The organism is Gracilimonas sp. (genome assembly GCF_031581265.1).
Classification (GTDB): domain Bacteria; phylum Bacteroidota; class Rhodothermia; order Balneolales; family Balneolaceae; genus Gracilimonas.
Window position 1 is genome coordinate 1 of the sequence record NZ_JAVLBQ010000004.1, and the last position, 115,343, is coordinate 115,343.

Annotated in this window: 99 protein-coding genes (1 of these 99 running past the window's edge); 58 read left to right on the forward strand and 41 right to left on the reverse strand. The window is 41.0% G+C overall.

Going from position 1 to position 115,343, the window contains the following annotated elements; genetic code table 11:
- Nucleotides 1-187 precede the first annotated feature (187 nt).
- From RI561_RS02605 to mvaD, 4 genes are all read right to left on the reverse strand, one after another.
- A complete protein-coding gene (locus tag RI561_RS02605) occupies nucleotides 188-1,321 on the reverse strand; it encodes a multicopper oxidase domain-containing protein (RefSeq protein WP_395078663.1) in 1,134 nt (377 codons plus the stop codon).
- 271 nt (nucleotides 1,322-1,592) lie between these two features.
- The gene (locus RI561_RS02610) at nucleotides 1,593-3,869 is read right to left on the reverse strand and encodes a hydroxymethylglutaryl-CoA reductase, degradative (RefSeq protein ID WP_395078664.1); all 2,277 of its coding nucleotides are present in this window, start codon (nucleotides 3,867-3,869) and stop codon (nucleotides 1,593-1,595) included.
- A 49-nt stretch (nucleotides 3,870-3,918) separates the two neighbouring features.
- Nucleotides 3,919-4,998 (reverse strand): mevalonate kinase, encoded by a 1,080-nt coding sequence (locus RI561_RS02615; RefSeq protein WP_395078665.1) that lies wholly within the window; start codon nucleotides 4,996-4,998, stop codon nucleotides 3,919-3,921.
- A complete protein-coding gene (gene mvaD, locus RI561_RS02620; RefSeq protein WP_395078666.1) occupies nucleotides 4,998-6,035 on the reverse strand; it encodes a diphosphomevalonate decarboxylase in 1,038 nt (345 codons plus the stop codon). The genes RI561_RS02615 and mvaD overlap by 1 nt, the downstream gene beginning before the upstream one ends.
- 214 nt (nucleotides 6,036-6,249) lie before the next feature.
- On the opposite strand from mvaD, the gene RI561_RS02625 reads away from it, so the two are divergent.
- The 12 genes from RI561_RS02625 (at nucleotide 6,250) to RI561_RS02680 (ending at nucleotide 15,436) form a co-directional block, all read left to right on the forward strand.
- Nucleotides 6,250-6,438: a DUF3565 domain-containing protein gene (locus RI561_RS02625; protein WP_395078667.1), complete on the forward strand. Its 189-nt coding sequence runs from the start codon at nucleotides 6,250-6,252 to the stop codon at nucleotides 6,436-6,438.
- Nucleotides 6,439-6,573: 135 nt separating this feature from the next.
- A complete protein-coding gene (locus RI561_RS02630) occupies nucleotides 6,574-7,053 on the forward strand; it encodes a hypothetical protein (protein ID WP_395078668.1) in 480 nt (159 codons plus the stop codon).
- 104 nt (nucleotides 7,054-7,157) lie between these two features.
- Complete coding sequence (locus RI561_RS02635) at nucleotides 7,158-8,162, forward strand: lipoate--protein ligase (RefSeq protein WP_395078669.1); 1,005 nt, start codon at nucleotides 7,158-7,160, stop codon at nucleotides 8,160-8,162.
- Between the two features lie 20 nt (nucleotides 8,163-8,182).
- A complete protein-coding gene (locus tag RI561_RS02640; RefSeq protein WP_395078670.1) occupies nucleotides 8,183-9,232 on the forward strand; it encodes a COX15/CtaA family protein in 1,050 nt (349 codons plus the stop codon).
- A gap of 112 nt (nucleotides 9,233-9,344) precedes the next feature.
- Nucleotides 9,345-9,785, forward strand: a complete 441-nt coding sequence (locus RI561_RS02645; RefSeq protein ID WP_395078671.1) for a hypothetical protein — start codon at nucleotides 9,345-9,347, stop codon at nucleotides 9,783-9,785.
- An 86-nt stretch (nucleotides 9,786-9,871) separates the two neighbouring features.
- Nucleotides 9,872-10,684 (forward strand): FixH family protein, encoded by an 813-nt coding sequence (locus RI561_RS02650; RefSeq protein ID WP_395078672.1) that lies wholly within the window; start codon nucleotides 9,872-9,874, stop codon nucleotides 10,682-10,684.
- A gap of 130 nt (nucleotides 10,685-10,814) precedes the next feature.
- Complete coding sequence (locus RI561_RS02655; RefSeq protein WP_395078673.1) at nucleotides 10,815-13,031, forward strand: TonB-dependent receptor; 2,217 nt, start codon at nucleotides 10,815-10,817, stop codon at nucleotides 13,029-13,031.
- A gap of 282 nt (nucleotides 13,032-13,313) precedes the next feature.
- Nucleotides 13,314-13,538: a hypothetical protein gene (locus RI561_RS02660; RefSeq protein WP_395078674.1), complete on the forward strand. Its 225-nt coding sequence runs from the start codon at nucleotides 13,314-13,316 to the stop codon at nucleotides 13,536-13,538.
- 6 nt (nucleotides 13,539-13,544) lie between these two features.
- Entirely contained in the window at nucleotides 13,545-13,871 is a 327-nt protein-coding gene (trxA, locus tag RI561_RS02665) for a thioredoxin (protein WP_395078675.1), read from the forward strand.
- On the forward strand, nucleotides 13,868-14,320 hold the full coding sequence (locus RI561_RS02670) for an OsmC family protein (protein WP_395078676.1): 453 nt from the start codon (nucleotides 13,868-13,870) through the stop codon (nucleotides 14,318-14,320). The genes trxA and RI561_RS02670 overlap by 4 nt, the downstream gene beginning before the upstream one ends.
- 192 nt (nucleotides 14,321-14,512) lie before the next feature.
- On the forward strand, nucleotides 14,513-14,992 hold the full coding sequence (locus RI561_RS02675; protein WP_395078677.1) for a Dps family protein: 480 nt from the start codon (nucleotides 14,513-14,515) through the stop codon (nucleotides 14,990-14,992).
- Nucleotides 14,993-15,049: 57 nt separating this feature from the next.
- Complete coding sequence (locus RI561_RS02680) at nucleotides 15,050-15,436, forward strand: DUF302 domain-containing protein (protein WP_395078678.1); 387 nt, start codon at nucleotides 15,050-15,052, stop codon at nucleotides 15,434-15,436.
- A 14-nt stretch (nucleotides 15,437-15,450) separates the two neighbouring features.
- On the opposite strand, the gene purL is transcribed toward RI561_RS02680, so the two are convergent.
- Entirely contained in the window at nucleotides 15,451-17,688 is a 2,238-nt protein-coding gene (purL, locus tag RI561_RS02685; protein WP_395078679.1) for a phosphoribosylformylglycinamidine synthase subunit PurL, read from the reverse strand.
- Nucleotides 17,689-17,882: 194 nt separating this feature from the next.
- On the reverse strand, nucleotides 17,883-19,154 hold the full coding sequence (locus RI561_RS02690) for an acetyl-CoA hydrolase/transferase family protein (protein WP_395078680.1): 1,272 nt from the start codon (nucleotides 19,152-19,154) through the stop codon (nucleotides 17,883-17,885).
- 608 nt (nucleotides 19,155-19,762) lie between these two features.
- Between RI561_RS02690 and RI561_RS02695 the strand changes: the two genes are divergently transcribed.
- The 8 genes from RI561_RS02695 (at nucleotide 19,763) to RI561_RS02730 (ending at nucleotide 28,273) form a co-directional block, all read left to right on the forward strand.
- Entirely contained in the window at nucleotides 19,763-20,227 is a 465-nt protein-coding gene (locus RI561_RS02695; protein ID WP_395078681.1) for an RrF2 family transcriptional regulator, read from the forward strand.
- Nucleotides 20,227-22,842, forward strand: coding sequence for a heavy metal translocating P-type ATPase (locus tag RI561_RS02700; RefSeq protein WP_395078682.1), 2,616 nt, complete (start codon nucleotides 20,227-20,229; stop codon nucleotides 22,840-22,842). The genes RI561_RS02695 and RI561_RS02700 overlap by 1 nt, the downstream gene beginning before the upstream one ends.
- Nucleotides 22,833-23,021, forward strand: a complete 189-nt coding sequence (ccoS, locus tag RI561_RS02705) for a cbb3-type cytochrome oxidase assembly protein CcoS (RefSeq protein WP_395078683.1) — start codon at nucleotides 22,833-22,835, stop codon at nucleotides 23,019-23,021. Before RI561_RS02700 ends, ccoS begins: the two co-directional genes overlap by 10 nt.
- A complete protein-coding gene (gene ccoN / locus RI561_RS02710) occupies nucleotides 23,022-25,232 on the forward strand; it encodes a cytochrome-c oxidase, cbb3-type subunit I (protein ID WP_395078684.1) in 2,211 nt (736 codons plus the stop codon). It begins immediately after the preceding gene.
- Nucleotides 25,233-25,237: 5 nt separating this feature from the next.
- Nucleotides 25,238-25,429 (forward strand): CcoQ/FixQ family Cbb3-type cytochrome c oxidase assembly chaperone, encoded by a 192-nt coding sequence (locus RI561_RS02715; protein ID WP_395078685.1) that lies wholly within the window; start codon nucleotides 25,238-25,240, stop codon nucleotides 25,427-25,429.
- A complete protein-coding gene (locus tag RI561_RS02720) occupies nucleotides 25,426-26,031 on the forward strand; it encodes a cbb3-type cytochrome c oxidase N-terminal domain-containing protein (RefSeq protein WP_395078686.1) in 606 nt (201 codons plus the stop codon). The genes RI561_RS02715 and RI561_RS02720 overlap by 4 nt, the downstream gene beginning before the upstream one ends.
- Before the next feature lie 252 nt (nucleotides 26,032-26,283).
- Nucleotides 26,284-27,750, forward strand: a complete 1,467-nt coding sequence (gene ccoG / locus RI561_RS02725) for a cytochrome c oxidase accessory protein CcoG (protein ID WP_395078687.1) — start codon at nucleotides 26,284-26,286, stop codon at nucleotides 27,748-27,750.
- A gap of 64 nt (nucleotides 27,751-27,814) precedes the next feature.
- Entirely contained in the window at nucleotides 27,815-28,273 is a 459-nt protein-coding gene (locus RI561_RS02730) for a FixH family protein (protein WP_395078688.1), read from the forward strand.
- A 36-nt stretch (nucleotides 28,274-28,309) separates the two neighbouring features.
- Here RI561_RS02730 and RI561_RS02735 read toward each other — a convergent pair whose 3' ends face one another.
- Entirely contained in the window at nucleotides 28,310-29,014 is a 705-nt protein-coding gene (locus RI561_RS02735) for an HAD family hydrolase (protein WP_395078689.1), read from the reverse strand.
- Between the two features lie 91 nt (nucleotides 29,015-29,105).
- Here RI561_RS02735 and RI561_RS02740 point away from each other — a divergent pair, with 91 nt between their 5' ends.
- The 3 genes from RI561_RS02740 (at nucleotide 29,106) to RI561_RS02750 (ending at nucleotide 30,984) form a co-directional block, all read left to right on the forward strand.
- A complete protein-coding gene (locus RI561_RS02740) occupies nucleotides 29,106-29,696 on the forward strand; it encodes a LemA family protein (protein ID WP_395078690.1) in 591 nt (196 codons plus the stop codon).
- A gap of 75 nt (nucleotides 29,697-29,771) precedes the next feature.
- Nucleotides 29,772-30,230, forward strand: coding sequence for a TPM domain-containing protein (locus RI561_RS02745; RefSeq protein ID WP_395078691.1), 459 nt, complete (start codon nucleotides 29,772-29,774; stop codon nucleotides 30,228-30,230).
- A complete protein-coding gene (locus RI561_RS02750; protein WP_395078692.1) occupies nucleotides 30,223-30,984 on the forward strand; it encodes a TPM domain-containing protein in 762 nt (253 codons plus the stop codon). Before RI561_RS02745 ends, RI561_RS02750 begins: the two co-directional genes overlap by 8 nt.
- Nucleotides 30,985-31,053: 69 nt before the next feature.
- On the opposite strand, the gene RI561_RS02755 is transcribed toward RI561_RS02750, so the two are convergent.
- The 17 genes from RI561_RS02755 to RI561_RS02835 all read right to left on the reverse strand — a co-directional run bounded on the left by RI561_RS02755 (nucleotide 31,054) and on the right by RI561_RS02835 (nucleotide 51,776).
- A complete protein-coding gene (locus RI561_RS02755) occupies nucleotides 31,054-32,277 on the reverse strand; it encodes a trans-sulfuration enzyme family protein (RefSeq protein ID WP_395078693.1) in 1,224 nt (407 codons plus the stop codon).
- Nucleotides 32,261-32,746, reverse strand: a complete 486-nt coding sequence (locus RI561_RS02760) for an Lrp/AsnC family transcriptional regulator (protein WP_395078694.1) — start codon at nucleotides 32,744-32,746, stop codon at nucleotides 32,261-32,263. Before RI561_RS02760 ends, RI561_RS02755 begins: the two co-directional genes overlap by 17 nt.
- A 225-nt stretch (nucleotides 32,747-32,971) precedes the next feature.
- Complete coding sequence (locus tag RI561_RS02765) at nucleotides 32,972-34,264, reverse strand: glycerate kinase (protein WP_395078695.1); 1,293 nt, start codon at nucleotides 34,262-34,264, stop codon at nucleotides 32,972-32,974.
- Nucleotides 34,248-34,478, reverse strand: coding sequence for an LPXTG cell wall anchor domain-containing protein (locus tag RI561_RS02770; protein ID WP_395078696.1), 231 nt, complete (start codon nucleotides 34,476-34,478; stop codon nucleotides 34,248-34,250). Before RI561_RS02770 ends, RI561_RS02765 begins: the two co-directional genes overlap by 17 nt.
- Nucleotides 34,479-34,526: 48 nt before the next feature.
- A complete protein-coding gene (locus tag RI561_RS02775) occupies nucleotides 34,527-34,730 on the reverse strand; it encodes a hypothetical protein (RefSeq protein WP_395078697.1) in 204 nt (67 codons plus the stop codon).
- Nucleotides 34,727-35,248: an exosortase X gene (gene xrtX, locus RI561_RS02780; protein ID WP_395078698.1), complete on the reverse strand. Its 522-nt coding sequence runs from the start codon at nucleotides 35,246-35,248 to the stop codon at nucleotides 34,727-34,729. The genes RI561_RS02775 and xrtX overlap by 4 nt, the downstream gene beginning before the upstream one ends.
- Before the next feature lie 305 nt (nucleotides 35,249-35,553).
- Nucleotides 35,554-38,046: an acyl-CoA dehydrogenase gene (locus tag RI561_RS02785; protein WP_395078699.1), complete on the reverse strand. Its 2,493-nt coding sequence runs from the start codon at nucleotides 38,044-38,046 to the stop codon at nucleotides 35,554-35,556.
- A gap of 12 nt (nucleotides 38,047-38,058) precedes the next feature.
- Nucleotides 38,059-38,658: a TetR/AcrR family transcriptional regulator gene (locus RI561_RS02790; RefSeq protein ID WP_395078700.1), complete on the reverse strand. Its 600-nt coding sequence runs from the start codon at nucleotides 38,656-38,658 to the stop codon at nucleotides 38,059-38,061.
- A gap of 490 nt (nucleotides 38,659-39,148) precedes the next feature.
- Nucleotides 39,149-39,586 (reverse strand): hypothetical protein, encoded by a 438-nt coding sequence (locus RI561_RS02795; RefSeq protein ID WP_395078701.1) that lies wholly within the window; start codon nucleotides 39,584-39,586, stop codon nucleotides 39,149-39,151.
- 7 nt (nucleotides 39,587-39,593) lie between these two features.
- On the reverse strand, nucleotides 39,594-40,814 hold the full coding sequence (locus RI561_RS02800) for a hypothetical protein (RefSeq protein WP_395078702.1): 1,221 nt from the start codon (nucleotides 40,812-40,814) through the stop codon (nucleotides 39,594-39,596).
- A 69-nt stretch (nucleotides 40,815-40,883) separates the two neighbouring features.
- Entirely contained in the window at nucleotides 40,884-42,704 is a 1,821-nt protein-coding gene (locus RI561_RS02805; RefSeq protein WP_395078703.1) for a hypothetical protein, read from the reverse strand.
- Between the two features lie 152 nt (nucleotides 42,705-42,856).
- Nucleotides 42,857-43,558: an iron-sulfur cluster repair di-iron protein gene (gene ric / locus RI561_RS02810; RefSeq protein ID WP_395078704.1), complete on the reverse strand. Its 702-nt coding sequence runs from the start codon at nucleotides 43,556-43,558 to the stop codon at nucleotides 42,857-42,859.
- A 58-nt stretch (nucleotides 43,559-43,616) separates the two neighbouring features.
- Nucleotides 43,617-44,069: an RrF2 family transcriptional regulator gene (locus RI561_RS02815; RefSeq protein WP_395078705.1), complete on the reverse strand. Its 453-nt coding sequence runs from the start codon at nucleotides 44,067-44,069 to the stop codon at nucleotides 43,617-43,619.
- A 92-nt stretch (nucleotides 44,070-44,161) separates the two neighbouring features.
- Nucleotides 44,162-45,514 carry an oxygen-independent coproporphyrinogen III oxidase gene (hemN, locus tag RI561_RS02820; protein ID WP_395078771.1) on the reverse strand — a complete coding sequence of 451 codons (1,353 nt, stop codon included), beginning with the start codon at nucleotides 45,512-45,514 and terminating at the stop codon, nucleotides 44,162-44,164.
- 430 nt (nucleotides 45,515-45,944) lie between these two features.
- The gene (locus tag RI561_RS02825; RefSeq protein ID WP_395078706.1) at nucleotides 45,945-46,514 is read right to left on the reverse strand and encodes a DUF420 domain-containing protein; all 570 of its coding nucleotides are present in this window, start codon (nucleotides 46,512-46,514) and stop codon (nucleotides 45,945-45,947) included.
- Nucleotides 46,515-47,619: 1,105 nt separating this feature from the next.
- The gene (locus tag RI561_RS02830; RefSeq protein ID WP_395078707.1) at nucleotides 47,620-51,057 is read right to left on the reverse strand and encodes a type ISP restriction/modification enzyme; all 3,438 of its coding nucleotides are present in this window, start codon (nucleotides 51,055-51,057) and stop codon (nucleotides 47,620-47,622) included.
- 347 nt (nucleotides 51,058-51,404) lie between these two features.
- Complete coding sequence (locus RI561_RS02835; protein ID WP_395078708.1) at nucleotides 51,405-51,776, reverse strand: endonuclease domain-containing protein; 372 nt, start codon at nucleotides 51,774-51,776, stop codon at nucleotides 51,405-51,407.
- Between the two features lie 281 nt (nucleotides 51,777-52,057).
- On the opposite strand from RI561_RS02835, the gene RI561_RS02840 reads away from it, so the two are divergent.
- The 15 genes from RI561_RS02840 (at nucleotide 52,058) to RI561_RS02910 (ending at nucleotide 70,228) form a co-directional block, all read left to right on the forward strand.
- Nucleotides 52,058-52,333, forward strand: a complete 276-nt coding sequence (locus RI561_RS02840; protein WP_395078709.1) for a hypothetical protein — start codon at nucleotides 52,058-52,060, stop codon at nucleotides 52,331-52,333.
- A gap of 272 nt (nucleotides 52,334-52,605) precedes the next feature.
- Complete coding sequence (locus RI561_RS02845; RefSeq protein WP_395078710.1) at nucleotides 52,606-53,250, forward strand: cytochrome c3 family protein; 645 nt, start codon at nucleotides 52,606-52,608, stop codon at nucleotides 53,248-53,250.
- 32 nt (nucleotides 53,251-53,282) lie between these two features.
- Nucleotides 53,283-56,330, forward strand: coding sequence for a TAT-variant-translocated molybdopterin oxidoreductase (locus RI561_RS02850; RefSeq protein ID WP_395078711.1), 3,048 nt, complete (start codon nucleotides 53,283-53,285; stop codon nucleotides 56,328-56,330).
- A gap of 27 nt (nucleotides 56,331-56,357) precedes the next feature.
- The gene (nrfD, locus tag RI561_RS02855) at nucleotides 56,358-57,785 is read left to right on the forward strand and encodes an NrfD/PsrC family molybdoenzyme membrane anchor subunit (protein ID WP_395078712.1); all 1,428 of its coding nucleotides are present in this window, start codon (nucleotides 56,358-56,360) and stop codon (nucleotides 57,783-57,785) included.
- A gap of 3 nt (nucleotides 57,786-57,788) precedes the next feature.
- Nucleotides 57,789-58,334: a DUF3341 domain-containing protein gene (locus RI561_RS02860; protein WP_395078713.1), complete on the forward strand. Its 546-nt coding sequence runs from the start codon at nucleotides 57,789-57,791 to the stop codon at nucleotides 58,332-58,334.
- Complete coding sequence (locus RI561_RS02865; RefSeq protein ID WP_395078714.1) at nucleotides 58,327-59,361, forward strand: c-type cytochrome; 1,035 nt, start codon at nucleotides 58,327-58,329, stop codon at nucleotides 59,359-59,361. The genes RI561_RS02860 and RI561_RS02865 overlap by 8 nt, the downstream gene beginning before the upstream one ends.
- Nucleotides 59,362-59,386: 25 nt before the next feature.
- The gene (locus tag RI561_RS02870; RefSeq protein ID WP_395078715.1) at nucleotides 59,387-60,598 is read left to right on the forward strand and encodes a hypothetical protein; all 1,212 of its coding nucleotides are present in this window, start codon (nucleotides 59,387-59,389) and stop codon (nucleotides 60,596-60,598) included.
- A gap of 11 nt (nucleotides 60,599-60,609) precedes the next feature.
- Nucleotides 60,610-61,143, forward strand: coding sequence for a transposase (locus RI561_RS02875; RefSeq protein ID WP_395078716.1), 534 nt, complete (start codon nucleotides 60,610-60,612; stop codon nucleotides 61,141-61,143).
- A gap of 9 nt (nucleotides 61,144-61,152) precedes the next feature.
- On the forward strand, nucleotides 61,153-61,986 hold the full coding sequence (locus RI561_RS02880) for an SCO family protein (RefSeq protein ID WP_395078717.1): 834 nt from the start codon (nucleotides 61,153-61,155) through the stop codon (nucleotides 61,984-61,986).
- Nucleotides 61,986-62,930 carry a cytochrome c oxidase subunit II gene (gene coxB, locus RI561_RS02885; protein ID WP_395078718.1) on the forward strand — a complete coding sequence of 315 codons (945 nt, stop codon included), beginning with the start codon at nucleotides 61,986-61,988 and terminating at the stop codon, nucleotides 62,928-62,930. Before RI561_RS02880 ends, coxB begins: the two co-directional genes overlap by 1 nt.
- A gap of 1 nt (nucleotide 62,931) precedes the next feature.
- The gene (ctaD, locus tag RI561_RS02890) at nucleotides 62,932-64,638 is read left to right on the forward strand and encodes a cytochrome c oxidase subunit I (protein ID WP_395078719.1); all 1,707 of its coding nucleotides are present in this window, start codon (nucleotides 62,932-62,934) and stop codon (nucleotides 64,636-64,638) included.
- Nucleotides 64,639-64,699: 61 nt separating this feature from the next.
- Nucleotides 64,700-65,350 (forward strand): cytochrome c oxidase subunit 3 family protein, encoded by a 651-nt coding sequence (locus tag RI561_RS02895; RefSeq protein ID WP_395078720.1) that lies wholly within the window; start codon nucleotides 64,700-64,702, stop codon nucleotides 65,348-65,350.
- A 46-nt stretch (nucleotides 65,351-65,396) separates the two neighbouring features.
- Nucleotides 65,397-65,714, forward strand: coding sequence for a cytochrome C oxidase subunit IV family protein (locus tag RI561_RS02900; RefSeq protein ID WP_395078721.1), 318 nt, complete (start codon nucleotides 65,397-65,399; stop codon nucleotides 65,712-65,714).
- A 153-nt stretch (nucleotides 65,715-65,867) separates the two neighbouring features.
- Nucleotides 65,868-66,743 carry an MBL fold metallo-hydrolase gene (locus RI561_RS02905; protein ID WP_395078722.1) on the forward strand — a complete coding sequence of 292 codons (876 nt, stop codon included), beginning with the start codon at nucleotides 65,868-65,870 and terminating at the stop codon, nucleotides 66,741-66,743.
- Between the two features lie 59 nt (nucleotides 66,744-66,802).
- Nucleotides 66,803-70,228: a hypothetical protein gene (locus RI561_RS02910; RefSeq protein ID WP_395078723.1), complete on the forward strand. Its 3,426-nt coding sequence runs from the start codon at nucleotides 66,803-66,805 to the stop codon at nucleotides 70,226-70,228.
- 31 nt (nucleotides 70,229-70,259) lie between these two features.
- Here RI561_RS02910 and RI561_RS02915 read toward each other — a convergent pair whose 3' ends face one another.
- The 9 genes from RI561_RS02915 to RI561_RS02955 all read right to left on the reverse strand — a co-directional run bounded on the left by RI561_RS02915 (nucleotide 70,260) and on the right by RI561_RS02955 (nucleotide 80,273).
- Complete coding sequence (locus RI561_RS02915) at nucleotides 70,260-71,012, reverse strand: HAD family hydrolase (protein ID WP_395078724.1); 753 nt, start codon at nucleotides 71,010-71,012, stop codon at nucleotides 70,260-70,262.
- Nucleotides 71,013-71,065: 53 nt separating this feature from the next.
- Nucleotides 71,066-71,560, reverse strand: a complete 495-nt coding sequence (locus tag RI561_RS02920; RefSeq protein WP_395078725.1) for a phosphoheptose isomerase — start codon at nucleotides 71,558-71,560, stop codon at nucleotides 71,066-71,068.
- Between the two features lie 27 nt (nucleotides 71,561-71,587).
- Nucleotides 71,588-72,607 carry a VWA domain-containing protein gene (locus RI561_RS02925; protein ID WP_395078726.1) on the reverse strand — a complete coding sequence of 340 codons (1,020 nt, stop codon included), beginning with the start codon at nucleotides 72,605-72,607 and terminating at the stop codon, nucleotides 71,588-71,590.
- Nucleotides 72,608-72,706: 99 nt separating this feature from the next.
- Complete coding sequence (locus RI561_RS02930) at nucleotides 72,707-74,041, reverse strand: UDP-glucose dehydrogenase family protein (RefSeq protein ID WP_395078727.1); 1,335 nt, start codon at nucleotides 74,039-74,041, stop codon at nucleotides 72,707-72,709.
- 150 nt (nucleotides 74,042-74,191) lie between these two features.
- Complete coding sequence (locus RI561_RS02935) at nucleotides 74,192-75,151, reverse strand: alpha/beta hydrolase family protein (RefSeq protein WP_395078728.1); 960 nt, start codon at nucleotides 75,149-75,151, stop codon at nucleotides 74,192-74,194.
- Nucleotides 75,152-75,197: 46 nt separating this feature from the next.
- Nucleotides 75,198-75,698 carry a DinB family protein gene (locus tag RI561_RS02940; protein WP_395078729.1) on the reverse strand — a complete coding sequence of 167 codons (501 nt, stop codon included), beginning with the start codon at nucleotides 75,696-75,698 and terminating at the stop codon, nucleotides 75,198-75,200.
- A gap of 59 nt (nucleotides 75,699-75,757) precedes the next feature.
- Complete coding sequence (locus tag RI561_RS02945) at nucleotides 75,758-76,966, reverse strand: acyl-CoA dehydrogenase (RefSeq protein ID WP_395078730.1); 1,209 nt, start codon at nucleotides 76,964-76,966, stop codon at nucleotides 75,758-75,760.
- A 609-nt stretch (nucleotides 76,967-77,575) separates the two neighbouring features.
- Entirely contained in the window at nucleotides 77,576-78,784 is a 1,209-nt protein-coding gene (locus RI561_RS02950; RefSeq protein ID WP_395078731.1) for a Fic family protein, read from the reverse strand.
- 328 nt (nucleotides 78,785-79,112) lie between these two features.
- Nucleotides 79,113-80,273 (reverse strand): hypothetical protein, encoded by a 1,161-nt coding sequence (locus RI561_RS02955; RefSeq protein WP_395078732.1) that lies wholly within the window; start codon nucleotides 80,271-80,273, stop codon nucleotides 79,113-79,115.
- A gap of 312 nt (nucleotides 80,274-80,585) precedes the next feature.
- Between RI561_RS02955 and RI561_RS02960 the strand changes: the two genes are divergently transcribed.
- On the forward strand, nucleotides 80,586-81,620 hold the full coding sequence (locus RI561_RS02960) for a 6-bladed beta-propeller (RefSeq protein ID WP_395078733.1): 1,035 nt from the start codon (nucleotides 80,586-80,588) through the stop codon (nucleotides 81,618-81,620).
- A gap of 70 nt (nucleotides 81,621-81,690) precedes the next feature.
- Here RI561_RS02960 and RI561_RS02965 read toward each other — a convergent pair whose 3' ends face one another.
- Together RI561_RS02965 and RI561_RS02970 are read right to left on the reverse strand one after the other, a co-directional pair.
- Entirely contained in the window at nucleotides 81,691-82,863 is a 1,173-nt protein-coding gene (locus RI561_RS02965) for an acyl-CoA dehydrogenase family protein (protein ID WP_395078734.1), read from the reverse strand.
- Between the two features lie 122 nt (nucleotides 82,864-82,985).
- Nucleotides 82,986-85,028: a peptidylprolyl isomerase gene (locus RI561_RS02970; RefSeq protein WP_395078735.1), complete on the reverse strand. Its 2,043-nt coding sequence runs from the start codon at nucleotides 85,026-85,028 to the stop codon at nucleotides 82,986-82,988.
- A 49-nt stretch (nucleotides 85,029-85,077) separates the two neighbouring features.
- Between RI561_RS02970 and lexA the strand changes: the two genes are divergently transcribed.
- Entirely contained in the window at nucleotides 85,078-85,734 is a 657-nt protein-coding gene (gene lexA, locus RI561_RS02975; protein ID WP_395078736.1) for a transcriptional repressor LexA, read from the forward strand.
- Between the two features lie 16 nt (nucleotides 85,735-85,750).
- Here lexA and RI561_RS02980 read toward each other — a convergent pair whose 3' ends face one another.
- Nucleotides 85,751-85,987, reverse strand: coding sequence for a hypothetical protein (locus tag RI561_RS02980; protein ID WP_395078737.1), 237 nt, complete (start codon nucleotides 85,985-85,987; stop codon nucleotides 85,751-85,753).
- Between the two features lie 139 nt (nucleotides 85,988-86,126).
- On the opposite strand from RI561_RS02980, the gene rplU reads away from it, so the two are divergent.
- From rplU to RI561_RS03000, 4 genes are all read left to right on the forward strand, one after another.
- Entirely contained in the window at nucleotides 86,127-86,600 is a 474-nt protein-coding gene (gene rplU / locus RI561_RS02985) for a 50S ribosomal protein L21 (RefSeq protein ID WP_395078738.1), read from the forward strand.
- Between the two features lie 27 nt (nucleotides 86,601-86,627).
- Entirely contained in the window at nucleotides 86,628-86,885 is a 258-nt protein-coding gene (gene rpmA / locus RI561_RS02990) for a 50S ribosomal protein L27 (RefSeq protein WP_395078739.1), read from the forward strand.
- Between the two features lie 74 nt (nucleotides 86,886-86,959).
- Nucleotides 86,960-87,613, forward strand: a complete 654-nt coding sequence (locus RI561_RS02995) for a fumarylacetoacetate hydrolase family protein (protein WP_395078740.1) — start codon at nucleotides 86,960-86,962, stop codon at nucleotides 87,611-87,613.
- A gap of 36 nt (nucleotides 87,614-87,649) precedes the next feature.
- Nucleotides 87,650-89,440 carry a M23 family metallopeptidase gene (locus RI561_RS03000; protein ID WP_395078741.1) on the forward strand — a complete coding sequence of 597 codons (1,791 nt, stop codon included), beginning with the start codon at nucleotides 87,650-87,652 and terminating at the stop codon, nucleotides 89,438-89,440.
- A 16-nt stretch (nucleotides 89,441-89,456) separates the two neighbouring features.
- Here RI561_RS03000 and RI561_RS03005 read toward each other — a convergent pair whose 3' ends face one another.
- Entirely contained in the window at nucleotides 89,457-89,834 is a 378-nt protein-coding gene (locus tag RI561_RS03005) for a RidA family protein (protein ID WP_395078742.1), read from the reverse strand.
- Between the two features lie 140 nt (nucleotides 89,835-89,974).
- Between RI561_RS03005 and RI561_RS03010 the strand changes: the two genes are divergently transcribed.
- From RI561_RS03010 to RI561_RS03075, 14 genes are all read left to right on the forward strand, one after another.
- Nucleotides 89,975-91,291: a tetratricopeptide repeat protein gene (locus tag RI561_RS03010; RefSeq protein ID WP_395078743.1), complete on the forward strand. Its 1,317-nt coding sequence runs from the start codon at nucleotides 89,975-89,977 to the stop codon at nucleotides 91,289-91,291.
- Nucleotides 91,292-91,318: 27 nt separating this feature from the next.
- The gene (locus RI561_RS03015; RefSeq protein ID WP_395078744.1) at nucleotides 91,319-92,488 is read left to right on the forward strand and encodes a tetratricopeptide repeat protein; all 1,170 of its coding nucleotides are present in this window, start codon (nucleotides 91,319-91,321) and stop codon (nucleotides 92,486-92,488) included.
- A 23-nt stretch (nucleotides 92,489-92,511) separates the two neighbouring features.
- A complete protein-coding gene (locus RI561_RS03020; RefSeq protein WP_395078745.1) occupies nucleotides 92,512-93,648 on the forward strand; it encodes a cystathionine gamma-synthase in 1,137 nt (378 codons plus the stop codon).
- Between the two features lie 84 nt (nucleotides 93,649-93,732).
- Nucleotides 93,733-94,911, forward strand: coding sequence for an acetyl-CoA C-acyltransferase (locus RI561_RS03025; RefSeq protein ID WP_395078746.1), 1,179 nt, complete (start codon nucleotides 93,733-93,735; stop codon nucleotides 94,909-94,911).
- Between the two features lie 318 nt (nucleotides 94,912-95,229).
- The gene (porU, locus tag RI561_RS03030; protein ID WP_395078747.1) at nucleotides 95,230-99,081 is read left to right on the forward strand and encodes a type IX secretion system sortase PorU; all 3,852 of its coding nucleotides are present in this window, start codon (nucleotides 95,230-95,232) and stop codon (nucleotides 99,079-99,081) included.
- Nucleotides 99,082-99,152: 71 nt separating this feature from the next.
- Nucleotides 99,153-100,304 carry a type IX secretion system outer membrane channel protein PorV gene (gene porV / locus RI561_RS03035; protein WP_395078748.1) on the forward strand — a complete coding sequence of 384 codons (1,152 nt, stop codon included), beginning with the start codon at nucleotides 99,153-99,155 and terminating at the stop codon, nucleotides 100,302-100,304.
- A gap of 48 nt (nucleotides 100,305-100,352) precedes the next feature.
- Nucleotides 100,353-103,502 (forward strand): T9SS type A sorting domain-containing protein, encoded by a 3,150-nt coding sequence (locus tag RI561_RS03040; RefSeq protein WP_395078749.1) that lies wholly within the window; start codon nucleotides 100,353-100,355, stop codon nucleotides 103,500-103,502.
- On the forward strand, nucleotides 103,502-106,864 hold the full coding sequence (locus RI561_RS03045) for a hypothetical protein (protein WP_395078750.1): 3,363 nt from the start codon (nucleotides 103,502-103,504) through the stop codon (nucleotides 106,862-106,864). The genes RI561_RS03040 and RI561_RS03045 overlap by 1 nt, the downstream gene beginning before the upstream one ends.
- Complete coding sequence (locus tag RI561_RS03050) at nucleotides 106,861-107,838, forward strand: DUF5683 domain-containing protein (protein ID WP_395078751.1); 978 nt, start codon at nucleotides 106,861-106,863, stop codon at nucleotides 107,836-107,838. Before RI561_RS03045 ends, RI561_RS03050 begins: the two co-directional genes overlap by 4 nt.
- Nucleotides 107,839-107,860: 22 nt before the next feature.
- Nucleotides 107,861-108,718 carry a PASTA domain-containing protein gene (locus tag RI561_RS03055; RefSeq protein WP_395078752.1) on the forward strand — a complete coding sequence of 286 codons (858 nt, stop codon included), beginning with the start codon at nucleotides 107,861-107,863 and terminating at the stop codon, nucleotides 108,716-108,718.
- 6 nt (nucleotides 108,719-108,724) lie between these two features.
- Nucleotides 108,725-109,393: a ribulose-phosphate 3-epimerase gene (gene rpe, locus RI561_RS03060; protein ID WP_395078753.1), complete on the forward strand. Its 669-nt coding sequence runs from the start codon at nucleotides 108,725-108,727 to the stop codon at nucleotides 109,391-109,393.
- 141 nt (nucleotides 109,394-109,534) lie between these two features.
- Entirely contained in the window at nucleotides 109,535-110,473 is a 939-nt protein-coding gene (locus RI561_RS03065; RefSeq protein WP_395078754.1) for a PhoH family protein, read from the forward strand.
- 146 nt (nucleotides 110,474-110,619) lie between these two features.
- The gene (locus tag RI561_RS03070; protein ID WP_395078755.1) at nucleotides 110,620-111,420 is read left to right on the forward strand and encodes an MBL fold metallo-hydrolase; all 801 of its coding nucleotides are present in this window, start codon (nucleotides 110,620-110,622) and stop codon (nucleotides 111,418-111,420) included.
- A complete protein-coding gene (locus RI561_RS03075) occupies nucleotides 111,407-112,198 on the forward strand; it encodes a purine-nucleoside phosphorylase (protein WP_395078756.1) in 792 nt (263 codons plus the stop codon). The genes RI561_RS03070 and RI561_RS03075 overlap by 14 nt, the downstream gene beginning before the upstream one ends.
- 245 nt (nucleotides 112,199-112,443) lie before the next feature.
- Here RI561_RS03075 and RI561_RS03080 read toward each other — a convergent pair whose 3' ends face one another.
- The 4 genes from RI561_RS03080 to RI561_RS03095 all read right to left on the reverse strand — a co-directional run.
- Nucleotides 112,444-112,848, reverse strand: a complete 405-nt coding sequence (locus RI561_RS03080; protein ID WP_395078757.1) for a type II toxin-antitoxin system VapC family toxin — start codon at nucleotides 112,846-112,848, stop codon at nucleotides 112,444-112,446.
- Nucleotides 112,845-113,084: an Arc family DNA-binding protein gene (locus RI561_RS03085; protein ID WP_395078758.1), complete on the reverse strand. Its 240-nt coding sequence runs from the start codon at nucleotides 113,082-113,084 to the stop codon at nucleotides 112,845-112,847. The genes RI561_RS03080 and RI561_RS03085 overlap by 4 nt, the downstream gene beginning before the upstream one ends.
- Before the next feature lie 442 nt (nucleotides 113,085-113,526).
- A complete protein-coding gene (locus RI561_RS03090; RefSeq protein ID WP_395078759.1) occupies nucleotides 113,527-114,615 on the reverse strand; it encodes a BF3164 family lipoprotein in 1,089 nt (362 codons plus the stop codon).
- A 281-nt stretch (nucleotides 114,616-114,896) separates the two neighbouring features.
- On the reverse strand, nucleotides 114,897-115,343 hold the 3' portion of the coding sequence (locus RI561_RS03095; protein ID WP_395078760.1) for a hypothetical protein. It continues 135 nt past the right edge of the window; only the last 447 of its 582 coding nucleotides appear in the window; the start codon falls outside the window, past its right edge — the gene reads right to left on this strand; the stop codon is at nucleotides 114,897-114,899.

Genomic DNA, 115,343 nt, shown 5'->3' on the forward strand with positions numbered 1-115,343 from the left:
TTACACACATAACAATAATTATTAATGCTATATATAGCAATAGCATTACATTTTTTTTCGACTTTTCACACAGGCTGTCCTGCTTGGGAATGCAGTCCGGGAAGCTCCAGCTTCCAGTTCTACAGGTTCAAAGCAGTATTATAATATGAAAGGGCGGACAATCTGTCCGCCCTTCTTTTTTTATTCTTTAGTTCTTTTTCGGGCCAGCCTTCAGCGTACCTGTGGCACCTTTCTCAGCATCCACAAATTCATGGTCAATAAGAATGTACTTGCCTTCTTCAGGTACAATCATATCGATGGTAGCTGAGCTGAAGGCTCCAAGTAATACAGTCTGCATTCCTCTCATTTCGTTGAATGGGTGTCCTTCTAACCACACTCTGTCAAAGATCCCACCAATCACGTGGAAGCTGGATGTTCCGCTTGGACCGTTATTACTTACGTGGAATCGTACTCGTTCACCGGCATTGGCTTTGAGCGGTTGGTCGTGCAGGATCGTTTGGTGTCCATTGAATACAACATGAGAAGGATTGTTGCTCGAAGCTGCTTCAAAGTCGTAAGTATACAGATCACCGGAACCTTTGGTCAGGTAGTACTCACTTTGTACGATCACATACTCGCGGTCCACTTCATAACCGGTATCATATCCATCTTTTGGAGATACAACTACAGCTCCGTGTTGTCCCATCGCTGTGTGCATCAATACACTTGGTGTTCCACAGTGGTAGATATAGGTTCCTGGGTAGTTTGCCATCCAGTCAAATTTGATCGTTTCTCCGGGACCAATTGTTCTCCATTTGTCATCTTTGGCAACAGTGCCTGCATGGAAATCCATGGAGTGAGGCATTGGCATTATAGCCGCTGAGTTTTTCTGATAGGGATTATTAGCTACCTGATTCATGAAAGGAGATCCACCTTTGGCAGGATTGGTAATCTTCACTTCTTCATCTGATCGGTTTTTCATTACAAAGGTAATCTTATCCCCTTCTTTAACGTGAAGCACCGGTCCAGGAACGGTTCCACCGAACGTCCATGCCTGGTACCGAACACCTTCCGCCACTTCAATTTCCTGCACGATGATATCGATGCGAACTTCATGGTGCTTATTTCCTTCATAATCCAGCGAGGCCAGATTTGGAAGTTTAGTAACGTACTCCCCCACTACAGGAGGTCCGTTATAATCTTCGGTGTAAACTTCTGCTTCCGGCATACCGAAGGTCATACCATCTAATGTATATTCTGCGGTTTGAGCCATTAAAAGTGAACTCATGCCGAAGAAAACCATTCCAACTAAAAGAGTGATTTTTGAGATTGCGCGTTTCATAGTATTGGATTTTAGTAGTTATTAGTTTTAAGACTATTTTATCTTAAATAAGATTAAAGCCTTCAAATCGTTTCTGTTCAATGATAGACAAGCATTATGAATTTAAGATGAAGATGTCTTAAATAATATTTGTACTGTAAACCGGGAAAGCTTATCTAAGTTTGTAAGTCAGGCAGGTTTGTCAAACTTACATTAGGAAAGAATTAGTGATTGACTTCTGGATCGATAATTAACCAAACTGCATATCAATGACTTCAGCTATAAAATTGCTTTAAGCTTCAGTAGATTTAATCTCAGCGATTAAAGCATCATAACCTGATTCATGCATTTTTTTCTGGATTTTTTGCTGGGTTGATTCTGAATCACAAAGAGCAATCATAGCTCCACCGCCCCCACCGCCTGTTAGTTTAGCGCCAAGGGCTCCATTTCTACGAGCAATTTCAATAAGTTCTTCCACTTCAGGAGAAGAAACTCCGAGCGTGTTCAGGTACCCGTGATTCATATTCATGATCATCCCGAGTTCATTCAGGTTCCGTTCCTCGATTGCCTTTTTAGAGGCCAGGGCAAGTTCATTCATCTGGTCAAAAATCTGCTGATACCAATTTGGATATTTTTCAGCCTGTTCACGAACCTGTCTCACCATTTTTGAAGTCATGCTTTCCACTCCGCTCAGTCCGATTACAATTGGTATGGACTCTTCCAAATGGAGAGTATCCATTTTAGGTGGAGTCCCTTTTTGGAACATGATTAAATTACCATAGGTAGACACGGTATTATCAATTCCTGATGCCCCGCCATGTACAATATTTTCAGATTCAAAAGACAATCGGCGAACATCATCATCACCAAGGCCTAATTCGAAATGCTTATTCAGAGCCCGAATGATGGCCACCGCCAATGCTGCAGACCCTCCCATTCCCATGGCCCTTGGTACTTCCGGAAAGACTTCAATATTCATTGGCTTGTCTCTTAAATCCAGATGATCCAGAAGCATTTCCAGTGATTTATAGATGGAATATTTATGATCTGCCCCAAACTCCAGTGTTTGCTCAACTCCCCATCTCGGTATCATCAATCGCACTCCTTTGTCGTGATCCCATACCTTAGCTTTCATTTTTAGGGTAATGGGAGCAGCTACAGCATGTGTACCATGCACCACTGAGTGCTCGCCGGTCAAAATAATTTTTCCGTATCCAAACGACATGTCATCGTCTTTGTCTGGCGTTGGAGCGGTTACCTTTCCTATACTCTTTTCCTTTTGCAGTTCAGCGACAATTTCTTTGGCCTTCCATACTTTGATCTCTCCGCTTTCCACGAGCCGCTCCAACACTTGTTCGAACAAATCGGCCGGAGCGCCTGCGGTACTTGCCACACTTCTGGCGTGCAGCGTCATGTGTCCCCGTTGAATGCCTTCAGTTCCTAAAGATCGCAGGGCGGAGAAATTCTGTGCCAAGCCAACGGCTCCCATTACTTCAGCTAACTCAGTGGCCTTTTCAATTCCTAAAATACGATGTGCAATTGCCACGGCTTTATTGGATTTCAGAGAACCACCCACCGTTCCTACTTTTAATGGAATATCTATGGTCCCAACCAAATCTCCATTTTCATTTTTAAACCAGTTGGTGAGTGAAGTATATCGTCCGGTTCGGGCTGCATAGGCATGAGCCGCAGCTTCAATAGCCCGCCAGTCGTTACCGGTAGCGATAGCCAATGGATCAATCCCATTCATGATACCTTTGTTGTGGGTGGAAGCCCGATACGGATCTACTCCCGCAAATTCTGCGGCCCTTATAATTCCATCACGGACTTCTTTTCCTGACGAATCATTAAAATCTAAAAACTTGGTTGGGATCTCACACTTGGCCCTCACCATAGCACGGTCAGTCAAATTTGACAAGATGCGGAGATATACTTTAGATCCGGAAATTTTTTCGACCAATGGAGCCACCCCTTCACACATACTGTTCACTAAATTAGCTCCCATCGCATCCCTCGTGTCAACCAACAAATGGACCACTACCATGCTTCCCGGATGTCGGTCTTGCTGATGAATCATTACTTCCAGATCAATAGCACCTCCACCTCTTTTTACCATATTGGGGTGAAGGCTGTTGGCAAGATTCAGGATCTCCTGTTTTTCCTGCAAAATAGCGTGACGAACTTTCATGGGATGACGCACATCCACCAGCTGAATTTGTCCGATCAGGATTGGATCATCAGATTCAACTTCAAAACCACCGGCATTACGTACCACTTTTGCTGCAGAACTTACCGCCGCTAAAATTGAGGGCTCTTCCACCACCATTGGTACGATATATGGCTTATCGTTGATCAGGAAATTGAGCCCCAAGCCCAAGGGAAGTCCAAATACACCGATCACGTTTTCGATCATCTTATCTGCATTCTCCTGCGTCAACAGATGCATTTGCTCTCGAAGAGAAATGTAATCTTCCTGGTTAAGGATTCCTTTGTCACGTAAAATATCGAGGCGATTTTCTACACTATACTTATAAAACTTTGGAATGCGGGATTTGTCGTTATTACTCATGGATATAAATTTCGAAAAGTGAGCTTAGTAAAGTTGCTATACTTGGTATTTATTCGCTGATTTCCTGAGTTTTGGAAATCTCTACACCTGCGGGTTGAGCTTCAAGATTCATTAGGTCAAATACGCTATTATCGATGGCTTGCTTAATCTTTGTCATGGTATGCTCGCTATTGCAAAATGCTATTCCAATATCACCGCCGCCGGCACCGGATGGTTTGTAGGTCCCACCTTGACTCTTCACTATAGAATAAATTTCTTCGTGCACATCCGACATGATTTCTGTGTTACTTCGCTTACCCAGCTCACGTTCACACTCTGTAAAACCTGAAATGACTTCCAAAAAAGTATCTACATCTCCGGAGCCGAATGACTTCACTCCCTCTTTTGACAAGTCACACATTTTTGTAATAATCGATTTGTATGCAGATGGGTTCTCCTCTTTGAACTCATTTACACTTCGTACAAAATTCCGGGTTGAAGCAGCATATCCGGCCCAAATACACGACATATAAAGATTTTCGGGGCGATTAATTCGTTCAATAACTCCATTGGGCTGATCAGGATTATCGGGCATGGTGTAGCTTAAAATCCCACCGGTAGCACTTGCTGCAATATCCACGCCACTGCCTACTTTGCCCTGTGCAAAACGGTGTGCTTGGAAAGCTTCTTGGTAGAGGTCCATTTCCGACATTTCTACTCCCATATATTCTACCAACCCGGAAAGCAAAGAAACCGTAAGCGCCGCACTGGAACCAAGTCCAAATTTATGACCGGTAACCCGATGGTAAAAAGAAGAAGTATCAATCTGAATGGAAGCGCCGGGAATATGTCCAAAATTTTGAGTTACATATTTCAGAATGCAAAGCACAAATCTAAGCTGGTCTTCAGTATCTGAATCAACAAGGGTTCGGAAGTGAGCATCTCCGTACCCATCAAGGTTAAACTGAATTTCGGGTAGGTTTAAGTTGGGTGTACGCACTTGAAACGTACTGTTATACAGAGAATCAATATGTACTTCACATTGCCTGTCTACTGCGGCAACTAAAGCGGGAGCCCCCTCCAATACAGCATACTCGCCCAAAAGAATGAGTTTTCCCGGTGATGTAACGTTGATGGTAATATCGTCCATTATGCGATGATTTCATTTTCCGGGGTTACTATTTTCGCAGCCGGCCCCGGTTTTGCTTCAATTATGTGCTCTACGTCATCCACTTCAAATACGGCTTTCTTGATCTCATCAACTGAATCCGGTAGGCATAATATTTTTACCTGCGGACCTGCATCAATGGTGACATAAGCCGGTATTCCGCTTTGACGTAATTTCCACACTTTATGAATCGTTTCTGTGGTCGCAGCATTCCAATATAAAATTGGAGGCCTCGCAGACATAGCAAGTCCGTGCATTTTAAAGCAACTATGCTCAGTAAGTTCCCCAACTTTTTCGAAATCTTTGGCTGAAATGGCGTTTCTCATTTCATCGAGATCTGAGGACTGAGATGAAATCCATTCTTTATAATATGGTGCAGATTGAGCCGTTCGGTTCATCCCTTCAGTGGAGCCAAGTTTCTTTTTTTCTGTGGAAGTTACCACTACCAACAACCGGATATCCCAATGAGATTCACCATAAAGTTGAACTGCTATATCTTCACTGCCATCCTCTTTACTACCCAATTTCATCTCAGCAAAACCACCGTAAATAGAACGAGCAGCAGAACCCGAGCCCATTCTTGCAAAAGCTGAAAGTGATTCATCATTTAAATTCAAACCAAGACGGTCGTTGACTGCTAAAGCTAATGCAGCAAATCCTGAAGCAGAAGATGCCAGCCCTGCACCGGTTGGAAAATTATTCCGGCTATTGATGCGAGCTTTTGGCCGGTCTTTTGTCGCCGCTCCAAGATCAAGAAAATCAGATATTCGTTTTAGTTCTTTTCCACCAAATTCTTTTTCATTCAGGCTAAAGACATCCTGATCTAAACTCTCATCAAACTGCAGGGTGGTTTGGGTATGAAGAGCATCGAGCGTGAGGGAAATAGATCCAACTGCCGGCAAATTCATTTGCACGGATCGTTTTCCCCAATATTTGATAAGTGCAATATTGGAGTGGGCTACCGTCGTAACTGGCTCAAATTTAAAATCTTCGATGTCAGAGTGATTGAGGTTTTCCACAAATACAATTTAGTGTGCAAAAACGGTTTCAAAGTTAAGCTTTTGAATTCAGTTTAAACAGGATTTTTTCAAATGTATAATACTTAACTTAAAGATTTGAATGATGCTTTTATAAGTTTTAGAACAATGAATCCTATTTTTTTGTGCCATCTGTTTACGCATCCAACCAATTCATACTAATTTCGACCTATAAAGTTTAGACCTTTTCTAAAATATGAAACAAGAAATAGTAGGATTTCACAAAGACGAAGTTGGGGATTGGGTAGCTGACCTGAAATGCGGCCACACCCAACATGTCCGGCATAATCCGCCCTGGCAATTACGTCCCTGGGTAATATCCGAGGAAGGGCGTAAGTCTAAGTTAGGTAAAGAATTGGATTGCAAGAAATGTGATAAAAATTGAGTAATTTTATTGCCACGAAATCTCAAAAACACTAAAAGTGAAAAAGTATTTAATATCTTTGTGTTTTCAGTGATTTAAAATTTTCGTGTTTTAGTGTTTTAGTGGCAACATGTAACTAACCCAAATGGTGATCATATGAGCTCTTCTGTTTTCTTTCGTACCGTGATATGTGGTTTTATTGCAACTTTTTTGATGGCGATGGTTGCCTTTTTTCAAGGTGCTATTGGCTTACCGGTCATTGATGTGGGACATATTTTGACCGAAAGTTTTAATCATGTTTATGAGGGAGAACCATATCACATTTTTTATGGGAACCTTGCTTTTAACCTCATTGGAATTGGTTTGGCACTAATCTGGGTGGTGTACCTTCAGAAGCGTATTCCCGGTAACTGGCTGGTTCAGGGTATTATTTATGGCATTATAATTTCAGTAATTGCCGGATTGATTGTCTCGCCGGTAGTATCTCAGGCTGCAGGAGAATCATTTGGAATCTTCTACTCCAAAACATGGGTTCCGGGCAAACTCATCATCGCAGGATTACTGATGCATTTAGTATATGGTGTTATATTAACTCAAACCCTTAAAGTAGCCGGAGTTGACGGGACAAATAGTTGATTCTTTGTCCCCTGTTATAAACTACATAGACTAATTTGATTCCCCTTTTCGGCAGAATGATCATACCTTTCAAACCATCATAATTAAAAAATATATCGCACCCAATGATCTTTATCGACAACGAGGGAATCACTAAGCCTCAGATCAACCTTGCCCTTGAGGAATACGCATTACGCAATTTTGGTGAATCAGACGATTATCTGCTTTTTTATGTTAATGAACCGTCTATTATCATTGGTAGAAATCAGAACACACTGGAAGAGATCAATGACGAATATGTTCGCAATAATGGCATTCATGTTGTTAGAAGGATGTCGGGCGGTGGAGCGGTGTATCATGACCTGGGGAATCTTAACTTCAGCTTCATCACCAATTACAAACAAGAGAATCTAAATAACTTCCTGAAATTCAACGAGCCGGTCATTCGCATTTTGAAGGAAATGGGTGTTCCGGCAAAGATGAGTGGGCGAAATGATATTTTGGCTAACGAAAAAAAGATATCCGGAAATGCACAATTCTCTACCGGCAAACGGATGTTCAGTCATGGCACCCTCCTCTTCAACAGCGATTTGGGTGAAGTGGCCAATGCATTGAATGTGAAGATGAGTAAGATTCAATCAAAGGGACATAAATCAGTTCGTAGCCGGGTGGCTAATATCATCGAGTTTCTTGATACCAAAAAAATGAAGTTATCAGATTTTAAACAGCGTATTTTGGATGGCTTATACCAGGATCGTGAAAATTTTGAAACCTATAAGCTAACCGAAGACGAGTGGAAATCGGTTCATGAATTGAAAGATGAGAAATATGGAAACTGGGAATGGAATTACGGAAAATCCCCTAAATTCAACATTCAAAGAACCAAGCGATTTCCGGTTGGGGAAATTGACCTCCGCCTCGACGTGCAAAAAGGCCATATCAAAAACCTGAAAATTTATGGGGATTTCTTTGGTAAAGAATCTGCTCATGAAGTTGAAGATTTACTTCAAGGTGTTCGGTATGAACCGGAAGACATCGCAGCTTCCATCAAAAAAGTAGATGTAAAGGATTACTTCGGCAATATTGAGCAACAAGAATTTCTGGACCTCATCTACGGAGAAGATGAATAACTATTTAAAATTTATGCAAAATGAACCCTGAGTATAACCGACCTGTTTATCTTTGGCTTTGGTCCGGAGTGATTTTAATAACCCTGATGGTAATAATTGGTGGAATTACCCGGTTGACTGATTCCGGCCTTTCCATGAGCGATTGGAATCTCATTATGGGTTCCGTCCCTCCCATGAATGAAGTGGAATGGGACAAGGCTTTTGAACGGTACAAGGAGTTTCCCCAGTATCAAAAACTGAATGCAGGCATGTCGCTGGATGAGTTTAAGACCATCTATCTTTGGGAATATCTTCATCGTTTGATTGGCCGAGTCGTTGGTATCATTTTCATTGTTCCCTTTATCTGGTTTTGGGTAAAAGGGCATTTTGACAAACGATTGCTAAAGCGACTGTGGATACTACTTTTTCTTGGAGCTTCACAGGGTGCTATGGGCTGGATAATGGTCAAGAGTGGTTTGGTAGATGTGCCCTATGTCAGCCATTACCGGCTGGCTATTCACTTCTCTTTGGCACTGATTCTTTTTGCCTACTGCCTGTGGCTGGCTTTGGATGTTAAATACCACAGCAGTCTTAAAAAGGGTGAAGCAAATGCCATTCCTTATAAAAAATGGATGTATGCCATTGGTACCTTGCTTTGGCTTCAAATTATTTATGGGGCCTTTACAGCCGGTCTTGATGCCGGATATATGTATAACAGTTTCCCAAAAATGGGTGGCGAATGGCTTCCCCCAACATTTTCAGCCCTTGAGCCCTTCGTAGCAAACCTCGTTGAGAACCCCGGCACTGTTCAGTGGATTCATCGAGTTATTGGAACTATTTTGCTTACCACTGTTCTTTCCTTCTGGTGGAAATTATATCAATCAGACCGTTCTTCAGACTTGATGAAGCTTGGCAGTTCTTTATTAGGAGTTCTTGTGCTGCAATATCTGTTTGGAATTTTTACGGTGATATATAGCGTACCGATTGCACTTGGTGTGCTACACCAAACAGTAGCTGTTATATTCTGGGGCGTATTTTTGGCTTTATGGCATAAAATGAAATATCGTGAATTGTATGCTGAATTCTCTTGAATTTAAAATCGTACTAAAAAACAGTTCTAATTGTTGTAATAAAGTCTATTCTATTGACTCTTTTTAATTCACTTAACATATTCTTTATGTAGAATTTTTATATTTGGTTCTAATGAGTTTGAATTCCACATATCACAAAATTACCGGCTACACTACTTTAATAGTGTTGCTGTGGAATATTGTGGGTTGGTTAGGTTTTGGATTAGTTATTGATCACACCCATAAGCACAGTAAAGAGCATCATTGTGAAGTTACTTTCTGCTTTTGTGAAATAGAAGAAGGAGAAACTATTTGTACATGTCACCACAATGATATGAACAAAGAGAATGCTCATTCCGATGATCACGATAATGAGTTTTGTTACTTTTCCAGTTCTCATTCTGATTCTAATACTGCCTCACAATCACTTATTGTTATTGCAAAATTCAATGCTCTTTATTTGAGTAGTGAAGACTTACCCAGCCTAACGGATATGCATGAATTCAATGCTGAAAAAGAATTTATGGTCTTATCCGGTACTGTTCCCGACCTTCTTCGCCCTCCCCGCGGTTAGTTTTGTTTAATACTATTTATCAAACGGAATCCAGTTCATTGGATTCTCATATCTCTATTTAAACAAAACTAAACAAGGTTTTTACCATGAATAAGCTAAATATATTTGGCCGAATAACGGCTATGGCAGTTTTGGTGTTTACTGCCACTTCTTGCAACACCACGAATGATTCAGATCCTACATTGGATTTGATGCCCATTAACTCTGTTACGGTTGATGGCTACACCGTTTCTCTTGAGTCAGATAATGAACTCGAAACCGGCTCCAATGACCTTTATTGGAAGATAGAACAAGACGGGAATATGATAACCCCGCAATCAATCACCATTAACCCTATGATGGATATGGTTGAAATGAACATGATGCACTCAACCCCTTTCGAACAGCCTCAAACTGCCGAGGAGGATGATCGGTATTTTAAAAACATGGCCGTTTTTATTATGCCAAGCGGCATGGGCAACTGGACTGTGAATTTTGAAATTACTTTACAAAACGATGAAGTCATTTCAGGAGAGATGCCCATTGAAGTCAATTCTTCCTGGAGACTCACAAGTGTTCAACATGAGCAAAGTGGGGACGTTTATTTCATTACATGGCATTCTCCAAATAAACCGGTTGTAGGTGAAAATGATCTTACATTTTTGGTTCACACTAGAGCATCCATGATGAACTTCCCAGCTGTTTCAGATATTGAAATGGACGTATACCCCTATATGGATATGGGTGGAGGAAGCGGTCATTCCACAGATTACGCAACTCCAACAGCCACCGGCAATGGAGCCTACGAAGGTTCTATCAACTACAGCATGAGTGGCACCTGGACTACTTCAGTAGAATTAATTGTGGAAAATGACACGCTGCCGGAAGTGGTATTCGAATACAGCGTTCAAGCTGAGTAGAAAACTGGAAAAGAACCTGCGAGCGTCCTTAAGACCTCGCAGCGTTCAATGTTGAATTATAAAAACAAAAAACCGCAACGCTCGCAGGTCTAAGAATACTGTAAGGTTGCTACTTTAAGAAATTGAGGTCATGAAGAAGTTAATTTATATCATCGCATTTTTTATTTGGGCTGAGCCGATCTTGGGACAGGAAATATCCATTCAAGTGCTGGATCGAACCACCCAAGAACCGATTGTTCAGGCACACATCAAAGATCATTCTGAAAACGTACTCACAGTAACTGACTTAAATGGCTACTTCAGCATCAATCCCAAAAAACATTCGCATGTATTTATTTCTGCAGTTGGGTTTTCCACCAAAGAAACACTCCTGAGTTTAAATACAAAAACTATCTATTTGAACCCCCAAGTATTTCAGGATAAAACTGAACTTTTGGTCATCGGCAATCCTGAAGGAACAGATAATGTGCGCGCCTATGAACAGCGTAACACTACTCAAAGCATGGATCAGTTCCTGGATAATATTGATGGGATTTCAACTAATAAACGGGGTGCTTTTGCATGGGAACCGGTCATTCGAGGACAAAGTGACCAACGCATGAATTTAACCATTGATGGGATGCAGATTTTTAAAGCTTGTGTAGACAAAATGGACCCAATTACCTCCTACGTCGAAACCAACAACCTCTCCAAGCTGGATATTGATAAGAGTGGGTCCGGAGTTGCTCAAAATGGATCAGGAAGAAGCTCTATTGACCTTATAACCCAGCGAGCTGAATTTAATGCTTTTTCCATGGAGCTTAAGTCTGCTTATCGTTATCCCGATCAATATAGAACCTTGAACATCACCGGGAATACTTCAGATGCCTCCGGTCGAAATGCCTTACGGTTTTCCGGGAGCTACAAAAAAGCCGATGATTTTACGGCCGGCAATGATCGTACTATAAACAATACGCAGTATGAAAAACTGAACCTGAATTTGAGCTACAAGCATACGTTTCCATCCAACCATTCGATTGAAGCCAATTATATTACTGATAAAGCTTATGATGTAGGTTACCCCGCCCTGTTGATGGATGCAACAAAGGCACTTGCCGACATTGGGCAGATTCAATTTAATTTTGCCTCATCTAACAAAGATTTTCAATTCGATAAAATTCAGGTTTATGCCAATATGATTCGCCATTGGATGGATGACGATGACCGGGATGTTGCTACCCGTGAAGTTATGCAAGGAATGAATATGCCAATGTATGGGACTACCACAACTTTTGGAGCTCGTATTAATGGCTTGGCAACAATATTCGATCATTCTTTTGACTGGTTTATAAATGGCTTTTCTTCTGAAGCATTTGGTGATATGGAGATGATCAGTATTTATCCCGATATCGAAGATATGTATATCTATAACTTGGATAACGTGCAGACTCAAAATTTTGGTTTAGGATTTAAGCATCAATTTCGAATATCGGAATCCGTATTGCTGAAGCTGGAAGAAAATGTCAGATATAAAAGTTTGGGAACCGGAAGCGACCGCTATGCTTCATTTTTTGAGGGAGCTTATGGCAGAGAAGTAGAAACCCGTCAAAAATTTCTGCTATCCGGATCATTGAGCACGCTTTGGATGCTGAACGATCGGTGGAGCCTTTCAGGGAATTTGGTGTACTCTGAGCGCATGGGTAATCATATGGAGCTATTTGGACATTATATCTACAACTATACCGATGGTTTTTTCTACGACGGAAATCCCTGGCTTCAAACCGAGCGATCACTTAACACTGATATCAATACAACCTGGGAAGCTGAAAATCATTCATTCACTTTGTCGCTATTTTACAAGCAGTATTACAATTATATTGATGGAGTTTTGGCTGAAGATGTTAGCAGCAACGACTTCAAGTTCAAGCGATATTCTAATGTTGGGGATGCCACTATTTCGGGCGGGGAATTCAGAATGCTGAATAATTTTTCTCACATCTTTAGTTTGGAGAATCGGGTTTCCTATCTTTATGCTCAGAATCGAACACTGGGTGAACCCCTGCCCCTTATCCCTCCTCTGAAAGGAAACAGTATGCTTCATATTCACCATAATAAAAACATGTGGATGGCAGAAGTGGAATGGGCTGCAGCACAAAACCGAATCGCAGAAACAATGTCGATTGAGGACAAAACCGAAGGGTATGCTATCTTGAATTTCACCTGGGAACGAAACTGGATGAATGATTCTCTTTCTTCTATTCTAAGTCTGAATAATCTCCTCGATGACTACTATCACACGCACACCAGCATCGGAAATATTCCCGAAGCCGGAAGAAGTGTAATGCTTTCGCTGAGTTATAATTTTTAAAAAATTTAAGCATTAAACCAATTCAGCTCTTCTATAATCTCTGATTTTCAGAAGAGCTGAAATTGGTCTATTCCCCATTCAAAAGACAATCTTTCCAAAGAACAAGACCAATTTCTTCTTAGATGGTCTGATTGAATGAATGTTATCAAGATTAAAAGCCTCGGTGCACGTGTAATAACTTGTTATAACAACTTATCCTCCTTTACTAAATCAGTTTAATATTGTCTTCACAATAGAACAGTATTTATAGATATGAATTCAATTATAAAAACGAAGTTGTTTATGAACTGGCACACTATGCGCTGGGTAGCATTGTCCATTGGAATTTTCCTGGCAGTAATGGCCATTTGGTATCAAGATATTTTTACCGGCTTTTTGAGTGCCTTTTTTGTCTTTCAAGCCGTTACCAATACTGGGTGCATGGTATCACAATCTTGTGGAGTTCCCCAACAAAAGGAATTCAAGAATACCGAAGAATCTGAAATCAATTACACTGAGGTTAAATAAATCATCATGGAAAGCACAGAAACCAAAAAGAAATCATTCAACGATATCATTAATGACGATACACCGGTATTGGTGGATTTTTATGCCGACTGGTGTGCTCCCTGTAAAATGATGACACCCATCCTTCAACAACTGAAAAGTGAAATGGGCGACAAACTCAACATCATCAAAATTGATACCGAGCGGAACCCGGATGTAGCTATAAAATACCAAGTACGGGGAATTCCAAATTTGATCCTTTTCAAGAACGGTGAATTGATATGGCAACAAGCCGGCGTAGTTCAAATGCCACAGCTCAAACAAATTATTGAACAAAATCTGGCAGAACGATGAGCAAATTAGTTCAACATACCTATGATGTAGATCTCAACTGGAATGAGGACCGACAAGGAACCCTCAGCTCAAATAAACTCTCTGATTCAATTGAAGTGGCAACTCCCCCTGAATTTCCCGGAGGAGTGGAAGGTGTTTGGAGTCCGGAGCATTTGTTTATTGCGTCTGTAAGCAGCTGTTTTATGACGACCTTTGGAGCTATCGCAGAATATTCGAAGCTGAAATATGAAGACCTGTCCGTGCCGGCAACCGGGACCATGAGCAACAAATCCGGCAAGTTTGTGATGAGTGAAATTATTCTCCGTCCCAAATTGGTTATCATGGATGAGAATCAGAAAGATAAGGCACTCCGAATTTTACAAAAAGCCGAAGAGGCTTGTTTAATTACCCGCTCCATAAAAACGGATGTGAAACTGGAACCGGAAGTTGTTGTTGGAGTTGCCGGATAATTTTTTATTCCATTATTTCGAACCAGCGGTTCTGGCATGCATTACGAACGAGACGTTCGTAACGAGGAAAAAAAGGCCAAAGAATATTACAGAAGGCAGAAGTAGCCTGCCTAATCACTCGGTCTATTACAACTGAAGTAAAACTGGAATCTACAATTGCCATAGCGGCATTAAATTAACAGAGAAAAAATTATGAGTAATCTAAATAATATCGGTCTTGATAAAGACAAATCAGGAAAACTATCCGAAAAACTTGGTGTATTGTTAGCCAGTTATACCGTCTTTTACCAGAATACGCGAGGATATCACTGGAACATTAAAGGTAAAAACTTTTTTGAGCTGCATGTAAAATTTGAAGAGTTATACAATGACCTCTTCGTGAAAATTGATGATGTCGCAGAACGCATACTCACCCTTGGGTTTACCCCCGAACACCGGTACTCAGAATACGTTTCAAAATCGTTGATTGAAGAAAGCCGAAAAGTCACTGATGGAGAAAAAGCTATAGATGAAATCCTGGATGCTTTTAAAGCGTTGATAACATTACAACGTGAAATCCTTGACCTCTCAGATGAGGCAGACGACGAAGGTACCAACGCAATGATGAGTGATTACATTACTGAACAAGAGAAACTTGTCTGGATGTACTCATCTTATGCTCACAAGCAATGAATGAATCTCGTGTTTTAGTGGCAAATCATAAATCTCAAATCATCAATCAAAAATCCCATGTCATATCATTTTAGTAAAACCATAGATCTTGGCTTTGATGAAGCCATTGAAAAAACAACGGCCATCCTGAAAGAAGAAGGATTTGGCGTACTCACCGACATAGACATCAAGGAAACGCTGAAGAAAAAGCTGGACGTGGATTTTAGGAATTACCGGATTCTTGGAGCTTGTAATCCGCCCAATGCGTACAAAGCACTTCAGGCTGAAGGACATATTGGGTTGATGCTTCCCTGTAATGTAATCGTTCAGGAACATGAAGATGGCACTGTCGAGGTTTCAGCAGTAGATCCCATCGCCTCCATGCAAGCTATCGAGAATAAGGAACTCGGCGAAGTTGCCGACACCGTTCAGGGCATGCTAAAGAAAGTCATTGAGAAGCTATAGAATTAAAATTATTCTCAGACTTCCATGGCTTTAGGAATCACGCTCTCGTAGATCTCTTCGGATTCCGCAACATCCAGGGAAAGCATGTTTTTAATCTCAAGTGTATCTCCCTTAACAACACCCAATTCATACAGCGGAACATCAGCTTCTTCAAAGTGGTGTTTTACCGTTTGAAGCTCAGGGGCAGCAATTGTTATTACTACTCCGGATTGAGCTTCACTGAATAAAATCTCATGCGGAGTTCCGGTTAAAGTATCTACAGAAAGTTCTGCTCCTTTCTTTCCAAAGATAGCCATCTCTGCCAATGAGGTTGCTAATCCACCATCAGAAAGGTCATGAGCTGCGGTAACTAATCCTAACTTAATAGCAGTTAAAAGTGACTCTTGTAATTTGACTTCAAAATCGAGATCGATTTCGGGGGCATCACCTGTGGTAAGTTCATGGATCGTTTTTAGATACTCACTGCCACCCAATCCTTTTCGGTCGGCTCCAATGTAGAGTACGAGATCTCCTTCATTTTTAAATGCAGGGGTGGTTAGGTGTTTTTCTACATCTTCTATTACACCAAGCATCCCAATTATTGGAGATGGGAAAATAGCACTGTTTGGATTTTCATTATAGAAACTCACATTTCCACCGGTCACCGGTGTATTTAGAGCGCGACAAGCATCACCCATACCTCCTAATGCTTCTTTGAACGTCCAGTATACTTCCGGTTTGTACGGGTTTCCAAAATTCAGACAGTTCGTAATCGCCATCGGTTTTGCACCTGAGCAAACTACGTTTCGGGCAGATTCAGCCACTGCTATTTGTCCACCTTTACGAGGATTCAAATATACATAACGACCGTTGCAGTCCGTTTTAGCAACCAATCCTTTATTGGTTCCTTTAATACGAATAACACCGGAATCTGAAGCTCCCGGGCCGGTTACCGTATTGGTACGAACCATGGTGTCATATTGCTCATGTACCCATCTCTTGGAGGCTATATTGGGTGACCCAAGTAATTGCTTCAAGGTCTCGGTATGATCATCGGGATGGTCCAATGAAGAGGCATCAAAATTCTGAACTTCATCAAGGTATGATGGCTTCTTGGTTTCGCGGATATATTGAGGGGCTCCACCGCCAAGGACTAAATGGTCAGCCGGAATTTCGGCTTTAATTTCGCCTTCTTTCCAATACGTTACTTTATCCCCTTCAACCACTTCGCCGATCACTACTCCGTGGAGGTCCCATTTTTCATAGACATCAATAATTTCTTGCTCGCGACCTTTTTCAGCTACAATCAACATGCGCTCCTGACTTTCCGAAAGCAGCAATTCATAGGCCGTCATACCATCTTCACGCGCCGGGACTTTGTCCAAATCAACGCGCATTCCCTGTCCACCTTTAGCGGTCATTTCGGATGAGGAACACGCTATACCGGCTGCTCCCATATCCTGCATTCCAACCACGGCTCCGGTTTGTAGCACTTCAAGACTGGCTTCCAGTAATAATTTTTCAGTGAAAGGATCACCAACCTGTACACTGGGACGTTTGGCTTCACTTTCTTCACTAATTTCTTCTGAAGCAAAGGTAGCACCGTGAATTCCATCCCGCCCTGTACTTGCGCCCACAATAATCACCGGGTTTCCAATGCCTTCCGCAATTGCTGAAGCTGTTTCACCTTCCTTTACTAACCCAATACTCATGGCATTGACGAGGGGATTGCCTTCATAACTTTCATCAAAAACCACTTCACCCGCTATAACAGGAACACCAAATGAATTTCCATAGTCCCCGATTCCTCTAACCACTCCATCTAATAAGTATCGAACGCGAGGGTTTTCCATAGAACCAAAACGCAGCGAATTCAAGCTTGCTACCGGGCGAGCCCCCATCGTAAAAATATCCCTATGAATACCACCAACACCCGTTGCCGCTCCCTGATAGGGCTCAATAGCAGAAGGGTGATTGTGACTTTCAATTTTGAACGCACATCCAAGTCCATCGCCTAAATCTACCAGACCCGCATTTTCTTCTCCGGCTCCTACCAATAAATTCTCACCTTCGGATGGAAGTTTTTTGAGTTCAATAATGGAGTTTTTATAGGAACAGTGTTCGCTCCACATCACGGAATACACGCCCAGTTCGGTAAAAGTCGGAGTACGTCCCAAGCGAGAAACAATCATTTCATATTCTTCTTCGGTGAGACCGTGTTCGAGGGCAAGTTCCAGGTTTACTTCCGGTTCCTGAATAGCGGTATTAGACATTTTGGTATGTTGGAATTGGGATTTATCCGGCTTCAAATAACCGGATGTGTTCAGACGGAACAGAAGGTACGATTATTTGAGAAAAGGCTCTAATGGTTTGAGGGGAAATTCGTTATTAGTTGAATAGTTAACCGGAAAGACTAAGTTGTCGATACTAATTCCACCAAAAAACCGCTCAGCGAGCCGTTGTACTTTTAACCTCCAAATCGTTCGGAAACCGCTTTCTCCAGTTCTTCGCGATGATCCGGATGGGCAATATCTACTAATGCTTTGGCGCGTTGACCTAAATTCTTTCCGTATAAATTAGCAACTCCATATTCTGTGACTACATAATGCACGTGAGCTCGTGTAGTAACTACACCTGCACCCTGTTTCAGAAATGGAACAATACGGCTGATTCCTTTTTTAGTAGTTGAAGGCAGCGCAATAATGGGCTTTCCTCCAGGAGATAATGAAGCTCCGCGAATGAAATCCATTTGTCCGCCCACACCGGAATAATGGAACGTACCGATAGAATCAGCACAAACCTGTCCCGTTAAATCCACTTCCACTGCACTGTTGATGGCTGTTACTTTCGGATTTCTTCGGATTACTGCCGTATCATTTATATAGGCAATATCCAACATGGCTACAGAGGGGTTATCATCTATGAAATCATAGGTTCTACGGGAACCCATTACAAAACCACTGACTACTTTACCGGGGTGAATTTTTTTATTCATTCCATTTATCACCCCACTTTCAACCAACTCAATCACTCCATCTGAAAACATTTCCGTATGAACACCCAGATTTTTATGGTTGGTCAAACTTTTTAGTACTGCATTGGGGATGGCTCCAATGCCCATTTGTAATGTCGCTCCGTCATCGATCAGTTCGGCACAATATTGTCCAATTTTAAGCTCAGAGTCATCTGGTTCAGGAACAATTTGTTCAGGTATCGCATCATCTACTTCAACAAAAGCATTAATTTTGCTTACGTGAATTTGTCCATCGCCGTGGGTGCGAGGCATATTTGGATTCACCTGAGCAATTACGTGCTTTGCGGTTTGGGCTGCAGCAACCGCTGCATCTACTGATACTCCCAATGAGCAGAATCCATGGGCATCCGGAGGGGAAACATGAATAAGAGCTACATCTAAAGGTAAAATTCCATGACGAAATAAATTCGGAACTTCACTTAAAAAAACCGGCACATAGTCTCCCCGACCTTCATTGACTGCCTTTCTTACATTTGCGCCGACAAACAAGGCATTCACAAAAAAGTTATCCTTGTATTCCGGATCAGCATAAGGGGCAGGACCTTCTGTATGGAGATGAATAACCTCTACATCCTTTAGTTCCTCGTGCCGATCAGTCATTGCCTGTATAAGCCGAACCGGAGTAGCTGAAACACCGTGCACAAAAACCCGATCGCCTGATTGAATAGCCTTTACCGCTTCTGCAGCCGTCATATACTTACTCATAGAATTTTATTTGATGAATGATTTACCCCAATGATAGCCATCCATTATGAATTTTTCTTAAAGAGAGTATTTATTTTATAAAGCTTTCGGAATAGAACGCAGATGACACAGATTGGGCGGATAGTCACTGATGCATGCTTGCCACGAAAGCACTATAACATTAAATAATTTATACATTTCTAAGAGTGACTAATTTCATTTCACTCCCGCCATTCTGTAGCAGAGTAATAGTCCCAATGGGACGGCCGAATGTAGCCCCGGAATTCATTCCGGGGTTTAATGTATAAAATGTCAAATCCCGTAAGGATGGTCCGAATTCAGTTTTATATCAGTAATGTTGTGTCGTCCTTACAAGACTAAATCATTAGGCTATATAATAACCACAGGCTGAAGCCGCGTGGCTGCACTCTGTCACTCCTCCGGAGTTGAAACTATTTAAAAGATTATCATAGCAAATTACCAAAAGTATCCTATCTACTCCTTTACCCAAGCTTAAGATTAATTTCTTCTACAAAAAAATCTCTCCTCTTTTATTGAATATTTGTCAAAATCACCGTAAAATCTAATATCAATATTAGAATTTAAATATTTGAATTAAAACCTACCTTATGAGGTTGATTTCACAAGGCGCTCAATACGCCATTTCAGCAATTATTGCGATTTCAAAGCATGCAGAAGACGGAGCCATTTCTGCTTCTTATCTCTCAAAATCTCTGAAATGTCCAACGGCATATCTTTCTCAGGTTTTGGCTAAACTTAAAGAACCAGGTATCCTTAAATCACAGCGCGGTTTGAATGGAGGAGTTTATTTGGCTAAACCCATCGATCAAATTACCATGATGGATGTGATTGCTGCTATAGACGGCACCGAGTTTTTTGATAAATGCTTTATGGGCATTGAAGGCTGTGGAAATATTGAACCCTGCCCTTTTCATGCATTCTGGTCTGGGGAAAGGAAGAAAATTGAAAAGTGGCTCAAAAACATAACTTTTGAGCAAGTTGATCAAAATATGACTCAAACCTGGTTCGACCTCCGTTTGCAATTTTCAAATGGTGTGCCTTCATTCAAATAATGAATTCTTCGGCAGTCATATCGTCTGAAATTTGCTACCACTGCGGAGAAGACTGTGCCGAGGACACTATCCACTTTAATGAAAAACCATTTTGTTGTACTGGATGTAAAACTGCTTTCCAAATACTCGATGAAAGCGGACTTTGCACCTATTATGATTTGGATGAAAATCCCGGTATCAATTTAAAAAATACCAAGCACCGTGCCCGTTTTGACTACCTCGAAGATGACGAGGTTATTGACCGCATATCTGATTTCCGTAATGCCAATAAACTTTCGATAACTTTGAACATTCCCAACATCCACTGTACGTCATGTGTGTGGTTGTTAGAAAATCTCCAGAAGCTGGATGGTGGTGTTTTGCAAAGCGGGGTGAATTTCTTAAAGAAGGAATTATCCGTTCTTATAGATACCGATAAAACCACACTTCGGAATGTGGTAGAACAGTTAGTAACCATTGGCTATGAGCCGGAAATACGACTCGAAAAACTCGATTCTAAAACCGAAAAATCTCACCAAAATCGTTCTCTTTGGCTGAAAATGGCCGTTGCAGGATTCGCTTTTGGAAACATCATGCTATTCAGCTTTCCGGACTACCTGGACACCACAGGCAGCGGGCTTGGTGGAAACTTTCACATCTTTTTCGGAGCATTGAATATCATCCTTGCCGTTCCGGTGTTGGTGTATAGCAGCAGTGATTATTTGAAGTCTGCTTACGCAGCTTTAAGTCAGCGTGGAGTGAATTTAGATGTACCTATTTCCATTGGAATTGTAGCATTATTTTCGCGAAGTGTATATGAGATTGTTACCATGACCGGCACCGGCTATATGGACTCTTTTACCGGGCTTATCTTCTTTTTACTAATCGGAAAACTCGTTCAACAAAAAACTTTTAACCGGCTTTCTTTTAACCGGGATTACCGTTCCTATCTTCCCATCGCTGTAAATGTGCTGAACAACAACGGTGAAGAATATTCAGTCTCACTCGATAAAATTCGGCCTAATCAGCAAATGCGGCTTCGTAATCAGGAATTAGTACCATGTGATTCTACCCTGATTTCAGATGAGGCTTTTATGGATTATAGTTTCATAACCGGTGAATCTGAACCGGTAACCGTACAAAAAGGTGAACGTATTTTCGCCGGTGGTCGGCTAATTGGCAGCTCCGCTCTATTGCAAACGGAAGAAAAAGTAACCAACAGTTATCTCACCAAACTTTGGAATCACGAAGCTTTCCAAAACAATGAAAAAGAATTAAAGCTCACTACTTTTGCTGATAAAATAAGTCCATACTTCACAGTTGCGGTCTTGGGAATTGCTTTTTTCTCCGGCTTTTATTGGCTGCAAACGACTGGAATGGATTCCGCCCTCTCCGTTTTTACTGCGGTACTAATTATTGCGTGTCCTTGTGCACTGGCTCTGTCCACTCCTTTTACGTTGGGATCTGCACTCAATGTATTATCGCTGAATGGCCTATTTATAAAAAATCATTTATTGATCGAAAACCTATCCAAAGCCACCTCTATTGTATTCGATAAAACAGGTACGCTGACGAAAAGTGATTCTGCCGAAGTGGAATTTATTGGAGATGAACTTTCACCTCAGGAAGAGATTTGGGTGAAGTCAGCCTGTAAAAATTCCATCCATCCATTGAGCCGAAAAATTTCTCTCTACCTCAAGGATGTCATTGCGAGAGATTCGGTGAACGGAGTGAACAAACCTCGTGCCTGTGCCGTACAAGAAAGTGTCGGTAGCAATCTCCCTTCAATGGAAACTGAGTCGATTCAGGGAGATCGCTTCGTCGAAAACCGACCGCAATCTATTTCAACAACAGTTGCTCCTCGCGATGACCGGGCGATTATTAATTCTTTTGAAGAGCTGCCCGGAAAAGGCCTTTCAGCAAAGATTAATGGTGACCTAATTTGTATAGGCTCAACATCATTTCTCGCTGATCAATCCGGCATTAATATGGAACATATTCCTGAATCAAACTTCAATGGATCAACGGTACACCTTTCTATAAACGGAATTTATAAAGGATTTTTTGGGATCAGGGCAGGCGTAAGAAATGGGATTTTAGATTTGCTTCAATCCATCAAAGACACCTTCAGTACCTATTTATTATCCGGTGATAACGAGGCACAGAAATCAGAATTCAATACCTATTTTGGATCAGACGGTTCACTCCTTTTCAATCAAAAACCTGAAGAAAAACTGGAGTTCATCAATCGGCTGCAAGAAAAAGGAGAGCGAGTAATCATGGTTGGAGACGGACTTAATGATGCCGGTGCACTAAAGAAGTCCGACTTTGGCATTGCCCTGGCTGATGATGTAAGCTCCTTTGCCCCTGCTTGTGATGCAATCTTAGAATCAAATTCCTTAAAAAACCTCAAGAACTTCATAAAATTTTCACAACAAAGCATGAATATTATCATAGCAAGTTTTGTGATATCACTTTTATATAACACCATTGGATTAGGATTCGCCATTACAGGACATCTATCCCCACTGGTAGCAGCTATTTTAATGCCGCTGAGTTCTGTCAGCGTGATGGTATTTACTTTTTTAACTACAAGATATTATGCGCGAAAACAGGGATTAACTATATGGAAGTAATCTACATGTTGATTGGGTTTAGCCTGTTGGTCGCCCTTATTTTCCTGGGATTGTTTTTCTGGGCCGTCAAAAGCGGTCAGTTTGACGATCAGTATACCCCATCTATGCGTGTATTATTTGACAACAAAAAATCTTCGACAAAAGAATCAAACCATAACCAAAAAAATCGGGATGAATAAATGTCATCGACATCAACAACCTTAGAAACCTTTCATTACGATAACGATATTGTCCGAAAATTTGGAGTCGCCTCTTTAGCGTGGGGACTTATCGGTTTTATCGTTGGGTTAACCATCGCCCTAAAATTAATTTGGCCGGATTTTCTCGGCTTTATCCCCGAACTCAGCTATGGGCGTCTTCGTCCACTACATACCAATGCGGTGATCTTTGCCTTTGCCGGAAATGCTATTTTTTACGGCGTATATTACTCACTGCCCCGGCTTACCAAGACGCCCATGTGGAGTCAGTTACTCAGCAAAATTCACTTTTGGGGATGGCAAGCTATTATCGTTTCCGCGGTATTAACCCTTCCATTTGGGATAAACACCAGTAAAGAATATGCGGAACTTGAGTGGCCTATTGATATCGCCATTACCATTATTTGGGTGATTTTTGGTATCAACATGATAATGACCATCATGAAGCGACGGGAGAAGCATCTTTACGTGGCTATATGGTTCTACATTGCTACTTTTGTAACCGTCGCAGTTCTCCACGTCGTAAATTCATTTGAAGTACCTGCTACTCTGCTTAAGAGTTACCCGATTTATGCAGGTGTTCAGGATGCACTGGTACAGTGGTGGTACGGCCATAACGCCGTCGCTTTCTTCCTGACAACGCCATTTTTGGGCATTATGTATTACTTCATCCCGAAGGCGGCAAATCGGCCTATCTTTTCATACCGGCTGTCCATTGTTCACTTTTGGTCTTTGATCTTTATTTATATCTGGGCCGGCCCTCACCACTTGCTTTACACTGCACTTCCAGGATGGGCTCAAGCTTTGGGAACGGTATTCAGTTTGATGTTAATTGCACCCAGCTGGGGTGGTATGCTGAATGGACTCTTAACCCTTCGCGGTGCCTGGGATCGGGTACGTGAAGATCCCGTTTTGAAATTCCTGGTAGTTGGTGTAACCGCTTATGGCATGGTAACTTTTGAAGGCCCAATGCTATCGATTGCAAACGTAAACGCCATCGCTCACTATTCAGATTATATTATTGGTCACGTACACAACGGTGCCCTGCTCTGGAATGGTGGACTTACATTTGCGATGCTGTATTACATTACTCCACGCATATACAAAACCAAGCTGTACTCCATTAAACTGGCTAATGTTCACTTTTGGTTTGCTACGCTTGGTGCCATCTTTTACGTGATTCCAATGTACTGGGGCGGTATCACTCAGAGTTTAATGTGGAAAGAATTCACAACTGAAGGTCTTCTCCAGTATCCCAACTTCCTTGAGACTGTGACTCAAATCATGCCTATGTATGGTTTAAGAGCTATTGGTGGAACCTTATTCATTATCGGTGCATCTATCGGTGCCTTTAACTTATATAAAACTGCTCGCCAGGGTTCTTTTGTGATGGAAGAAGAAGACGAAGCACAAGCAGTTATCAATCCTGCTGAGGGAACCAAAGAAAAATGGCATCGCAGACTTGAATCCAAGCCATTGCAATTTACAGGACTTACTTTAGTGGTAATTTTGATTGGTGGAATTATAGAATATGTTCCAACGGCTTTGGTTGATTCAAATGTACCAACTATTGCCAGTGTGAAACCCTATACCCCACTCGAAATTGAAGGGCGTGATATCTATATCGCCGAGGGATGTAATAACTGTCACTCACAAATGATACGCCCATTCCGTTCTGAAACTGAGCGCTATGGGGAGTATTCCAAAGCCGGGGAATTTGTCTATGATCATCCATTTCTATGGGGATCTAAGCGAACCGGCCCTGACCTGCATCGTATAGGTGGCAAGTACCCGGATAGCTGGCACGTACGCCACATGTACGACCCAACCTCTACTTCTCCTGGTTCCATTATGCCTGCTTATCCGTGGATGTTTACTGACGACATGGACAAGGAAAGTATACCGGCTCGCATCAATGCCTTGCGCAAAGTTGGAGTTCCCTATGCTGAAGGCTATGAAGAACTTGCCATTCGAGACCTTGAAGCTCAGGCTAACGATATAATGGAAGGATTACGGCAAAATGGCTTTGATGAAATAGAAGGCATTCAAATCACTTCTGATAAACAGATCATAGCTATCATCGCCTATATGCAGCGGCTTGGCATTGATATTAAAGGAAATGTGAATCCATGGGAAGAATTGCCCTCAAGTGAACGCATTCAAGCCAATTTCAAACCTCAAACTGAGGAATAATCGTCATGTACAAATACGTATTACGCGCAATGGAAGACATCGGCATTTATCCCAGCATCTCACTCATCCTGTTTTTTGGATTTTTTGTGGGATTGATCATTTACCTGATTGTAAAGGGTAAAGATTACTGGAAAGATGCCGAACGACTTCCGCTTGAAGATGACGACAACATAAATTTCAAACAATCAGAACAATGAAAGTATTTGACGACGAAAAAGATCTGCTGATGGATCACGAATACGATGGTATTAAGGAATTAGATAACCACATGCCGGTTTGGTGGCTGTGGCTGTTTTATTTTACCATTGCGTGGGGTATTGGCTATTTGGCTTACTATTACATGTTGGGTGGTCCTACACAAGAAGAACTGTACGAACAGGAAATGGCAGCTGCTGCCGAGCAATATGGCCTTGAAACTGAAGGCGGTGAAGGTGGTGCACCTGAGCCTTCTGATTTTACATGGGCATTTCTTGATGACCAGGAACGAATTGAAGAAGGCCGCGAAATTTACATGAGTACAGGAAACTTATGCTATACCTGCCACGGGCAAAATGGGGAAGGCATGGTAGGGCCAAACCTTACCGATGAGCTTTGGATTCACGGTTGTTCTCCTGAAGATGTGGCGAGCAGTATCATCGAAGGATACCCGGACCGAGGAATGATAGCCTATGGCAGCGGCTCACGATTACCTGATGAAGACGTTCAAAGTTTGATAAGCTATATAGCTTCCATTCAGGGAACAGAACCTGCCAACGCTAAAGCACCGGTAGATCGTGCTGAGCCTTGTAGTATAGAGTGATGAGTGATGAAGTGGGCTTTTACGATAGTAGCGATAGTGAGCGCTTATGAGGTTTTAATAAAAAGGATGTAGTTTAAACTTTGGTCCAAGCGGACGCTTGAACCAGTGTTAGAGTATTTTAGACTTACTTCATCACTTTATAACTCATCACTCAACACTTCATCACTAAAATTCACATAATCATCAAAAATGGTTGGTATCATTTGGTAATAACATTCGATAAATCGAGAGAATATGAGGTTAACTTAGATCATGGCCAGTTTAGAAGAAGAAAGACGAATAGATAAACAAAACTTTCGTGACCACCTTGCCACGGTAAATGAGGAAGGGAAGCGAAACTGGATCTATCCCAAAAAACCAAGCGGGCGCCATTATAAAGCTCGCAATATCGTTGCGGTACTTCTGTTGGCTTTCTTTTTCAGCGGTCCGTTTATAACTATAAACGGTAATCCGCTTCTACTGCTAAATATTATTGAGCGAAAGTTTGTGATCTTCGGCGTTGCCTTTTGGCCTCAGGATCTTCACTTGTTGTTGTTTGGAATGCTCACCTTCATCCTTTTTGTGGTTCTTTTTACGGTAGTATTTGGCAGGCTTTGGTGTGGATGGGCCTGTCCCCAAACTATTTTCATGGAAATGGTATTCAGGCGCATCGAATACTGGATTGAAGGGGATGCAGCCGCTCAAATTCGACTAAATAAACAAGATTGGAATTTCGATAAAATTCGCAAGAAAGTAAGTAAACACGCGGTTTTCTTTGGGATAGCCTTTCTCATTTCAAATATGTTCTTAGCCTATATCATAGGCAAAGATCAGCTGTTTGAAATCATTACTGATCCTCCCTCTGAACACATAGCCGGACTTTCGTCCATGATTATATTCAGTGGTGTTTTCTATGGTGTTTTTGCATTTATGCGCGAGCAGGTTTGCCACTTTGTTTGTCCGTACGGCAGGATGCAGTCCGTCATGCTTGACAATAACTCTATAAACGTGATGTACGATTATGTTCGCGGAGAAACCCGGGCGAGTGTAAAGGATCGTTACCAGCTTGAAAACCGAAAAGCTACTTTAGAGGATTTGGGCTTCAGCCAAAATGAAGAATTTGGGGATTGTATCGATTGCTATCAATGTGTGAAGGTGTGCCCTATGGGAATTGACATCCGTAATGGAACACAACTTGAATGCGTACATTGTACGGCCTGTATAGATGCCTGCGATTCCGTTATGGACAAAATTGACAAACCAAGAGGCTTAATTCGTTATTCATCTGAAAACGCAATACGAGAAGGAAAACAAAAAGTACTGACCCCTCGCGTAGCAGGATATTCCGGAATTTTGTTAATCCTTCTTACTACGTTCATCACTCTGTTGACCCTGCGGCCTGATACTGAAACAACCATATTGCGTGAACCCGGAACCCTATACCAAGAACTGCCCGGTGAGAGATACAGTAATATTTACAACATTAAGGTTCTTAATAAAACATTTGAAGAAATCCCTCTTGAAATTCGATTAGAACAACCTGAGGGTGAAATTGTTTCTTTAGGTCAGGTGGAAAGTGTTGGAGCTCAAAACTCAACAGAAGGGAGATTTATGGTTCAGCTTTCTGAAGATAAACTTACAGGCTCACAAACAGAACTTACCTTCGGGATTTACTCCGGAGACGAAAAACTTGAAACGGTAACATCAGGATTTTTAGGTCCGTCGAACAGTGAGCAGTGAACAGTTGGCAGTTTAAATATTATTAATTAGAAATATATTTTTTCAAAACCTCGATCAATATACTATGAGTATTAAAGAAAAATTAAATTGGGGAACCGGAATCACTTTAGCTATCGTGGTTTTTGTTCTCGCAACATTGAGCACGGTTAGCTATCTCATTAGCCTGGAATTTTATTTAGTTTCTGAAAACCACTATGAAGATGGCGTTGAGTATCAAGAGACTATTGATGGCATTCAAAATGCAAAAGAACTTGATACTCCGGTACTTATCCTATTTAATGAACCGACGGTATCCATAAACATAACATTCCCCCGGGAATTACTATCTGACTCTTTAAACGGTACCGTAAGATTCTATCGCCCCAATAATTCTGATATGGACCGAAACTATAAACTTAACCTGGATGAAAATGGGCGACAGTCCATACCTGTTGGGGATTTTGAAGAAGGTCGGTGGAAGCTAACCCTTGAATGGCAACAAGACTCTCTTACTTATATTGATGAAAAAAATATCTTTATCTGATTGCACAATTTACAGAAAAGCCCCACCTCTATTCTTCTATTTTATTTTAAGTGCTTTTAATAATTCACTAAAATCATCAAAAATAAGATGCGCTAATTTATATCCTTGCTCAATGGGATTTTTGGTGTACCAAGCTACCTGCCAATTGGCTTTTGAACCTCCGACGACATCGGAGGTAAAGCTATCACCCACATATAAAATATCTTCTCGCTTTACGCCAGCCAAATCTGTAGCACGATCAAATACTTTGGGATGCGGTTTCATTTCACCAACCTCTTCTGAAATGACAAAATGGCCGGTAGTCTCTTTCAAGTTAAACCGGTCAATTTTAAGCCATTGAGTTTCTGCAAATCCATTGGTAATAATTCCAACTTTATACTGCTCTGCAATCTTCAAATACGATTCCTTAGCACCATCAATCCACTCCCAATGGTTGCGATAGTATTTCATGTACACCTTCCCTGCATGCTCGTGTACACCTTCATCAACCCCGATTTCTCTGAACGTTTCCTGAAACCGGCGGCGGTGTAGTTCGTGGCGGTCAATTTCACCACGGCCATATTCCTCCCACAGTCCCCTATTAATTTTGTGATAGGTTGTAAGCAATTGCTCCTCGGCTATACCATCAAACATGTCGAAATGTGCGTAAACATCCCGGAGTCCGGCCTGCTCTGCCTTTTTGTGATCAAGGAGTGTGTCATCTAAGTCAAAATAAATGAATTTGGGATTCAGCTGTGACAATGGAATGGTTTTTGATTATTGTTGGATAGTTTGAACCTAAAGAAATTACTGCCCGTATGAGGGCGATAAATAAACCACAAATTTAATACTCATGAAAGCAAAGATTTGGATTTTTATTGGAGTGCTTGCACTCCTCGTTTTTTATGGAATAAGTGTCAACAACAGTTTAGTAACGGCCGAAGAACAAGTAAACAGTGCCTGGGCACAAGTTGAAAATCAATATCAGCGAAGAGCTGATCTTATTCCAAATTTGGTGAATACCGTTCAGGGCGCTGCAGACTTCGAATCTGAAACCCTCCAGGATGTGATTGAAGCTCGTAGCCAAGCAACCTCTGTCAACATCGATGCCAATGACCTCAATAATCCACAAGCATTTCAGCAGTTTCAGGAAGTACAGGGACAACTAAGCGGAGCTTTATCTCGTTTATTGGTTACCGTTGAACGCTATCCTGAACTTCAGGCCAACCAAAATTTCCAGGATCTTCAGGCACAACTCGAAGGAACGGAGAACAGAATTTCAACCGAGCGAATGCGATTTAATGAAGCTGCTCAATCTTTCAATACTGAAATTCGTCAGTTCCCCAAAAGCATGTTCGCATCCATGTTAGGCTTTGAACAGAAAGAATATTTCCAAGCAGAACAGGGTGCCGAACAAGCCCCCGAAGTTGATTTCGGAAACTAAATTTAAACGACTAACTACGAAAGACCGATGACGACACTTTATCGGTCTTTCGTCTGCCGTCATTAGCCCACACCCATGGCAAAATTTCTTACACAGAAACAAGAAAAACATATCATTGAAGCTATTCGTCAGGCTGAGGAAGCAACTTCAGGTGAAATCCGAGTTCACATCGAAAAGAAATGTAAGGCAGAAGACCCCTTAGACCGGGCCAAAGAAGTTTTTGCTGAACTGAAAATGCATGAAACTGAATTGCGAAATGGAATCATCGTTTATGTAGCCTGGAAAGATCATAAAGTTGCAATTTGGGGAGATGAAGGTATTCATGGAAAAGTAGGACAAGAATTCTGGGAAGAAGAACTCGAACTGCTCATCAAATACTTTAAAGCATCTGATTACGAAACCGGGCTTTCGGAAGTAGTTCTTCAAATTGGGCAAAAGCTGAAAGAGAACTTTCCATTCGAGCAAAAGGGAGAAGTAAATGAGCTTTCCGATGAGATTAGTTACAATAATACTGAGGGGGCATCTAATGAATAAGTTATTAAGCATTCTACTGTTTCTCGGGTTATCCATCTCAATACAGGCTCAGGATTTTCTACCTGAGCGTCCCGGTGGCATGGTCAACGATTATGCAGATATGCTCACCTCATCAGAAGAGCAACAACTTGAGCAAAAACTACGGAACTATCGTGATACAACAACGAATGTAATTGCAATAGCCACTTTCGAGAGTTTGCAGGGTTATTCTGAGGAAGAAATAGCTACTACCCTCTTTAGTAAGTGGCGAATGTGGGAGGGAGAGCGCTACAACGGGGTCTTAATCTTAGTTTCTGAACAAGACCGACGTATGCAGATTGAAGTTGGATATGGGCTTGAAGGCGCTATTCCTGATGCTATGGCTAACCGCGTATATACTGATATCCTGGTTCCAAGTTTCCGAGCCGGTGATTTTTATGGCGGACTGGATCAGGCAACAAACGTTTTGATTGATTTGGCAGCCGGAGAGTTCGAAGGTTTCCCGGAAAGCCGGAGACAATCTACCGGAGATGGCTTTCCCATAGACGTACTCATCATTTTTGTTATCATCATTTTCATTCTTCTAACACGTGGCAAAGGTGGTAAAGGCGGTCGCAGACACTCTCTTGGCTCCAGTGGCATCATCTTTTATGGCGGTGGCTTTGGTGGCGGAAACAGAGGAAGTTCATTCGGTGGAGGCGGTGGTGGATTCGGCGGCTTTTCAGGAGGGGGCGGTTTTGGTTCAGGAGGCGGTGGCGCCGGAGGCGGGTGGTAGATTCAATTCTAAATTATTGAATGCTAAATGTTAAATGAGGCTATTAATTTAACATTTAGCATTATTGCATTAAAAATTACCCATGGCTTGTTCGAGGTCGGAAATGATATCTTCTACGCCTTCGAGGCCAACTGAGAGCCGAACCAAACCTTCCGTTATTCCAGCTGCTTTCTTTATTTCTTCATCCACAATAGAGTGTGTCATGGAAGCGGGGTGTTGAATAAGGGTGTCCACGGTTCCAAGACTTACCGCCAGGGTGCATAGTTCAACATTATTCATAAGTGATACACCGGCTTCAAATCCGTCTTTCAATTCAAATGAAATCATACCTCCGAAACCATTTCTCATCATTGATGAAGCTAATTTATGCTGTGGATGTGATTCCAAACCCGGATAAAAAACATGATTTACCTTGGGATGATCTTCCAGCCATTGAGCTACTTGCATCGCATTTTCATTGTGCTGTTTCATTCGCAGCGGCAAAGTTTTAATACCATTTGTTGTTAGCCAAGCATCCATTGGACCGGCAATTCCGCCAAGGTTCTTGCGATACAGAAAAGTTTCAGCCTCTTCAAATACTTCTCTTTTAGCCACCATAGCTCCACCGATAAGTGTTCCGTGACCCCCCAAATATTTTGTCGTAGAATGAACAACCACATCTGCGCCTAATTCCAGCGGTTGGATATGATACGGAGTGGCAAATGTATTATCCACCATCAACATGGCTCCATACGATTCTGCCAGCTGTGCAATCGCTTTAATATCTGAAATCTTTAACGTGGGGTTTGCAATACTTTCAAGGTAAATAAGCTTGGTTTCAGGATTTTTCTTTAGCTCCATTTCCACCTTATTCACATCAGAAGTATCCACAAATGAAACCGACATATTCATTCCCGGAGCCTCTTCTTTCAAAAACTGTGAGGTACATCCATATAAATCATTTTGTGCAATAATGTGACCACCGGTGGCTATACTGATAATACCCGTTGTTATAGCAGCCATTCCGCTTCCAAAAGCCATCCCGGTGTATCCTTCTCGATTTTCCAAATGGTACGTCTCAAGAGCACAAAGTACTCGTTCCAATTCTTCTACTGTAGGATTTCCCACTCTTGAATAGACATGACTTGCCGCACCTTCTTCATGCTGAAATGCTTTTGCTCCCGAAGCTACATCATCAAATACAAAAGTTGAGGTTTGATATATAGGTGTGGTATGTGACCCATATTGATCCTTATTTCTTTTTCCACCGTGAATAGCTGCCGATTCAAATGTAGGTTTAGTCTTGGTCTTCATGATTTACAGGGATTGGGGATTGTTCTTTGATCGTATTCAACACAATGCTGGTGTGTAGTCGCTCTACATCAGGAAGTGTGGTAAGCTTATTGCGCATCAATTGCTCATAATCTTTGGTGTCTTTAGCTACCACATGAAGGAGAAAATCACCCTCGCCAGTGGTATGATAACAAGCCAAAATCTCGGGGATCTCCTGAATAGCTGATGTAAATTCTTCCAATAAATTAAGTTGGTGGACTTTCAGCGTAACTGCCACAAAAGCTGTAAACCCTCTATCCACCGACTCTTTGTTAATTCGTGCTGAATACCCTTCGATAATTCCTTCTCTTTCAAGTCTGCGAACACGCTCCAGAGTGGGCGTAGTGGTAAGTCCTATCCGCTTTGCAAGTTCATTATTGGCTATTCTGCCTTCATCTTGCAGTATCTGAATGATCTTTTTATCGGTATTGTCGAGTTTTACAGAAGACATCTTTTGTCGGATTAATTCGTAACTATATTAATCTAATAAAATCAACTGTTATTTTCTACTTACTCAGACTATTAAATTGGCATTTAACCTTTTTATAGATTAAAATTCTATTTAATTATGGAATATAGATTTTTAACCTAAAAGTTATTTAGCAAAGAGCTTTTCGAAGAATAATAGTCTATTCATTCCTTCAAATAATTTTTAAAAGCCATTCCAAAAACTTTTCTATCCCACTAATGTGACTTGCACATCCATTAGGTTATTCCCGGTTAAACCCGTCTTGAGTATAGTTCCCATTTCCTGGTGAAAATGATAAGAGTCATTATTTTGCAGATAATCTTCAGGGCTGAGCTTTTTCTTTCGGGCTTTTAATGTGGTTTCAGAATTTACAATGGCACCTGCTGCATCGGTCGGCCCGTCAATTCCGTCAGTGGCCAAACTCATTATAGTAATAGGATGTTGCCCCTCAATTGAAATGGCTGCGTTAAGTGTAAACTCTTGGTTTCGTCCCCCCTTTCCATCTCCATCTACTTGTACCGTACTTTCCCCAAAATGAATAAAAGCCGCTGGTTTTTTAATATCTGATTTATCACTCAGCACCGATATAGCCTCGCTGCATATTTCTTTAGATAACTTGTTTAAATCCGAGTTATATGCACTTTTAGCAATCGATGTGTTATATCCTTTCTCTGATAAAAACCTCCCAATATTATCTGCGAGGATAGAGGCACCTGAAATAACCTTTACGCTATGATTACTCCAATTAGCATTTTCCGGATTGGGATTTTCCGGGATATCTCCGTGCATCCCTTTACTAAGATGAATACGCACCGAGTGAGGCACTTTATCCCACAGAGAATATTTTATGAGTACCTGGAAAGCATCTTTAAAAGTTGATGAATCAGGAACCGAGGGGCCGCTGCCAATAACCTCAGGATCATCCCCCGGCACATCGGAAAGAATAATAGATGTCAAGTTATGATTTGAGAGAAGTGCACCAAATTTTCCGCCCCCTGTTTCCGAAATATGCTTCCTCACTGTATTTGTTTCATGGATGGAAGCCCCTGAATTTAATAGCAGCTTATAAACTTTTCTCATCTCATTCAGTTCAATATTTGAGGCGGGGATACAAAACAAGGACGAAGCGCCCCCTGAAAGACAAAAGATTACGGTATCTTCTTTGGGAATATTTTTAGCAACCTGACACAATTCATAAGATGCAGATTCTGAATCTTCATAGGGATATGGATGGGTTCCTGTGAAAACCTGTATACGTTTCAAGCGCTCAGATTCTATAGGTGAAATAATAATTCCATCCTTGATCTCATCCTCAAAAAAATCTTCCACCTGCTGTGCCATTTCTATGGAAGCCTTTCCTGCTCCCAAAACCCAGATATTCCCCGTAATCTCAATTTCATTTAGAATAGAGGATAAATCCAGATCAAATAAATCACCTGATATGTAGTCATTTACAATTTCCTGTAAGACCGACTGATGGGATTCAAGTTTTTTCTTCATGAATTTTATTTCGCCTATTTTCTAACAGTGAAAGGGGAATAATACCTATGGAACTCAGCGGGATAATATACCTGGAAAGTAAGTCACAGACTGCCAACATCCACACACTTTTATAAACCAAATGAGTGAATACAAGTACCGCTGTTAAAGTAACAAGTAAATGAATACCTATAAGAGTAAAATAATAATTTTTATTATCTCCGGTTAGTATCAATCCTATAATTCCGAGGAAAAAGAAAAACCCAAATGGTAGTTTGTAGGTTCAGGTTTTTTCGAAATCCGGCGTGTCATACTCAAAATAAATTAAACGAGTACCTAATTTTGAGATGGTGGTATTTTCTACTTGTTCAATCTTTCCTTCAGCCAAAGACTGCGTTTGCATAGAAAAAACTCTTGTTCTTATATCCCGCATAATTAAAAAGTGGAGGGCTATGTACAGCACGATGAAAATAATTTTCTTCATCATGCTAAGGCTTTCTTGTTGGACTCAAAAGCACTTAGGTCGTTGTAATTAACCCAGAGCATCCACAGCAAAAAGATCACTAAATAAAAAATTGTGGTGGTAGAATAGTCGTGGGTAAAGTCAAAAATGGATGGCCAATACACCTGGGTTATCGTCAGAGTTATAATCCTCAGTATATTTGTTAAATAGATTACGCAAAGTCCAAGAACACTGAAACTGATTCTGTTTTTCCAATTCCCGGGATAGGCTAAAATAAATCCTAAAAACAACCCCATTGCTGCTATTCCGTTGCAACCGTCAACAATCTCGATTCCCGGATATTCCCCCAACCCGATGATCCTGTTCACCGTAAATACATCAAACCCAAAAACTTCTAAAATACCGGCACTGGTGCCAATAATATTCAATGACAGCCAGTGGTCTAAACTGCCATCGGGCAGTAGCCAAAGCTCATATACCAAGTACCAAACTATAAAAACCAGGAATGCTTTCGCTATAAATTTTACAACCGGTGAATTCATTTCAATGTCCTACTATTGATAAACTTCCTTGAAAAAATAATATACTTTAGATCTTTAAATTGAAACGTTAAAATTTAATTTTATTTAGGCCTGAGTTCGGTTATAAAAAGTGGGGTTATCAATGGAATAAGCACTAATGTAGAACCTGCGAGGTTGCTTAAAGGATTAACTCCAATACTTTAGCAATAGGTTTTTTAATCGAACCCAGGTTTTAGGCAAACCGACATCACAAAAAAAGAGGATTATGGCTGCCCACAATCCTCTTTTCCAACTAACCACTAAAAATCTTACTAAATATTGAGTTTCTACATAGTTTCTTCTAATGTATTCAATATTTTACCATCACCTGCAGGGCGGGTTGGTGTTTCATTCATGTACTCTTCCAAGGTAAATTCATCCACCTGAATAGCATCATTTCGTGCTTTTTCGGTTTTCTTGACTAACTCACCTTCTTCTTTGCTGAGTACTCCTTTTTCAACTGCCAAATCAGCAATTTCTAAATAGGGTTCTTTAGGCAGCTCTTTGGCTTTAATAGCTTTGTATAACTTCTTGAAAGCCGGCCAAGCTTCCTCATTGAGCTTCATCGTGTACTCATATCTTCCAATAGCTGATTCTCTTTCTTCAGGAATGAAAATTCCATCCGTGATATGATCCCGGTCTTCTCCTCTTTCCTGCATGGCTTGTGCTACTTTATGTCCCAATTTATCCGATGGATACGTACCAATTGGGTTCAACCTTCCCCATACCCCGATTAGACGAAATGCCCATGATAACCCCGGGACTTTAATCTCCCTGAGAATACCTTCAAAAGCCTGCTGAATTTTCCAAAAACTGTATTCCATGGCCCATTCAAAATAAGGTCGATCGGCTTCTCTTCTTCCTTCTGCCTCAAATCGCCGCAGGGTACCGGATGCCAGGTACATATAACTTAAAATATCAGCATATCGCCCGGCTATTTTCTCTTTCATCTTCAGGGCTCCACCGTAAGAACCAAGTGCGATATCGGAGAAGAACGCAAATGATGCTGAGGCCCAAGCCAGCTTTTTGAAATATTTTGAAGCAGGTCCGCTAACCGGAGAACCGGCAATTTTACCACGAGTCACACTTAGAACAAGTGCTCGGACTTTGTTGGTAGCAACGTGACCAATATGGCTCCAGAAGTTATCATCAAATTTCTTCACATCCTTATTCATCAGGGCGTCAATTTCGTTGTATGCATATGGATGACAGCGGATGGCTCCCTGGCCAAATATCATAAGTGTACGGGTTAAAATATTTGCCCCTTCTACCGTAATTGCGATCGGCATTGCTGTATAGCTGCTGGCAAAGATATTTCGCGGGCCTCGTGAGATACCTGCCCCTCCTACGATATCCATTGCATCATTCACGATCTCTCGACCAAGTTCTGTGAAATTATATTTGGCTATAGCAGTTACAACAGCCGGTTTTTGTCCACTGTCTAAACCACCGGTTGTAAATCTGCGGGCGCCTTCCATCAGATAGGTATATCCCCCAATTCTTGCCATGGGCTCTTCTATGCCCTCAAATTTCCCAATATTCAACCCAAATTGTTTACGGATTGCCGCATAAGCACCAATTGCTCGCGTTGCCACTTTGGAACCGCCTACGCTTTGGGCGGGAAGTGAGATTCCACGACCTACAGCCAACGACTCCATCAACATTCTCCAGCCATTTCCGGCCCCTTCTTTTCCTCCGATGATTGCATCAAGGGGAATGACAACATCTTTTCCATCAATCGGGCAGTTATAGAATGGAATTCCGAGCGGATCGTGACGCCTGCCAAGTTTTACGCCTTGCGTATCTGAAGGAATAAGCGCACAGGTAATGCCTCTATTTTCTTCATCTCCTATCAAGTGATCGGGATCCTTCAAGTTGAAAGCCAATCCAATCACGGTTGAGATTGCCGCTAAGGTAATGTATCGTTTTTCGAAATTCATGCGGAGATACAACTCGCCATCTTCTCCTTTAAATACCACTCCTTCTGAGCGCATACTCCCGGCATCAGATCCTGCATTTGGTTCGGTTAACCCGAAGCAAGGTATTTCTTCTCCGCTTGCAAGTTTTGGCAAATAATGATCTTTCTGTTCCTCGGTTCCATAATGAAGCAACAATTCAGCAGGCCCCAATGAATTGGGAACCATAACGGTAGTAGCCAACGGTCCACATCTTGATGCTAATTTTGCCACAATGGCACTGTGAGCGGTCGCAGAAAATTCAAGTCCACCATATTTCTTGGGAACAATCAAACCAAAAAACTTCTTTTCCCGCATGAACTCCCACACTTCATCCGTAAATCCTTTACGTACCATAACATCCCAGTCTGTGACCATCTCACATAATTTTTCCACAGGACCATCCAGGTAGGCTTGCTCTTCGTCAGTCAGTTCCGGATACGGTTCATCTAAAATTCGCTTCAAATTGGGTTTACCTGAAAACAGTTCCCCTTCTACCCACACATTTCCTGCCTCAATTGCTGTTTGTTCGGTCTCAGAAATTTTTGGGAGGAAGTTAATAGCATCCAGTAACTTCATAATTGGGCCACTTAAAACGATTCTTCGAATGGCCTTAATATTAAATACCACTACTAACACCGTGTACGTGATAAAGAGCCAAACCGGGGCATTTAAGCCAACCAAACCTGCATATCCTGCGACCGCCCAAAGCCATAGCGGGGCGCCGGTATAGCCCAAAATTAAAAGCAACAACACAGCTGAGCTAATTGAAGCCCAAAGGGGCACTTCACTGAAAAATCCAAATACATCCATTAATGCTTCCATAATATTTCCTCTTTATGATACTGTTGTACGAACCAAGAATCCCTGGATCACATGTTCTATCGACTCGTTTATAAATTCCTGTTTATTGATTCGGCTGTCGAGTCGCTTGTTCAAAACCACCGAGACCATACCATGTAGCTGGGCCCAAATTGAGTAAGCCGCTACTACCGGCTTTTCAACTTCCATCAGTTCTTTGCTGACACCTTCTTCAATCGTCTTAACCAAAAGCTCATAACATCTTCGGGCTTTTCTAAATTTTTCCTTCGGATATCTTGCCATAGCATCCGGGCGAACTTGATATATAATCTCATACTTTTCCGGATTATTGAGGCCAAATTCTACATAACTCTCAATAATAGCTTTAAAACGCTCTATAGTATCCGAGATGGGCAGCGCCTTTGACTCAATGAACAGGCTCAAGTCCTCCACCGACTCTTCGATCAACGTATGCAACAGATGATCTTTATTCTCGAAATACAAATAGATGCTTGTGGCACTTACATCTGCTTTTTTGGCAATTTTTCGCATTGAAAGAGCCCGGTATCCATCTTCATACAGAAGCTGTCTACTGATATCTAAAATTTGATCTCTCAAAGGAAGTTCTTCGCTCATTTCATAAATTTGGTTAACGGTGTTAACTACACCAATTTAATCATTCCAAAGCGAAAATCAAGAACCGAATTTTTGATATGAATTTAACCCCGGTTGTAGGTAACCATTCTACTCCAATGTAAGCTGATGAAGAGCATCACGGATACGGTTTGAAATACCCTGCCCACCAATCCAAATTCCTCTATACCGTAGTTTGATATTGCTACACAGAGAATTCCAATATTCAAAAATATTAGCATTCCCCAGGCTACATACTGATTTCCTCTTCCTTTGCTTTCAAGAAAACGAGGTAATATCCAGTAAGCTACACCCAGTGTGAACTGAATGATCCACCCAAAAAATTAGAAACTCTATGTGAATGGGAAGTACAAACCACAATAAAGGTGAAATCAGCCAAGCTTTATTGATCAGCATTAAGGCCCCAAGTATTACTCCTGCAAGCAGATAAGCAAGCGATAACTTTATCATCAATCGAGAGATGAGTGGCATGTTAACTCCGGGCTTTTCTTTTTTTCCTTCGCTGGGATTTTGATTGTACCCGCGGCCATATTTCAATGATATAGGCAAGAATAGCAATCAACTGGAATGAGGCAGACAATACCAGCAAAAGTTTCCAGATAGGTATATCAAAGATATTCACAAACGGCTCTGCTATAATTCGGAGCCATAATCCGGTGTTTAAGAATAGAAAAGTGATCCAACCCCATTTTTGGTTTTTAAAGCTCTCCTCTTTGATCCGTCCGGGAAACATCCACATGGATACACCCATGATAATTTGGCTAATCCATCCCACCATTAATGAATGCCAAAATAAAGGCACTATTCCTGCAAAGGAAAGGCTTTCAATTTGAGATAAAACCCCCAACCCTAAAGCGACCAAAAAGAAAATTAATCCTGATTTTATAAACAGTCTTGAGATTAAGGGCATGGTTCTTTTACGGCTTTTTTACCAGTTTATTCATTTTACCCCAAAATATTGATATCGCTAAAACGGGAAAAATAGCGGCTATCGTCAAGGCAGTATAAATCCATACGCCTGTTATAGCTGCCGGCCAAAAACTGGTCAGCATGGTTAGCGTGAATATTACGGCACCCACTGATATAAGAATTCCATAAAAATATCCTTTTGTGATTTTAAGGCCTTCCATGAGGTACACGATGACGCCGGTTGAAAAGGCCCCCAACAGTAGAACATGGAGGTAAAAGATTCTAATTCCATGCTCCGATAGCCACAATCCGGCCGGAGAAACTGCTGCTATCAACTGCATGATAGCCTTCATCCCCAGAAATAATAATGGCCAAATCCAGATTCCAAGTTTTCGCTTTCGGGTTTTGATTGCAGATAACAAGAATAATAAAACTCCTTCAGCCACTAACACTCCGCCCATGCGTGCTGCTACTGATAAATTCAAACTCACCATAGATTCTGTAATTCCATAGGGAAACGTGAGAGGCGAGCCAATGGCTATTAACCCTACTAATACAAGCGGGGAGACAAGGAAATCTTCTTCCTCCAGCTCCAATGCTTTGGCTATTAATCCGAGCAAAACTAATACCACCCAACCTTCTACGAAAGTAGCCAAGAAGAAATGCGTTAATGCTTTACCAAAAAGCGGTCCGCCGATATCCATCATTTCTACGGCGCCTACTCCCCAGGCTCCTAAAGAACTCACAAATAACATCACCAGAGCACCTTCAAACCAAATATTTGATGTAAAATTTGATTTTCGATACCGGGTATAACAATAGCCTGCCATAAAAATGTACCACCCAATCATCACCATCCCCGAGAATATCACCGAAAAAGGAAGATATGCACTGCCGACGGGAACCGACTGATACCCCCAAATCATGAAAAAAGGGAAGGATAACAAGCCAAAAAATACCACTGACCATAATCCGGTTCTCATTAACTTGGTGCCAATGGAAGCATGATATCCCGGGACGATATGCATTTTTATAAAATACAAGGGAAGTAAAGAGGCCCATCCAAAAAACATAAGATGCGAATGAGCATGACGTACATTTTCTAAATTGATCTCAAAAGGTAAGTGAACCACAAAACCCAAACGGTACAAAAACCCGGTCAATCCTGCCAGGACAAAGCTGAACATAGCCCACTGCCAAATTTTAGAGTCTTTTATCAATGCTTTCATGTAAAAACCGGATTAAAATTGAAAAAGCTCTCTAAAGCTACTTTTTGATCTTAAAGTTTAAATGAAGATTTAGCAGGTTACTGCCATTTTATTTTCAATATTTTCAAAAATCTTGGCTAATCTTTTTGACTGTACTTCTACCGTTTCTATTATGGAAGTCAGGTTTTCATCCGGGTAGGCCTCAGTATTTGCGATTTCAAGACATAATTCGATGCCTTTTTCCAGGTTGTTTTTGAATTTCTTGAATTGTTTGAATTCAGCGTCAAAGTCTTCACACTGCTCAATCATAGTTTCAAAGTAATCCACATACATCACCAATTCTTTAGCGAACATGTGAGGGCGCTCTTTCGGCACCAACGATGTACCTCGCCCATAAATATGATCGGTCATTTCCTGCAAAGAATATTGGCGATTGAACCAAGCAATGTTGGGGCCCGGACAGATAGCCTGAGGTGCTCGGTGCTCCTTCAGAATCCCTAAACTTATCAAGGCTCCATTCCCAAGATGATCACACAAACAAGCTTTATCTAAGACTTTGGCAATTTTGTTTTCCTGAAGTTCTTTTGAGCTTTCGTTTTCCTTAATCTGACTGATTTTCAACAACTGATACTGACTTGATGCTGTACAAATCGGATTTTCGGTAAACTCTGTATTTGACTCCAAAAAGCCTTTTGGACATGGGGAGCCCGGTTTATCTTTTTCAATTCGTTCTTTATGCCATTTTTCTGATCCGGTATTTCGAACGTTGTTGAAAGGCACTCCCAAAGGAGATACCCCACTGAGATACAAATCTTCTTCTGTTGCATTTTGCAGAAGTTTCATGGTTGGCTCATCTACCGTTGTGGCTTCCGGTACCATCAAAAATGGACTTCCCCAGCCGGTAGCATCCATATCAAAATCATTGAGCAAGCGCCGGGCCTCGCCATTCGTTCCAATACCGCCTTGTACTGTTATACGGGGTGAACTAAAGATCCAATCTGACTTAAAACCTCCCTCTCGGCTCTCTTCATAATACTTTTCTATAAGAGGCTGAATGGAAGTACTTAACATTTCCCGTTTCTCTTTGAATTCTTTTAGCAGCGCCGGCAATAAATATCCATCCGATGCAAAAGCATGGCCTCCGCAATTCAATCCCGATTCAATCCGATACTCAAAAACCTCCAATCCCTTTTTGGCCAGGTACTTCCCCTGAATTAATGCAGAACGAAAATCACTGACTTTAAGGATGATCTTCTTTTTGATGTTGCCGGCTACATCCCGGTAGAAATCCCCGAACTCAGCCAGGTAATTATATAACCTTGGATTAAAACCGGCTGAAAGAATTAAACTTGATGACAGTTTACTCTTGGCATATCCCCGAAGAGCCGCAGATCCGTCACTGAATTCTGAGGTCATTGGTTGTCCGCTGTTGGTGTAGCTAAAGCCATCTACCTTTGCCATAATATTGACATCAATGGAACCCATTTTCATTGAGTTGTTCAAATTTGATGCTATGCTTTTCCCTTCCTTTGAATCACTTAAGCTGAGTAATCTTCGATATAATTTTTTCAGCTCCGTTTGATCGGGAAGCATCTCAAAGTATTTGGACTTATCATTTTGCTCAAAGAAAGGTTGATTTCTAATTGCTTCAAACTTGCTTTGAACGATATCCTGTACTAAATCCAGGTAGGCTGTTATCCTTCGAGACCTGCCATCCTCAGCATTTCTTGAAATGTTTTCATAAGGCAGATCCATCACATTTGAATAATGTTTTCTGATTCGTTCAATCAGCAAATCATCCACAATTGAAATGACGGAATTAATACCAAATGGAGCCACCCGAATAGGCGAATCAATAGAATGCCCGGTTCCCATAACAGGAATAGAAAATGTGTGTAAAGAATGTTGCATAAAGTATTTTGAAATTAGAAATGGCAGAAACGCAGTAAATCAATTTAAACTACCCCACCTTTGTGAAGTACACATGAAGAGACTAAAATTGTCTAATACAGGCCGGCTCCTATAGATATTCAAGAGACCGGCCTGATTTATGAATTAAGTTTTCAGTTTAACTGCTCTTCAAATTGTAATGCTTTTGGAAAAAGTATGTTATTCTCGAGGTGGACGTGCTTATGCAGGTCTTCCTGAAAACCTTCCAGGTTCTGAAACAACACGCGATAAGATGCGCAGGCATTGGATGGGGGATTGAATCCATTGGGCAGCTCCTCAATTTCAGCCATCAGGGCTCCCGCTTTGTCGTATTCTTCCTCTAATGCGTCAACTACAGCTGCTTTAACGGAACCTTTTTTGTTGAGCTGAACCATTTCCTTAATCTGTGGGAATAATTCTTCTTCCTCCTTTTTAAGATGGCCTATCATTTCTTCCCTTAACATGCGAACCCTCTGTAGTATCTCGTACAATTCAGGATCTCTTTCTCCATGAACACGAGCCACTTTCTCTGCATAAAAGCTAACCTCCGGCAGCATTTTGCGCACATAACTGTGATGATTATTCACAATATAGTCTGTCAGAAAATCCAGCGCCCATTCATTGTAATTATCCCCGGTATTTTTAGCTTTATTCAGTGCTTCAAGGTCAACCAGCACTTCTTTCATGTTGATCTTTTTTGAGGTACAAGCTTTTTCAAGGGTTCTCCCTCCACCGCAACAAAAGTCTAATCCATAGGATCTTAGCACTTGCGCTGTTCGGTAATCCTCGGCTACAATGTCACCTACCTGTTTCTGTGTTAATTCTTGTGTGTTCATAATGATTATTAGTTTTAAGAGTATTTTATCTTAATTAGTATTAAAATTTTTAGAGTATTTATTGCCAGCTAAATTGCCCTTCGGCTGTCAAACGAAAGTGTTTTTCCTTTCCTTCCTTAGCAATTTCTTTTAGTGTTGTTCTCTTCAGCATATTCTCAATCGATTGCCGGGTATCTATCCAGCTGTCATGCAGCGGACAAGCTTCTTGTGAGCCACAACCGGGCAAACCGAGCGCACATTGCGTAAAGAGTCCGGGCCCGTCAATGGCAATTACCATATCAAGCAACGTCGACTTCTTTCCCTTTTCCGAAAGTCTTACTCCCCCATTGGGTCCTTTGTACGATTCCATTAACCCATCGGCGGTAAGTTGCTGTAAAATCTTGGTTAGGAAATGAAAGGAGATATCAAGCTCTTCGCTCATTTCTTTCAAAGAGTAATAGTCGCTATCCCTTTTGGAAGCGAGATACAAGGAAGCTCGTAATCCATATACGCAAGATTTTGAGAGTAACATGTAGAAAAACTTATTTAAGAGTTTATGGTCTGAATTTAAGAAATATTATTTGGAATGACATCGCTTTTGTCAAACATTAACAACATGTAGATTTACACCGTCTGAGAGAATAATTTTTTTTGTGGCTTATTTTGATGTAAACGCTCATCAAAAGCCATACAAACATTCCGGACAAAGGGAATTCCTGCTTCTGTAATTTTTATTTTTCTTCCTGAAATTTCTACCAACTCATCCCTGATCAGATCTGTAAGGCGACTTTTCACTTGAATAAAATGGCTGTCACTGCCGCTAAATTCGGTTTCAAAGCGACACATCAAATCCAATATATGTTGCCTGATCATCAAGTCCGTATTACTTAATAAATGTCCTCTGAAAATTGGGACCTCCATCCTTTCAACACGCTTTTCGTAGTCTTTCAGGCTTTTCTCGTTCTGTGCAAAACTATACCAGCTATCACTGATGGCCGACATCCCCAAACCAATCATCACTTTGGTAGCTCCTGCTGTGTAGCCCATAAAATTTCTATGGAGTGAACCGTTTTGCATGGCCTTGTATAGCGAATCGGACTTCAGGGCAAAATGATCCATCCCAATTTCTACATAATCCTGATCATAAAACATTTGTTTACCCAATTCATACAACGCACGTTTCTCGTCGTTTTTGGGGAGATCGGCTTCATCAAATCCTCGCTGACCATTCCCTTTCATCCACGGCACATGGGCGTAGCTGTAAAAGGCGATGCGATCGGGCTTCAATTCGTTAGTTTTGTTGATAGTATGCTCAATGCCTTTTAAGTTTTGATGCGGCAACCCAAACACCAGGTCATGGTTCACGGAATTGTATCCAATTTTCTTCGACCACTCATGAACGCGTTTCACATTTTCAAACGGCTGAATACGGTTGATAGCAAATTGCACTTTAGGATCGTAATCCTGCACGCCATATGAAACCCGCCGAAATCCCAAATCATACAAGGTTAGCAAGTGTTCTTTGGTAGTATTATTGGGATGCCCTTCAAAACTGAACTCATATTGTTCGGCCAATTCAGCCCGGCTCAAAATCCCCTCAATCAACAACTTCAAATTTTCTGTACTGAAAAAAGTCGGTGTTCCTCCACCTAAATGAATTTCTTTGATTTTTGGAACTGTAGGCAGGAAATCGGTATACAGTTTCCATTCTTTCAGTACTGTTTTTATATACGGATCTTCGACCTCATGTCGTTTGGTAATTTTTTTATGGCACCCACAAAATGTACACAAGCTCTCGCAAAATGGAAGGTGTATATATAAGGAAATGCCCTCACCCTGACTTTCCAGGAAAGCACTAATTAATGTTGATTCCCAGTCTTCGATACTAATCCCCTTTTCACCCCAATACGGAACCGTCGGATAGCTCGTATATCGGGGGCCGGGAACATTGTATTTTCGGATTAACTCGGTATTCATCATGCCTCATAGTTTTAGTGGAATGATGATAAGGCAAGTTTTTGAAGATTTGGTGAATCGGGAGTGTAATTTTAAATGTAGAATGTTTAAATGTTAAATGGTGGATGCATATCAATTGAAATGCATGGAAAGTACCAGCCTTATTACACTCCTCTTCATTTTGTCTTGATACAAAACGAAGCAAAAAATCAAGGCTATGAAAAAAGAACTAAAGTTGACTTCATTTCGCTAAAATAAACTGAAGCTCCATCACTGTTCAAGGTTGCATCAATTATTTTCAGCGGAACAGTTTATTTCTTAACGCTTCATTCCATCATCTTCTTAACGCTCTTTTTTCTAACGCCTATTTGATCATAGAACTTTTCAGTCATAAGCAACTTAGAAACTAAAAGTTAAATGTCCGTTGTTCCTTGCTTGATGTTGGGTGTTCTCACCCCCAGATTTTCAATATTCCAAATACCGCCACACCGGTTACGGATACGTAGAGCCAGATAGGGAACGTCCAGCGGGAGACTTTTTTGTGGGTTTTGAATTTACCGCTCAGCGCAAAGTAAAAGCTGGAAAGCACCAGCGGAACCACAAAAACGGAAAGCACAATATGCGTTATTAAGATGAAGAAATAGACAGGCCGAATAAATCCCTCTCCCATAAACTTAGTGTCTCCCACAAAGTGATGATACACCACGTAGCTCACCAGGAATAATGAAGAGGTGACAAAAGCAGCTAAATTAAACCGCATATGCTTTTGGAAGTCCCTACGTTTAATTTCCCGAAAAGCGAGCAACAAAAAGATGGTACTCAAAGAATTCAACCCGGCATTAACAGCAGATAAGTTTTGAATCCAGGGTACCGGTGCTTCGGCTCCTTCTTTAAAATAGATCAGCCAAAACAAGAAAAGGACGGCACCTGCGCTCAATCCTATTATTAAGCCAAGCGCTTTCTTCGCACTTATTTGTTCTAAGATTCGGGATGACTCAGGGAGTTGTGCTTTTTCAGCCATAGATAGAATGATACTTTTTAAATGTCTGAGACAAAGTTAAGACATGCTAAACCAAAACGTGCGTTTTTTCGATTCCTTTTTTGGGATTTTTTAGTTGCCACGAAAGCTCGAAAACACGAAAAGGAATGGAACCCCGACAAAATTGTACGGGACAGGCGCAGATGAAACGGATCTGGCGGATGGTCGCGGGAATGAATATCCAATATCCAACACGGAACATCCAATGATGAAGTCATTCACTTGGAAATGCATCAAGCTCGCCCAAGCAGGGACCCTTCCTTGTTCCTTCCCTCCTGCGGCTGCGCCTTGCAAGGAAGGAGACGCTTTGGTGAAATTGGATTTTGCTTTTGACACCAAGCCAAAATGAATAATCGTATTGCTTAAATCGTGCTATTGTCAAAGTTCTCCCCAAGGCGTCCCCTTTCCCTTGACGCATACCGGTTGATGCAGAACGGTTATTAGAAAAGATGTAATTGCTAAATCCAGGACAAAAAATCGTAAAAGAGTGCGTTAGGGAAAGGGATAGGGATAGGGTCCTGTATGACATGCCAACCAACCCGATCTGACGGCTGGACTTGCCCCGATCCTCCAAATCCTGCACCGTGCCGTCTGATCGATGGGGAGGGCTTGGGTGCTCGAATCCACTAATCGGTCAGACGGACTTTGAGCCGTCAGACCGATGAGTTGTTTAGACTTCCCAAACCACAGCAAAGCCATGAAAGGGAGATGCTTCACTTCGCTTCCGGCTAACGCCGATAAAGTCTCCGTTCAGCATGACAAGCAGGTGGGGTAAACGATCTTAAGCCGCCAACGGCGGCTTATTCGTTGTTAATAATAACAATGTCATCCTGAAGGAGGAGCGAATGCAACGACTGAAGGATCTCCCTTTCATGGCAACCAGCTAAATGACTGAGCCTTATCAATATGTCATCGCGAGGAGTATCGTTGCCTACAATTGGGCTTTGCTGCTTTACGACGCGGCGATCTCACTGAATTACTTGGGATATTGCTACCGGGAGATTGCTTCGTCGTTTTGCACCCCAAACCTGCATTCACGATTATGGGCTCCTCGCAATGACGGGTGATTTTTTAGCAGTGGAGTTGATCAGACTTCCCAAACCCCATCAATCTCCCCCATCAACCTATCCGTCTCCATCAGCGCCACAATGATTTTTTGGTAGTGGCGGATTTCTTCGATGGTGAGTTCGCGGTCGCGGCGGTCTTTGAGCCATTTTTCGGCAGGTTGGTAGCCGCCGATGTAGAACTCCCAGGCTTTCTTCGGCACGTTCCCGAAATACTGCTCTTCGTTGATCCACACCTTTCCCATTACCTGCCCATCATCCCGGACCTGATCCGGGATCTCCCCGTCTTCGGGCTGGTTGCCTTTTTCGGGAGATCGCGGGTCCGGGCCCGCGATGACTTCTTCATCAGGAATGAAACCCGGATCATTCTTCGTCAACCGGTTTGAAATAATATTACTTCCCGATTCCGGGTACGTCGTTATAAAATCCTCCACCACGGGATGTTCCAACAGGTGAATTTGGCGCAGCTCGCCGCCCAGTTCCACCAGTTTCCAGAATTGCTTGGGGTCTTCGGGATAAGGTACTCGTGGGAAGTCGATCTTCAGGAATTCCTTGTATTTCTCGCGGTAGCTGGGGGAGTGAAGCACGGCGTAGATATAATCCAGTAAATCTATGGGCGCAAACATATCCAAAGCATCGTCATCGCGAGGAGTATCGTTGCCTACACTTGGGCTTTGCTGCCTTTCGACGCGGCGATCTCCCTGATCTTGCCCCAATTCTCGAGATTGCTTCGCTCCGCTCGCAAAGGGGTCCTCTTTCTCCGGCACAAACTTCAGCCCCAGCTTCTCCGCTATTTCCTGAACGATCTTCTTATTTAAATTGGGCGTGCGCTCGGGCTGACCTTCGAGAGTTTGTTGGGTGGATTCTTCGGGGTAGAGGTAGAGGGGCATATAATAGCCGCTTCCGTATCTACCTGCGGTACCAGTAAGATTAAAATCTCCTATATACTGTGAAATAAATATATGCTTCCATTTTCTTGCACTCTGACGTGAACAAACTAATGCTAGATTATTATCTGCTAACAAATGCCTCATTACTTGATCAACTGGCCAACCAATAAAACCTTTTGAATCTCCATTATAATAAGTCCATTTTTTATCAAACAATCTATAATTAACTCTTTGATATAATGATTCATCTAAACCATGCTTTAAGACATTAGCTTTACAATACTCTACTTTACCATCTCTACTTTCCCATGAAACATTATCATACTTAGCTTTAATATCCTTTTCTTCTAAATGATAAATATCGTTGACAACTGTTTTAATTTCTTTCAAAGAATCTTGGTATGCGACAGCATCTCTTTTTGTAACTATTCCAGCTCCATTTACTGGAAACAAGTTGTTTAATTGAAACCCATCTTCATACTCTTCTTTAAGATTGTAATCTTTTGACACCATGTAATACATTGGTGAGTTGTAATCTAATTTTTCAAATTTGATGGATTGAATAGTCTCTTCTTCTAAAAATTTATATTTGATATTTCTCATTCCAAAAAGATCCTGATGATATACTTGACCAAGTTTGTCACCATTCTTACACTTTTTAATCATTAAATTAATTGAAACACCTTGTTTAATATCAAAAACGTTTTCGTCCTTACCTCCATCAGGTGCCTTTTCTTTCTTTTCGGTATTGCCATGTAAATCAATGGTGTAAATCTTGTCAAAAGTTTTAAGGAGGTTCCATCTCATTCCTCTAAAGGTAGGATTATCCAAATATCCGTGCGGATTAATAAAGGCTAAAACTCCCTCACCATTTTTCTCTATAAAATGCTGTCCATAGCGAATGAATTTTACATAATCATCATTAATCCATTTCGAATTTTTTTCCTGTAATTTTTTCTTTCCGCCAGGCTCTTTCTTGTAATCCTCCATCAACTCCATAATCCACTTACCTTTGTTGGAGCTTTCTCCACTGTACGGAGGATTCCCCAACACCACCATCACCGGCGTATCGCGTTTGATGTGGTTGGCTTCGTTGGCTTCTTCGCTCAGCCAGTTGGCAAAGAGGGTGCCGGTATCGGGATGGTGTTCTTCCAGCGAGTTGGTGAGGTACACCCGGAAACGCTGACTCCCGCTCGGTTCCACACCCGTTTCACGGAGGAGCAGGTCCAGCTTCAAATGCGCCATGGCATAACTCGCCATCAAGATCTCAAATCCGTTCAGGCGGGGGATGAGATGCTCTTCCACGTACTTCTCCCAAATGCCCTGCTGTCCCTCAAACTTTTTGTGAATCTGTTTGATCACTTCCGCCAAAAAAGTTCCGGTTCCCGCCGCCGGGTCTAAAATCTGTACTTTATGTACTTCCCGTTCTTCCTGCTTGTAGCCCGTGGGAGAGCGCTTGTCTTTCACATCCGTATTTACTTTCACGGTGGTTTTGGTGGTATCGGCCAGCCCGTCCTTCAGCCCGAATTCATCTTTCAGGATATCATCCACCGCGCGGACAATGAAATTGACCACCGGCTCGGGCGTGTACCAAACGCCGCGACTTTTGCGCAGCTTGGGATCGTATTCCGCCAGGAAAGTTTCGTAAAAATGGATGATGGGATCTTGCTGCTGTGTAGCTTTCCCGAAGTTCCTGAGCAGCCCGTCCACATCCGTAGCGCGGAAAATATCGGCGAGCCCATCCACGATCCACACAATGCGGTCGTCCAGGTCGTAGCCGGCAATGTACTGGAACAGCTTACGTAAAAAGGGATTGGTTTTGGGGATGAGAGCGGCGGCTTCGTGGCGGTCAAAGGTATCGAGGGTCGGGTCGTGCAGCCGGGCAGCAAACATGCCGTAGGCAATAGTCTGCGCATAAATATCGGCAAATTCTTTGGGATTGATATCATGGATCAGCACGTTTTGGAAAGCCGACAATTGTTCGCGCAGGGTGTTATTGGCCGACTCATTCACGCGGTCGCCTTTTTCGGCATCGGCATTCAGGGCCTTTTCAATTACATCCGCCAAAATTCGGGCTTTACCGGCCATCATCTTGCTCAGCTTGTTGGCACTCCGAATGGTCTGCCCGATATGCGTTCCAAAATCTTTGACCAGGTTTTCGAACTCGCCGTAATTCCCCGGCTTGCCGACGATCTTTCCGTCTTCAATTTCCGCAATCCGTATGGAGGTGATAAAGTCGCTGTCACGGTACAGGTGAAAATCGAGGTAGTCGGTGAAGATGAGGTTGGGCAGGCCGTCTTTGTATCGGCTGAACTGCTCTTTGTTTTTCTTTTTACCGCCGAGGTCGGGATCGCCGATGTCTTTGGCTTCAATATAGCCGACAGGAATTTTGCCTTTGGTGAGAATATAATCCGGAGCGCCCACATCTGAGCGTTTGGGCTCGTTGGTCACCAGCAAGTCCGGAAGTAAACTTTGAAGTAAGGCTTCCAGGTTTCCCCGATGACTGTGTTCTGTAGCTTTCCCGCTTTTGAATTTTATATGTAGCTGATCAACGTATTCCTGGATGGTCATAAAAAAACAATTTGGTTGGCGCTTAGGCTAACAAAATCATGGGTTAATGGCAATGGGGATTTTTGGGGTTGGTGGTAACTACGAGCTCGCCCGGCCAAGGGACCCATCCTTGTTCCTTCCCTAATCCCGCTTTGCGGGACCAAGGAAGGAGACGCCTGTATGACAGATGATATTGGTTTTGCCACCGAGCAAAAATGGATTATCGTTTCGCCAAAATTGTACTATTTGCCAAAATTCTCATTAAGGCGTCCTCTTTCCTTGCGGCGGTGCCAGTGACAAAATAGTTTAATTCTACGAGCCGGAGGGAAAGAGACAGAGATAGGGTCCTTTTGGATGGAGCAACCAACTCAACCCTCACCAAACTCCAATATCCGCCCCAATACCCCGTCCATATCCACCAAATCCTCATTTTTAATCCGTAGCACTTTTAAACCCAAACTGTTCAATACCAAGTCCCGCTGGTAATCATACTCTTTCTGGAAATCATGGATTTTGCCATCCACTTCAATTACTAACTTTAATTCTGCACAATAGAAATCTGCGATATAGAAATAGCGTTTTTTACCCCGTTGCTCATGAACAAATGGTTTTTGACGGAGGAATTTATAGCCCCGGAGCTGGCGTTTTCTCAAGTGCTTCCAAAGTAATTTTTCTGAAGGGGTTGAATTCTTTCGAAGCTCCCGGGCTATTTCTGTTATGGATTTCCATGTGAGGTTCATGATGGAAATAGGTTCTTTTTTGGGAAAACTGCAAGCTCACCCGGACAGCGGACCCATCCTTGTTCCTTCCCTCCTGCGGCTGCGCCTTGCAAGGAAGGAGACGCTTATTTGAAATATGAAGTTGCTTTTGCCATCAAGCCAAAATGGATAACCGTTTAGCCTAAATTGTGCTACCTGCCAAAACTCTCACCAAAACGTCCTCTTTCCTTGCGGCCGTGCCAATATAAAATAGTTTGATTCTACCCGCCGGAGGGAAAGAGACAGAGATAGGGTCCTGTTAGATGAGGCAAGAATGTTTTCACTGGAGGCCAGATCTTACAGGACTGCATTACGAAAATGAACCTTCGGAACGAAGAAAAGAATCAAGAATATCAAATAGCCAATACGGAACCTCCAATGATCAAGTCATTCACTTGGACATTGAGTTTTGGCTACTCATGATTGGATATTCATTCACAACGCACACCATTTACTCAGGCAAGCACTCTCCCCGCACCGATTTTGGTAAAGAATTTAGAAGCTTTTATACAGTTGGTTTTTCAACTCTAAAATTATAGTTCTATATGTTTGTGGGACAATGTTAAAACACGCTTAACCAAAAGATGAATTTTTCGGTTCCTTTTTCGGCATTTTTGTTAAATGTGTACTATCTTTTCAGCCATCGAAATTTAAAAGAATTCTGAAGTCCGGTTCGTTTTATTTAGAACAGTTTTAAATAGAAGGTTCTTCATCGTTTTTCTTCAATTTCCATTAAAAAAATTGATAGATTTGCGCGGCTTCTGAACGGGAGCAATCTTGCTCTATACGTTAACTTAAATCAGCAATCTTTATGGCGCAGATTTTCCCCAAGTGGACAAATCAGGTTCCCCGAAAAATTTTAATTGGATTAATTGTTTTATTGAACGTTCTAATTTTTGGCGTTTGGTATTTTTTCTCTCCTGAATACACCGATGTTGGCTATGCTCCGGAACAACCTGTTCCCTACAGCCACAAATTACACGTAGATCAGCTCGGACTTGATTGTCAATATTGCCACACTAATGTATTTGATTCTAAATTTGCCAACATTCCGGCAACTCAAACCTGTATGAACTGTCACAACCAGATACAAACTGACAGTGAGAAGCTGGCTTTGGTTCGTGAAAGCTGGGAAACAGGTAAGTCTATAGAATGGGTTCGGGTACATAATCTTGCTGATTATGCCTATTTCAATCACTCCGCACACGTTAATGTTGGAGTGGGTTGTGAAAGCTGCCACGGAAGAGTCGATAAAATGGAAGTTGTATATCAGGCAGAACCGCTCAGTATGAGTTGGTGTCTGGATTGCCACCGTGAGCCGGAAAAATATATTCGTCCCGTTGATGAAGTTACCACTATGGGATATCAGATCGAGAATCAGTTAGAGATTGGTAAAGAACTGGTTGACAAAAACAATATTCATGCTCCAACCTATTGCCAAGGTTGTCATTATTAATAATGAAGGATTCAGAAATTACAGATCAACAGATGAGCGAAGAAGTTAAACAAAATACGTATTGGAAAAGCTTAAGCGAATTAGCTAATAATAAAGAGTATCAAAAATTTGCTGAGCGTGAATTTCCGGAAAACGCCACGGAATTAACCGACGGTGTTTCTCGTCGTGGTTTTCTCCGGGTAATGGGAGCTTCTGTTGCCCTCGCCGGATTAGCAGCTTGCCGTAGACCGGTTCAAAAAATTCTTCCCTATTCCCGACAGCCAGAAGATGTAGTTGAAGGAGTACCTTTATATTATGCAACGGCTATGCCTGTTCAGGGCAATTTGGTTGGATTGGTTGCTGAGAATCATGAAGGACGCCCAACTAAACTTGAAGGAAATGACCTTCACCCTGCCAGTAAAGGCGGTACAAGTATTTTCAATCAGGCAGCAGTACTTGGACTTTATGACCCTGATCGCTCTAAATTTCCGCTTCAAAATGGCAATAAAGCAACTTTAGCTGATTTTGAATCTTTCGCCGCTTCCCACTTTGCCAACACGGGCCAGCGAATTGCTTTTATTTCAGAGGCTAATTCCTCTCCTACCTATAATAATGTTAAGGAGCTGGCTCTTTCTAAGTTTAACAATGCAACTTGGGTTACTTATGAGCCTTTCGGTGAAGACAATGTTCTTGAAGGAAACAACATAGCTTTTGGAAGCCGATTAAGAAGCCATTACAATTTTGAAAATGCTGATGTTATTGTCTCTCTGAATGACGATTTCATGAGCTCTACCCATCCGAATAGTGTTGAATACGCTAAGCAGGTTTCCTCGCGCCGCAAGGTAACAGATACCAACGGAGAAATGAATCGTGTGTATGCAATTGAGGATTCTTTTTCTCTGACCGGATCTTTTGCTGACCACCGCTTGCGACTTAAGGCCAGCCAAATGGAAGCTTTTACGTATGCTCTGGCAGCTGCCCTTTCAACGCGTATTAATGGGTTGAATGCCTTTAGCGGATATTCAAATGAATTTTCTGATCATCAGTGGATTACGGTATTAGCTGATGAACTTGCTGCTAATGCAGGAAGAGCTGCTTTATCAGCCGGTGCTCAACACAAACCTGAAGTACACGCTGCAGTGGCAGCTATCAATCAGGCTTTGGGCAATGCAGGAAGCACCGTGAACTATCTTGAAGTTCCTCACCTTGGCGACCAAAACAACAATACTGCTTTTGCAAATGTAGTTTCCGAAATGAAATCCGGAAATATTGATACGGTTGTCATGGTTGGTGTAAATCCTGTGCTTACCGCTTCTACCGATTTTGAGGACGCTCTCTCAAATGTTGAAACCGTAGTTAATCTTTCAGATTACGTAGATGAGACTTCAAAGAAAGCAAACTGGCATGTTAATCGCGCTCACTTTTTGGAAACCTGGGGCGACGGTTATTCTTATGGAGGAGCTCGTTCTGTAATTCAGCCTCAAATTCAGCCCTTACACAATGGATTGAGCGAAATTGAGTTTTTGAATTTGATTGTATCCGGTGAAATGACATCCGGATATGAAATGGTTCAGGAGACATTCCGAGGATATTACAGCTCCGGCTTCATGAATCGCTGGAAAAATATTTTACATGACGGTATTGACACTGCTGATAATTTTGAAAGTGTTTCCGTTAGTTTAAGCTCCGGATTTGCTTCTGCAATGAACCGGGCTACATCCAATGTATCTTCGACTTCTGGTATTGAAGTGGTAATACGACCGGATGCTACTTTATATGACGGACGATATGCCAACCTCGGATGGTTGCAGGAACTGCCCGACCCAATGACCAAGATCACCTGGGATAATGTGGCACTAATGAGTCCTGCCACCGCAGAAAAATTAGGCGTAGGTGAATTTAGTTCCAGCACCGATAAAACAGATATTGTTGAAATCACGGTAAATGGTGAGTCTATTGAGATAGCCGCCTGGATACAACCCGGCCATGCAGATGACGCTATAACGCTTACTACAGGGTATGGTCGCAAAGGTATTGGACGTGTTGCAACTTCATATATCGATTATACAGCAGGCGGTGTAGATGTATATCCGCTGCGAGGAACTAATAATATGTTTTATGGTTCCGCTGAAGTTTCTAAAGTTGACGGCAAATACGAAATTGCTTGTGTACAAGATCATCACAGCCTTGAAGGTCGTGATATGTACCGACAAGCCTCTATTTCCGAATATCGTGAAAATCCCGACTTTGCTTCATTTGAATCGGTTCACACCTACCCTGTACCGGGCATGGCTGAAATGAGAGAAAATGAAGACGATGACGGACCTATTTCACTTTTTGACGAGCAAACATATCCCGACCATGAACCACAATGGGGAATGGCTATTGACCTGAACTCTTGTTTTGGTTGCGGTGTATGTGTTATTGCCTGCCAGAGTGAGAATAACATCCCGGTGATCGGTAAGAAAGAAGTTAAGCGTGGCCGTGAAATGCACTGGATACGCAACGACCGTTATTATGTAGGTGATGATCAAGATTCGCCTCAAGCTGTTCACCAACCGGTGCCATGTATGCATTGCGAATTGGCTCCCTGTGAGCAAGTTTGTCCTGTTGCGGCAACTACCCACAGTGAAGACGGAATGAACCAGATGACCTATAACCGCTGTATCGGAACACGTTATTGCGCAAATAACTGTCCATACAAAGTTCGTCGTTTCAACTTCTTTAACTATCCAAAAGAATATTTAACCACCGGTGACGATCCGGACATCATCCAAATGGCGATGAATCCCGAAGTTACCGTTCGCTTCCGCGGTGTAATGGAAAAATGCACCTATTGTGTACAGCGTGTTAATCGTGCGAAAATTGAAGCTAAAAAAGAAACCGGTTCACCTAAACCGGCTGATGGCACCGTTAAAACTGCTTGCCAACAGGCATGTCCTGCCGACGCTATCTACTTCGGTGATCTAACCGATGATAACAGTCAAGTAGCACAGATGAAACGAAATGAAAGAAATTTCCAGATGCTCGAGGAATTGAATACACGTCCAAGAACATCTTATATGGCTAAACTTACGAATCCAAACCCGGCTTTGGCTTAAGATATTAATCAGGAATACAACCAAAACATGAGTAAATACCAATACGTACCGGAACCCGCTCTTGTAAAAGGCGACCACGATTTTGCAAGCCTTACAAGACTGGTTACTGATATAAATTTACGACCCACACCTAAAGGCTGGTACTTAGCCATGATTGGGGCTAATGCACTGCTTTTCACTATGGTGGTAGCCATTGGATACCTGATCTGGGAAGGAACCGGAATCTGGGGATTGAATAATCCTGTAGGCTGGGGTTGGGCTATTATTAACTTTGTATGGTGGGTTGGTATTGGCCACGCCGGAACCCTGATTTCAGCTATTTTATTTCTTTTCAGGCAAGACTGGAGGACTGCTATTAACCGTTTTGCGGAAGCGATGACCATCTTTGCCGTTATGTGTGCCGGGGTATTTCCGGCTATACACGTTGGTCGTATTTGGGCTATTTATTGGGTATTCCCAATCCCGAACCAAATGGCAATGTGGCCTAACTTTAACTCTCCCCTGTTGTGGGATGTGTTTGCCGTTTCTACTTATTTCACCGTTTCATTCCTGTTTTGGTACGTAGGCTTGGTTCCAGATCTTGCTACTATAAGAGATCGTGCTACTGACAAAGTTAGAAAAGTCGCTTACGGAATTTTTTCTTTGGGATGGACCGGCTCAAACCGCCACTGGTGGAATTATGAAAAAGCTTATATGATCTTAGCCGGTTTGGCTACCCCTCTGGTGCTTTCGGTTCACACAATTGTATCCTTCGACTTTGCCGTTTCCATGATTCCCGGATGGCATACTACTATTTTCCCTCCTTACTTTGTTGCAGGAGCTATCTTTTCCGGATTTGCAATGGTTCTTACTTTGATGATCGTTGCCCGAAAAATATATGGCATGAAAGAAATCATGACCGACGATCACATGGAGAAAATGAATATTGTGATCTTGGTCACGGGCTCCATGGTAGGATTTGCCTATATGATGGAATTCTTTATTGCCTGGTACAGCGGGGTTGAATATGAGCAGGCTATTTTTATACTCCGAGCCACCGGTCCTTATGCATGGGCATACTGGGCTATGATGACTTGTAACGTATTATCTCCTCAATTTTTCTGGAGTAAAAAATTACGCCGCAGTGTTGGTTTCACCTTCTTCATTTCTATTGTGGTGAACATCGGTATGTGGTTTGAACGATTTGTAATTACGGTTACTTCACTGGCAAACGATTACTTGCCATCCAGCTGGGATTATTATTCCCCAACCATTTGGGATGTTTTAACCTATGTTGGAACTTTTGGTCTATTCTTTACCATGTTCCTCCTCTTCTTGCGATTCCTCCCGATGGTAGCTCTCGCAGAAGTTAAAGCAGTTATACCACAAGCTGATCCTCATAACTATGATGAAGAAACCAATGAGTATCACGCTCCTGAAATTGAAGTACCTGAACCTCAATCTAAGAAGGTTTAAACTATGAGCACGAATAAACAAGAAAATCTTTACGGCATAGTTGCTGAATTTAAAAACCCAAAAGAACTCATTGACGTTGCTAAGACAATGTCAAAATCAGGGTTTAGTAAATTTGATACATTTAGTCCATTTCCTATTCATGGAATGGATAAAGCGATGAATCTGAAGAAATCGAAACTTGGATGGATTGTATTTGGGCATGCCTTAATTGGTTTTTTCGGTGCTATTGCTATGATGTATTATATGTCAGTTATTGACTACCCTATTAATATAAGTGGTAAGCCCTTTTTCAATGCTCCGGCTTGGGTTCCCATTACATTTGAGTTAACCGTATTACTATCATCTTTTGGAGCTGTATTTGGAATGTTCTTTTTAAATGGGCTGCCAAAACTGAATAATCCTCTATTTAATGTACCGCGCTTTAAAAAAGTAACAGATGATGCATTTTTCGCTTGCATAGAGGCTGATGACAACATGTTTGAAGCTGATAAAGTGAAGAAACTTTTTGAGGAAGCAGGTGCTACTCATATCGAGGAAGTTTATGAATAAGAAAAAAACGTACATATCAATTGCAGGCATGAATTTTAAAGGTATGCTTAAAATTGCGGGCATTTTTGCGCTCGGAATTACTTTTACAGGTTGCCAAGGACAACTATCGGAAAAACCTCCCATTCATCCCAACATGAACATGGATCAGCAGCCTCGAAAAGAAGCCCAAGAGGTAAATAACTTTTTTGCTGATGGTCGCTCCATGCGCCAGCCTGTTGAAGGTACTGTGGCCCGGGGGCTCGCTAAAACAGATCGTGCATATTATGAAGGGGTAGATGAAAATGGTGAATTCATCACTGAAATTCCTGTAGATCTGACCAAATCTTTCCTTTACAGAGGTAAAGAGCGTTATGAAATTTATTGTACTCCCTGCCATGGCCAAACGGGCGCCGGTAATGGAATTATAATGGAAGGCGGTTATGGTTATGTACCTGCCCCCTCTTATCATGACCAACGTGTAAGAGATCTTTCTGATGGGGAACTTTATTCTGCCATCTATAATGGTGTACGTACCATGCCTTCTTATGCTACTCAAATTCCTGTTGAAGACCGCTGGGCTATTGTGGCTTACATTCGCGCCTTACAGGAAAGTCAGAATATTAGTGAAGAAGAAATCCAAGAATATGATATTGATGTAGCTGCACTTCAAGCTGAAGCGGTTGAGGAACAGGCACGACTTGATTCACTCGCAGCCGCTCGCGAGCCACAGGAAGCCCCTGAAGCAACCATTGAACAAGGACAAGAAGCTGTAACAGCTAATGCATGTGGAACATGCCACAGTGAAGACGGTTCTGCCGGAATTGGTCCCACATGGGCCGGATTATTTGGCAGTGAAGGCGAAGTAATAACCGCTGAAGGTGAAACTATTACCGTTACCAAAGACGCCGATTACATACGTGAATCTATAGTTGAGCCTAATGCTAAAAAGCCGGTTGACTATGCTCAGGGTGTTATGGCTTCATACAGCTATCTCTCTGATGTAGAGATCGAGTCTATCATTCTGTATATCGAAAATCTTGACAACTAAGAACTTTGCTTAATACACTTATAAAATGAGTCATAAGCCTACAATAACAGATTCTTTACAATTTCCAGCCGACAGCAAAGTTCCACGCGCTCTATTTGGTGTTGGTACCGTTGGCATTCTTGCAACCATCATAGGTTACTTCTTTGATGCGGATCAATTCTTTTTCTCCTACTTAGTCAGCTTCGTATTCTTTACCGGGATTGCTTTAGCTGCCTTAATAACGGTGATGTTGCATCATATTACCCGGTCGAGCTGGGGCGTGGTATTTCGTCGTATTTCAGAGACTTTCACATCAAACATATGGATCTGGGCAATCTTCGTGATTCCTATTTTACTGGGAATACACAATCTCTATCATTGGAGTCACCCGGAATTGCTGGAATACGGTGGAGCAGATTATGATAAAATCGTTTCAGGCAAAACACCTTACCTGAATTCACCATTTTTCATCATTCGTCAGATTATTTATTTCGTCATTTGGGGTTTCTTTGGCTACAAACTCCACAAGGTTTCTGTCAAAATGGATGAAACCAACGATTGGGGACTTACCTCTTTATTACGAAAGTTGAGTGCACCCGGTATTCTTATTTTTGCTCTGTCCGTTGCTTTTGCAAGTTTTGACTGGCTCATGTCTTTAGATCCACACTGGTTCTCTACCATGTTTGGGGTGTACTTCTTTTCCATTAGCTTCCAGGCATTTTGGCCGGTTATGATTTTATTAGTGTTCTATTTACAAAGCAAAGGAATATTATCTGATACTATTCGACAGGTACATATTTATGATTTGGGAGCTTGGTTTTTTGCCTTTACGATATTTTATGCATACATCGCTTTCTCACAGTTTTTATTGATCTATTATGCAAACTTACCCGAGGAAACACTTTGGTATTATCACCGTCTTGAAGGTGGCTGGCAATATGTAGGATATAGTTTATTGATTTTCCGTTTTGCCGTACCATTCCTTGTTCTTCTTAACCGTGAGGCTAAGAAAAACAGAACCATCCTTGCGGCTGTCTCCATTTTAGTACTTGTAATTCACTTCGCAGAAATATACTGGATAGCAATGCCTGTACTGTATGATCATGGAGTTAACTTCAGCTGGATGGATATAACCGCATTCCTCGGATTGGGAGGCATCTTTTTTGGCTTATTCTTCCGTCGTTTCCAAAAACACGATATGATTCCCAAAAACGATCCAAAATTAGACGAATGTCTCTCTAAATCGTATCACCAATAATCGAATTACCGATGTCAGATAAGTACAGTTCAGAATTTAAAGCCAAAGTAGCACTTGAAGCCGTCACCCAGGGCCGCTCTGTAATTAAAGAAACGGCCGAGAAATATGACGTTACTGAAGATGAAGTCATTGCCTGGGCAGCTCAACTTCACGAAGATGCCTCAAAGATATTTACAGCCGGTGCTGAACCAGTAGCTGATGACTCAGAAGGAGAAGATGTAGATCTTGCTACTGATGATAGTGAATTTGCTGCAGCAGTTGAGCATGGTGTAATGAGTGATACGCTCAACTATAAGAAATTAATATTTTGGTCTACTTTAGGAACCTCACTGGTAATCATTTTTGTTATTGGTTTAGTATATTTTTCTCAATACAGCCTTTTTGAAGCTCAAAAAGAAGCTTCTTCAAGAGTTACCTATTCTGATTTCAGTGAATTAGTGGCTGAACAAGAACAAGAATTAAATAGCTTTGGCGTAGTTGATTTGGAAGATGGTATTTACAGAATTCCTATTGACAGCGCCATCAACAAAATCGCCACAGATTAATCAATCTTTATGAGACGTTTTGCACTGTTTGCACTTAGTAATTTGCTTGCAGTGCTTCTGATTTCACATACTGCCACCGCGCAGTTAAACCGTGAACAACCGGACGCGCTGCAAGATCTTGGCATCGATGAAAAATTGGGAGATACCATCCCTTTAGATGCCAAATTTGCAACCTCTGAAGGGGACAGTGTTTTACTCAAAGATTTATTAGAAGAAGGTAAACCGGTTTTACTAAACCCATTGTACTACGAATGTCCCATGTTGTGTGGCTTAGTACTGGATGGGACTATTAATGTTATTGAGGATTTAGCATGGAAGCCGGGAAAAGAATTTATTGTGATATCGGTAAGTATCGATCCGGATGAAAAAGCTGAATTAGCAGCTAAAACCAAGGATAATTACTTGAGCCAAATGGATGCGACCACAAAATCCGGATGGCATTTTTTGACCGGTAATAAAAGTGAAATTGACAAAGTGGTGGAAGCAGTTGGCTTCCGCTATAAAGAAATTGAGGATACCGGAGAATTTGCTCACAGTGCAGCAATTATACTCTTGAGTCCTGAAGGAAAAATAACCCGTTATTTGTACGGAATTTCCTATGATGAATTTAATGTCCGCAATGCACTGTTTGAATCTGCGGATGGAAAAATAGGCAGTACTCTTGAAAAAGTAGTGATGTACTGCTACCAGTATGATGCAGATTCCGGTAGTTATGTACCGGTAGCTCTCAATATAATGAAGCTTGGAGGCTTGGCTACACTGATATTTCTCGGTATATTCTTGGGCCTGTTTTGGCTTCGTGAAAAACGCAACAAATCAACCACAAAAACTGAATTTAACTAATGGGCAGTTTATTCGATTTTATGCTTCCGGAACTCAAATCTCCGATGACGGGAGCAAGTACCGATGCGCTGATGGCTTTCATCCACATCGTTAGCTTCATTATTCTTGCCGGTGTAACTATTGCAATGATTTATTTTGCAATCAAATACAAGCGCCGCTCAGATGATGACAAAACTCCACTTATCACCCACAATAATAAGCTTGAGGTTACTTGGTCGGTAATTCCCCTGTTGTTGGTCTTTATCGTTTTTGGATGGGGATATAAAGGATGGCTGAATTTACAAACTCCCCCTGATAACGCCTACGAGATCCAAGTCTCCGCATATAAGTGGGGTTGGACTTTTAGTTATGAAAATGGAGCTCAGGTTGGGAATGAAGTTCATGTGCCGGCAGGACGTCCGGTTAAATTAGTGATGCAGTCGCAAGATGTGCTCCACTCCTTTTTTGTACCAGATTATCGAATTAAACAAGATGTCCTTCCCAATCGCTATACATCAGTTTGGTTTCAGGCAGAGGAACCCGGTGAATCCCAAGTCTTTTGTACCGAATATTGCGGCACCTCCCACTCTGATATGTTAGCCAAGGTTATTGTACACACCCCTGAAGAATTTGATACCTGGTTATCTCAACAAAATACAGGTGGTGGCGGAACGCCTGCTGAAAGAGGAGAAAACCTTATCAGCGTTCAGGGATGCGTGACCTGTCACTCACAAGATGGTTCTGAGCTCATCGGACCAAGCTTTCAGGGGTTATGGGGCAGCGAGCGAAACTTTGAAAACGCCGGATCTGTAACAGCAGATGAAAATTACATACGAGAATCTATTCTTGAGCCTTCTGCTAAAATTGTAGAGGGATATCAAAACCAGATGGTTAGCTATGAAGGCCGCCTGAGTGATGACGACATTTCAGATATTATTGAATACATAAAAACTTTAGAAGAATAACATGTCAACAGCTGAAGTAACGCCGGCAGAAACCGGGACTAAAAAGACATTAAAAGTAAAGCGGTATAAGCCATCCGAAGATCCTAAAAACACTTATCTCACAGATGAGAAAGGTTTATGGGCATGGATGACTACCGTTGATCATAAAAAAATTGGGCTCATGTATTTGGGCTCAGTCACTTTCTTTTTCTTATTGGGAGGAGTTCTTGCTTTACTACTTAGAACTGAGCTTTTAACTCCTGCAAAAACTTTTATAGAAGCTGATACTTATAATCAGTTTTTTACTCTTCACGGGGCCATCATGGTATTCTTCGTGCTGATTCCCTCCATCCCTGCCGCACTTGGAAACTTTGTTCTTCCTATGCAGCTTGGAGCAAAAGATGTAGCCTTTCCAAGGTTAAACCTGGCAAGTTTCTACATTTATGTGATCGGTGCTATTTTTACTTTTATCGCCCTTGCCAATAATGGGCTCGATACCGGATGGACTTTCTACACTCCCTATAGTACCGAATCCTCATCCAGTGTGATATGGGTTACATTAGGGGTTTTTATTCTTGGATTTTCATCCATATTAACCGGTACAAACTTTATTGCCACCATTCACAAATTGCGTGCACCCGGTATTACCTGGGGTAAACTTCCTTTAAACTTATGGGCATTATATGCCACAAGTATTATTCAGGTACTTGCAACTCCGGTTTTAGCAATTACAGTTTTACTGCTTACCATGGAGCGTACTCTTGGAATAGGAATTTTTGACCCTGCCCTTGGCGGTGACCCCGTTTTATTCCAACACTTCTTTTGGTTCTATTCCCACCCCGCGGTATATATTATGATCGTACCGGCATTTGGTATTATCTCTGAAGTGATCACCACATTTTCCAAAAAACACATTTTTGGATATTGGGCTATCGCACTTTCATCGCTGGCTATCGCCTTTATTGGTTTCCTGGTTTGGGGACACCATATGTTCACTTCCGGTCAGTCTGCAGTGGCAACTACCGTATTCTCATTCCTGACCTTCCTTGTAGGTATTCCGACAGGAATTAAGATCCTGAACTGGGTGGCAACTCTGTACAAGGGTTCTATTGAAATGAAAACACCGATGATCTATGTATTCAGCTTCCTGTTTATATTTTCCATTGGTGGATTTACAGGGATCATGCTTGGAGCACTTTCAGCCGATATTCACCTTCACGATACCTATTATGTAGTTGCTCACTTTCACTATGTGATGATGGGGGGCACATTGATCTCTTTTCTTGCCGGACTCCACTACTGGTGGCCAAAAATGACTGGTAAGATGTACAATGAATTTCAGGCTAAAGTTGGAGCAGTACTTATATTTATTGGCTTTAACACCACCTTCCTGCCCCAGTTTATCATGGGCTCCCAAGGAATGCCGCGACGATATTACAACTATATTGATCAGTTTACGATATTCCATCAAACCTCTACCATCGGTTCTTACATCCTTGGAGTTGGCTTCTTACTAATTGCTTATTATTTAGCCAAGTCTCTTATTAAAGGTGAAAAGGCCGGATCAAACCCCTGGGGAAGCCGAGGCCTTGAGTGGCAATCAACATCACCCCCTGATTTCCACAACTTTGATCATACTCCGGTAGTCATCAATGGTCCATATGATTATCACAAGCCAATAGAAGAGTTTCAATTAGGTCTTGCCAAATCTGAAAACGACCATCATTAATCTGATTTGATTAAACAATTTCGACAAAATATTAACACAAAAAATACAACTCGGGAAGTAAATGGCTAATCATTCAACTTCAACTCCAACCCATGTGCACCATCACTTTGTTGACGGAGATCAACAATTTGATACGGCAAAACTGGGCATGTGGATATTCCTGGTAAATGAAATTTTATTCTTTGGCGGACTATTCTGTGCCTATATCGTGTATCGTGCATGGTATCCGGAATTGTTCCAGATGGCTGCATTAGAGCTTAACACTTTTTGGGGTGCGGTTAACACCGTAGTTCTGATTGGTAGTAGTCTGACGGTAGCTATGGCTATTCGATCAGCTCAAAAAGACCAAATGAAAGGGCTGAAAATTAATCTGCTTATTACCATAGCCCTGGCAGTTGTCTTTATGGTTATTAAAGGTTTTGAGTATTCTCATAAATTCCACCTTGGAATTTTTCCCGGTGAGTTTTATACCTATGAAGGATTAGAACACCCTAAAGCAGCTATTTTCTTTAGTATCTACTACATGTTAACCGGCGTTCACGCCCTTCACGTGTTAATTGGAATCGGGTTGATTTACTGGATTTACCTACGGGCAAAACGTGGGGAGTTTAGTAGTGACTATTATACACCTGTCGAGATTACAGGACTTTATTGGCACTTGGTTGACCTTATTTGGATTTTCTTATTTCCACTGCTTTATCTCATCGAATGACCGATTCGTATTAAACGAAAGATATTATCCTAAACGAATATAGACTATGAGCGAACATAATCACGAACATCATATTTCTACAGCTGGCCAACTTTGGGCCGTTGGTACCGCACTTTTTATCCTGACCATCATAACGGTAGTATTTGCAAAATTTGTTGCCATACCACCTCCCTTTGATGTGATAACTGCAATTTCAATTGCCTTAGTAAAAGCATTTTTAGTTGCCGCATTTTTCATGAATTTATACTGGGACGTCAAATTCAACGCCATGTTATTAATAATGGCTGTTGCCTTTTTCATTTTGATGATATCAATCACTTTATTGGACACGCTTTATAGAAACGATGTAGTTCCATCATTCTAATTAATACAATGTCTTTTCACTCTTTTAAAAGCCCTCAAAATTGAGGGCTTTTTTTGTATCTATTACTTGCAATTTATCCTCCCCCATCCCACTTCCCCATTCTGATTCCTGTTGCTCTATTCTTATATTCAGGCAGAACCAAATAAAACATATATGAGCTTATCAAAAACAACTCTTGGTCCATTTGAATTATATACTATTGAAACCGGTGATTTTCGTTTAGACGGCGGTGCCATGTTTGGTGTTGTCCCAAAAACACTCTGGTCTCGCCAATTACCGGCCGACGACAAAAACCGCATCCCCATGACCATGAGATGCTTGCTTATTAAGTCAAAAAATACCGGAAAAGTATATCTCATAGACAATGGAGCCGGTACTAAGTTCAATGAAAAAATGGAGAATATTTACCAGCTGGATCAGGATTCTAAAAACCTGCAAAATTCATTTGAGGAACATGGATTTTCCTTTGATGACGTCACGGATATCATTTTTACCCATCTACATTTTGACCATTGTGGAGGAACCAGTTTTTATGATAACGATGACAAGCTTGCCCTCACTTTTCCCAATGCCACTTACCATGTCGTAAAATCTCACTGGGAAAATGCAACTGATCCTAATGCCAGGGAAAAAGCAAGTTTTCTACCAGAGAACATCAACCCAATAAAAGAGTCAGGAAAACTGAATCTTGTTGATAAAAACCATAAGTACGAAGAAGGATTGTCAGGCTTAGTTGTAAACGGCCATACTATTGGGCAGCAGCTACCAAAAATTGAAGCTAACGACGATACCCTTGTCTTTGTCGCAGACCTAGTTCCTACTCATGTTCATGTCCCGCTGCCATGGGTTATGGGATATGACATGTATCCTGTACAAACGCTGAGCGAAAAAAATGAGTTTTTAAAGCAAGCAGCGGAAAATAATTGGAAACTATACTTAGAGCATGATTCAGAAAAAGAGATCATACAGGTTCAGGAAAAAGACGGACGTTTTTACGTTTCCCAAAGTTTAACACTTAATAACGTGTAAGCAGCAATAAATATCTTTTATTGAGTGTTTTAATCATCTATCAGGTTTAAAAAACATAAATGCAAAACGACACATCAAATAGTACAACAGAGCAGGTCAGGCAAAAACTTGAGGATGCTTACCAATCTTTAGTATCCAAAAGAACAAATGCTGTAGTTTTAAAGGCTTTCCTGATCTTCTTTACGGGTTTTATTGCATTTATTATTGCGGAACAGGTTTTGTACCTCCCTATAATAACGAAAGGTATTTTAATTGCCTCAATTTTTGGGGTGAGCTTTTTTGCTTACAGAAATGGTATTAAATCTGCTGAAAAGGAAAATTTTAAAGAGTTCTACAGAAGCTTTAGCCGGAAGAGCGATCTCCCGGAGCTAAAAGATACTATTGACTTACAAAAATCGGGCGGTGGAAATAAAGCACTTGTTGATGCTGCTATCTTTCAGAATCTCAGCAATATTGACCCTGCCAAACTTTCTTCCGTACTTAAAGAATATGTAGAATCTTCTGTACCCTATACTGAGCACAAGAAATTCCTTGCCCTCACCGGAGCTTCTTTTGCTGTTCTCCTTTTAACGGCTTTAAATTTTGGCAATGGAACTGAACGGGCTTTCACATTTTGGCAACAATTTGAAAAACCCAATCCTTACACCTACATCGTAAGTCCCGGAAATATAACCTTAGAACAAGGAAGCTCATTTGAAGTTACGGCAGAATTCAGGCAAGATAATATCCCTGATGAGATCATCTTAAAAATTAAAACCTCTGTTGAAGAAGACTTTCGAACCCGGGTTATGGAGCAGTCCGGTACTATTTTTAAGTCTGTACCATTAGAGCTTAATAATGACCTGACCTATTATGTAGAGATGGATGGCTACAAAAGTGATACCTACATAGCTGATGTGCAACTTCGCCCTCGCTTCACACAGCTAACTGCCGCTGTGATCCCTCCTGCTTATACGGAACTTGATTCTACGGTATCCTCTTATCCCTTTTCAAATATCAGGGCTTATGAAAATTCGGAAATTATTCTTAGTGGGAAATTGAATAAAGATATTGCCGGACTCAAACTCTTTGCCACAAATGAGGAAACTGACTTATCAGTTCAAAATGATAGCAGCTTTACTTATAAATATACAGTTTCAGAAGCGGATACCTTCCGCTTCTATATGGAAGACAAAGAAGGGTTGACCAATAAAAATCCATTTCAAATTATCATTGATCCGCAGACTGATGATTTTCCCTTTGTAGAAATTTTAGAACCTGAAGAAAATTTAAGACAGGTAAACCCCACCGAACTGGAACTTTTATACCGAGCCAGAGATGATTTTGGATTGACCTCTTCCTCGCTGAATTATGAACTAAAACGAGCTTATGTAGAAGACCCCATAACAGGATCTGTCTCGCTTGATACTCCAACCCGGGAAGTTATAGAGCCATATATTTGGAACCTGACTGAATTTAATTTCAAACCTCGTGACCAATTTACGTTTTGGGTAACCGTTCAGGATAATGATCAGATAGCTGGATATAAAACATCATCCTCACAGCGAATAACGCTCGAAATTCCTTCTATGGTCGAATATTTTGAAGATGTGGATGAAAAAGAAGAGGAAGTAGAGACAGATCTCGATGAAATTTCGGAGTCATTTCAACAAACACAAGAGCAGTATGAGCGTTTCAAAGAAATGATGAAAGACAATCCTGAAAATGCCGGGTATGAAGAACGCCGGGAGTTGGAACAAGCAGAGGAACAACAGGAAGAAGTTCAGAAAAAAGTGGAGGAACTCAACCAAAAGTTTGAGGAACTTAAAAATGAGCTTAGCAGTGATAATGTGCTTTCTGAAGAAACCCAAAAGGCTTATCAGGAACTACAAAAGTTAATGGATGAAATCGACGATCCCGCTTACAAAGAAGCGATGGAAAAATTGAGAGAGCAGTTGGGGCAAATGAATCCTGAGCAAATGCGACAGGCCATGGAAGAGCTTGAATTCAATGAAGAACTCTATAAGGAACGGCTGGAGCGAACCATAGAATTATTCAAGAAGCTCAAATTGAGTTCTGATCTCGATAAACTTGCAAAATCATTTGAAAATCGGGCGCAAAAGGAAGAAGAATTAGCTCAACAAGAAAATCCTTCAAAAGAAGAACGGGAGCAAGCCATTGAAGAAAATGAAAAACTAAAAGAACAAGTTGACTCTCTTTCGGAGAACACGTCTAAAAATACGGAAGAATCCGTTTCAGAATACCAAGAACAGACCCAAAACGAGCTGGATGAACTGTCTGAGAAAATGCAAAAGCAGCTCGATTCGGAATCACAGGATTCCACAAGTGAGAATTCAGGTGAAGAAAATTCCCAAAATTCTGATGGTGATAACAACAGCGATCAACAAGAAGGACAAGAATCCGAGTCAAGTGAAAACGAAGAATCTCAGTCCCAAGGTTTTCAGCAGCAATATCAGCAGTTGGCTGAGAGCACCAAGAGCCTGATGTCGGGGATCAGCAGCGAACAAATGAATATCAACATTGCCGGACTACAGTATGTTCTGTATTCACTGCTGAATTTATCCGTTGAACAGGAGGATTTAACAACCCTTGCATCAGCCACAGACGATCGGAGTCAGGCATATGTCACCTATGCAAGAACACAACGTAATGTGGATGAAATATTTTCGGCTGTAGCTGATTCTCTGTTCCAGTTATCGGCTGATATTCCGCAATTTTCAAATGAAATCAACAAGAAAAAATTAGAAGTAGAAAACAGGTTGGATCGTTCTCTTGAGCAAATGTCCGAGCGTAATCAAAATCAATCTTCCGTAGCATCCCGACAAGCTTTAGGCGGTATAAATGACATTGCCTTTATGGTGGCCAACTTACTTGAGCAGCTCCAAAACTCTGACGGACAAGGAGGAGGTGGAGGCGCCCCCCAGTCGATGCAGCAAATGATGGAGCAATTGGGCGAAACGGGCAAACAACAACAGCAGCTTAACCAGATGATGCAGGACATGATTAATGATATTCAGGGTGAGCGGCTGTCACAAGATCAAATGGAGCGGCTGGAACAGATAGCCCGGCAACAAAATCAGATCAGGAAACAGCTGCAAGAATTGCAACAAAGTGGTCAACTTGATGGTGATCGTGTGGGCAGTGAAATCGAACGGATGATTGAGGATATGGAGGATACCATCAATGATTTACGGGGTGGAGCGGCAAATTCAACCCTCATTGAAAGGCAGCAAAACATATTATCCAGAATGCTGGAGGCTGAACAAGCCATGCAGCAACGTGATGAAGAGGACAAACGCGAAGGTACTGCCGCAGAAAACTATGAGCGCTCTACTCCACCAGCCATGACCCTCGAAGAACTTGAAAAAGAAATTCGTAACCGGCTAAATGATCCAAATTTCACCAAATTCTCACCGGATTATCAGCGTTTAATTGAGAATTACTTTGAGCTTTTGAAACAACTTCAAGAAAGGGAAATTCAGTAAAAACTCGAATGGTAACACACACCCCTTTTAGTTAGGGAGAGCGCCTTTGATTCAAAGAGATAAGTTCCTCATAAGCTTGTAAAACCCCCTCTGTTGTTTCTTTGGTGACCATATCTACCTTATCCTTCACAATCTGCTTGGCGTTTTCGGGAGCAAATGAGTGTCCCACTATTTCCAGCCCCGTTATATCACCGCTGCTATCTCCGATGTAAGCTACCTCTTCCAAATCCAAGCCCAGTTTTTTACATAGACGCTTTATGCCTTCTCCTTTATTCGCTTTTTTCAGGATGATGTTCACAGATACATCAGTAGCATGGACTTCAAACATCGGATATTTCCCATTCACATGATTCAATACTTCTTGGTGCATCAAAGCAACTTTAGCTGAATCGGGATTTACGAGTCCGGCATCGGTATATTTTGCAAACTCTGGATAGGTGCCTTTATAATTTACTATCAGGGTATTTTCCAGCCAGTCTTTAATCTCTGAAACCGCGTTTTTAGCTTCTTCATCAAAGTGTGGATTCCAGCTTATTTCGTTAGTCAGAATATCGTAGATACCTCCCCCGCTTTCAAAAATCATGGGGACTTCCACATCAAGCCATTGTCCCACTGCTTCAACGTACGGAAATGGCCGTCCTGAACATATGGTTAGAGCAGGTATTTCTTCCCTCTCCCTGCTTAATATATTCAGTTCTTTAATTCGGGATATTGCACGCCAATCCGGGCTTATAAAAGGATGAGCTATACAGCCATCAAGATCTGTAATAAACAGTTTGACCATCTTATTTTTTTTGAAGGACTTTAGATTCTATTGATTCAAAAATATTTAGAAAATTATCTTCCAAAATCGTCTTTCAGACGCACGATATCTTTTTCATCAGATGGATGATCTCCATATACATGCATCCAAATTTCAGCAACTATGCCCCAGTTATCCAAACCAACTAAACGATGACGTTCGCCTTGTTCTATTTTAATATGCTCTCCTACGTCATAACTCTTGACATCTTTCTGCTCGTTTGTAATGCTTTTTATAACTCCAACCGGGCCATCAAGTACTTTCCACAGTTCAGACCTGCGATGATGATACTGCCAGGATAATCTTTTTCCCGGGGCAAGCATCAAAATTTTAGGACTTACTTTACCTGAGGTTTTAATTTGTTCTAAGGCCGATTCATCAAAAAATTCTTTAATGAAATCAGTTGCCTGTTTTTCATCTATTACAAAGAAGCCACCCCATGGCCGTTCTAAATCCTGATCTGAAATTCTAAATCCCTTTTCTTCTAATGTTTCCCGAATTTGATGAAACTGTTGTTTCTTTTCCGCCATAACAAATAATTTAATTTTAGACTGTTTTTAATTCTCTTTTATAGAGCCCGGAATTGCTAAAGAAGTGAAAATAAAAAGTAACGCAAGCGCCCCCATCCATTGGTATTGATTTTTGTAATCTGCATACTCCTGGCTGGCAAATTCTCCTTTTTCAAGATCATCCATCCGCGCCAAAAAAGCATCAATACCATCATTCCCCCTCTCTATTGAATAGTACTCCCCATTTCCCTGATTTGCTATATTTTGCAGGGTCTGACTCTGCAATTTTGTAGTTACTACCTGGCCGTTGTTGTCTCTTTTATAACCAATTAACCGATTAGTCCCTTCTTCATATATAGGTATTGTAGTTCCATCTGCCGTACCAATACCGAGTGTATAAACCAAAATCCCCTCATCTACTAACTCATTCAAGGCTTCTGAATATGATTGACTATGGTCTTCTCCATCAGAAACTATTAACAAGACTTTAGCAGCTTCTGATTCATTTTCATCCAATGCATCGAAAGCCTCCATGGCAGTTTCCATAGCAGCGTTGAAATCGGTAGCTGAACTTGGCATTTGTTCAGTATCAGCAATATCCAAAAACAACCTAAGGGCTGAATAATCCAATGTCATCGGGCTTTGGAGATATGCCTCTCCGGTAAATACGATCAGCCCTACTCTGTCTCCCCGAAGTCTCTCAATTAAACGATTGATCTCAAATTTTGCTTTTTCGAGGCGGCTTGGGCGAACATCTTCCGCATTCATACTTGCTGAAAGATCGAGGGCAACCAACATGTCAATTCCTTGTCTTTTGATCTCCCGCACTTCGGTTCCAATTTTAGGGCCTGCAAAAGCCAAAACAAGAAAGAACAACCCCACTAACATTGAGATGGTTTTCAGTCTTTTACCAAGTGACCAGTATCCCGTTCTCAGGGATTTAAACAATTCATCACTGAAATATTTCTGCTGCATAGCTCTTATACGCCGCGATTTCCACCAAAGTAAAGTTACCACGGCAGGAATCAACAGCAAAAGCCAAAGATATGATGGATTTTCCCAGATCATAATTTATCGATTACTTGTATCTAAGATAGAAATTAATGAACCACAGATTCAGTAATAAAATTTTAAGCTTGGCAGAATTGAAGCCTTTTTTACTTTTACTTAATTCTCATCTAAGCCCAGCGTAGGCCGGCCAACACTGTAGTATATAATACCGGCTTCTTCCACATCTTCCAGTTTAAAGAGATTTCGTCCGTCAAATACTACAGCTGGATCCATATATTTTTTAAAGCGATCCAGATCAGGAATACGAAACTCTTGCCATTCTGTAGCTATAACCAAAGCATCAATGCCTTCAAGTGCTTCTCTTGGGGTTTGAACGTATTCCGTGTTTTCATTCACTACATCAGAAGCTGCATCCTGAAATGTTTCTAAAGCTTCAGGGTCATGGGCTTTAAGTTTAGCCCCATGTTCTACCAGCTTTTCCATCAAATACAATGATGGGGATTCCCGAACGTCATCGGTTTCAGGTTTAAATGAGAGTCCCCATATTCCAATCATTTTATCCTCAATATTACCATTGAAATGCTGTAAGACCTTGGGAACCAATGATATTTTTTGGGCATCATTAACTTTCATCACCGAATCCAAGATTTTAAAATCGTAGCCCAGTAATCCTGCGGTGTGGTGAATAGCCTGTACATCTTTTGGGAAACAGCTTCCTCCATATCCAATACCGGCAAATAGAAATCTCTTTCCAATCCTTGAATCGGAACCAATTCCACGGCGCACATTATCAACATTGGCCCCTACCTTTTCGCAAATGTTGGCAATTTCGTTCATGAAGGTGATTTTAGTAGCCAACAATGAATTTGCGGCATACTTGGTCAACTCGGAACTCCGCTCATCCATCACAATTAATGGATTTCCTGATTTTAGATAGGGAGTGTAGAGTTTTTCCATCAATTTTTGAGCGCGCTCGCTTTGGGTTCCTACAACCACGCGTTCCGGTTTCCTGAAATCATTAACGGCAGCCCCTTCTCTTAAAAACTCGGGGTTAGAAACTACATCAAAAGGTATATTTGTTTTAGAAGCTATGGTTTCCCTCACTTTATCAGCAGTGCCCACTGGCACGGTACTTTTATTTACAATCACTTTATACTCGGTGATCATCTCTCCAAGTTCTTCTGCTACCTGCAGTACAAAACTTAAATCGGCCTGACCATCGGCACCCGGAGGAGTAGGCAGACAAAGAAAAATAATTTCCGATTGCTCAACTGCACTTTTCAAATCAGTGGTAAAACTAAGTCGGTTCTCTCTGATATTACGATCAAAAAGTGGTTTCAAGCCCGGTTCATAAATAGGCACTTCCCCGGCACGCATTCTTTCCACTTTATCTTTATCGATATCAACGCAAATGACGTTATTCCCGGTATCGGCAAAACATGTTCCACTTACTAACCCTACATAACCCGTTCCTACAATTGCGATATTCATTTTATAACTTTGTGATGGTTCTGTTGAATTTTTTCAAGGCTCAAAGATATGGTTTTTGATACTTTTAAACTCAAAACTTTAGTACTTTCCTGCCCGAATTTCTCTTCTATTCAACGGATCTATTTTTACTTTGGAAGCCAAACAACCATGCTAAAGTGTATCGAAAATCCAGTCTTGAAAAACTTCCTTAAATCGAAACGAAAAATTAAGATTTACATTCGAAGTCTCATCATCATATTCGAAACAATCAGGAACTACGTGGAAAAAATGGTTAACTCCTCCAATATCATATATGGTAAAATTGGGCGGTATTGAATTTGGAAAAATTTCATTCAATTCTTCTACTGCCCACGAAGGATATACCTGACCATCATTTCCCCCAAACACAAACAGCGCCGGAATCTCAATATCTCCGATATATTCAGCCGGATTAAAATCCAGCTTCATCTTCATATGTCGCCACCGCTTGGTTATGGGAATAGCTGATACCCAGTTTTGATGTGACTGCGCTTTTTGTACTGCTTTCTCATAAGCAGCAGTACTGTCCTCTTCGTTACATACATATTCGCTGTGATATTCATTTACAAGTTGCCGAGTTGGGTCAAAGGTAGGTCCTGCCAAAGATGCCATCAGTTTTATTTGTTGAGGGGAAGTTGCTGCAACTATCTGGACTACCCAGCCATCCTCTCCGTGCCCCACAATTCCAATTCTGTCCCGATCCACTTCTCTGCGCTGAGATAAATACGAAATGGCAGCCTTGGCGTCATCAGCAAAATCATTGAGTGTAGCACGCCCCCAGCGGCCATCAGATTCTCCTATGCCGCGAGGGTCATAATAGAATACCCCAATACCTGAAGGGGGAAATACTGATAGTAAATTTTCTTCAATAAATGGTTGTCGTTGAGTATGGATGTCACCCCACTCATCAATACCTCCCATAAAAAGTAAAACCGGCACATCTTGAGCTGAAGTTGGCAATACTAAGGTTCCACTCAAAACATTATCACCACTTCTAAACACCACTTGTTCCCTTGTAACATCCTGGGAATTTGCCAGAATAGGAAGTATGAAAAAACTTAAGGTCAACAATATTCTGAGTGAATTTCTCATTTGATAAATAGTCCTGCTATAAAGTTAACACTGATGATTTGACAAGTCATGCTATTTTCTGAATCGTATTGTTCATCTGCTTAATATGCCGTTCAGTATGATAGATGCCAAAATATATCCACTCTGCACGTGTTAAGTAACCGAAAATTGGATGTTCAAACATCTTGCAGATTTCATCGGCTTCGAGGTTTTCTATATGTTCCTGAATGGTTTTTCTTTGGTCTTTAAACTTCTGAAGCCAATCTTGACGGTCTTTATTCTGCACTTTTGGAACTACCACACTACTCGCTTTTACTTTTTTACCAGTATTGAGCAGTTTGGTTCTAAAACTTTCAATGATAGCTTCTGAATTGCGATTTGGATCTTTGTCGGTTTCACCCTGAAATAATTTAGGAAAACCGAATTCTGTTCTGTACAAGTGTTCTACTATATCAGCTACCGACCAAGATTTAGCATCCGGTTTAGTATTAAATTGATCTTCAGGCACACTGCTCGCTGCCTTAACCAACTTGTCTGTATTTTCTGATAGTCTTTCTTTTAGATCCATAATTTGGAAAACTTCCAGCCCAAGGTACTCCTATGATTTTAAAATTTCAGTAAAATAATTTAGTCATTTCCCTTTGGCGTAAAAGCCTGAATACCGGTTATCTCCCTACCTAAAATAAGTCCGTGAATATCATAGGTCCCTTCATAGGTATTCACTGATTCCAAGTTCATCATGTGGTGAATTACCCTATACTCTCCTACAATTCCATTACCGCCATGCATATCGCGAGAAATACGGGCAATTTCCAAGGCTTTACCACAATTGTGACGTTTAGCAAGAGAAGTCATTGAGGGATGATCACGTCCCTCATCTTTCAACTGCCCCAACCGAAACGCCTGCATTTGCATAGAAGTGATATCGGTAAGCATATTTGCAAGCTTTGTCTGGATGAGCTGATTAGCTGCCAATGGTTTCCCAAATTGAGTACGATCCAATACATATTGCCGAGCTTTTTGATAGCAAAATTCGGCAGCTCCAACTGTTCCCCAAGCAATACCATACCGGGCTGAATTGAGGCACATAAAGGGCCCTTTTAACCCTTTGATATCCGGAAAAACATTTTCATCAGGAACAAACACATCATCAAAAACAAGCTCTCCTGTTTCTGAAGCCCGAAGACTCATTTTATATTTGGTGTGAGGTGCTGAAAATCCTTCCATTCCTTTTTCTACGAGGAAACCACGAATCACCCCTTCTTCTTTTGGATCTTCTTTGGCTTTAGCCCAGACCACTGCCACATCAGCTATGGGGGAATTGGTTATCCACATTTTGGCGCCGTTCAGCTTCCATCCTCCATCGGTTTTAACGGCCGTGGTAACCATAGAACCGGGGTCAGAACCATGATCGGGTTCGGTCAATCCAAAACATCCTATCATTTCTCCTGTTGCCAGCTTGGGTAAAAATCTCTGCTTTTGCTCTTCAGTCCCAAATTCTGAAATAGGATACATAACCAACGATGACTGCACACTCATAAAAGAGCGATAGCCCGAGTCGACGCGTTCCACTTCGCGTGCAATCAATCCATAAGCGGTGTAACTGGCATTTGAGCCGCCATACTCCTCTGGAATGGTAACGCCAAGCAATCCCATTTCTCCCATTTCTGTGGCAATGTCTTGGTCAAAATATTCTTCGGTATTTCCTTTCAGGGCACGTGGCTCGAGTTTGCTTTGGGCATAATCACGAGCCGTTTCCATGATGAGGCGATCTTCCTCATTTAATTCCGATTCAAATAGAAAAGCATCGTCTGTGTTGAATAGATTCTTGGACATAATTGAATATTATTTTCTGAAATTGTCTTACTGAATAGTACGGAAAATGACTCAAGGGATAAATCAATTTATTCTTCGAATTTATCATCTTTACGTTCTCAAACTTATGATAAGATGACAACAATAAATATTAATCTGTAAATCATACGGATTTTTGGGCTAGTCCTCTGACAGCTCAATGAAACCTCCGTTGAATAGCATATTATTTTCGTTCAGTGTTTCCCAATACACCTGCTGCCATATTCCAGAGTTTTTATATAGATCTTGACTTTTAACACAGGCGGGAAGCACAGTGACCATGATAAATTAATTATTCGACCTTAGAAAAAAGAGCGTTAAGAAGATGACGAAATGAAGCGTTAAGAAATAAACTGTTCCGCTGATAGGTTAAGAAGCGACATTAAACAGTGAAGGAGCTTCAGTTTATTTTAGCGAAATGCAGTCAGCTTTAGCTCTTTTTTCGTAGTCGGGAGCTTTTGGTTCTTTTGTCGGCACAAAAGAACAAGGAAGTTGAATAGGGAAACTATAGTTGCAAAGCACCTGAAGCTGGGGGTACTGTGTTAAAGATGGTTTCGTAATGAGCATAAACTTGAATAGCCGTACACGTAGTTAAATAGTGCCCGCCGGATATAACTCTGGGAAGTAATAGCCTACCACTTTGGGCGGAATATTAAAATATAAGGGGCTCCGATGGGAATCAGACCTCACTAACTCTTCTTCCAATAATTGTTTGGTTAAGTCTCTGGCAGTTCTTTCGGCCATACCGATTAAACGCTGAACCTCCCCACGCTCTATTTTACCGCGCATCATCACTTCGGCCAATACATATTTGGCTTCCGGTCGAAGTGTCGGTTCCCCTGGGATTGAACCTTGAGCACGGAGATTTCCATAAGCCAAAATTCGGTCTCTTAAATCTTCGAGGTTCAATAATTTCTTCATGAAATGAATTTGATCTAAGGCCGTCTCAAAGAAGAAAGAACAAAAAGAGTTCAGGGCTTTTTCCGACAAATTACCTCTTCCATCCAAATCTCCTCTTCTTGGGCTATCTGCACTGGCTAAGTAGTTTCTGTATTCTTCATCTTTTCTTGCTAAACCACGGGATAGCGTCCAAAGTCCGTAAGACTCGATATTGGCTCTTCGCAGATACGCATAGGTAAACAAACGACACACACGACCATTTCCATCTAAAAATGGATGAATCCATACCAAGCGGTGGTGGCTTGCCGCTGCCGCCAGTAGTAACGTATGGCCGGATAATGTTTTAGGATCATATTTCTTTTCAAAATGAGTCAGGAAGTCTTCTAACGCGCTATGAACAGGGGCCACATGCTCACCGACCTCCACATCTTGCGTTCGGAGTTTACCCGGAACCATCTCAATAATCTCATCCGAGTCCTTTTTTCTGATCTTCAGAAAACTATCGGGGACTCTTGAATAGAATTCCCGATGAATCCAGCAAAGAAACTCTGATGAGCACACCGGAACCTTCTCCCCCTTTTCAAAGCGATCATCAATGAGTTTTTGCACTTCTATGTGTGCCACACTTAGCTTCTGTAGCCGCTTCTTTTCCTCATCTTTACTGTACTCTTTTCGTACGGCCCGTTCGATATCTACCGGATTAGTGTGCTCCCCTTCTATGCGGTTTGAATAGTAACTGTTTATATGCCGTAGTAACCGCGCAATCTTTTTACGAGTGAGCGGGTGCACCAATCCACCTAATTCAGCTTCCCGACGAAATACCTCCATAGCCAAATCCACCAGTGGCTTGGTTGCCTTGGGAAACAGGGGCTCCATATGTGAAAGACGATCAAAAATCATGACTTAATTTTTGCCGGTTCTTTTACCGGTTTGAATATATGGTATAAGTATATTAAAACCATGATAATATCCAATTTTATTTAGTAATTAAAAAAGGAAATATTGCCGGTTCTTTTGCCGGTTCAAAAAAAAAGAAAATAGTGGCTTTAGTACTTCCGATTGGAAAAGGTAATCTATAATACCACAAGTGACAAGAATAACACGTGAAGCTGGAGCTTCCGAGACGGCGCTATCCCAAAAATAGGGGGAACTTCACAACAAAAAAAAGAATAAATGTTAGATGCAGAGATCATTCAACATTTAGAATTACATAATTTAAAATTACTTCTCACCAGTCAATACGCTCCTGATATTCATCATTCAAAACAAGGCGATATTTTTTAATAATGGGCGCTTCTTCATCCATTCCGGTAGTATAAATGATACCGTTTTCGTCAATATGAGCAATCTCTCCTATCTTTGGAGTGAATCCTTCTCCCTCAAAAGAGTACAGCAATTGACCTTCAGGGTTGAAGATATCGATACTGTGGGCATATTCGAGTTCCGGTGCTGTACCATTATTGCTGAGTCGCGTGTACCGATCCGGATCATTTACATTGGTAGGCCAGATTGCCTGAACGATAAAATATTCATTCGGTAAGAATTGAGGAGCCTCAACTTTGCCAAACCCTCTGATAGTACTGCTTCCTCCATCGCTGTACATTCCCGGACGAACAATTCGGTCAAAGTCTCTGCGAATTTTGCGAGTTAATGTACCACTGGTATCGTGGACTTCAATCGAATAATCGATAATGCTCCCGGTGTAAATCCTATTAGCATACACTGAAATTGAGGAACGGCTGGTCATTCCCTGAATAGTTTCTATATCACCGGACTGATCAATAGTGAAATCTTGGGTCGTACGAATGGTATCTCCTTCAATTTCAACAATGTGGATATGTGGTCCCCAGGAATCCCAGTTTGGAGCAGCCATTACAATTTCTCCGCCTGACAAAAATCCCCATAACGTTCCAAAACTGACTTTCTCAGCCAAATTATAGCTTTTCTGAAAGTCTCCTTCATAGTTGAATACATCCAACCGGGAACCTTGCAGGTTCCCTACATAAAGCTGATCACCATCGGTTATCATGCTGTAGGCACTCTCGAAATCACCCGGCCCACGGCCTTCCTCACCGGTCATCCATCGTAGATTTCCTTCACTGTTGAGAGAGAGTAGCTTACTCTGACGGGAATCCATGAAATAGATATTACCCTCAGGATCGGTGAGCATCTGATTGAATCCGGATAAAATAAAATCGTCGGTAAATTCAGGAGTTATCGTATCTACGTGCTCAAAACTGAAAGGCGGTGCGGGCTCTTCCTGGTAGACTCCATATTCGGGATTGTCGACATATATTCCCGATGACTCAGTAGTTGATGTGTCTTCACTGCCACAACCATTTAGTAGTAATCCTAAAAACAGTACGACTAGTAGAATATTAGTTTTCACGCTTTTGAAGTTCTTTGAATGAAATATTCTCGACGAAAATAACATATCACAACAAATAAAAAATATTTATAATTAATGTTAATAATTGTCTTAAATAAAGTTAATTATAAGTGTTGATCAATTTACTATGGAATGTTAACATATAACATTTACCTATAGATATGATGTAAAAGACTACGAAACAGATGACAACTAAATATCTATATCTTGTGATAGTCTAAGATATCTTTGTCCAGATCCACATTAGTCTTAAGTCTATGTCAGAAACCAATGATTTGGTTCCTGTTTTTTTTAATTGTAACTCACTGTTTTATGACTACTGTTAAATATACTTTCTTCTTGTTTCTAGTTGGGACCAGTATATTTTTATCCTGCACAAACAATCATGAACCATTAGAGCCAAAAGTCGAAGTATTGGAATCAGATCAAGAATTTTTAGTCTTTGGTGATTCCGTTTTTTATGATGGAGTTGAGCGATTTGCACGCTCTGATGAAACGTTTTATGTAGCTGACAAATCGGCTCGAATATTCAGATTAAATAAAAATATACAGCTCCTTGGGGTTATAGAAAACATCGGCAGAGGCCCCGGAGAGTTTACTTTTGTATCAGATATAAGTTTTTCAAGAGACAGCCTGTATGTTTTTTCCCGTTCGCAGGCAAAAATTGTAGTTTTTGATAACAAAGATCAGTTTATCAGAGAAATACCTATAGAAAAATTTGGCGGGGCAAGGCATATGGAAGTTGGACAAAATGGACTTATATACCTTTCTACACCTTTTTCAGATAAACCCATTACCATTTTTAATAGTAATGGAGAAAAAATAAAATCTTTTGGAGAACAAACAGCTGATCCAGAGGACTTTAATGTATATCGCAATGAACGAATCTTAGCTTTACATAATGATAAACTTATTGCCGCCTCCCCCTCTGACCCACTCATTTGGGTTTACGACCTGGAAGGGAAGTTACTTTATAAATTGAATATCGATCACCCAAAACTTGAAAATAGAATAGCCGAGATAAAAGATTCTTATGAAAAGCCTTCCCCTCAAGGAGGGTATATGCTGGTAATATTATTTGAGGATATTACTATACATAATGATAATTTGTATGTATCAACAGTAACACGTACTGAAAATGAACCCGCTCCTAAATATACTTTAGTATTAAGTTACAAGATAAATGATAATGGCGAATTGATATATACAAATGAATATGAACTATACAGACAAAATAGAAACAAACGGTTAAGTGGAGTCAAAATTGGGTTAGTACAAGAAAATAAGTTCTTATTATATGATCTAATAGATAAAACCATACATCTTTTTGAAGATCAAGAGATTTAATCTCAATAAATAAAAAAGCCTGCCATCAAATTATGATGCAGGCTTTGGGTCTCCAACAAACGTCTAATTTTTATACAAGGGTCTTTTTGAGCTCACGTGCAATAATCATTCGCTGCACTTCGGAAGTTCCTTCACCTATAGTCATAAGCTTAGAATCTCGCAAGAATCGCTCCACATGATATTCTTTGGTATATCCATATCCCCCGTGAATTTGAATAGCCTCGAGAGCTGCTTTCACAGATAATTCTGAGGCGAATAACTTAGCCATAGAAGCTTCTTTGGTGTACGGCTTTTCATTGTCCTTCAACCAAGCAGCACGAAGTGTTAGCAACCGGGCAGCATCAATTTCAGTGGCCATATCAACCATTTTCCCTTCCATGTACTGGAAGTTTCCGATGGCTGTTCCAAATTGTTTTCGTTCCATAGAATAATTCAGCGATTCTTCCAGAGCACCGCGGGCAATTCCCACAGATAGTGCCGCAATACCAACACGACCTCCGTCTAATACCTTCATAGTATCCACAAAACCCTGCCCTTCTTCACCTAATAAATTTTCAGCGGGAACTTCTACGTTTTCGAATACTACTTCGGTTGTATCAGAAGAATTCATCCCAAGTTTGTGCATACCGGGACCCGGATTTACGCCATCCCATTCTCTTTCTACAATAAAAGCTGAGATACCTTTCGTCCCTTTCTCGGGATCAGTTTTGGCAAGAACTACATAGGTATCACCTACAGAACCTTGGGTTATAAATATTTTAGCCCCATTCAGAATGTATTTATCGCCTTCTTTAATTGCCGTGGTTTTCATTCCGGACGCATCACTGCCTGAACCGGGTTCGGTTAAACACCAGGCTGCTAATTTTTCACCTGAAGTCAACTCAGGCATGTACTTCATTTTTTGCTCATGATTCCCGGCTAAAGCAATGTGCCCGGTTCCCAATGAGGTATGTGAGGCTACGGTGAGAGCAAGGGAAGCATCCCAGCGAGCAATCTCTTCCAGTACCAGGCAAAAGCTGACTACATCAAAGCCTCCCCCACCGTACTGTTCTTCATGATAAATACCTAACATCCCTAATTCACCCAGTTGATTTACAATATCATGCGGAAATTCTTTGCTGTTGTCTCTCTCCATTACATTTGGGGCCACATTACGTTCTACAAATTCTTTAACGCTGTCGCGGATCATTTTTTGATCATTGGTCAACTCAAATGATAATTCTCTGTCTAAAACGGTGTCCATATTTTCTTAATAGTATCTGTTTAAGTTTGTTGGTTGGAAACGCTTCCAAGATAACGGTTTGTAACTTTAATATCGTTCGGAATACCACAAAAATTGTTTAAACCATAAAAACCTGTTAAAAACTATTCTTCATTTATATTCCAGTAGGCTTTAGTGACTTTGTCCCCTACAACAATGCGATCAACCACATCCATTCCCTCAATCACTTCTCCGATTACCGTATAGCCTGCATTTAAATGTGGTTTCCATTGATGCATCACAAAATATTGACTGCCTTCGGTATCCGTTCCGGCACTTGCAATACCAACGGTTCCCCTTTTATATTTTTTCTCTGATGCTTCGGTGGGTACCACGTAGTCTGGCCCGCCAAGCCCCAATCCGGTTTCAACATCACCGCCCTGAATTACAAAGTTTGGCACTACCCGGTGGATGGCAACCTTGTCGTAAGCTCCGGCTCTCGTCAAACTGTCAATTCCCGAAATTGTGGCCGGGGCAGCTAAAACGTCTATTACTATTTTGATATCGCCTTTTTCCGTTTCCAACACCCAGGTTGGCTCAAAGTTTAAGGCTGCAAGTTCACTCCAGTTGGGCTGCCTGAATGTTTTTTCTTGTGGTTCTACATCCGGTAAATCCCATCCCTGTTGTTGGAATGAGTTGTTTAGTGCAGTATTCCCTTCCCGGGCAAGTTCTGTAATTAAAGATCTCCCCTCTTCCTCAAAATGTTCGTTCAGCAAGCTGCCTAAGGCTTGAAAAACCTCAATATCGCGGGGTAAACTGTAGTTCTCTGCAATTTCAGTCATCAGCTCAAAATCTCCCTCTTCTACCAAACCTGAATTATTCATGAAATTCAGAATATTAAAAGTGATGGTTCGATTTTCTTTTTCTAACAAATTAATCACCAACTCTTTAACCGCAGCTCTTGTTGAAGCATCTTTTTCAGAATCACTGAGTCCTTGCCACCAGCCTGACAAACCTTGCGTAGCCAGTGAAATTTCAATAAGACTTTCACTGTTAAAATGGTCTTCAAGCAGCTCCAAATATTCTGATCTTGTTAATACCTCACTGTTTACTTGCAGTTTTTTAGTGAGAAGATATTCGTTGGTTTCAGCTAACTCATCCACCAAGGAAAGATAAGTGGCAGGATCACTTATCGCCTGTATTCCACTCAGCCGCACGGAGGCCTCTTTCTCATTATTATTGACAACGGTGGATGCAATCATCTCATCAAAACTAACAGGTTTATCCGTTCGGTTAGCCAACTGCGTAAGTGCTACTTCATTTACTACAGGATTCCCATGTTCTAATAGGTGACTATAAAAATCAGCCAACTTCTCACTCCAAGAAAGCTGCGAAGAATGTTGAGCCAATTCTACAGCAAGTTGTACATTCATTCCAGAAATTCCATCCAAAATAAGCTCAGAAAAGAACCATTCGGCATCGGTATTAAAAAGGATTCGGGCTGCGTATTGTTTTATCTCAGCACTTGAAGCCAATTCATAGGTATCCAGCATTATATCTCTCATTTCCTCATCCTCAAAACCTTCATTCATTCTATAAAATCCATAGAAATAGGCTCGAAACAAATCCGGATCATCAATTACTGCCGCATATTTTAATAATATCTTTTTAGTACTCTCCAGCAAATCATGGCGCATCATAAGTCGACTAATCGCCAAAGCGGTTTCGTATTCAAACTCAGTATCAATGAAATTCTCAAAGTTGCCGACCAAGTAATTCAGTGAATTTTCATTGCCCTGAAGTCCAAGAACTAAACTTATTCCGCTTCGCATGGACTCCCTTGTTTCCCATAAATTCTGTAGCCTGCTAACTTGATCTGATGAAAGGCTTTTTGTGCTTAAAGCAGTCCATGCCATTTCAGTTTTGCTGTACTGCACCTTAGTAATAAAATCATCCATCTTCTCTGCTTCAACCGGTGTACTGATTAAAGCTCTCCACGCCTGATCTCTGATATAAGAATCCGGGTGATCGGTGTATGTTAGCAATGAATCTGCATTTCTCTCAAAGACATACGAATAAAGATCCGGATACTCTTCAGTCAATAACTTTGAATAAGCCGTTTGCCGATCGCAGGAGACTACTACACCCAGCATACCAATCAAAAAAACGACACACATATTTTTTACACACTTTCTATTGAACTTCATAGACTTTCTTTGTTTATTACACATATATTTTACATTAAATATTCTTCATATGGACAATGCACACTTGACACACAAGCAAAACGAATTTTTTACTTACATCGTAGAATACAAAAAAGAACATGACATTTGGCCTACCTATAGGGAGATTGCAGATCACTTTGGATATGCATCTCCAAATAGCGTCACCCAAAATATAAAGGCACTACTTAAGAAAGGCTATTTAGTTAAGAAAAATGACGGAGAATATGATTTACCTTCCGAAAAGAAAAGCATGTTGGGAGAAACCGATGAAAAAGAAGGGATTCCAATTCGTGGACTTATTGCTGCCGGATCGTTACAGGAGGCTGTTGAAGCAAATTTAGGCAGCATTACCCTTGACACTTTATTTCCTAATTTAGATGATTTATTTGCACTAAGGGTTACCGGCTTTAGCATGAAAGATGTAGGTATCTATGACGGGGATTTTGTTCTTTTGATGGATACAGATGTTAAAAATGGAGATATCGGTGCGGTATTGTACGACGGTGAAACCAGCCTGAAGAAAATTTATTGGGGAGATAATGGTCTGCGTCTTGAACCGGCGAACCCGGAGTATGATGATATCTTTATTGAACCCGATGTGTTTGAAGAAGTTAAGATCATCGGAAAATATATAGGACATGTAAACCGTGATGGGTTTCAGCGATCTATTCCAAAAGTCGCATAAACTTGAAAACCAAAATTTACGGCAATGGAGAGTTCTCGTTTAAGTGCGTATCGAGATCTTTGTTATCTGCAATAGTAGTACTCTTTTTGGGCACTATAATTTCATTGGGAACTGTAACAAATCTCCCGTTAGCATCTTTCCGGGCTTCATGAAGTTGAGAGTCCTTAATCCAGGCTCTTCCTCCATCGTGTTGCAAACGTTTGGTATTTTTATACTTGAATGCTTGTTCGTGTAGAGATGGTAATTTTTTCATGATCTATAGTCTTTTTTGTTTGCTTATAATTTAAGTGAAGTTTTTGAATTTATCAGTTCATATTTGCTTTGTTTTCTAACAAGTAAACCTTATCTTTTCAAGCTCTGAATTAAATGCAAAAGAAAGAAATTTAATATATATGTACGCTATAGTTGAAATCGGCGGACACCAGTATAAAGTAGCTGAAAACGATGTGCTTTTTGTAGATAAACAAAATGCAGACGGAGAAAAGCTCACATTTGATAAGGTGTTGTTGATAAAAGATGAAAACGGAAACGTAAATATTGGAACTCCTAATGTTGAAGGAGCTGAAGTTTCCGCCACTATCCTTGATACAGTGAAAGCAGACAAAGTTCTCGTATTCAAGAAAAAACGACGCAAAGGATATCAAAAGCTAAATGGCCATCGTCAGGTTATGTCTCAAATTCAAATTGAGAGCATTTCTGCTTCCGGTGCTGCTTCTAAAAAAGCTGAAAAGAAAGAAACAGCTAAAGAAGAATCATCAGATTTGGAATCAATGACAGTGGCAGAACTTAAAAGCTTGGCTAAAGAAAGAGGCCTAACCGGCTACTCAAGCTTGAAAAAAGCCGAGTTAATCGAAGCTTTATCATAAATTTTTCATTCCTAAACCCTTATAGTTATGGCACATAAAAAAGGTCAAGGTTCTACAAGAAACGGTCGCGATTCCAATCCCAAAATGTTGGGAGTTAAAAAATTCGGTGGTGAATTTGTTCGCGCCGGCGGAATTATTGTTCGACAACGTGGCACTAAATTTCATCCCGGACATAATGTAAAAAGAGGTGGAGATGATACTCTTTTTGCAACATCTGATGGCAAAGTTAGTTTTGCCGTACGCTCCGGTGGACGGAAACACGTGAACGTAGAGCCGGTCAATTAATTCCTGTTTTAGATTATAGAATTTAAAGCCTCGTACACATTATTTGTGCGAGGCTTTTTTTATATCTTAGTTTTATGCAACAACCAAAGATACCCGGCCTCGATATTCCCGTACGCAATATTTATTGTATTGGAAGAAATTATGCCCAACATGCAAAAGAATTGGGAAATTCAGTTCCTTCAGAACCTATCGTTTTTCTAAAACCATTAGGGGCCATCTGCTATGATCAAGCTACTGTATCTATTCCTCCACAATCAGAATCAGTCCATTTTGAAGCTGAAATTGTTGTAGCTATATCGGCATCAGGAAAGAATATTCTTCAAGCAGATGCTAAAAATTTTATTGGGGGAATTGGCGTCGGTATAGATTTTACAGCTCGTGATATTCAATCCAGAGCTAAGAAAAAAGGACATCCTTGGACTTTAGCAAAAGGCTTCGAAAATTTTGCACCTATCAGTGATTTTATCACAGATTTTAAATCTATTGCGTTAAATGATTTAGATATTAAACTCTTCCAAAATGGATTTGTAAAACAACATGGAAATAGTTCAGAAATGATATTTCCCATCCCACAGTTAATCACCTTTCTATCTGAAAGATTTAGGCTGCACCCCGGTGATTTAATTTTTACAGGTACACCGGAAGGGGTTGGGCCGGTTAATCAGGGAGATAAATTGGAGATTTTATTAAATAACGGACAGAAATCATTAACTGTTAATATTGAATAAGCATTGAGACCTTTTCTATTTTCTTTACTGCTATTATTGTCAGCTTCCCCCTTTTCAGAGGCTCAGCAATATCTATGGCCTACTGATTCGGGACAGTATTTGAGTTCTACGTTTGGGGAAACAAGATCCGCCCATTTCCATGCCGGGCTCGATATCAAAACATGGGGGCAGGAAGGATATAAAGTTTTTGCCTCAAGAGATGGAATTCTGCATCGATTATTAATTACGGAACGTGGTTATGGCAAAGCCATCTACTTAAAACATCCGGATAATACATATACCGTTTATGCCCACTTACAGCGGTTTAATGATACTTTTCAGCACCTCGCCGACTCAATCAGATTATCAGATTATTCATTTGAAATGGATGTAGAGTTTGACTCTTTGGCAATTCCCGTGAAACAAGGTGATGTGATAGGATATACCGGTTCTTCCGGGATTGGGCCTCCCCATCTTCATTTTGAAGTAAGAAATTCCAATCAAAACGCCGTAAATGCTTTATCAACGAACTTAGAAGTAAAGGATACAATTCCGCCTGTATTTTCAAGTTTGATTGTAGAACCTTTAACTAAAAAGAGCCGAATTGAAGGAAACCCTTATTCCCGGGCTATAAGACCAAATAAAGTTAATGGGGTTTTCGATTTTGGAACGATTCGTATAACCGGAGAGTCGGGCTTAGCAGTAAATGTGTATGACCAGTCAAATGAAGTTTACAACGCCTACGCTGTGTACTCACTGGCACTCGTTCACGAGTCAGATACTCTTTTTTATCAAGAATTGAACTCGCTGAGTTTTTCAGATTCCGGTGAAATGTTTCTTGACAGAATAGCTCCCTTTGGTTCAACGAACAGAGGGCATCAGCGACTTTATAGTAAGGATGGTCACAACAACCCCTTTTACCTTATTGAAAAACCAGCAGCTCAAATTCTTCCTGCTGAAAGTGCTAAGACATATACTATTATTGCCACTGATTATTTTGGGAATCGCTCAAATGCTACTATCCAAATAGAAAAAGATGGCTTTGATAATTCGTCTTCACCAAAAAAACTACTGCCTATATACAATTGGTATTGGCATGAGGATTGGGCTTCCCCTGATTTACAAAGTACCATCGATCTTACTTCACGGAAAATAGGTCTTCCCTGGAAAACTAATCAGCAAGTGATTTACCGGGATTCACTTCTCCCAATTAACATTGCTCGACTATTTCCATCACAAAATCAGACCCTACTCTCCTCCGACAATTCAGTCCTGATTAGATTTAACGAAGATACTTTTTTTGATACCCTGAGTATTGGTTTTACTCACAAAATTGTTGATGGCCAGTACCAAATTTCTATCCAACCCGAAATGGCTGCTCTTAAAAAGAATTTTCAGCTTCAATATTATATGGGGCACGCTTTTAAACCCGGAAACAAGTACAGGCTTTTCAGAAAGAATAATTCAAAATCCGGCCTCAGTTACGTAGACTCGGAACTCCAGGGTCGTACTGTCTATGCTTATCCTGATGAGTTTGGTGAATTCGTAATCATATCCGACAATACTCCTCCCGAAATATCCAACTTCAAAATATACCGCACAGATTATGGTAAATGGCTTGCCAGTGTAGATCTAAAAGATGAGCTGACTGGTATTGATTCATCATCTGCTAAATTCACCATAAATGGAGTCCACGGAATTGCAGAATATGACTATGAAGAAAATCTGCTTATTTATTATCTCCCAAATTTTGAGCCCAAACAAACAAATCAGGTATTTATATCAGTAAAAGATAAAGCCGGCAATATTGCTTCGTTTAATACAGAAGAAATAAGAACCGGCTTTTAATGAATGATCACATTTTTTACAAATAAGCGATACAGCTGATTTCTACTAAAACATTTTTAGGCAGTGTTTGAACTGCTACTGTTTCTCTTGCCGGAGGGTCCGAATCAAAACGCGCACCATACACTTCATTGACGGAAGCAAAATCGTTCATATCGTCTAAGAATATGGAGCATTTCAATACTTTTGAAAAATCTGTTCCGGCTTCTTCAAGCACAGCCTTTAGGTTATCCATCACTTGTTCGGCTTGTTCTGCTGCTGTATTTCCTACCAATTCCATAGTTTCTGGGTTTAACGGAATTTGTCCCGAGCAATATAAAACACCATTATGTGAAGTTGCCTGACTATATGGACCTATGGCTGCCGGTGCTTTATCCGTTGAGTGTATTTTTTTCATACAAAATTTCCTGATTTTTTAAAGTTTAAATTGAATCAAAAACCATGTGTGCTAATAAATTGCAGAAAGCAACACATATGATTATTTTTATCAACATATAAATTTGTTCTGATTACAACCAACTTCAATCTTTATACAAAATGAAAAAACTACTCAGTATTATAATCCCTTCAATTTTATTGGCTGGGGTGCTTACCAGTTGCAACTCTACCAGTCCTATTATTGAGGAAGCACAATTAAATATCTATACCCAAAACTTTGACAGTGCTTACGCAAGTTTAGACCGATATATTGAACAGAATCCTGATAATGGACTTGGCTATTATTATAAGGCATTAGCAAATTCTGAGCATGGTTTTACCATTCAACCACCAAGTGACAGAAAACCTATCTACAGAGATTTTAGAGAGAATATCACAACTTCCAGAGATTTATTTAGTCAAATGGAAGAAGCTCCAAGTGAATCCGGCGAAGTTGATAATCTTGTTTTAAATACTTGGGGAAGAGAACACAATGCAGCATTACCCTATGCTATTGATGATAGTGTAATGGCTACTGTTGATGAGCCTTTGAAACGAGCTGTAGCACATCTTGAAAATGCGGTTATTATCAATCCAGACAGTACACTTTCTTATGATGTGCTTTCACAGATCCATTTTATGGATAACAACTATGAAGCAGCGGCCGAGGTCTTAGAACAATCCATGGAACTTAAAGACCCTCCTCCTGCTGAAGATTATGACCGAATTTCAGTGTACTATGCACAGTCGGGAAATCCGGAAAAAGCAGTAGATATTCTTGAAACGGGGCTTGAATTGTATCCAGACAGTGTAAGCCTCACTCAGAAATTAGCCGATAATTACATGAATGTCGGTGAACGAGGAAAAGCTATTGATGTTCTTGAAGGACTTATCGAAGATGATCCTCAAAATGCACAGTATCGTTTAGTGCTGGGAACCGTCCTTTTATCAATTACAGAATCTCTTACTTCTTCTATTTCTGACAAATACGAAGAAATTTATGATCTCAAAAATCAAATGAGAAATGCTTCAGACGAAGAGGCTGAAAATATTGAACAGCAATTAGCCGAAATCCAAGAAGAAATTGATAATGAAACGGAAGAAATTAACGGCTTGAACGACCGCGCTGAAGAAGCTTTGATGGAAACCATACGATTAAGACCTAACGATGAGCAAGCTCATAATGCATTGGGAGTGTTGTATCAAAATAAAGCTGCTTTAATTTTTGCTGAGAGAAATAATGCTGATGACTTAGAAAGAGTTAATGAGCTGGACGAAATTGCTAACGGTTTCCTAACGGATGCTATGGAATACTACGAAAAAACAGTTGAACTCAACCCTGAAAATATGGGCGCATGGCAAAGTTTATATAGCGTATATATTAACTTAGATATGCCCGAAAAAGCCCAGGAAGCTCAAGAAAAATTAGGAATGTAATTTCATTTCTCCATCTAAAATAAATATATGACTAATTCATATTTCATCCGGCTAACAGGTTTATTCCTCTTAGCCGGTTTTTTTTATTCTTGTACTACAACCCAAACTAATATTGAACAATTACAGGCTCAAGGAAGTTATAATAAAGCCCTCTCTTCTATAGAATCACAGCTGAGTGAAGATCCGGCTCAACCCAAATTGTATATTACCAGAGCTGAAATAAATGCCAACCTGGCGAAAGAAAGAGAACCTGAGGAAAGAGCAGACTTCTACACTGAAACTGCTGAAAGTTTTGACCTTGCCATTGAGTATGGAGCGAATGAAAGTCAGCTCTCATCTATCGATAGTTTACGTCAGCAGCTTTGGAAACTGGAGCACAACGCTGGACTGGAAGTTACAGAAAACATGATGGCAACTGACAGATACGACCGAGCTAAAACTCATTTCGAAAATGCACTGATCATCCGACCGGATGCCATTAGTTCTCTTAAAAATTTGGCCGTCGCTCATTATAATTCTGATAACATTGATGAGGCTATAAATACCTTGGAAAAAGCGTTAGAGTTTGCAGAGGATAATCCCATAGATATGCTTGAAAACTTGGGGTACCTCTATCTGGAAAAAGGGAACCCTGATCAAGCCACCCATTATTATGAGTTGGCTAACACCGACGTAGAAGGCAACCTTAATATTGCCTTTGGTTTAGTTAACGCCTATATCTCCAATGGTGATACCGAAGAAGCCTTGGATATGCTTGAACCTCTTGTTGAAGAGTATCCTAATAATGCCAACCTGCGAAATGTTTATGGAACTCAGCTTTATGAGATTACTTCCAATATCATGGATGACTTAAAGACTGCTTATTCTGATAATGAGACTGAGCTTGCTGAACAAATTAGGTTTGAAGCAGAAGGCATGGGTGATGAAGCAGAAAATCAACTTATTGAAGCTTTTAAAAGGGATACAACCAATACTGAATATCTCGAAAGCCTGGCAGTCTTTTACAACAATCTTGCTGCTCAGTACTTATCTGTTTTAGAAGTTGCTTTTCAGGAAGACCAAAATGCTTTAAGAGAAAAAGCCAATATGCTTATCGATTTTGCCAAAGACTACTATGAAAAATTAGCGGATATTGAACCTGCAAATTCTGAATATCAGCAGAAATTGAGCACACTCAACCAACTGAATAATCAATAATATAGTTATCGAGATTTAGTTTTATGAAATTCAATACAAAGACTATACATGCAGGACAAAAACCGGAGGAAACGTCCGGCGCTGTAATGCCTCCAATTTTTCAAACATCAACCTATGCACAGGAAGCTCCCAACAAACACAAAGGATATGACTACGCCCGTGTAGGAAATCCAACAAGAACTGCCCTTGAAAAAATGATTGCCGGGCTTGAAGGAGCTGATGAGGCAGCTTGTTTCTCAAGTGGGGTTGCAGCGATGGACGCCTTGATGAAAATGCTTCGTCCCGGAGATCACATTGTAACAACCAATGATCTTTATGGCGGATCCTATCGTCTTTTCACTAAAGTTTTTGAGCCATTTGGTATCAACTTTACTTTTGTTGATATGACAAATCTTGATGAGGTACAGAAAGCAATAAAGCCTGAAACAAAGCTTATGTGGATTGAGACACCTACCAATCCTTTGCTTAGAGTGGTAGATATTAAAGCCTTGGTTGATATGGCTAAACCAAAGGACATCTTAACTGTGGTTGATAATACTTTCGCCTCCCCCTATTTGCAGCGACCATTAGAGTTTGGGGCAGATGCAGTTTTACACTCAGCCACAAAATATCTGGCCGGTCATTCTGATGTAATTCATGGGGCAGTTGCAAGCTCCAGTAAAGAAATCATGGAAAATCTCCGCTTCCAAACTAAAACATCCGGAGCGGTACCGGGGCCTATGGATTGCTACCTTACCCTGCGAGGGATTAAAACCCTCAGTGTACGAGTTCAGCGATCAGTGGATAACGCCAAAAAGATTGCCGACTTCCTTGAAAATCATGATGAAGTGGCTTCTGTAATTTATCCGGGGCTTTCCTCCCACCCTCAGCATGAACTGGCAAGTAAACAAATGGATGACTTTGGAGCTATGCTTTCCTTTACCCTTAAAGATGATTCCATTGAAGCTGCTGTAAATTTCATGAGCAATACAAAGATTTTTACACTGGCAGAAAGTCTGGGTGGGGTTGAATCACTTATCAGTCATCCTGCTTCAATGACTCATGGATCCATTCCAAAAGATGTCCGCGAGAAAGCAGGATTAAAAGACTCATTGATTCGTGTTTCAGTTGGCATTGAAGACGCTGACGACCTGATCAATGATTTAGATCAGGCGTTCTAACATATCATCATTCCACAAGCTTTTGTATTTTTAAGCACTAATAATAGCGCTTACAACAACTTTCAATTTTAAAATTTTTCTATCATGCGAGACGTAGTAATAGTATCAGCAAAAAGAACACCCTTGGGAGCTTTTGGAGGAAGTTTATCTTCTTTTTCAGCCCCGGAATTGGGAGCTTCAACCATACTTGAGGCAGTAAAAGAAGGCGGAGTTAAGCCTGATGATGTTCAAGAAGTGTTAATGGGGAATGTACTCTCAGCAGGAGTTGGACAAGCTCCTGCCCGACAAGCAGCTCTTAAAGCCGGACTAAGTGAAAGAACCCCTGCTACTACTGTAAATAAAGTATGTGCTTCAGGTATGAAATCAATTATGATCGCTGCTGATCAAATCAGATTAGGGGAAGCGGATATTATTGTAGCAGGTGGAATGGAAAGCATGAGTAATGTGCCCTACTACCTTCCCAAGGAAAGATTTGGAGCCAAATACGGCCATGTACAAGCAGAAGATGGAATCGTTAAAGACGGCCTCTGGGATGTATATAACGATTACCTGATGGGAAATGCCGGAGACCTTTGTGGACGGGAATGTAATATCAGTCGCGAAGAGCAAGATGAGTATGCAATCACTTCCTATAAAAGAGCTATTGAAGCAACCGAAAAAGGATACTTCAAAGACGAAATTGTCAAAATGAAGGTCAAAGATCGCAAAGGGAATGTCACGAAAGTGGAAAAAGACGAAGAACTTGATAAAGTACGCTTTGACAAAATCCCAAACCTGCGTCCCGTATTCGATAAAGAAGGAACCGTAACAGCAGCCAACGCCTCCAGTATAAATGACGGTGCAGCTGCAGTATTGGTTATGAGTGCCGACAAGGCCAAAGAACTTGGACTAAAGCCACTTGCTAAAATATTGAGCCATGCCAGTGCGGCAAAAGCTCCGGAGTGGTTTACAACTGCACCTGCCGATGCTATCCCCATCGCTCTGAAGAAAGCAGGTCTTTCTAAAGATGAAATTGATCTATTTGAAATCAACGAAGCTTTTTCTGTGGTAGCCCTGGCAAATAACCAGATCTTAGAATTAGACCCTGAAAAAGTAAATATTCACGGTGGAGCTGTAAGTATAGGTCACCCACTGGGATGTTCCGGTGCCAGAATTATTGTAACGCTCATTCATGCCTTAAAAAGAACCGGTGGAAAATACGGTTGCGCAGGAATTTGTAACGGTGGCGGTGGTGCTTCATCACTAGTTTTAGAAATGATATAAATCTTTTAGCCCATCTAAATTTTTAGTTGGGCTATTTTTTTATTGACATTATAAGTTGACAAGGCTATTATAGACCTGACTTAAAAATTTAACGCCTATTACTACTATATAGAGAAAACGCTACAAATTACTTTATTCAACTAATAAGCGAAAAAACTTACCTACAATTACAGGTCAATAATAACAAGAAGTACTATATAGATTATAGAAATACTGCTACTACACTTTAAGCATTAATTAATTTATACACTGTAATTATACACTATGCTGAACAGGCTGCTTTTTATTAGCGGTTTGCTTTGCTTATTAATTGCATCAATGGCTGAGGCCAGGCAACTGAAAGTAGTAGCAGAAACCGAATCCTTTACCGATTATGAGTTCATCAATGATGAACTTACAATCCTATCTCCTATAGGACTTACTGTTCCTGTTTCCGGTTCAGCCCTTCGCTATCAAATATTGGAACAAGATGTAGCCATTGTTCAAAAAGAGATAAGTCCCGAAAAGGCTATGGTTTTAGCTCTCGAAGGGGATTCAAGGAGTCTAATTGAAGCTTCTGAACCAGGCATTTCTCGGGGTAAAAAAGTGAGTTCATTGAGCATCAACATTGCTCGTTATGGTGATAATAATGTTCGGATATTAAAAAAGTTACGGCTCAGAGTTTACAAAACTGGAGATTCGGTTTTACCGAACATGCAACTTTCCAAAGCAAACGGGCCCTCATTCTCTACAGGTGTCTGGTATAAAATCCCAATCCGAAAAAATGGCATTTATAACATCGGTCAAAATTATCTGGAAGAACTTGGGATTAACGTAAACTCCATTGATCCGCAACATATACAGCTTTGGGGTACGGGAGGGGCTTTATTACCGGAAGCTAATTCGGAAGCAAGACCAGAATTTAAACAAATCCCAATCCTTGTTCAGGGACAGTCAGATGGCAGCTTTGACACAGGTGACCGAATTATATTCTACGCCAATAGCCCTGATAGGATTGATTACAATGATGTAGGTTTCTCGCATCAGGTGCATCCCTACAGCAAGAAAAATTATATATTTCTGACTATAGCAGCCGAGCCCGGAATGCGTCTCTCTCCAGTCAATGAAAACTTAACCCCTTCCCGATCAGTCTCTACTTTCACTGATTTTATCTGGAAAGAACAGGAGTTGTATAAACCCGAAGACCGAATTAAATCAGGCCGAAACTGGCTTGGCACTCGTTTTGAAGCCTCAAGTAATGAAAGTATCCGGACCGTTTTACGTGATACACTGCCCGGATTACTGCCTAACCAAACCATTGAAATTTCAGGGCAATTTGTCAATCGATCTACCTCTTCGGCAAACTTTGACCTGTTTCTAAATAATGATTCCTTCTCTTCTCTATTTATACCTCGTTCGGGTTCTTACAACAGCAGTGAAGGAAATGCTGGTATTGATCGCAGTTTTACTGAAAATGTTAGTGCAAGCTTTTCGGGTGATATTTTGGAAATTGCTGCTTCTTATAATCACAATGCTTCTGGCTCTACCGGTTTTTTAGATTGGTTAGAAATTACAGCTGAACGTGAACTCGTAGCAGAGAACGAGTACCTTTATTTCTTTTCTCCTGAAGACGGATCTTCTTCTGAGTTAGTTAACTATCAGCTTAGCGGGTTTGACAATCAACCCATTATCATGGAAGTATCAAATCCCACTGATCCCAAATTATTGGCTCTTTCTGAGTCTGGACAAGATTTTAATTTCAACTATTATTCCGGTAACAATCTACACTTTATTGCTGATTCAGAGTTTGAGATACCGGAAATTGGGGAACCGGTCGCCCCTCAAGACCTCCAGTCAATTACCACTTTTCCTGACTATATAATCATAACTGCTGATGTTTTTAAAGACTATGCCGATGACTTAGCAGCCTACAGACAACAGAATGATGGTTTGACTCCTGTTGTAGTTACTCAAGAGGAGATTATAAATGAATTTAGTGGTGGATTATTAGATCCCACAGCCATACGTGATTATGTGAAATTTCTTTATGACAGAGCATTGAATTCCGGACAAGAACCTCCCAAATATCTTTTACTTTTTGGAGACACTACCTTTGACTATAAAAACATTCAAACCGACCGGTACATTAATCATGTAGTCACCTATCAAAGTGAAGAATCTTTAGGCAGAACAACCTCTTATGCCACTGACGACTTTTTTGGCTTATTGGATGACAATGAAGGTGAAATGGATGTTTTGGGTAGTGGCGGAACTCCAAACTCCCACCTATTAGATATTGGTCTGGGGCGTATTTCTGCCCAAACTCCTTCTGAAGCAGCCATAGCTATCCAAAAGATTAAGGAATATGAAAGCCCCGAACATACCGGCAGCTGGCAAAATACTTTTACTTTTGCAGCTGACGATGACTTTCCTGATGTACAGCTAAACCGAGATCTACATGTACTGAATGCCGATGCCACCGCTGAAAGAATGAATATCATTGAACCGGGCATTAAGGTAAATAAGGTATATGAATTTTCTTATCCTGAAGAGATAACCGGCTCCGGAAGAACTATTCCAGGTGCAACTGAGGATTTCATCAACGCTTTTAATAACGGTACGTTGGTACTGAATTATTCCGGACACGGAAACGAGCAAACACTATCTGATGAGGAACTCTTTAAATCAGATTATATTCCAAGCCTCACCAACAGAGATCGCCTTTCCGTGCTTGTAACAGCTACTTGTCAATTTGGCCGTTATGATGATAACGATGCTCAATCGGGTGCAGAGAAACTCTTTTTTGCTGACAATGGCGGGCTTATAGCTGCTTTTACAACCACTCGTGTTGTTTATACAGGATCGGGAATTTCGTCCCGTAATAATTTTGGGTTGAATGTGGCACTTTCACAAAGAATGGTAGAAAGAAATCAGGACAGCACTCCCCTTCGTTTTGGAGATATCTATCGAAAGACTAAAAATACGTTTATCAATAATTCATCCATCATTTCAACCCGAAACAGTAAGAAATTTATTTTGATCGGTGACCCTGCCGGAAGATTCAGACTACCTGAATTTTCATCAGAAGTGGCTTCACTGAATGATTATACAGAATCGGGCCAGGATACTGTGCTTACCGTTCAGGCTTTAGATCAGGTTACGCTATCCGGCACCGTAAAAGACTTAGAAGGAAATACTTTGTCTGACTTTTCTGGTGAAGTAAACCTTACCGTGCTGGATGCCAAACGAAATGTAAACCTGCCCGCAGATCGCGATTGGGTGCAAGCCGACAATTGTAATTTGGAAGGTTGCAGCTACACCGTTGAAAATGATGTGCTATTTAAAGGAAAAACCGAAGCTGTAAATGGCGAGTTTAGCTCAACATTTATCGTGCCTAAAGATATCAGCTTTTCTGATGAAACCGGCCGCATCCTTATGTATGCGAATAATAAGAACGGGAAAACAGCTTCCGGTTCTTTTGTGAAAGTCAGATTTAATGGAATTAATGAAGACGCAGTAGATGATGGAAAGGGACCGGAACTGGATGTCTATCTAAATGATGAAAAATTTGTAAACGGGAATCTCGTAAATAATTCCCCCCAATTAATTGTTGATCTTGAAGATCAATCAGGTATAAACACAACAGGAACAGGAGTTGGACATGAAATAATAGCTACTATCGATACGAAACCAAAACAATCATTTGTGCTGAATGAGTTTTATGAAGGCAATTTAAATGATTTTACCAGGGGGCGTATCGAGTACCCTTTGGACAATTTACCGGAGGGTAGTTATAGCCTTATGGTTCGAGCATGGGATGTGCATAATAATCCTTCAGAGAAAGAAATAGTCTTTGAAGTAGCATCGAGCGAGGAATTAAGTATACGCAATGTATACAACTATCCGAATCCGATGAACAATGCTACCCGTTTCACCTTCGAACATAATCAGCCCGGTAACCCGTTTGATGTATCCGTTCAAATTTTTACACTAAGCGGACAACCGGTCCAACACATTGAAAACCAACTCATAACTACAAGTTCATATGCCAGTATTTCATGGAATGGCCGTGACCGGGATCATAATCGCCTGGGCAACGGTACTTATATTTATGTGCTTCGGGTTACAGCAAATACCCCGAAAGGAAGACAACAATCAGAAAAAATCGAAAAGCTCGTAATTATACGATAGCGTCGATAGTTTAACCTGAATCACTTATATTTCTATTAACATCTATTTTTATGAAAAGGACACCAGTAATCATGAAAAAAATAATACCCTTATTTATTGCAGCACTTATTTTTGTGTTGCCAACCACAATTAATGCACAAGTAGCTATAACAGCGGTTCCATTTCTTCAAATTGAACCTGACTCCCGTGGAGCCGGAATGGGTAACACCGGAGTAGCAATTTCCGATAATGCCTCTGCCCTATTTTGGAATCCCGCAGGCTTAGCATTTCAGGAAGGAAGCAACCAAACCAGCATCACCCACTCAAATTGGCTGGCTAATTTCAATGTAAGTGACCTATTCTACGACTATGTAGTCGGTAAATACTACATTGAAGGCATTGGAACCATCGGAACACATCTCACCTACCTTAACTTAGGTGAACAAGTGGTAACCGACGAAACCGGTCCAGAACCAATTTCACGTTTTAACAGTTACGAAGTTGCTTTTGGTGCTTCATATGGTCATAAACTCAGTGAAAATTTTGGAGTAGGAACCAGCCTGAGGCTCATTTATTCGAGTCTTGCCAGCGGAACTTCAATTAGTGCCCAAAAAGTAAACCCGGGTAGCAGTGTAGCCGTTGACTTGTCCTTTTTATATCGCACAGATCCCTTTATGATTGGCGAAAAAGAAGCGAAATTCAGTTTTGGAACCAACCTTTCAAACTTGGGCCCCGGAATCCAATACACTGATAATGCTCAAAAAGATCCTCTGCCAACCGTCTTGCGTTTTGGATGGGCTTTCGATCTTGAGCTCGATCCCGATGGTATTAACCGTATAACCATTGCCAATGATATCTCAAAAATTATGGCCAGAACTGAGTCAGAAATTACCACTGACAATCAGGGGAATGCAGATACCACTCAAGTAGCCACAGGGCCTATCAAAGCTTTATTTAGCTCATGGGATAGTTATGAACGATTTGATGGAACAAACACCATTGAAATCGGATTGCTGGAACAATTTATGGTTGGTACCGGAATTGAATATTGGTATGATGACACATTTGCCTTACGTACCGGTTATTACTACGAGCATCCCCAAAACGGAGACCGTGAGTATATTACTTTCGGTGCAGGAATTAGATATAATTTCTTTGGAGTCGATTTCAGTTATATAAAAACACTTGAATCCGATCATCCCCTCGCCAATACCTTACGATTCAGCTTGCTTATCGACTTTTAATCTATGCAATACTTAAAGTTCTTTTCAAAGAGCATGTTAATTTTTAGCATGCTCTTCTTTTTTATTTTTAAAATCTCTGTAGCCCAACAAGTTCAGGTTAAGCGATCTCATGCTATTTCTGATCAGCAACTACAGTTAAGTAATAACCTTAATGCCACCGGTACACTTAACGTAATTGCTATTATGGTAGAATTTCAACCGGATAGCAACAGGTTGACTACAGGAACCGGTATATTTGGTGCCGACGGTATGGAAGGACTTCCCTTCCTTAAAAACGAAGAAGATTTCCGGATTGATCCTCTGCCCCACAATCAAAATTATTTTGAAGCTCATCTCGAGTTTGCCAAAAACTATTATGAGAAAGCATCCGACAATCAGCTTACCATAAATTACAGGGTACTGCCCGATATTTATCGCCTACCCAAAAAAATGGAAGAATATGCTCCCATAGGCGAAACGTTTACCAATGAAAAAGTCGCTGAACTTGCTCGCGATGCATGGCAAAAAGTAGAAGAAGGTGACAATTTTGATGCCTCCGGTCTTAATCCTGATAATACCGCCTTCATTATTTTTCACGCCGGTGTTGGACGTGATATTGAACTCACCGGAACCAGCCTTGACATTACCCCATTCGATATTCCCTCCCTTTATTTACAAAAACGAAATTTTAAAACTCTATTAAATGATCCATCTTTTAACGGTTTTTCGGTGAATGATGGCAGTTTTAGAGTACCCAACTCGATGATTATACCAAGAACCGAAACGCGGCGCGGACTCGATATTCAGGATAACGAATTTGCATTCCCGCTTTCCATCAACGGGCTTTTGGTTGCTTCCATTGGAAGTCATTTAGGCCTTCCCGACTTATTTAACACTGAAACAGGCGATCCCGGTATCGGTCGTTTTGGATTGATGGACGGAGCCGGATTTTTTGCTTACAACGGCCTGTTGCCTCCTGAACCTTCCGCATGGGAAAAAACTTATTTAGGATGGGAAACACCTTTCCTTATCGATCGAAGTTTTGAGAATGAAATCACCCTTCCTGCAGCAGCCTTGAACCAACCTAACAGCATTGCTAAATATGAGCTTTCAGAATCGGAATATTTTTTGATTGAAAATCGTCACCGTGATCCTCAGGGAACAGGTATTACTATTACCATAAGAAAACCGGATGGCAACGAAGTTCAACAAAGCTTCACTAATCAAGATGAAGCATTCATATACCAAGAAGCAAGTTTCGATACCCTTCTTGAAGCCGGTACTTTTATAGATGCTTCCAATTTTGATTTTAGCTTACCCGGAGGTTTGGATACAGGACAAAACGAAAATGACCCTGGTGACGACCGAAACTTAAACGGTGGTATACTTATTTGGCACATTGACGAAGCCGTAATTGATGAGCAACTTAGAAACGGCCGGGTTAATGCCGATCAAAACCGAAGGGGTATTGATCTTGAGGAAGCAGATGGCTCACAAGATATAGGGAAAATCATTACAGGTGCTTTGGATAATTCTGCAGCTTTTGGAACAGCTTTCGATTTTTGGTGGAGTGGGAATAATTTCCGGGTCATCCTTCAAACCGGTAGAGAAATTAGCTTTTATGATAACCGCTTTGGACCGGACACCAGGCCTAATAATGACAGTAATTCAGGAGCTCCATCGTTTTTTGAGCTCTATGATTTTTCTGAAAACCTACCAACCGCTTCATTCAAAATTAAACCAGCCGAACCATTTAGTGAAGTCTATACCCAAGGATTTACTGCCAAGCTTGATTCCACTTTCAATTATTTTACCGGTAACGATATTTACTATCAAAATTATCCCCTTTCACTGTCAATCTATGAAACACAAAGTGACACTTTCCTGATTGTACCCGCTCATGAGAAAACATGGGCAGTTTCAATTTCGAATCCTGAAAACAAACAATTTCAGTTGACAGACACCCCTGTTCAGCAGCCATTTATCGGTGAGTACCTTATTTTGGCACAGAAACCTGCTGAGAATACCAATACCCTTGACGTTTCAGCACTGACATGGAATAACAACACAATTTCTTTTGATACGGTTTGGACCTCCTCAATTCCTACAAATAAAGGGTTTATAAGTTCCCAAAACGGACAGGTGCTCCATGCAGATTTTACCAATGCCGGCCTGGATATAAAAAATGGAAATAATGTATCAGTTGGAAATACTCCTTTCCAAAGGTCTGAAATTATTGGGGGCGAATTTTCTGAAGCTTCCAATTCGGGGGTTGACTTCAGTGTCCTTTCAAACTTCAATTTCAATCCCACCTCATTCCAAAACAGACTTTATACGGGAGCCATACAACTTGGAAACAGAAATTTGTTTTATGTTTTTGAAGATGATCGCCTTTCCTTAATTGATCCGGTTAAGAATGATCCCGCTAAAACTTTGTTTGAAGAGGATAAAGCTGAGTGGCCTGCAATTCTGGATGATGGATCTCTTTTAAGAATTGATAAAATTCATAATCAACTTATTGGTATAAACAGAATCGGGGGCATTCAAAATTTCACCCCAATACCCGCACCTGATGGTATTAAATTTACAGGTACCCCTTTGTACACCGATTTATTGACTTCAGGAGCTGAATATGCCGCCCTCGTTGTAGGACAAAATAGTCTCTCCATGAACATTTACGCATACAGAAACGACGGTACTTTAGTCGAGGGCTTTCCGTTGTATGTAGGCAAAGCAAATTCAGCTGAATTACAACCTATCCATCCTATTATTTATAAAGGAACATTGTTTGCAGTAAGCCACAAAGGTGTGTTAAAATCATGGAATTTAACACAGGTCACAGATACCAAGTGGTCGACCCGTTATGGGAACGCTGATTTCAATAAAGTCTCGGCCCGAGTTCAAGATACTAAAACCGGACAACCTTCAAGCTTTGGGGTTTTAAATGAAGTGGAGACCTACAACTGGCCAAATCCAGCTAACGAAGAGACTAATATCCGATTTGAGTTGGCTGAGCCGGGCGGAACAGTTGACATTACCGTTATAAGCATGGACGGCCGTGAAATTTTTCAACGCACAGTTCAATCATCCGGTGGTTTCCCTCAAGAGGTGAATATTGAAACCCGACACTGGGGCAGCGGTGGGTATGTTGCCCGTGTAAAAGGAACCGTAGAAGGGAAATCAGAAACCAAACTCATTAAAATTGGAGTTATACACTAATGAGATATCTTAAGAAATTATCCCTTTTATTGATCGTTGCGCTGGGATTTTCCGGGACTTTAAAGGCTCAGGTGGATGTAACATTCTATGACTATCCGCAAAACCACTTGGATTGGTTTACCATCGAAAGCGAGCATTTTTTGGTACATTTTCAGGAAGGGAACAGCCGCTCTGCTAAAGTCACTTCCCGTATAGCTGAAGAGATTTATACTCCTATCACTGATTTATATGAATACGAGCCGGATGAAAAAGTAAGCATCATTTTAAAAGATCGCGAAGACTACTCTAACGGGGCTGCCTATTTCTTTGATAACCGGATCGATATCTGGCTGCCCGCTCTTGACTCACCCTTACGTGGCACCCATAATTGGCTTCGAAATGTGATTACTCATGAATTTGTGCATATCGTTCAAATTCAAAAAGGAATGAAGCGCTCCCGGAAGATTCCTGCTTTTTACTTGCAGTGGCTTTCCTATGAAGATGTCCGCCGACCGGATGTACTTTATGGATTCCCTAACGGCATCATCACTATGCCTTTTGCTACGGTGAATATTCCCGCATGGCTGGCTGAGGGTACGGCCCAATACCAAACAGAAGGACTTAATTATGATACCTGGGATAGCCACCGCGATATGATTTTACGCACTCGTATTCTTTCAGACACCTATTTTTCGTTAGATGGAATGGGGACTTTTTCTTCTAAATCCAGCCTGGAGCGAGAAACAGTGTATAATCAGGGCTATGCTTTTACCATTTATCTTGCCGAACGTTTTGGCGATAATATTTTGCGAGAAATTTCTGTAGCTCTTGGTCAGAAAGGCGTTTACACCGTAGCTGAAGCTATTGAAATGAGCACGGGTATTTCAGGATATGATATTTTTGATGACTGGATTGCTGAGCGTACGGCCTTTTATGAAAAAGCGACTGAAAGTATAAATCCAACTCCGGCCGATACTGTTGAACCCTCTGGGTTCTTTAACTTTTATCCAACTCTCTCCACTGATCAATCCAAACTAGCCTATGTTTCAAACAAGGGGGTTGATTATGGATTGCTTTCACTATATCTCAAAGAGTTGGAAGGAGAAGAAAAAGAAATAGCCGTGCTTGAAAACAGTGAGATTCACACGCAAAAAAATCACATCAGTTCTTTAAAGCCGGAAGTATCCTTTCTGGAAACCTCAATCTCTTTTTCCCCTGATGGAGATCAAATTGCTTATGCGAAAAACAAAAAAAATAAATATGGGGAATCTTATCGTGATATTTATCTCTATGACATCGACAAAGAAGAAAGTGAACGACTGACGCACAGTGCACGGATTCAGTTTCCAAGTTGGAATAAAAAAGGAGATACAATTGCTGCTATACAGTATAGCGAAGGAACACAAAATTTGGTACTTCTCTATCCCCAAAAAACTGATTCTATAAAACAGCTTACCAATTTTAAGCGTGGTGAAACGCTCTTTACGCCAAACTGGAGTACTGACGATTCTAAAATATATTTTGCTAAAGCTAACGTAGGTAACCGGGATATTTTCAGTTATAATTTAGAATCCGGTGAAATCACCCCTGTTCTGAAGTCTCCCGATACCGACTTTAGAGATCCTTTTATAAGTCACGATGGGCAATATCTCTACTATGCAGCAAACCCCGATGGCATTTTCAATATTTACCGGATTGATCTTAATGCGAATCAAAACAATCCGCAAAAACTGACTTCTGTTATCGGTGGAGCATTTATGCCATACCTCAGTAAAGAAAATGAACTCTATTTCTCAGAATATCAGACAGACGGATATAAGATTAAATCGGTCTCCCTTTCCCAATTATTAGAAACTCAGCCTAAAGGATCTTATGAAACGGAGCTGGTGGTGGAAAGCAATACCAGAATTACTCCCGAGTACACTCTACAACTCAATAATTTTGATGATACTGATCTAAAACCCTTTTCAGATCAAGAAGAGGCTATCGCTGATACCGGTAACTATACATTCACTATTCCGGATATTTCGGAAAACAGTGAACGCACCTTCAGAGAATATGAAGACACGTACTCTGGATTCAGCTTTTTCCCGGTAATTCGGTTTGATAATTATTCCAAGAGATATGGAAACAATGGTTCATTGATTAAAAACGGAAAATTTGGAAAATTTGGACAGAATTTACTTCGTGATGCCAAACCCGGCGTGTATATGTCATCTCGTGATGTGATTGACAAACTTAGCCTTTTTGGCGGCTTGATGCTGGGTGTAGCCTCTGAATCTGCTGAAAGTGTTGGAGGATTTTTTAGGCCGGACCGACTTTTAGGTCTTGACCGCGATGCCTTTTTAATTGCCGAACATAGAGGGTTGCCTTTCATAGAGCGAAGTTGGTCTCCTACCGTAGCCATTGAAGTGTATAACCAACGCCGAAATGTTGCCGATGGACTTTCTATCGAAGAATTCCCGTGCACCTCCTGTCTCCCCGATACTATTCAAACCGATATCGCATACGATATTTGGGAAGCGGGTATTTATTTCAGAAGTAAATTAAACCGGAGAAGCATTTTGGAACTGGGGCTATCATATAGTCCATATAGGGTTTCAACGGATAACTTTTATTCACGGGAACTAAAGCAGCAGGTAAGTGGCTCTTCCTCTCAATATTTTCGTGGAACGACTCTTTCTGCCTCTTATACCTTTGATTACTACATGTATTCTAATGATGCCGATATTGCCCCGCTTGGACTCAAAGGATATCTGCGTTATCAGTATCAACCCTCAAAATTATTGGAAGAATATGAAATCGAGGATGGTTCTCTGAAACCGGTTTTCAAGAATTCTCAAAATCATTCTACCGAAGTACATCTCAGGTATGGGTTTAAAACATTTGGAGATCAAGCGTTCCAAGCCCGGGTTCGTGGGTTTCATTATTTCAATGAACCCGGAGATTCTTTTTACGCCGATTATGTGGGTGGCTTTATGGGGATGAGAAGTTACCCCTACTTCGCTCTGGGAGGTAGTACCACGGCCTTTACAAGTTTGTCTTGGTTCGCCCCCATCTACAGGGGCATCAATAAACAAGTTGGCCCTTACATGCTGGATAAAGTCTTTGCCCGTTTCTTTTTTGAAACCGGAAATGGCTGGGAAAGTCCGTACGATACAGGTAATAACTTAAAGTCTGGAATTGGAGCCGAACTTAGGGTAGCGATGAACGGATATTATTTATTCCCACTTAAGTTTTTCATCAGCACCTCCTACGGTTTCAACCGTTTTGATTTAACACTTCCTGATGATTTCATCACAAATTCTGAAAGTAATCAGGTATCTTATGGTGGGGAACTGCTATTTCACTTTGGCTTAACCTTTGATTTTGAATTGTTATGAAAAAAGTAACCGGATTAACTTTATTAGTTTCATTGCTTTTTGGCAGTGCTTACGCCCAGTTAGTTGGGGACTTTAGCAGTGGAGTTTTTAAGGATACTGAAACTGAGTCCATCAATGATGATATCCATATTTCAGATTTTCGATATCAGGCAACATCAAACGAAAACTCTATTTTTTCTCCCTTGAGAAATAATGCCGGGGCAGCATTTTTAGCCTCAGCCATAATTCCCGGTGCAGGTCAGGCCGCAAATGGGAAATGGGTGCGTGCCGGAATATACTTTGCTGTAGAAGCTGCCGGACTCATTTATCACCTTGCCAGAAATGCCAAAGCACGCAAACAAGAAGAAGCTTATGAGCAATTTACGCACCGAAACTGGAGTGTAGTGGCTTATGCCGAATGGCTGGTCAACTATTCCCAAGTGCACACCCTCAATAATGACTGGCAACAGCTACAGGCTGAAATTGACGGTAAAACACCGGACTATATCATCAACTCCAACAATCCCGATACCCGAAATGACTGGGATAAAGTAAATATCTCCCTCCTGCACCGAGTGGAAAAACAGACCCCATTTTATTTCAAAGACCGCATTGGCAGTAATTTTTCACATGAATTACCGGACTATGGATCGCAGCAATATTACGAACTGATAAGTAAATATTACCAGTATCAACCGGGATGGAAAGACTGGTATGGAGCCATCACTACCGCTCCCAATCAATCTGCCGATATGTATCGATATTTTTGGAATGGTGAGGATGAACCTTTTGACTTATTTTATCAAGGCCGGGATCAGGCACAAGAATTTAATGAGAACTATCGCGTTGCAGGGAACATATTGAAGCTCATGCTGGTAAACCATGTTGTATCGGCTTTTGACGCTTTGTTCTCCGTTCAGCTAAAAAACAGCCGTATTGAAACGGAAACCAACTTGCTGAAAATGGAGCAATTTTCTGTAATCTGGCATTTCTAAATTTCTGTTATTATAGCTCATTATGGACTTCATTAAATACATATTAACGAACAAAAACTTTTACCTCGGAAGTTTGGCGATCATCATTTTAGGTGCAGCCACCCTCTTTGTTTCAGATAAATTCGTGATGCCTTACTACACCAATTACAATGAGGGCATTACCATACCGGATGTAACCAAAGTTTCCCTCGAAGAAGCACAGACCAGGCTTGCTGACTATGGACTTCGATTTGAAGTTGCAGAACGCCGTTCCAACACAGCCTACCCTGCCGATTATGTAATTGATCAGAATCCCGCTGCTTCTAAAATTGTGAAACCCAACCGAAAAGTGTATCTAACCGTTAATACGGAAGTAAAACCCAAAGTAGTTGTGCCCAAAGTGGTAGATCTTAATTTGCGAAATGCCGAATTACAACTGCAAAACTATGGCTTAACGGTTGGTTCCCGAAGCTATGAGTCTTCCCGTTTTAAAAATGTAATTCTCCGTCAATCTATACCAGATGGAACTACCGTTGAAAAAGGCACCGTAGTTGATTTGGTAGTTAGTGATGGACTTGGAGACCGGATGGTAGAGGTACCTGAAGTCATCGGACTCAGGCTCCCAGAAGCACAGCTGAACTTACGTCGTGCCGGTTTAAATGTGGGTGAAGTACGCTTTAAACCCACCCAAGACACCATCCCAAATATTGTGCTTGATTACATGCCTAAACAAAAACAATTCAGAGAGGGAGAAACACTAAATCTTGTTATTTCAGAGCGATTTGAAGCTATTGAGCAAAGTGAAGGCGGTGCGGTTATCATTGACTCCACCAAAAATAATCCCGATTCTCTAAATAGTACTCCACCCGATTCACTGAACAATCAACCCAACAACAACTGACTTTAAATGAATTTCGAACTACCCGTTCTTGCTCCCTCCATATTAGCCGCTGATTTTACCCAACTTGGAAATGATATTAAAGACACCCTGAAAGGTGGTGTCAGCTGGATACATTGTGATATTATGGACGGACATTTTGTTCCCAACATCAGCTATGGTCCAAGTATTGTACAAGCTGCAAAAAAAGCAGCACCGGAAGCTTTTATGGACGTTCACTTGATGATTGAAAATCCGGATGACTATGTAGAAAATTTTGTGGAAGCGGGAGCCGATCTCATTTCCGTGCACTATGAAACCTGTCCACATCTGCATCGCTCTATTCAAAACATCAAAAAATATGGGTTGATGGCCAGCGTGGTGGTAAATCCTGCAACTTCACTACAGAACATCGAGCCGATACTTGAGGATGTGGATCTCGTACTCATCATGAGCGTTAATCCCGGTTTTGGAGGACAAAGTTTTATCGAAAGCAGCTATGAAAAGCTGCGACAATTAGCAGAAATGAGAGAAGAAAAAGAACTTGGCTTTTTGATTGAAGTAGATGGCGGAGTAAATCTAAAAAACATAGAAAAAGTAGTAGAAGCGGGAGCCGATGTACTTGTGGCCGGAAGCAGTGTATTCCGGGCAGAAAATATTACGGCAAGAGTTGAAGAGCTACACAGTAAAATCAGGTAGCTTTAAATAATTTCGTTAGGAATCATTTCTACAGCTAAATCCTTATCTTTTAAGCTCACTTTTATTTAATAAAATTTTATAGCCATAGAAGACGAAAAGACACTTACCGAAAATATCATTGAACTGGATGGAGCCGATCCCATGGCTCTTTTTGGCCTGCACGATCATAACATGATTGCCCTAGACAAGGCCTTTCCTAATACCAAGTTTAATTCCCGTGGAAACCGTGTAAAACTTACCGGACCTGCCGAAGAAGTTGAAACCGCCTCCAAAGTTATTGAGGGGATGCTTGAGCTGTTGGATCGAAAGAAAAAAGTGGTTGAAGGAGATGTTGATACCTTGGTAAATCTGAAATCAGGGGAAAGTACTGCGCGCAAACCGCAAATCCGAACACTGGATGAAACCGGTGATACAATTATCCATACGCATAACGGGGAGGCCATCACTGCAAAAACACCGGGACAGCGACGCATCGTAGAATCCTCTACTCTTAATGATATTGTGTTTGCTATCGGGCCTGCCGGTACCGGTAAAACTTACACCTCCGTTGCACTTGCTGTGCAAGCTCTTAAGAACCGGAAAGTCCGTAAAATCATACTAGCTCGTCCTGCCGTTGAAGCCGGCGAAAATCTCGGATTTCTGCCCGGTGATCTCAAAGAAAAGATTGATCCCTATTTACGTCCCCTTTACGATGCTCTTGAAGATATGATTGACCGGGACCGGCTCGAACTTCACCTGGCAAAAAATGTGATCGAGATTGCTCCACTTGCTTATATGCGTGGACGAACGTTAAATAACGCTTTTGTGATCCTGGATGAGGCCCAAAATGCTACGAATACTCAGATGAAGATGTTCCTGACCCGAATCGGTTTTAACAGCAGGGCTATCATTACCGGAGATATCACCCAAACCGACCTTCCCCGCCGGCAGCAATCAGGACTTATTTCCATTCAAAAAATACTACAGGAAATTGACGGCATCGACTTTGTTTATCTTGGAGAGGAAGATGTAGTCCGCCACAAATTGGTCCGTGATATCATTAATGCCTATGAGAAATTTGAGGAGAAAGGGAAAAAGTAGCAGTCAGCAGTCAGCAGTCAGCTTTCAGTATTTTTTTAAAAAAAGCTGATTGCTGAAGTCTGATAGCTGACGGCTTATAGTCTTGCTTAGCTTCAATTCTTAAATCAAATACATATCACTAATAACACTCCATCCTCGCTTCAACCATGAAAACCTACGCCGCTACACTTTACGAAGGCACTTTCTCAGTTGGGCTCGACAAGAAGTTTGTCCGAATTGACCGGGATGATCCTCCCGCAAAAGGGGCCCTGAAACTTTCTCTAAATCCTTTTTTGATTCACACCCCTGAACGTAACTATTTATTCGATTGCGGAATTGGAGAATTTGGGCAAGATACCGGTCCGGATGTGATTCGTGAAAATTTGGATGATCACGGGCTCACCGAGTTTGATATCACCGACATCTTTTTGAGTCACCTGCACTACGATCATATTGGTGGCTTGGCTCATCGCGAAAACGGTTATTGGGAACTGACTTTTCCAGAAGCAAAAATTTGGGTTTCAAAAAAAGGATGGGAAAAATTGATTGGCCAAGAAGAATATTATGATGCGGAAAAAACCGAGTTCATCTCTTTCATTGATGCCAAAGCAGATCTACATTTCTTAGAAGAAGAAGCTCAGCCCTACCCCGATATAACCGTTCGAAAAATTGGGGGGCATACCGAATTTCACCAAGTACTGCTCTTTGATGATGGAGAACAAAAGTACCTGCAAGCCGGTGATGTAATCGGAACCAAAGGAGCCATCAACCGAAAATATGCGGCCAAATATGATTTTGAGCCGAAAGTGAGTCAGCAGCGCCGGGAAGAACTCGCAAAACTGGCATTTGAAGAAGGTTATACTATTTTAACTTATCATGAAGACCGAAACCCGTTGTTTAAGCTGACGGATTACGACGATAAAACAGGATACAGCACCGAAAATGTAGAATCATATGTCCCTGCCTGATTACATTACTGACATCAAAAAATTTTTAACTGAACACGGACTTCCAAATCAAATTGATGCTGCGGTCATTCTTGGTTCCGGTCTGGGTGGTTTTGGAGACGAAATCGAAGATTCTGAAATTATTCCTTATGGTGATATTCCTTCCTTACCACAATCAACAGTAGAGGGACACTCGGGCTCGCTTATTTTCGGTAATATTGAGGATAAGACGGTACTGGCTTTTGCAGGCCGATTCCATCATTATGAAGGACATGCTTTTGCTAAAACCGTACTTCCCGTTCAACTTGCCCATGCTTTTGGAGTAGATAAGCTGATTATTTCAAATGCAGCCGGAGGCATTAATCTTCGTTTCCGGGTTGGGGATTTGATGATTATAGACAGCATCATCAAACAATACACCATGGTCTCTGAACCGGCTTTGAACACCTGGAACTCCAGCTTTGAAGAATATGCACAGGAAGTAAAGCAAATAGCCCGTGACTTTGGAATTGAAACCCAAATGGGAACCTACCTTTTTGCCAAAGGACCAAGCTACGAAAGTAAAGCAGAAATTCGTGCCTTCCGCAAAATGGGCGGAGATGCCGTTGGAATGAGCACCGCCCCCGAATTGATTGAAGCAGCCCGGCTGGGCGTAAAAACCGCTGCCATCTCATTGATCACCAATGCCGCTGCAGGCGTTACTGCACAAAAACTGGATCACGACGAAGTGAAGGAAGCGGCAGATCAGAAGAAGGATGTGTTTGCGAGGTTGGTTAAAGGGCTTATTGGGGAATTTTAGAAGGAAGCTGTCAGCTTTCAGACTTCAGCTATCAGCTTTTTTGTGAAGATCTCATTTCAATCTGAGGAAACCCAAAACTCGTCTGACCACTGACAAGACCTTATATTTAATTTAAAACTCGGAGTGGTCTGACGAATGCTAAGGATTGAGAAGTACTAAAAAACAGCGCCCTCTGTATTCATTCAATCAGACAAACTGTAGTCGTCGGATCAATTCAAGCTTTGATTTATCGGAAGAGATAGAACTTAAGCTCCAATTACTTCCTCAGGATGTTTAGCTATTTCAGAGAATTCCTGAAGTATTTTCTTATGCATAGTTACTAAGGCGAGATCTAACTCTTTGGCTAAGCTTACAAATTCACAATCATAGGAAGAGCAGGTTGATTGGTTTACATGTTGTAAAACCTGCACGGAATTGACCTGAAACTGTTTGTCATTCATCTGTTGTTCTGCCTTTTCCATAATCAGTAAAGCCTGAAAAAGGTCAATCAATTCTTTTCTTATATACAAGGTAAGTACGTTACGGAACTCACTTCGCCAAAGAATGGGTGCTACCCATTCGGGATCTTTTTGAAAAAGTGCATCACAAAGCTCGGTTGAATAGGACGGAAGCCAGAAGTGAGCCAGTATATTTGTATCCACTACGATCATGGACGGCCTTCGTTAATGGCAGATTCAATTTCTTCAGAAGAAAGGCTGCCTTTGGCTTTCTTACGCAATCTTCGGGCTTCCTGCAAAATATCATCGGAAGAAATTTGCTTTGGCTTAACCGTTTGCTCTAAACAAGCAATAATTTCACTGTTAATACTCCGATGATGTGCACTTGCCTGTTCCCGAACTTTATCATAAATGTCCTTGGGAATATTTTTTACCGTGATACTGGGCATGTCGATTAGTTTCGTTTTGGTTTATATATGAAACTAAATATACCGGAGGATTATTGCAATACGGTAGTTGTTTGGGAATTTAGCTGTCAGCTTTCAAACTTCAGCTATCAACTTTTTTGAAGCGATCCCATTTCATTCTAACGAAACACAAATCTCGTCTGACCACTGAACAGGGCCAACAGTTTAATTTAAAACTCGGAGTGTTTTGACGAATGCTAAGGCTGAAACGATGCTAAAAACTACATACCCCATATTTATTTATGATCATTTAACCTCGTTCCGAACGACCCCGTTCGGAATGCCTTCGCGGACCACCCGGTCCGCAGGTAGTAATTGAGATATATGCTCCATGGCATACTTATTTTGGACCCGGTGGTCCAGACTACCACTCCCAACCGGGTGGTTGGGAGCGAGGTAAAATCATGATTACAATATTAGTTTATCACAGCTCAAAATAAACTAATGGTGAATCGGATACACTTTTACTTGAGAAAGGCGTAGGTAAACCAATAATTCTGTTATTGTTTTTATCGATCGCGATTTGGGACAATACAATGTCAACTTTATATTTTTTAACCGGATTACCATCCCAATCAAAAACATGTATTTCACTGTCATTAAGTGATTCACCTTTGATATAATTTCCACTCGTATTCCCTTCGTGCAAAGTATAGATTAATGAATCAGTATATGTTACATCATTGTAATGATATAAGGTTTCTTCTGTAGTATTTACAATCTCGTTTGCACTTCCAGTACCCGGATTTGCCTCAAACCTAGTATCACGAATCAAATTAAGATCGTAATCAAAAATCTCAAGAATTTTAAACCGCCGGGTTGTAACTAATATCCTTTGCTTTTCTTCATTGGCAGTCATTTCTCCCGAGTAAATGAGCCCTACAGACCTATGATTAATTGCCTCTTCTAAAAACGGTGTGAATGGAGCAATAGCTACGATAGAATCAGTTTTTGTATCAACTTTTGCGAGTTTTCCTTCTCGCATGCCCGCCAGTCCGATTATATATTTACCGTTTTCAATAAACATACCTCTTTGAATACGAATTAAATCGGGTGGTAGCATATATTCAAAAATAGGAACAGCCTGATCATTATTTAAAACCTGATCTAACGAATAGCGCGATATAGTTTTTCTTCCCCAGTCCAAAAATTCAAATTCTTCATCTGCTTTAAAACCTCCATGATTAATGAAAGCCGGGAAACTGATCTCACCCGGCCCTTCCCCCTGATTTCCAAAAGTACCCACCAACGAAAAATCATCAAGTCTGTAAAATTTAAATATATCTGAATTCGTGTTATCCAATACGATAAGCAAAGAGTCTGAAACATCAATAAACCTTGGGTCGAAAAACTCATCCGCATTTTCAATATCAGGTGCTATGGATTCCAAATGTTCAGTTTCTTGAAAATCGCTTTCACTGATTACAGAGTCTTCTTCGGTTTCATTATTGCATGAAATGCATAGTGTACAGATTACTACCAAAAGTACTTTAAAATGAATTTGTGAGATCATATTTGCCCCTATATTTTTATCTATCTACTTGGTTCTTATGCTCTTAATTAAATGAAAAAAAATCAATAAGTCAAGTTTGTATTTCACTTTTTTAACCTCGTTCCGAACGACCCCGTTCGGAATGCCTTCGCGGACCACCCGGTCCGCAGGGAGTAATTGAGGCATACTGCTCCATGGCACACTTATTTTGGACCCGGTGGTCCAGGCTTCCACTCCCAACCGGTTGGTTGGGAGCGAGCTCAATTTATTAATGAACACAGCAAGTTTTTAAATGCCCTAAATTAAAATGAAATTTTAGATAAGTTTATTTCTGTAATTTTATCTAGGCCCACATATCGTGCTAGTATTTTTTCTTTTACTACTGGATTCCAAATTCTATTGCTTAGTAGAGAGTCAGCATAAGTTCTTTTTGATAATAAAATTTGCGGCGTTGCATAAATAGCTTCATGAACATTGGTATAATGATTCAATCCTAAATTTCGCCAACTGTTCCCACTTGATATTTCATCGAAACTTACCTTAAGTCCTAATAAATGCTTTATACCAGATACTTTGTTTCGGTCTCTGGTTAATCCAACTTTGTTGAAATTCAGTTTTTGATTAGAAGAAATTTCCTCTAATTCAGATGCTACAGAGTTTAAAGCAGAATCTAATTTCGGACTTCTACAATAAACACAAGTACTACTTCCTATATAAGTAAGGACAATTTCTTCTTTAGAATTTTCTGT

Coding starts and splice junctions, on each gene's coding strand:
- RI561_RS02605 (WP_395078663.1), bottom strand. CDS start 1,321: ATGAAACGCGCAATCTCAAAAATCACTCTTTTAGTTGGAATGGTTTTC.
- RI561_RS02610 (WP_395078664.1), bottom strand. CDS start 3,869: ATGAGTAATAACGACAAATCCCGCATTCCAAAGTTTTATAAGTATAGT.
- RI561_RS02615 (WP_395078665.1), bottom strand. CDS start 4,998: ATGGACGATATTACCATCAACGTTACATCACCGGGAAAACTCATTCTT.
- RI561_RS02625 (WP_395078667.1), top strand. CDS start 6,250: ATGAAACAAGAAATAGTAGGATTTCACAAAGACGAAGTTGGGGATTGG.
- RI561_RS02630 (WP_395078668.1), top strand. CDS start 6,574: ATGAGCTCTTCTGTTTTCTTTCGTACCGTGATATGTGGTTTTATTGCA.
- RI561_RS02635 (WP_395078669.1), top strand. CDS start 7,158: ATGATCTTTATCGACAACGAGGGAATCACTAAGCCTCAGATCAACCTT.
- RI561_RS02640 (WP_395078670.1), top strand. CDS start 8,183: ATGAACCCTGAGTATAACCGACCTGTTTATCTTTGGCTTTGGTCCGGA.
- RI561_RS02645 (WP_395078671.1), top strand. CDS start 9,345: ATGAGTTTGAATTCCACATATCACAAAATTACCGGCTACACTACTTTA.
- RI561_RS02650 (WP_395078672.1), top strand. CDS start 9,872: ATGAATAAGCTAAATATATTTGGCCGAATAACGGCTATGGCAGTTTTG.
- RI561_RS02655 (WP_395078673.1), top strand. CDS start 10,815: ATGAAGAAGTTAATTTATATCATCGCATTTTTTATTTGGGCTGAGCCG.
- RI561_RS02660 (WP_395078674.1), top strand. CDS start 13,314: ATGAACTGGCACACTATGCGCTGGGTAGCATTGTCCATTGGAATTTTC.
- trxA (WP_395078675.1), top strand. CDS start 13,545: ATGGAAAGCACAGAAACCAAAAAGAAATCATTCAACGATATCATTAAT.
- RI561_RS02670 (WP_395078676.1), top strand. CDS start 13,868: ATGAGCAAATTAGTTCAACATACCTATGATGTAGATCTCAACTGGAAT.
- RI561_RS02675 (WP_395078677.1), top strand. CDS start 14,513: ATGAGTAATCTAAATAATATCGGTCTTGATAAAGACAAATCAGGAAAA.
- RI561_RS02680 (WP_395078678.1), top strand. CDS start 15,050: ATGTCATATCATTTTAGTAAAACCATAGATCTTGGCTTTGATGAAGCC.
- purL (WP_395078679.1), bottom strand. CDS start 17,688: ATGTCTAATACCGCTATTCAGGAACCGGAAGTAAACCTGGAACTTGCC.
- RI561_RS02690 (WP_395078680.1), bottom strand. CDS start 19,154: ATGAGTAAGTATATGACGGCTGCAGAAGCGGTAAAGGCTATTCAATCA.
- RI561_RS02695 (WP_395078681.1), top strand. CDS start 19,763: ATGAGGTTGATTTCACAAGGCGCTCAATACGCCATTTCAGCAATTATT.
- RI561_RS02700 (WP_395078682.1), top strand. CDS start 20,227: ATGAATTCTTCGGCAGTCATATCGTCTGAAATTTGCTACCACTGCGGA.
- ccoS (WP_395078683.1), top strand. CDS start 22,833: ATGGAAGTAATCTACATGTTGATTGGGTTTAGCCTGTTGGTCGCCCTT.
- ccoN (WP_395078684.1), top strand. CDS start 23,022: ATGTCATCGACATCAACAACCTTAGAAACCTTTCATTACGATAACGAT.
- RI561_RS02715 (WP_395078685.1), top strand. CDS start 25,238: ATGTACAAATACGTATTACGCGCAATGGAAGACATCGGCATTTATCCC.
- RI561_RS02720 (WP_395078686.1), top strand. CDS start 25,426: ATGAAAGTATTTGACGACGAAAAAGATCTGCTGATGGATCACGAATAC.
- ccoG (WP_395078687.1), top strand. CDS start 26,284: ATGGCCAGTTTAGAAGAAGAAAGACGAATAGATAAACAAAACTTTCGT.
- RI561_RS02730 (WP_395078688.1), top strand. CDS start 27,815: ATGAGTATTAAAGAAAAATTAAATTGGGGAACCGGAATCACTTTAGCT.
- RI561_RS02740 (WP_395078690.1), top strand. CDS start 29,106: ATGAAAGCAAAGATTTGGATTTTTATTGGAGTGCTTGCACTCCTCGTT.
- RI561_RS02745 (WP_395078691.1), top strand. CDS start 29,772: ATGGCAAAATTTCTTACACAGAAACAAGAAAAACATATCATTGAAGCT.
- RI561_RS02750 (WP_395078692.1), top strand. CDS start 30,223: ATGAATAAGTTATTAAGCATTCTACTGTTTCTCGGGTTATCCATCTCA.
- RI561_RS02755 (WP_395078693.1), bottom strand. CDS start 32,277: ATGAAGACCAAGACTAAACCTACATTTGAATCGGCAGCTATTCACGGT.
- RI561_RS02760 (WP_395078694.1), bottom strand. CDS start 32,746: ATGTCTTCTGTAAAACTCGACAATACCGATAAAAAGATCATTCAGATA.
- RI561_RS02765 (WP_395078695.1), bottom strand. CDS start 34,264: ATGAAGAAAAAACTTGAATCCCATCAGTCGGTCTTACAGGAAATTGTA.
- RI561_RS02775 (WP_395078697.1), bottom strand. CDS start 34,730: ATGATGAAGAAAATTATTTTCATCGTGCTGTACATAGCCCTCCACTTT.
- xrtX (WP_395078698.1), bottom strand. CDS start 35,248: ATGAATTCACCGGTTGTAAAATTTATAGCGAAAGCATTCCTGGTTTTT.
- RI561_RS02785 (WP_395078699.1), bottom strand. CDS start 38,046: ATGGAAGCATTAATGGATGTATTTGGATTTTTCAGTGAAGTGCCCCTT.
- RI561_RS02790 (WP_395078700.1), bottom strand. CDS start 38,658: ATGAGCGAAGAACTTCCTTTGAGAGATCAAATTTTAGATATCAGTAGA.
- RI561_RS02795 (WP_395078701.1), bottom strand. CDS start 39,586: ATGCCCTTAATCTCAAGACTGTTTATAAAATCAGGATTAATTTTCTTT.
- RI561_RS02800 (WP_395078702.1), bottom strand. CDS start 40,814: ATGAAAGCATTGATAAAAGACTCTAAAATTTGGCAGTGGGCTATGTTC.
- RI561_RS02805 (WP_395078703.1), bottom strand. CDS start 42,704: ATGCAACATTCTTTACACACATTTTCTATTCCTGTTATGGGAACCGGG.
- ric (WP_395078704.1), bottom strand. CDS start 43,558: ATGAACACACAAGAATTAACACAGAAACAGGTAGGTGACATTGTAGCC.
- RI561_RS02815 (WP_395078705.1), bottom strand. CDS start 44,069: ATGTTACTCTCAAAATCTTGCGTATATGGATTACGAGCTTCCTTGTAT.
- hemN (WP_395078771.1), bottom strand. CDS start 45,514: ATGAATACCGAGTTAATCCGAAAATACAATGTTCCCGGCCCCCGATAT.
- RI561_RS02825 (WP_395078706.1), bottom strand. CDS start 46,514: ATGGCTGAAAAAGCACAACTCCCTGAGTCATCCCGAATCTTAGAACAA.
- RI561_RS02830 (WP_395078707.1), bottom strand. CDS start 51,057: ATGACCATCCAGGAATACGTTGATCAGCTACATATAAAATTCAAAAGC.
- RI561_RS02835 (WP_395078708.1), bottom strand. CDS start 51,776: ATGAACCTCACATGGAAATCCATAACAGAAATAGCCCGGGAGCTTCGA.
- RI561_RS02840 (WP_395078709.1), top strand. CDS start 52,058: ATGAGGCAAGAATGTTTTCACTGGAGGCCAGATCTTACAGGACTGCAT.
- RI561_RS02845 (WP_395078710.1), top strand. CDS start 52,606: ATGGCGCAGATTTTCCCCAAGTGGACAAATCAGGTTCCCCGAAAAATT.
- RI561_RS02850 (WP_395078711.1), top strand. CDS start 53,283: ATGAGCGAAGAAGTTAAACAAAATACGTATTGGAAAAGCTTAAGCGAA.
- nrfD (WP_395078712.1), top strand. CDS start 56,358: ATGAGTAAATACCAATACGTACCGGAACCCGCTCTTGTAAAAGGCGAC.
- RI561_RS02860 (WP_395078713.1), top strand. CDS start 57,789: ATGAGCACGAATAAACAAGAAAATCTTTACGGCATAGTTGCTGAATTT.
- RI561_RS02865 (WP_395078714.1), top strand. CDS start 58,327: ATGAATAAGAAAAAAACGTACATATCAATTGCAGGCATGAATTTTAAA.
- RI561_RS02870 (WP_395078715.1), top strand. CDS start 59,387: ATGAGTCATAAGCCTACAATAACAGATTCTTTACAATTTCCAGCCGAC.
- RI561_RS02875 (WP_395078716.1), top strand. CDS start 60,610: ATGTCAGATAAGTACAGTTCAGAATTTAAAGCCAAAGTAGCACTTGAA.
- RI561_RS02880 (WP_395078717.1), top strand. CDS start 61,153: ATGAGACGTTTTGCACTGTTTGCACTTAGTAATTTGCTTGCAGTGCTT.
- coxB (WP_395078718.1), top strand. CDS start 61,986: ATGGGCAGTTTATTCGATTTTATGCTTCCGGAACTCAAATCTCCGATG.
- ctaD (WP_395078719.1), top strand. CDS start 62,932: ATGTCAACAGCTGAAGTAACGCCGGCAGAAACCGGGACTAAAAAGACA.
- RI561_RS02895 (WP_395078720.1), top strand. CDS start 64,700: ATGGCTAATCATTCAACTTCAACTCCAACCCATGTGCACCATCACTTT.
- RI561_RS02900 (WP_395078721.1), top strand. CDS start 65,397: ATGAGCGAACATAATCACGAACATCATATTTCTACAGCTGGCCAACTT.
- RI561_RS02905 (WP_395078722.1), top strand. CDS start 65,868: ATGAGCTTATCAAAAACAACTCTTGGTCCATTTGAATTATATACTATT.
- RI561_RS02910 (WP_395078723.1), top strand. CDS start 66,803: ATGCAAAACGACACATCAAATAGTACAACAGAGCAGGTCAGGCAAAAA.
- RI561_RS02915 (WP_395078724.1), bottom strand. CDS start 71,012: ATGGTCAAACTGTTTATTACAGATCTTGATGGCTGTATAGCTCATCCT.
- RI561_RS02920 (WP_395078725.1), bottom strand. CDS start 71,560: ATGGCGGAAAAGAAACAACAGTTTCATCAAATTCGGGAAACATTAGAA.
- RI561_RS02925 (WP_395078726.1), bottom strand. CDS start 72,607: ATGATCTGGGAAAATCCATCATATCTTTGGCTTTTGCTGTTGATTCCT.
- RI561_RS02930 (WP_395078727.1), bottom strand. CDS start 74,041: ATGAATATCGCAATTGTAGGAACGGGTTATGTAGGGTTAGTAAGTGGA.
- RI561_RS02935 (WP_395078728.1), bottom strand. CDS start 75,151: ATGAGAAATTCACTCAGAATATTGTTGACCTTAAGTTTTTTCATACTT.
- RI561_RS02940 (WP_395078729.1), bottom strand. CDS start 75,698: ATGGATCTAAAAGAAAGACTATCAGAAAATACAGACAAGTTGGTTAAG.
- RI561_RS02945 (WP_395078730.1), bottom strand. CDS start 76,966: ATGTCCAAGAATCTATTCAACACAGACGATGCTTTTCTATTTGAATCG.
- RI561_RS02950 (WP_395078731.1), bottom strand. CDS start 78,784: ATGATTTTTGATCGTCTTTCACATATGGAGCCCCTGTTTCCCAAGGCA.
- RI561_RS02960 (WP_395078733.1), top strand. CDS start 80,586: ATGACTACTGTTAAATATACTTTCTTCTTGTTTCTAGTTGGGACCAGT.
- RI561_RS02965 (WP_395078734.1), bottom strand. CDS start 82,863: ATGGACACCGTTTTAGACAGAGAATTATCATTTGAGTTGACCAATGAT.
- RI561_RS02970 (WP_395078735.1), bottom strand. CDS start 85,028: ATGAAGTTCAATAGAAAGTGTGTAAAAAATATGTGTGTCGTTTTTTTG.
- lexA (WP_395078736.1), top strand. CDS start 85,078: ATGGACAATGCACACTTGACACACAAGCAAAACGAATTTTTTACTTAC.
- RI561_RS02980 (WP_395078737.1), bottom strand. CDS start 85,987: ATGAAAAAATTACCATCTCTACACGAACAAGCATTCAAGTATAAAAAT.
- rplU (WP_395078738.1), top strand. CDS start 86,127: ATGTACGCTATAGTTGAAATCGGCGGACACCAGTATAAAGTAGCTGAA.
- rpmA (WP_395078739.1), top strand. CDS start 86,628: ATGGCACATAAAAAAGGTCAAGGTTCTACAAGAAACGGTCGCGATTCC.
- RI561_RS02995 (WP_395078740.1), top strand. CDS start 86,960: ATGCAACAACCAAAGATACCCGGCCTCGATATTCCCGTACGCAATATT.
- RI561_RS03005 (WP_395078742.1), bottom strand. CDS start 89,834: ATGAAAAAAATACACTCAACGGATAAAGCACCGGCAGCCATAGGTCCA.
- RI561_RS03010 (WP_395078743.1), top strand. CDS start 89,975: ATGAAAAAACTACTCAGTATTATAATCCCTTCAATTTTATTGGCTGGG.
- RI561_RS03015 (WP_395078744.1), top strand. CDS start 91,319: ATGACTAATTCATATTTCATCCGGCTAACAGGTTTATTCCTCTTAGCC.
- RI561_RS03020 (WP_395078745.1), top strand. CDS start 92,512: ATGAAATTCAATACAAAGACTATACATGCAGGACAAAAACCGGAGGAA.
- RI561_RS03025 (WP_395078746.1), top strand. CDS start 93,733: ATGCGAGACGTAGTAATAGTATCAGCAAAAAGAACACCCTTGGGAGCT.
- porU (WP_395078747.1), top strand. CDS start 95,230: ATGGCTGAGGCCAGGCAACTGAAAGTAGTAGCAGAAACCGAATCCTTT.
- porV (WP_395078748.1), top strand. CDS start 99,153: ATGAAAAAAATAATACCCTTATTTATTGCAGCACTTATTTTTGTGTTG.
- RI561_RS03040 (WP_395078749.1), top strand. CDS start 100,353: ATGCTCTTCTTTTTTATTTTTAAAATCTCTGTAGCCCAACAAGTTCAG.
- RI561_RS03045 (WP_395078750.1), top strand. CDS start 103,502: ATGAGATATCTTAAGAAATTATCCCTTTTATTGATCGTTGCGCTGGGA.
- RI561_RS03050 (WP_395078751.1), top strand. CDS start 106,861: ATGAAAAAAGTAACCGGATTAACTTTATTAGTTTCATTGCTTTTTGGC.
- RI561_RS03055 (WP_395078752.1), top strand. CDS start 107,861: ATGGACTTCATTAAATACATATTAACGAACAAAAACTTTTACCTCGGA.
- rpe (WP_395078753.1), top strand. CDS start 108,725: ATGAATTTCGAACTACCCGTTCTTGCTCCCTCCATATTAGCCGCTGAT.
- RI561_RS03065 (WP_395078754.1), top strand. CDS start 109,535: ATGGCTCTTTTTGGCCTGCACGATCATAACATGATTGCCCTAGACAAG.
- RI561_RS03070 (WP_395078755.1), top strand. CDS start 110,620: ATGAAAACCTACGCCGCTACACTTTACGAAGGCACTTTCTCAGTTGGG.
- RI561_RS03075 (WP_395078756.1), top strand. CDS start 111,407: ATGTCCCTGCCTGATTACATTACTGACATCAAAAAATTTTTAACTGAA.
- RI561_RS03080 (WP_395078757.1), bottom strand. CDS start 112,848: ATGATCGTAGTGGATACAAATATACTGGCTCACTTCTGGCTTCCGTCC.
- RI561_RS03085 (WP_395078758.1), bottom strand. CDS start 113,084: ATGCCCAGTATCACGGTAAAAAATATTCCCAAGGACATTTATGATAAA.
- RI561_RS03090 (WP_395078759.1), bottom strand. CDS start 114,615: ATGATCTCACAAATTCATTTTAAAGTACTTTTGGTAGTAATCTGTACA.